Source organism: Pseudomonas moorei (assembly GCF_008801475.1).
GTDB classification, from domain to species: Bacteria; Pseudomonadota; Gammaproteobacteria; order Pseudomonadales; family Pseudomonadaceae; genus Aquipseudomonas; species Aquipseudomonas moorei.
In genome coordinates this window covers 280,700-393,995 of record NZ_VZPP01000001.1, presented here as the reverse complement: position 1 = coordinate 393,995, position 113,296 = coordinate 280,700, and the positions used below count along the sequence as shown (strand labels likewise).

The 113,296-nt window shown below is 60.2% G+C and carries 105 protein-coding genes and 1 pseudogene (1 of these 106 only partly in view); 66 read left to right on the top strand and 40 right to left on the bottom strand.

Annotation, left to right across the window (positions count from 1 at the left end):
• Both F7R06_RS01965 and F7R06_RS01960 read right to left on the bottom strand, forming a co-directional pair.
• A protein-coding gene (locus tag F7R06_RS01965) for a class II aldolase/adducin family protein (RefSeq protein WP_090322031.1) crosses the window boundary here: on the bottom strand, positions 1–588 show its 5' portion. 207 nt of this gene lie to the left of the window's left edge; the window shows 588 of its 795 coding nt (coding positions 1–588); the start codon lies at positions 586–588; the stop codon falls past the left edge of the window.
• Positions 589–662: 74 nt separating this feature from the next.
• A complete protein-coding gene (locus F7R06_RS01960; RefSeq protein WP_090322034.1) occupies positions 663–1,712 on the bottom strand; it encodes an ABC transporter substrate-binding protein in 1,050 nt (349 codons plus the stop codon).
• Positions 1,713–2,026: 314 nt separating this feature from the next.
• Between F7R06_RS01960 and F7R06_RS01955 the strand changes: the two genes are divergently transcribed.
• Positions 2,027–3,988 (top strand): oxidoreductase, encoded by a 1,962-nt coding sequence (locus F7R06_RS01955; RefSeq protein WP_090322037.1) that lies wholly within the window; start codon positions 2,027–2,029, stop codon positions 3,986–3,988.
• Between the two features lie 102 nt (positions 3,989–4,090).
• On the top strand, positions 4,091–4,687 hold the full coding sequence (locus F7R06_RS01950) for a helix-turn-helix domain-containing protein (protein WP_047529274.1): 597 nt from the start codon (positions 4,091–4,093) through the stop codon (positions 4,685–4,687).
• Here F7R06_RS01950 and F7R06_RS01945 read toward each other — a convergent pair.
• A complete protein-coding gene (locus F7R06_RS01945; protein WP_090322040.1) occupies positions 4,684–5,616 on the bottom strand; it encodes a helix-turn-helix domain-containing protein in 933 nt (310 codons plus the stop codon). The two genes, F7R06_RS01950 and F7R06_RS01945, sit on opposite strands and share 4 nt — an antisense overlap.
• 162 nt (positions 5,617–5,778) lie before the next feature.
• Between F7R06_RS01945 and F7R06_RS01940 the strand changes: the two genes are divergently transcribed.
• The 12 genes from F7R06_RS01940 to F7R06_RS01880 all read left to right on the top strand — a co-directional run bounded on the left by F7R06_RS01940 (position 5,779) and on the right by F7R06_RS01880 (position 20,189).
• Positions 5,779–7,137 carry a glutamine synthetase family protein gene (locus tag F7R06_RS01940; protein ID WP_090322043.1) on the top strand — a complete coding sequence of 453 codons (1,359 nt, stop codon included), beginning with the start codon at positions 5,779–5,781 and terminating at the stop codon, positions 7,135–7,137.
• A gap of 156 nt (positions 7,138–7,293) precedes the next feature.
• Positions 7,294–8,382 carry a polyamine ABC transporter substrate-binding protein gene (locus tag F7R06_RS01930; protein ID WP_090322046.1) on the top strand — a complete coding sequence of 363 codons (1,089 nt, stop codon included), beginning with the start codon at positions 7,294–7,296 and terminating at the stop codon, positions 8,380–8,382.
• Positions 8,379–9,680 carry an NAD(P)/FAD-dependent oxidoreductase gene (locus F7R06_RS01925; RefSeq protein WP_090322049.1) on the top strand — a complete coding sequence of 434 codons (1,302 nt, stop codon included), beginning with the start codon at positions 8,379–8,381 and terminating at the stop codon, positions 9,678–9,680. The genes F7R06_RS01930 and F7R06_RS01925 overlap by 4 nt, the downstream gene beginning before the upstream one ends.
• 179 nt (positions 9,681–9,859) lie before the next feature.
• The gene (locus F7R06_RS01920; protein ID WP_090322054.1) at positions 9,860–10,456 is read left to right on the top strand and encodes a paraquat-inducible protein A; all 597 of its coding nucleotides are present in this window, start codon (positions 9,860–9,862) and stop codon (positions 10,454–10,456) included.
• Positions 10,453–11,109 carry a paraquat-inducible protein A gene (locus F7R06_RS01915; protein ID WP_090322058.1) on the top strand — a complete coding sequence of 219 codons (657 nt, stop codon included), beginning with the start codon at positions 10,453–10,455 and terminating at the stop codon, positions 11,107–11,109. Before F7R06_RS01920 ends, F7R06_RS01915 begins: the two co-directional genes overlap by 4 nt.
• Positions 11,090–12,766, top strand: coding sequence for a PqiB family protein (locus F7R06_RS01910; RefSeq protein ID WP_090322061.1), 1,677 nt, complete (start codon positions 11,090–11,092; stop codon positions 12,764–12,766). The genes F7R06_RS01915 and F7R06_RS01910 overlap by 20 nt, the downstream gene beginning before the upstream one ends.
• A gap of 17 nt (positions 12,767–12,783) precedes the next feature.
• Positions 12,784–13,329, top strand: a complete 546-nt coding sequence (locus F7R06_RS01905; RefSeq protein ID WP_090322063.1) for a PqiC family protein — start codon at positions 12,784–12,786, stop codon at positions 13,327–13,329.
• A 303-nt stretch (positions 13,330–13,632) separates the two neighbouring features.
• Positions 13,633–14,307 carry a lipopolysaccharide core heptose(II)-phosphate phosphatase PmrG gene (gene pmrG / locus F7R06_RS01900; RefSeq protein ID WP_425415202.1) on the top strand — a complete coding sequence of 225 codons (675 nt, stop codon included), beginning with the start codon at positions 13,633–13,635 and terminating at the stop codon, positions 14,305–14,307.
• A 229-nt stretch (positions 14,308–14,536) separates the two neighbouring features.
• The gene (arnT, locus tag F7R06_RS01895; RefSeq protein WP_245706738.1) at positions 14,537–16,195 is read left to right on the top strand and encodes a lipid IV(A) 4-amino-4-deoxy-L-arabinosyltransferase; all 1,659 of its coding nucleotides are present in this window, start codon (positions 14,537–14,539) and stop codon (positions 16,193–16,195) included.
• 311 nt (positions 16,196–16,506) lie between these two features.
• The gene (locus F7R06_RS01890; protein WP_090322070.1) at positions 16,507–17,520 is read left to right on the top strand and encodes an iron ABC transporter substrate-binding protein; all 1,014 of its coding nucleotides are present in this window, start codon (positions 16,507–16,509) and stop codon (positions 17,518–17,520) included.
• A gap of 3 nt (positions 17,521–17,523) precedes the next feature.
• Positions 17,524–19,122 carry an ABC transporter permease gene (locus F7R06_RS01885; RefSeq protein ID WP_090327330.1) on the top strand — a complete coding sequence of 533 codons (1,599 nt, stop codon included), beginning with the start codon at positions 17,524–17,526 and terminating at the stop codon, positions 19,120–19,122.
• The gene (locus tag F7R06_RS01880; protein WP_090322073.1) at positions 19,119–20,189 is read left to right on the top strand and encodes an ABC transporter ATP-binding protein; all 1,071 of its coding nucleotides are present in this window, start codon (positions 19,119–19,121) and stop codon (positions 20,187–20,189) included. The genes F7R06_RS01885 and F7R06_RS01880 overlap by 4 nt, the downstream gene beginning before the upstream one ends.
• A 10-nt stretch (positions 20,190–20,199) precedes the next feature.
• On the opposite strand, the gene F7R06_RS01875 is transcribed toward F7R06_RS01880, so the two are convergent.
• A complete protein-coding gene (locus tag F7R06_RS01875) occupies positions 20,200–21,138 on the bottom strand; it encodes a site-specific integrase (protein WP_342671291.1) in 939 nt (312 codons plus the stop codon).
• Between the two features lie 385 nt (positions 21,139–21,523).
• Between F7R06_RS01875 and arnB the strand changes: the two genes are divergently transcribed.
• The 11 genes from arnB to F7R06_RS01820 all read left to right on the top strand — a co-directional run bounded on the left by arnB (position 21,524) and on the right by F7R06_RS01820 (position 34,098).
• The gene (gene arnB, locus F7R06_RS01870) at positions 21,524–22,672 is read left to right on the top strand and encodes a UDP-4-amino-4-deoxy-L-arabinose aminotransferase (protein ID WP_090322076.1); all 1,149 of its coding nucleotides are present in this window, start codon (positions 21,524–21,526) and stop codon (positions 22,670–22,672) included.
• On the top strand, positions 22,669–23,688 hold the full coding sequence (gene arnC / locus F7R06_RS01865; RefSeq protein WP_090322080.1) for an undecaprenyl-phosphate 4-deoxy-4-formamido-L-arabinose transferase: 1,020 nt from the start codon (positions 22,669–22,671) through the stop codon (positions 23,686–23,688). The genes arnB and arnC overlap by 4 nt, the downstream gene beginning before the upstream one ends.
• The gene (arnA, locus tag F7R06_RS01860) at positions 23,685–25,676 is read left to right on the top strand and encodes a bifunctional UDP-4-amino-4-deoxy-L-arabinose formyltransferase/UDP-glucuronic acid oxidase ArnA (protein WP_090322083.1); all 1,992 of its coding nucleotides are present in this window, start codon (positions 23,685–23,687) and stop codon (positions 25,674–25,676) included. The genes arnC and arnA overlap by 4 nt, the downstream gene beginning before the upstream one ends.
• Positions 25,676–26,560, top strand: a complete 885-nt coding sequence (gene arnD / locus F7R06_RS01855) for a 4-deoxy-4-formamido-L-arabinose-phosphoundecaprenol deformylase (protein ID WP_090322086.1) — start codon at positions 25,676–25,678, stop codon at positions 26,558–26,560. The genes arnA and arnD overlap by 1 nt, the downstream gene beginning before the upstream one ends.
• Positions 26,557–28,206 (top strand): lipid IV(A) 4-amino-4-deoxy-L-arabinosyltransferase, encoded by a 1,650-nt coding sequence (gene arnT, locus F7R06_RS01850; protein ID WP_090322090.1) that lies wholly within the window; start codon positions 26,557–26,559, stop codon positions 28,204–28,206. Before arnD ends, arnT (F7R06_RS01850) begins: the two co-directional genes overlap by 4 nt.
• Positions 28,203–28,547 carry a 4-amino-4-deoxy-L-arabinose-phosphoundecaprenol flippase subunit ArnE gene (gene arnE / locus F7R06_RS01845; RefSeq protein WP_090322093.1) on the top strand — a complete coding sequence of 115 codons (345 nt, stop codon included), beginning with the start codon at positions 28,203–28,205 and terminating at the stop codon, positions 28,545–28,547. The genes arnT (F7R06_RS01850) and arnE overlap by 4 nt, the downstream gene beginning before the upstream one ends.
• Positions 28,544–28,945: a 4-amino-4-deoxy-L-arabinose-phosphoundecaprenol flippase subunit ArnF gene (gene arnF, locus F7R06_RS01840; protein WP_090322096.1), complete on the top strand. Its 402-nt coding sequence runs from the start codon at positions 28,544–28,546 to the stop codon at positions 28,943–28,945. The genes arnE and arnF overlap by 4 nt, the downstream gene beginning before the upstream one ends.
• Positions 28,942–30,327 (top strand): UDP-glucose dehydrogenase family protein, encoded by a 1,386-nt coding sequence (locus F7R06_RS01835; protein WP_090322099.1) that lies wholly within the window; start codon positions 28,942–28,944, stop codon positions 30,325–30,327. The genes arnF and F7R06_RS01835 overlap by 4 nt, the downstream gene beginning before the upstream one ends.
• Positions 30,294–31,913, top strand: a complete 1,620-nt coding sequence (locus F7R06_RS01830) for an ArnT family glycosyltransferase (RefSeq protein WP_090322102.1) — start codon at positions 30,294–30,296, stop codon at positions 31,911–31,913. Before F7R06_RS01835 ends, F7R06_RS01830 begins: the two co-directional genes overlap by 34 nt.
• Before the next feature lie 140 nt (positions 31,914–32,053).
• Positions 32,054–33,232 (top strand): MFS transporter, encoded by a 1,179-nt coding sequence (locus F7R06_RS01825; protein ID WP_090322105.1) that lies wholly within the window; start codon positions 32,054–32,056, stop codon positions 33,230–33,232.
• Between the two features lie 158 nt (positions 33,233–33,390).
• Entirely contained in the window at positions 33,391–34,098 is a 708-nt protein-coding gene (locus tag F7R06_RS01820) for an HPP family protein (RefSeq protein ID WP_090322107.1), read from the top strand.
• A 45-nt stretch (positions 34,099–34,143) separates the two neighbouring features.
• Here the strand turns inward: F7R06_RS01820 and astA are convergent, their stop codons facing one another.
• The 7 genes from astA to F7R06_RS01785 all read right to left on the bottom strand — a co-directional run bounded on the left by astA (position 34,144) and on the right by F7R06_RS01785 (position 39,878).
• On the bottom strand, positions 34,144–35,178 hold the full coding sequence (gene astA, locus F7R06_RS01815) for an arginine N-succinyltransferase (RefSeq protein WP_090322110.1): 1,035 nt from the start codon (positions 35,176–35,178) through the stop codon (positions 34,144–34,146).
• Entirely contained in the window at positions 35,175–36,113 is a 939-nt protein-coding gene (ctlX, locus tag F7R06_RS01810) for a citrulline utilization hydrolase CtlX (protein WP_090322113.1), read from the bottom strand. The genes astA and ctlX overlap by 4 nt, the downstream gene beginning before the upstream one ends.
• Before the next feature lie 173 nt (positions 36,114–36,286).
• Positions 36,287–36,766 carry an Lrp/AsnC family transcriptional regulator gene (locus tag F7R06_RS01805; protein ID WP_090322115.1) on the bottom strand — a complete coding sequence of 160 codons (480 nt, stop codon included), beginning with the start codon at positions 36,764–36,766 and terminating at the stop codon, positions 36,287–36,289.
• A gap of 12 nt (positions 36,767–36,778) precedes the next feature.
• A complete protein-coding gene (locus F7R06_RS01800) occupies positions 36,779–37,540 on the bottom strand; it encodes an ABC transporter ATP-binding protein (RefSeq protein ID WP_090322118.1) in 762 nt (253 codons plus the stop codon).
• 61 nt (positions 37,541–37,601) lie between these two features.
• Positions 37,602–38,312 carry an ABC transporter permease gene (locus tag F7R06_RS01795; protein ID WP_090322121.1) on the bottom strand — a complete coding sequence of 237 codons (711 nt, stop codon included), beginning with the start codon at positions 38,310–38,312 and terminating at the stop codon, positions 37,602–37,604.
• A complete protein-coding gene (locus F7R06_RS01790; protein ID WP_090322123.1) occupies positions 38,309–39,034 on the bottom strand; it encodes an ABC transporter permease in 726 nt (241 codons plus the stop codon). The genes F7R06_RS01795 and F7R06_RS01790 overlap by 4 nt, the downstream gene beginning before the upstream one ends.
• Before the next feature lie 64 nt (positions 39,035–39,098).
• Positions 39,099–39,878, bottom strand: coding sequence for a transporter substrate-binding domain-containing protein (locus tag F7R06_RS01785; protein ID WP_090322126.1), 780 nt, complete (start codon positions 39,876–39,878; stop codon positions 39,099–39,101).
• Between the two features lie 526 nt (positions 39,879–40,404).
• On the opposite strand from F7R06_RS01785, the gene F7R06_RS01780 reads away from it, so the two are divergent.
• Together F7R06_RS01780 and F7R06_RS01775 are read left to right on the top strand one after the other, a co-directional pair.
• Positions 40,405–41,511, top strand: a complete 1,107-nt coding sequence (locus tag F7R06_RS01780) for an enoyl-CoA hydratase/isomerase family protein (protein WP_090322129.1) — start codon at positions 40,405–40,407, stop codon at positions 41,509–41,511.
• Positions 41,512–41,514: 3 nt separating this feature from the next.
• A complete protein-coding gene (locus F7R06_RS01775; protein ID WP_090322131.1) occupies positions 41,515–42,666 on the top strand; it encodes an acyl-CoA dehydrogenase family protein in 1,152 nt (383 codons plus the stop codon).
• 101 nt (positions 42,667–42,767) lie between these two features.
• Here the strand turns inward: F7R06_RS01775 and F7R06_RS01770 are convergent, their stop codons facing one another.
• The 7 genes from F7R06_RS01770 to F7R06_RS01740 form a co-directional block, all read right to left on the bottom strand.
• On the bottom strand, positions 42,768–43,643 hold the full coding sequence (locus tag F7R06_RS01770; protein WP_090322134.1) for an NAD(P)-dependent oxidoreductase: 876 nt from the start codon (positions 43,641–43,643) through the stop codon (positions 42,768–42,770).
• A 180-nt stretch (positions 43,644–43,823) separates the two neighbouring features.
• Positions 43,824–44,597 carry an enoyl-CoA hydratase gene (locus tag F7R06_RS01765; protein ID WP_090322138.1) on the bottom strand — a complete coding sequence of 258 codons (774 nt, stop codon included), beginning with the start codon at positions 44,595–44,597 and terminating at the stop codon, positions 43,824–43,826.
• A gap of 14 nt (positions 44,598–44,611) precedes the next feature.
• Positions 44,612–45,739, bottom strand: a complete 1,128-nt coding sequence (locus tag F7R06_RS01760) for an acyl-CoA dehydrogenase (protein WP_090322141.1) — start codon at positions 45,737–45,739, stop codon at positions 44,612–44,614.
• Positions 45,740–45,906: 167 nt separating this feature from the next.
• Positions 45,907–47,100 (bottom strand): acetyl-CoA C-acyltransferase, encoded by a 1,194-nt coding sequence (locus F7R06_RS01755; RefSeq protein WP_090322144.1) that lies wholly within the window; start codon positions 47,098–47,100, stop codon positions 45,907–45,909.
• Positions 47,101–47,112: 12 nt separating this feature from the next.
• Positions 47,113–47,874: an SDR family NAD(P)-dependent oxidoreductase gene (locus tag F7R06_RS01750; RefSeq protein WP_090322147.1), complete on the bottom strand. Its 762-nt coding sequence runs from the start codon at positions 47,872–47,874 to the stop codon at positions 47,113–47,115.
• Between the two features lie 16 nt (positions 47,875–47,890).
• The gene (locus tag F7R06_RS01745; RefSeq protein WP_090322149.1) at positions 47,891–49,555 is read right to left on the bottom strand and encodes an AMP-binding protein; all 1,665 of its coding nucleotides are present in this window, start codon (positions 49,553–49,555) and stop codon (positions 47,891–47,893) included.
• Positions 49,556–49,724: 169 nt separating this feature from the next.
• Complete coding sequence (locus F7R06_RS01740; protein ID WP_090322152.1) at positions 49,725–50,741, bottom strand: AraC family transcriptional regulator; 1,017 nt, start codon at positions 50,739–50,741, stop codon at positions 49,725–49,727.
• Between the two features lie 297 nt (positions 50,742–51,038).
• Here F7R06_RS01740 and efeU point away from each other — a divergent pair, with 297 nt between their 5' ends.
• The 4 genes from efeU (at position 51,039) to efeO (F7R06_RS01720) (ending at position 55,382) form a co-directional block, all read left to right on the top strand.
• Positions 51,039–51,896: an iron uptake transporter permease EfeU gene (efeU, locus tag F7R06_RS01735; RefSeq protein WP_090322153.1), complete on the top strand. Its 858-nt coding sequence runs from the start codon at positions 51,039–51,041 to the stop codon at positions 51,894–51,896.
• 121 nt (positions 51,897–52,017) lie between these two features.
• Complete coding sequence (efeO, locus tag F7R06_RS01730) at positions 52,018–53,217, top strand: iron uptake system protein EfeO (protein ID WP_090322154.1); 1,200 nt, start codon at positions 52,018–52,020, stop codon at positions 53,215–53,217.
• Positions 53,218–53,235: 18 nt separating this feature from the next.
• Positions 53,236–54,534 carry an iron uptake transporter deferrochelatase/peroxidase subunit gene (gene efeB / locus F7R06_RS01725; protein ID WP_090322155.1) on the top strand — a complete coding sequence of 433 codons (1,299 nt, stop codon included), beginning with the start codon at positions 53,236–53,238 and terminating at the stop codon, positions 54,532–54,534.
• A 23-nt stretch (positions 54,535–54,557) separates the two neighbouring features.
• Positions 54,558–55,382, top strand: coding sequence for an iron uptake system protein EfeO (gene efeO / locus F7R06_RS01720; protein ID WP_090322156.1), 825 nt, complete (start codon positions 54,558–54,560; stop codon positions 55,380–55,382).
• 141 nt (positions 55,383–55,523) lie between these two features.
• On the opposite strand, the gene pssA is transcribed toward efeO (F7R06_RS01720), so the two are convergent.
• Positions 55,524–56,867 carry a CDP-diacylglycerol--serine O-phosphatidyltransferase gene (gene pssA, locus F7R06_RS01715; protein WP_090322159.1) on the bottom strand — a complete coding sequence of 448 codons (1,344 nt, stop codon included), beginning with the start codon at positions 56,865–56,867 and terminating at the stop codon, positions 55,524–55,526.
• A 192-nt stretch (positions 56,868–57,059) separates the two neighbouring features.
• Between pssA and F7R06_RS01710 the strand changes: the two genes are divergently transcribed.
• The gene (locus tag F7R06_RS01710) at positions 57,060–57,623 is read left to right on the top strand and encodes a TetR/AcrR family transcriptional regulator (RefSeq protein ID WP_090322162.1); all 564 of its coding nucleotides are present in this window, start codon (positions 57,060–57,062) and stop codon (positions 57,621–57,623) included.
• A 56-nt stretch (positions 57,624–57,679) separates the two neighbouring features.
• The gene (locus F7R06_RS01705) at positions 57,680–58,156 is read left to right on the top strand and encodes a nuclear transport factor 2 family protein (RefSeq protein WP_090322167.1); all 477 of its coding nucleotides are present in this window, start codon (positions 57,680–57,682) and stop codon (positions 58,154–58,156) included.
• Between the two features lie 114 nt (positions 58,157–58,270).
• Here F7R06_RS01705 and sfnG read toward each other — a convergent pair whose 3' ends face one another.
• A complete protein-coding gene (sfnG, locus tag F7R06_RS01700) occupies positions 58,271–59,365 on the bottom strand; it encodes a dimethylsulfone monooxygenase SfnG (protein WP_090322168.1) in 1,095 nt (364 codons plus the stop codon).
• Positions 59,366–59,710: 345 nt separating this feature from the next.
• Here sfnG and F7R06_RS01695 point away from each other — a divergent pair, with 345 nt between their 5' ends.
• Positions 59,711–60,952 (top strand): acyl-CoA dehydrogenase family protein, encoded by a 1,242-nt coding sequence (locus F7R06_RS01695; protein WP_090322169.1) that lies wholly within the window; start codon positions 59,711–59,713, stop codon positions 60,950–60,952.
• Between the two features lie 356 nt (positions 60,953–61,308).
• Positions 61,309–62,088: a TSUP family transporter gene (locus F7R06_RS01685; RefSeq protein WP_090322170.1), complete on the top strand. Its 780-nt coding sequence runs from the start codon at positions 61,309–61,311 to the stop codon at positions 62,086–62,088.
• Here the strand turns inward: F7R06_RS01685 and nudC are convergent.
• Positions 62,056–62,886 (bottom strand): NAD(+) diphosphatase, encoded by an 831-nt coding sequence (nudC, locus tag F7R06_RS01680; RefSeq protein ID WP_090322171.1) that lies wholly within the window; start codon positions 62,884–62,886, stop codon positions 62,056–62,058. The two genes, F7R06_RS01685 and nudC, sit on opposite strands and share 33 nt — an antisense overlap.
• A gap of 7 nt (positions 62,887–62,893) precedes the next feature.
• The gene (locus F7R06_RS01675; protein ID WP_090322173.1) at positions 62,894–63,706 is read right to left on the bottom strand and encodes a crotonase/enoyl-CoA hydratase family protein; all 813 of its coding nucleotides are present in this window, start codon (positions 63,704–63,706) and stop codon (positions 62,894–62,896) included.
• Positions 63,707–63,972: 266 nt separating this feature from the next.
• Here F7R06_RS01675 and F7R06_RS01670 point away from each other — a divergent pair, with 266 nt between their 5' ends.
• From F7R06_RS01670 to F7R06_RS01660, 3 genes are all read left to right on the top strand, one after another.
• Positions 63,973–64,506 carry a tetratricopeptide repeat protein gene (locus F7R06_RS01670; RefSeq protein ID WP_090322175.1) on the top strand — a complete coding sequence of 178 codons (534 nt, stop codon included), beginning with the start codon at positions 63,973–63,975 and terminating at the stop codon, positions 64,504–64,506.
• 66 nt (positions 64,507–64,572) lie between these two features.
• Positions 64,573–65,058, top strand: a complete 486-nt coding sequence (locus F7R06_RS01665; RefSeq protein ID WP_390959943.1) for an RNA polymerase sigma factor — start codon at positions 64,573–64,575, stop codon at positions 65,056–65,058.
• Entirely contained in the window at positions 65,055–65,816 is a 762-nt protein-coding gene (locus F7R06_RS01660; protein ID WP_090322178.1) for an anti-sigma factor family protein, read from the top strand. Before F7R06_RS01665 ends, F7R06_RS01660 begins: the two co-directional genes overlap by 4 nt.
• Positions 65,817–65,976: 160 nt before the next feature.
• On the opposite strand, the gene F7R06_RS01655 is transcribed toward F7R06_RS01660, so the two are convergent.
• Together F7R06_RS01655 and F7R06_RS01650 are read right to left on the bottom strand one after the other, a co-directional pair.
• Positions 65,977–67,275 (bottom strand): ATP-binding protein, encoded by a 1,299-nt coding sequence (locus F7R06_RS01655; RefSeq protein WP_090322180.1) that lies wholly within the window; start codon positions 67,273–67,275, stop codon positions 65,977–65,979.
• 4 nt (positions 67,276–67,279) lie between these two features.
• Positions 67,280–67,981, bottom strand: coding sequence for a response regulator (locus tag F7R06_RS01650; RefSeq protein WP_090322183.1), 702 nt, complete (start codon positions 67,979–67,981; stop codon positions 67,280–67,282).
• Positions 67,982–68,275: 294 nt separating this feature from the next.
• Here F7R06_RS01650 and F7R06_RS01640 point away from each other — a divergent pair, with 294 nt between their 5' ends.
• From F7R06_RS01640 to F7R06_RS01630, 3 genes are all read left to right on the top strand, one after another.
• Complete coding sequence (locus tag F7R06_RS01640; RefSeq protein ID WP_090322185.1) at positions 68,276–69,433, top strand: efflux RND transporter periplasmic adaptor subunit; 1,158 nt, start codon at positions 68,276–68,278, stop codon at positions 69,431–69,433.
• 15 nt (positions 69,434–69,448) lie between these two features.
• Positions 69,449–72,547, top strand: a complete 3,099-nt coding sequence (locus tag F7R06_RS01635) for an efflux RND transporter permease subunit (RefSeq protein WP_090322192.1) — start codon at positions 69,449–69,451, stop codon at positions 72,545–72,547.
• A 125-nt stretch (positions 72,548–72,672) separates the two neighbouring features.
• On the top strand, positions 72,673–73,314 hold the full coding sequence (locus tag F7R06_RS01630) for a DUF1345 domain-containing protein (RefSeq protein ID WP_090322195.1): 642 nt from the start codon (positions 72,673–72,675) through the stop codon (positions 73,312–73,314).
• A gap of 14 nt (positions 73,315–73,328) precedes the next feature.
• Here F7R06_RS01630 and F7R06_RS01625 read toward each other — a convergent pair whose 3' ends face one another.
• Entirely contained in the window at positions 73,329–74,303 is a 975-nt protein-coding gene (locus F7R06_RS01625; protein ID WP_159437802.1) for a fibronectin type III domain-containing protein, read from the bottom strand.
• Between the two features lie 348 nt (positions 74,304–74,651).
• On the opposite strand from F7R06_RS01625, the gene F7R06_RS01620 reads away from it, so the two are divergent.
• From F7R06_RS01620 to F7R06_RS01590, 7 genes are all read left to right on the top strand, one after another.
• On the top strand, positions 74,652–75,491 hold the full coding sequence (locus tag F7R06_RS01620; RefSeq protein ID WP_090322201.1) for an AraC family transcriptional regulator: 840 nt from the start codon (positions 74,652–74,654) through the stop codon (positions 75,489–75,491).
• A gap of 52 nt (positions 75,492–75,543) precedes the next feature.
• Positions 75,544–76,152 carry a LysE family translocator gene (locus tag F7R06_RS01615; protein ID WP_090322204.1) on the top strand — a complete coding sequence of 203 codons (609 nt, stop codon included), beginning with the start codon at positions 75,544–75,546 and terminating at the stop codon, positions 76,150–76,152.
• Between the two features lie 139 nt (positions 76,153–76,291).
• On the top strand, positions 76,292–77,317 hold the full coding sequence (locus F7R06_RS01610) for a LacI family DNA-binding transcriptional regulator (protein WP_090322206.1): 1,026 nt from the start codon (positions 76,292–76,294) through the stop codon (positions 77,315–77,317).
• Between the two features lie 165 nt (positions 77,318–77,482).
• Positions 77,483–78,265, top strand: coding sequence for a sugar phosphate isomerase/epimerase family protein (locus F7R06_RS01605; RefSeq protein WP_090322209.1), 783 nt, complete (start codon positions 77,483–77,485; stop codon positions 78,263–78,265).
• Complete coding sequence (locus F7R06_RS01600) at positions 78,258–79,244, top strand: sugar kinase (protein ID WP_090322211.1); 987 nt, start codon at positions 78,258–78,260, stop codon at positions 79,242–79,244. Before F7R06_RS01605 ends, F7R06_RS01600 begins: the two co-directional genes overlap by 8 nt.
• A 121-nt stretch (positions 79,245–79,365) precedes the next feature.
• A complete protein-coding gene (locus F7R06_RS01595) occupies positions 79,366–80,664 on the top strand; it encodes an MFS transporter (RefSeq protein ID WP_090322214.1) in 1,299 nt (432 codons plus the stop codon).
• A gap of 21 nt (positions 80,665–80,685) precedes the next feature.
• The gene (locus F7R06_RS01590; protein WP_090322216.1) at positions 80,686–81,660 is read left to right on the top strand and encodes a 2-hydroxyacid dehydrogenase; all 975 of its coding nucleotides are present in this window, start codon (positions 80,686–80,688) and stop codon (positions 81,658–81,660) included.
• A gap of 26 nt (positions 81,661–81,686) precedes the next feature.
• Here the strand turns inward: F7R06_RS01590 and F7R06_RS01585 are convergent, their stop codons facing one another.
• Positions 81,687–82,880, bottom strand: a complete 1,194-nt coding sequence (locus F7R06_RS01585) for a pyridoxal phosphate-dependent aminotransferase (RefSeq protein ID WP_090322219.1) — start codon at positions 82,878–82,880, stop codon at positions 81,687–81,689.
• Positions 82,881–83,344: 464 nt separating this feature from the next.
• Here F7R06_RS01585 and F7R06_RS01580 point away from each other — a divergent pair, with 464 nt between their 5' ends.
• Both F7R06_RS01580 and F7R06_RS01575 read left to right on the top strand, forming a co-directional pair.
• A complete protein-coding gene (locus F7R06_RS01580; protein WP_090322222.1) occupies positions 83,345–83,629 on the top strand; it encodes a LuxR family transcriptional regulator in 285 nt (94 codons plus the stop codon).
• 150 nt (positions 83,630–83,779) lie between these two features.
• On the top strand, positions 83,780–84,430 hold the full coding sequence (locus F7R06_RS01575; protein WP_245706695.1) for a response regulator: 651 nt from the start codon (positions 83,780–83,782) through the stop codon (positions 84,428–84,430).
• A 16-nt stretch (positions 84,431–84,446) separates the two neighbouring features.
• Here the strand turns inward: F7R06_RS01575 and F7R06_RS01570 are convergent, their stop codons facing one another.
• A complete protein-coding gene (locus F7R06_RS01570; protein ID WP_245706696.1) occupies positions 84,447–85,334 on the bottom strand; it encodes an RHS repeat-associated core domain-containing protein in 888 nt (295 codons plus the stop codon).
• Positions 85,335–85,351: 17 nt separating this feature from the next.
• The gene (locus tag F7R06_RS01565; protein ID WP_139204791.1) at positions 85,352–86,263 is read right to left on the bottom strand and encodes an RHS repeat protein; all 912 of its coding nucleotides are present in this window, start codon (positions 86,261–86,263) and stop codon (positions 85,352–85,354) included.
• On the opposite strand from F7R06_RS01565, the pseudogene F7R06_RS01560 reads away from it, so the two are divergent.
• The 3 genes and pseudogenes from F7R06_RS01560 to rarD all read left to right on the top strand — a co-directional run.
• Positions 86,248–89,208 (top strand): annotated as a pseudogene (locus F7R06_RS01560) (MFS transporter); the annotation flags it as partial. The gene F7R06_RS01565 and the pseudogene F7R06_RS01560 sit on opposite strands and share 16 nt — an antisense overlap.
• Before the next feature lie 123 nt (positions 89,209–89,331).
• Complete coding sequence (locus F7R06_RS01555) at positions 89,332–90,345, top strand: aldo/keto reductase (RefSeq protein WP_090322236.1); 1,014 nt, start codon at positions 89,332–89,334, stop codon at positions 90,343–90,345.
• A 154-nt stretch (positions 90,346–90,499) separates the two neighbouring features.
• Entirely contained in the window at positions 90,500–91,381 is an 882-nt protein-coding gene (rarD, locus tag F7R06_RS01550; protein WP_090322238.1) for an EamA family transporter RarD, read from the top strand.
• A gap of 126 nt (positions 91,382–91,507) precedes the next feature.
• Here rarD and hppD read toward each other — a convergent pair whose 3' ends face one another.
• Both hppD and F7R06_RS01540 read right to left on the bottom strand, forming a co-directional pair.
• Complete coding sequence (gene hppD / locus F7R06_RS01545; protein ID WP_090322241.1) at positions 91,508–92,584, bottom strand: 4-hydroxyphenylpyruvate dioxygenase; 1,077 nt, start codon at positions 92,582–92,584, stop codon at positions 91,508–91,510.
• A 249-nt stretch (positions 92,585–92,833) separates the two neighbouring features.
• Positions 92,834–93,778: a DMT family transporter gene (locus F7R06_RS01540; RefSeq protein WP_090322244.1), complete on the bottom strand. Its 945-nt coding sequence runs from the start codon at positions 93,776–93,778 to the stop codon at positions 92,834–92,836.
• Positions 93,779–93,854: 76 nt separating this feature from the next.
• Here F7R06_RS01540 and F7R06_RS01535 point away from each other — a divergent pair, with 76 nt between their 5' ends.
• The 3 genes from F7R06_RS01535 to F7R06_RS01525 all read left to right on the top strand — a co-directional run bounded on the left by F7R06_RS01535 (position 93,855) and on the right by F7R06_RS01525 (position 96,969).
• Positions 93,855–94,724 carry a LysR family transcriptional regulator gene (locus F7R06_RS01535; protein ID WP_090322246.1) on the top strand — a complete coding sequence of 290 codons (870 nt, stop codon included), beginning with the start codon at positions 93,855–93,857 and terminating at the stop codon, positions 94,722–94,724.
• Between the two features lie 115 nt (positions 94,725–94,839).
• Positions 94,840–96,372 (top strand): EAL domain-containing protein, encoded by a 1,533-nt coding sequence (locus tag F7R06_RS01530; protein ID WP_090322249.1) that lies wholly within the window; start codon positions 94,840–94,842, stop codon positions 96,370–96,372.
• 231 nt (positions 96,373–96,603) lie between these two features.
• Positions 96,604–96,969, top strand: a complete 366-nt coding sequence (locus F7R06_RS01525; RefSeq protein WP_090322251.1) for a histone-like nucleoid-structuring protein, MvaT/MvaU family — start codon at positions 96,604–96,606, stop codon at positions 96,967–96,969.
• Positions 96,970–97,144: 175 nt separating this feature from the next.
• Here F7R06_RS01525 and F7R06_RS01520 read toward each other — a convergent pair whose 3' ends face one another.
• Complete coding sequence (locus F7R06_RS01520) at positions 97,145–97,669, bottom strand: DUF4946 domain-containing protein (RefSeq protein ID WP_090322254.1); 525 nt, start codon at positions 97,667–97,669, stop codon at positions 97,145–97,147.
• A 145-nt stretch (positions 97,670–97,814) separates the two neighbouring features.
• On the opposite strand from F7R06_RS01520, the gene gloA reads away from it, so the two are divergent.
• On the top strand, positions 97,815–98,336 hold the full coding sequence (gene gloA, locus F7R06_RS01515; protein ID WP_090322260.1) for a lactoylglutathione lyase: 522 nt from the start codon (positions 97,815–97,817) through the stop codon (positions 98,334–98,336).
• 58 nt (positions 98,337–98,394) lie between these two features.
• Here the strand turns inward: gloA and ahpF are convergent, their stop codons facing one another.
• The 3 genes from ahpF to F7R06_RS01500 form a co-directional block, all read right to left on the bottom strand.
• Positions 98,395–99,957 carry an alkyl hydroperoxide reductase subunit F gene (gene ahpF / locus F7R06_RS01510; RefSeq protein WP_090322261.1) on the bottom strand — a complete coding sequence of 521 codons (1,563 nt, stop codon included), beginning with the start codon at positions 99,955–99,957 and terminating at the stop codon, positions 98,395–98,397.
• Positions 99,958–100,086: 129 nt separating this feature from the next.
• Entirely contained in the window at positions 100,087–100,650 is a 564-nt protein-coding gene (gene ahpC / locus F7R06_RS01505) for an alkyl hydroperoxide reductase subunit C (RefSeq protein ID WP_008155117.1), read from the bottom strand.
• Positions 100,651–100,788: 138 nt separating this feature from the next.
• Positions 100,789–101,727: a site-specific integrase gene (locus tag F7R06_RS01500; protein ID WP_090322263.1), complete on the bottom strand. Its 939-nt coding sequence runs from the start codon at positions 101,725–101,727 to the stop codon at positions 100,789–100,791.
• Between the two features lie 178 nt (positions 101,728–101,905).
• Between F7R06_RS01500 and F7R06_RS01495 the strand changes: the two genes are divergently transcribed.
• Positions 101,906–102,919, top strand: a complete 1,014-nt coding sequence (locus tag F7R06_RS01495; RefSeq protein WP_090322265.1) for a DNA-binding protein — start codon at positions 101,906–101,908, stop codon at positions 102,917–102,919.
• On the opposite strand, the gene gorA is transcribed toward F7R06_RS01495, so the two are convergent.
• Both gorA and galU read right to left on the bottom strand, forming a co-directional pair.
• Positions 102,916–104,274 (bottom strand): glutathione-disulfide reductase, encoded by a 1,359-nt coding sequence (gene gorA, locus F7R06_RS01490; RefSeq protein WP_090322267.1) that lies wholly within the window; start codon positions 104,272–104,274, stop codon positions 102,916–102,918. The genes F7R06_RS01495 and gorA overlap by 4 nt on opposite strands.
• 129 nt (positions 104,275–104,403) lie before the next feature.
• Positions 104,404–105,243, bottom strand: coding sequence for a UTP--glucose-1-phosphate uridylyltransferase GalU (gene galU / locus F7R06_RS01485; protein ID WP_047529432.1), 840 nt, complete (start codon positions 105,241–105,243; stop codon positions 104,404–104,406).
• Positions 105,244–105,534: 291 nt separating this feature from the next.
• Between galU and F7R06_RS01480 the strand changes: the two genes are divergently transcribed.
• On the top strand, positions 105,535–105,723 hold the full coding sequence (locus F7R06_RS01480) for a hypothetical protein (protein WP_090322268.1): 189 nt from the start codon (positions 105,535–105,537) through the stop codon (positions 105,721–105,723).
• Positions 105,724–106,036: 313 nt separating this feature from the next.
• The gene (locus F7R06_RS01475; protein ID WP_090327335.1) at positions 106,037–106,318 is read left to right on the top strand and encodes a hypothetical protein; all 282 of its coding nucleotides are present in this window, start codon (positions 106,037–106,039) and stop codon (positions 106,316–106,318) included.
• An 11-nt stretch (positions 106,319–106,329) separates the two neighbouring features.
• On the opposite strand, the gene F7R06_RS01470 is transcribed toward F7R06_RS01475, so the two are convergent.
• Together F7R06_RS01470 and F7R06_RS01465 are read right to left on the bottom strand one after the other, a co-directional pair.
• Complete coding sequence (locus F7R06_RS01470) at positions 106,330–106,560, bottom strand: hypothetical protein (protein ID WP_090322271.1); 231 nt, start codon at positions 106,558–106,560, stop codon at positions 106,330–106,332.
• 72 nt (positions 106,561–106,632) lie between these two features.
• Positions 106,633–106,989 (bottom strand): hypothetical protein, encoded by a 357-nt coding sequence (locus F7R06_RS01465; protein WP_090322272.1) that lies wholly within the window; start codon positions 106,987–106,989, stop codon positions 106,633–106,635.
• A 212-nt stretch (positions 106,990–107,201) separates the two neighbouring features.
• Here F7R06_RS01465 and F7R06_RS01460 point away from each other — a divergent pair, with 212 nt between their 5' ends.
• The 5 genes from F7R06_RS01460 to ada all read left to right on the top strand — a co-directional run bounded on the left by F7R06_RS01460 (position 107,202) and on the right by ada (position 110,348).
• Complete coding sequence (locus F7R06_RS01460) at positions 107,202–107,504, top strand: DUF1883 domain-containing protein (RefSeq protein WP_057400164.1); 303 nt, start codon at positions 107,202–107,204, stop codon at positions 107,502–107,504.
• A 33-nt stretch (positions 107,505–107,537) separates the two neighbouring features.
• On the top strand, positions 107,538–107,708 hold the full coding sequence (locus F7R06_RS30695; protein ID WP_090327338.1) for a hypothetical protein: 171 nt from the start codon (positions 107,538–107,540) through the stop codon (positions 107,706–107,708).
• 127 nt (positions 107,709–107,835) lie between these two features.
• A complete protein-coding gene (locus F7R06_RS01455; RefSeq protein ID WP_090322274.1) occupies positions 107,836–108,522 on the top strand; it encodes a 2OG-Fe(II) oxygenase in 687 nt (228 codons plus the stop codon).
• Positions 108,523–108,527: 5 nt separating this feature from the next.
• Positions 108,528–109,193, top strand: coding sequence for a DNA oxidative demethylase AlkB (gene alkB / locus F7R06_RS01450; protein ID WP_090327340.1), 666 nt, complete (start codon positions 108,528–108,530; stop codon positions 109,191–109,193).
• 87 nt (positions 109,194–109,280) lie between these two features.
• On the top strand, positions 109,281–110,348 hold the full coding sequence (ada, locus tag F7R06_RS01445) for a bifunctional DNA-binding transcriptional regulator/O6-methylguanine-DNA methyltransferase Ada (RefSeq protein ID WP_090322277.1): 1,068 nt from the start codon (positions 109,281–109,283) through the stop codon (positions 110,346–110,348).
• Here the strand turns inward: ada and F7R06_RS01440 are convergent.
• On the bottom strand, positions 110,345–110,803 hold the full coding sequence (locus F7R06_RS01440; protein ID WP_090322279.1) for a GyrI-like domain-containing protein: 459 nt from the start codon (positions 110,801–110,803) through the stop codon (positions 110,345–110,347). The two genes, ada and F7R06_RS01440, sit on opposite strands and share 4 nt — an antisense overlap.
• A 62-nt stretch (positions 110,804–110,865) precedes the next feature.
• On the bottom strand, positions 110,866–111,849 hold the full coding sequence (acuI, locus tag F7R06_RS01435) for an acrylyl-CoA reductase (NADPH) (protein WP_090322281.1): 984 nt from the start codon (positions 111,847–111,849) through the stop codon (positions 110,866–110,868).
• 314 nt (positions 111,850–112,163) lie between these two features.
• Between acuI and F7R06_RS01430 the strand changes: the two genes are divergently transcribed.
• Positions 112,164–113,228, top strand: coding sequence for an NAD(P)H-dependent flavin oxidoreductase (locus F7R06_RS01430; protein WP_090322284.1), 1,065 nt, complete (start codon positions 112,164–112,166; stop codon positions 113,226–113,228).
• Positions 113,229–113,296 lie beyond the last annotated feature (68 nt).

Here is a 113,296-nt window from a genome sequence, read left to right as displayed (position 1 = left end):
TTCCAGGTAATACATGCGCAGAAACGCCTGACTTACGGTTTCGCCGACCGTCAGCAAGCCATGGTTGCGCAGCATCAATACCGGCTTGTCCCCCATGTCTGCCACCAGTCGCTCTTGCTCACTCAAATCCAGCGCCACGCCTTCGTAGTCGTGATAAGCAACCCGACCATAGAACTCCATGGAAATCTGATTCACCGGCAGCAAGCCGCCCTTCAACGCGGCCACCGCGCAGCCGGATTTGGTGTGGGTATGCAGCACGCATTGGGCATCTTCACGGGCACCATGAATCGCGCTGTGTATCACAAAACCGGCCGGGTTCACTGGGTACGGCGACGGCTCCACCGCATTCCCGTTCAAATCGATTTTCACCAGATTGGACGCGGTGATCTCATCGAACATCAACCCATACGGATTGATCAGAAAATGATGTTCCGGCCCGGGGATACGCACCGAAATGTGGGTAAAGATCAGATCAGTCATGCGGTAATGCGCAATCAAGCGGTAACAGGCGGCCAGTTCTTCACGCAGGCGCTGTTCGGTAGCGCTGCGCGCAGGTGCGGCAGTCAGGTGGGTCGCGATTTCGTTCATTGTTGTGGTTCTCCAGGCGGGTCGGCTGCGCAGACAGTAAGGCTGGACGTGCATGAACGTCCAGCCACTGGCCGTTATTTACTGGCCCAGGCGTTAAAACGCTCTTCCAGCTCCTCACCATGGTCAACCCAGAAGCCGACGTCCATCGAGAGCGCCCCCTTGAGGTTCTGCGGCGCCGTGGGCACCCATTGCGCCAGCTTGTCATCCAGGCGAGCGGCAGCCTCGGTGTTGGTCGGCCCATAGGGAATCTGTTTGACGTAATTGACCTGGGCGTCCGGCTGGTTGGCGAAGGCGATAAAACGCTTGGCCTGATCGACGTGTTTCGACCCCTTGATGATCGCCCAGTAGTCCATGCCGTACAGGCTGCCGGGCCACACCAGCCCCAGATGACTGCCGGTTTGCGCGGCGGCAGCGATGCGTCCGCTGTAGGTCGAGGTCATCACCACATCGCTGGCAGTCAGCCATTGCGGTGGTTGAGCGCCGGCCTCCCACCATTGGATGTAGGGTTTGAGCTGATTCAGTTTGGCGAACGCCCGATCCACGCCCTGGGGCGTATTGAGCACCTTGTACACGTCCTCGACTTTCACCCCGTCGGCCAGCAAGGCGAACTCCAGGTTGTACACCGCACGTTTGCGCAAGCCGCGCTTGCCGGGGATTTTCTGCACGTCCCAGAAATCCGCCCATGAAGTCGGGGCCTGGGCCAGTTTGTCGGTGTCGTAGGCAATCGCCACGCTCCACACCAGCGCAGCCGAACCGCACTCCTGCGCGGCTTCGGGGATCAATTGATCGGCATGGCCCAGGCGGGTCCAGTCCAGGCGCTCATACATGCCCTCCTCGCAGCCACGCATCAGGTCCGGACCTTCGATCTGCACCACGTCCCAATCGACGTTACCGGTGTCGACCATGACTTTGATTTTGGCCATCTCTCCGTTGTATTCGCTCTGGATCACCTTGCTTTGATCCATCGCGCTGAACGGTTGGAAGAACGCCACATCCTGGGCTTTTTGTCCGGCGCCGCCGTAACCGACCACCACCATGTCCGATGCCGCCTGAGCGCTGCCCAGGCCCATGGCCATGGACAACACCAAGGGATAAAAACCGTGCTTGAGCATTTGCGATTTCATCAATGGTTCCTCGTGCAGGTGCCCGCCGAACTCAAGTCGGTGTGGCCCTTTTTTATTGTTGTGAGGTTCGCCCCAAGATGCGGGTGCCATTTCAAGCTACTGCAATGGCCAGTAAAAAAACAAGTTGATTTTTTACTACAGGTAAATTTCTATAGACCAAAATAACAACACCAAAACCAAATGCCTCTGTAGGAGCGAGCCTGCTCGCGATGGACGTTAACGCTAGCGCGTGTTGTCTGGATGAACGCGTCGTCCTCAAGTCCATCGCAAGCAAGCTCGCTCCTACAGGTCAGACTGCCCGGAGTACCCGCACCATGCCGAGCCCGACCCCAGCCTTCGCACACCTGTTCGAACCCTTGCAGATCCGTGGCAAGCGCCTGAAAAACCGCATCATGTCCAGCGGGCACGACACCTCGATGCCCACCGACAACCTGGTCAACGAACAGTTGATCGCCTATCACCGGGCGCGGGCCGAGGGCGGCGTCGGGCTGATCGTGTTGCAGGTGGCCGGCGTGCATGACAGCGCGCGTTATACCTCCCATGTGCTGATGGCCACCGATGACGCCTGCATCGACGGCTACCGGAAAATCGCGCAAACCTGCCATGCCCACGGCACCGTGGTGTTGTCCCAGGTATTTCATCCGGGGCGGGAAATCATGGAATCCAGCGATGGCTTGCTGGCCGTGGCCTACTCCGCCTCGGCGGCGCCCAACGAGCGGTTCCGGGTCATGCCGCGTGCACTCGATCAGGGGATGATCAACGAGATCGTCGCCGGTTACGCCGCCGCGGCAAGGCGCCTGCATCAGGCCGGTATCGATGGCGTGGAAGTGGTCGCCAGCCACGGCTACCTGCCGGCGCAATTCATCAACCCACGGGTCAATCGCCGCACCGATGGCTACAACGGTGATCTGGAACAACGCCTGCGCTTCCTGCGTGAAGTGATTGCCGCTATTCGCGCCAGCACCGACGAGCAATTCATCGTCGGCTTGCGCATTTCCGCGGACGAGCGCGACCCCGAAGGGCTGACCGAAGACGAATCCCTGGCCGCCGTGCAATCGCTGCAAGCGCAACTGGATTACGTGCACATCGTCGCCGGCACTTCGGCCTCGCTCGGTGGTGCGGTGCATATCGTGCCGCCGATGGCGATCGAGGCCGCCTACCTGGCCAGGGAAGCGGGCACCTTCAAGGCGGGTTTGGATATCCCGTTGTTCGTCACCGGGCGCATCAATCAGCCCCAGGAAGCCGAGCTGATTCTGGCCCGTGGTCAGGCTGACGTGTGCGGCATGACCCGCGCCCTGATCTGTGACCCGCAAATGCCCAACAAGACCGATGCCGGCCGCGCTGAAGACGTGCGCGCCTGCATCGCCTGCAATCAGGCGTGCATCGGCCACTTCCACAAGGGCTTGCCGATTTCCTGCATCCAGCACCCGGAAACCGGTCGTGAGTTGATCTTCGCCGAGCGCCGACCCGCGAGCACGCGCAAACGCATCATGATTGCCGGTGGAGGCCCGGCCGGGATGAAAGCCGCTGCGGTTGCCGCTCAACGCGGGCATGAGGTGACGCTGTATGAAGCCAGCGCGCAATTGGGCGGTCAGGTGTTGCTGGCGCAGTTGCTGCCACGGCGCAGCGAGTTCGGCGGCGCCAGCACCAATTTGCAACGGGAAATGGAACTGGCTGGCGTGCGCGTGGTGCGCAACACCCGGGTTGACCGCGCCTTGGTTGAACGGGAAAAACCGCACATGGTCATCATCGCCACCGGGGCCGAGCCCTACTGGCCGCACTTCGAACGCGGTGGCGAATTGCAGGTGGTGGATGCCTGGCAGGTATTGCGTGATGAGGTGCAGATTGGCCGGTCGGTGGTGGTGGTCGACTGGCGTTGCGACTGGATCGGCCCAGGCGTTGCCGAGCGTCTGACCCGTGCCGGGCATCAGGTGCAACTGGCAGTCAATGGCACCCATTGCGGGGAAAACCTGCCGCTGTACGTACGTGATCAAATGGCCGGCGAGCTGCACAAACTGGGGATTGCCATCACCCCTTACGCCCGCTTGTACGGCTGCGATGACAACACTGTCTACCTGCAACACACCGCCAGCGGCGAACCGATGCTGATGGAAAACATCGACACCCTGGTGCTGTGCCAGGGCCATCAGCCGGTGGATACCCTGGGCGCCGAACTGCAGGGCCTGGTTGAATTCCGGCGCATCGGCGACTGCCTGGCACCGAGAACGGCCGAAGAAGCGATTTATGAGGGCCTGAAAGTCGCGTGGGAGCTTTGAGGCTGTTTATACTCCGGGGCTTTGACTCTCAATGACTGCTCTTTGCAGGAGCGAGCCCGCTCCTACAGGGGGCAGAGCGTAGCCACCGGCTCGGGATCGACCATGAGCAACAGCACCACGCCACAACCCGCCACCGGCAGCGCCGAACCGCATTTTCTCGGCACGCGGATACGCGGCCTGCGCAAGCGCCGGGGCATGACCCTGGCGGAACTGGCGCAACAAAGCGAGTTGACCGCCGGCTACATCAGCCAGCTGGAGCGCAACCTCGCTTACCCGTCGATTCCTGCGTTGTTCAATATCGCCCGCAGCCTGGGCGTGACCATCCAGTGGTTCTTCGCCAGCGAAGCGGTCACCGCTCCCGAGGACGACGGCATTGTCGTGCGCAAGAACAGTCGTCTGAGCGTGCACTACGAAGACGGGATCATTGACCAGTTGCTGACCCCACAGCCCAGTCAGCACCTGGAAATGCTGCATTCGCGTTTCCCTCCGGGCACCTACAGCCAACAAAGCTACAGCCACGACGGTGAAGAAGCGGGTTACCTGCTATCGGGGCGTTTCGAGTTGTGGGTCGGCGAGCGCTACTTTCAGCTCAACGAAGGAGACAGTTTCAGCTTCTCCAGCCAGGAGCCACACCGCTACGGCAACCCTGGCGATGTCGATGCGGTGGTGATCTGGGTGATCACCCCGCCGACCTTCTAACGGCGCCCGCGGCCAGTCGGCTGCGCGGTACTCACACGTTTGAGGGTGTCGCTCGGCAACTCCTTGAACAGCGCGCGATAGCTGCTGGAAAACCGCCCCAGATGCCAGAACGACCAGTGCATCGCCACTTCGGCGACGGTGGTTTGCGACGGCGTGCTGATCAGCAACTCCCGGCGGGCGCTGTTGAGGCGACGCAGGCGCAGCCATTGGGTCGGCGCCATACCGGTGAATGTCTTGAATGCATGCTGCAACTGGCGCAGTGAAACCCCTGCAACCTGGGACAGCTCAAGCAGATTGAGGTGTTCTTCGGGCGTATCCGCCGCCCATTCCCCTACTCGCTTCATGATCGCCCGCTCCCCCGCCCGGCGCTGCAAGGCGCCCTGGTCCAGGCACACGCAGGCGTTGTCGAGGATGAACAGGCAATCGTCGAGCAACTGCTGGGTCAGCGCCTCGCGACTGGGCGGATCGAAAGTCTGCGACAACCGGGTCAAGGTGCCGCTGAGCCAGCGACTGAACAGCGCATTCTGCTGTGAATTGAGCGGGGCCATGAACAACCCTTCGAGCCTGGCCACATCCAGCGCGTGACGCTGCACGAACTCCGGCCCGAACACCACGGCGATTTCCTGGTAGTTCTCCGGGGTGATCCAGATGTTGCGACTTTCACCATTGAGCACATACAGCGCGTTGTCGCTGCGATCGAAACAGAACGCCAGCGACCCTTGCGGCGCACTGAAATTCTGCTCGACCCGGGTGTTCATGTGTTCCTCGTAAATCTCCACGCCTTGCAGGTCGAGATAGCGCACCAGACCGGCGAAATGCCCCGGCGACATCTGTTGGTAATGCTGGACCCAACCCGGTGTGGCGCGGATTTGCTCGGCCACGTCGGCGGTGTTGAACGCTTGAACCTGTAACGGATTACACACTGTCATGGGATGACCTGGCGCACTCTTTTGGTGCGCTTTGTGCTGCTTAAAGTGGATAGATGGAAGCGCAAGGCTCGCCCAAGATAGTCGTCAACGCGCTACAGGGGAAGTGTCCGAAAGATGAAATCGGCTTCTCCTGGCGTTAATAAAACCAACAACGAGGTCTTTATGAATGTCCCTTTCGATCAGCTGTTCACTTGGCTGAAAGATCACAAGATTACCGAAGTCGAGTGCGTCGTCAGCGATCTGACCGGCATTGCACGCGGCAAAATCGCACCCACCAACAAGTTCCTGCATGAGCGAGGCATGCGCCTGCCGGAAAGTGTGTTGTTGCAAACGGTAACCGGGGACTTTGTCGACGACGACATCTACTACGACCTGCTCGACCCGGCCGATATCGACATGGTCTGCAAGCCGGTGTCCGACGCGGTGTACGTGGTGCCTTGGGCCATCGAGCCGACCGCCATCGTGATTCACGACACCTTCGACAAATTCGGCAACCCGATCGAGCTGTCGCCACGCAACGTGTTGAAGAAAGTCTTGCAGCTCTACACCGACAAGGGCTGGAAGCCGATTGTCGCGCCGGAAATGGAGTTCTACCTGACCCAGCGCTGCGAAGACCCGGACTTGCCGCTCAAGGCACCGATGGGCCGCTCGGGCCGTGCCGAAAGTGGTCGCCAGTCGTTCTCCATCGATGCCGCCAACGAATTTGACCCGTTGTTCGAAGACGTCTACGACTGGTGCGAGCTGCAAGGCCTGGACCTCGACACGCTGATCCACGAAGACGGCCCGGCGCAGATGGAAATCAACTTCCGCCATGGTGACGCCCTGGACCTGGCCGACCAGATCACGGTGTTCAAGCGCACCCTGCGCGAAGCCGCGCTCAAGCACAACGTGGCGGCGACCTTCATGGCCAAGCCGATTGGCGATGAGCCCGGCAGCGCCATGCACATTCACCAGAGCGTAGTGGAAATCGCCACCGGCAAGCCGATCTTCGCCGATGAAAACGGCAACATGAGTGAGCTGTTCCTGCACCACATCGGTGGCCTGCAGAAATACATCCCGAAAGTGCTGCCGATGTTCGCGCCGAACGTCAACTCGTTCCGCCGCTTCCTGCCGGATACCTCGGCACCGGTGAACGTTGAGTGGGGCGAAGAAAACCGTACCGTCGGCCTGCGCGTGCCGACCTCCAGCCCGGAGGCGATGCGCGTGGAAAACCGCTTGCCGGGTGCAGACGCCAACCCTTACCTGGCCATCGCCGCCAGTTTGCTCTGCGGTTTCCTCGGCATGGTCGAGGGCGTCGAACCGAGCGCCGGGGTCCAGGGTCGCGCCTATGAGCGTCGCAACCTGCGCCTGCCGATCACCATCGAGGAAGCGCTGTCGCAGATGGAAGAATGCGAGACCGTCAGCCGCTACCTGGGCAGCAAGTTCGTGCGTGGCTATGTCGCGGTCAAACGCGCCGAGCACGAGAACTTCAAGCGGGTCATCAGTTCCTGGGAGCGTGAGTTCCTGATGCTCAGCGTCTAGGAAGATCACACATCCCTGTGGGAGCGGGCTTGCCCGCGATGGCGGCCTGTCAGTCAACGATGATGCTGAATGTGCCGGCCCAATCGCGGGCAAGCCCGCTCCCACAGGGGCCGAAGAATCACCTGAAAAAATCCAATAATTCGAAGAGGTGTCGATATGCGTCTATTGAAATCCGTGGTTCCGGTCGCGCTGACTGTTTTGTTCAGCGCCGTTGCCCAGGCTCAGCCACAGGTCAGCGTCTACAACTGGACCGACTACATCGGCGAGACCACCCTCGCCGACTTCCAGGCCAAAACCGGGATCAAGGTGATCTATGACGTTTTCGACTCCAATGAAACCCTGGAAGGAAAACTGCTCGCCGGACGCACCGGGTATGACGTGGTGGTACCGTCCAACCACTTCCTCGCTCGCCAAGTGAAGGCCGGCGCATTCCTCAAGATGGACCGCGAGCAACTGCCGAACTTCAAGAACCTCGACCCGAAACTGCTGGCCCTGCTCGAGAAAAACGATCCGGGTAATGCCCACTCGGTGCCGTACCTGTGGGGCACCAACGGCATCGGTTACAACGTCGACAAGGTCAAGCAGGTGCTGGGCATCGACCACATCGACTCCTGGGCCGTACTGTTCGAACCGGAAAACATCAAGAAGCTCAGCCAGTGCGGCGTGTCGATCATGGACTCGGCGGATGAAGTATTCCCGGCGGTGCTCAACTACATGGGCATGGACCCGCGCAGCGAAAACCCCGAGGACTTCAAGAAGGCCGAAGCCAAGCTGTTGAGCATTCGTCCGTACGTGACCTACTTCCACTCCTCCAAGTACGTGTCGGACCTGGCCAACGGCGATATCTGCGTCGCATTCGGTTACTCCGGTGATGTGTTCCAGGCCGCCAACCGGGCCAAGGAAGCCAAGAACAACGTGAACATCGCCTACGCCATTCCCAAGGAAGGCGCCAATTTGTGGTTCGACCTGCTGGCTATTCCGGCCGACGCCAGCAACCCGAAAGAAGCCCACGCCTTCATCAATTACCTGCTCGATCCTCAGGTGATCGCCAAGGTCAGCGCCTCGGTCGGTTACGCCAACCCGAACCCGCCCGCCAAGCAGTTCATGGACGCCGAACTGGTGAGCAATCCCGAGGTTTACCCATCCCAGGAAGTGCTCGACAAACTGTACATTTCCACCACCCCTCCGCAGTCGATCATGCGTCTGATGACCCGTTCCTGGAGCAAAGTGAAGTCCAACCAATGAACCAGTACACCCAGGAACACACTCACTCCTACTACGCCGCCTCGGCCAGGGGCATGGCGCCCCGGCCCGAGCTGGCCGGGGACATGGTCGCGGATGTCTGTGTGATTGGCGGCGGCTTCACCGGGGTCAACACCGCCATCGAACTGGCCCAGCGCGGGCTCTCGGTGATCCTGCTGGAAGCCCGGCGGATCGGCTGGGGCGCCAGCGGGCGCAACGGTGGCCAGTTGATCCGCGGGATCGGCCATGACGTCAGCGGTTTTGCCCGGCACATCGGCGCCGACGGCGTGCGTTATCTGGAGCAGGCGGGTATCGAATCGGTGGCACTGGTGGGCCAACGTATCCGCGAACACGGTATCGACTGCGACCTGCGCTGGGGTTTTTGCGAGCTGGCCAACACCCCGGCGCAGTTCGCCGGCCTGAAAGCCGAATACGCCGGGCTGAAGGAAACGGGTTACGCCCATGAGACCCGCCTGATCGAACCGGGGCAGATCCGTGAGCAGGTGGTGAACTCCGGCGTGTATGCCGGCGGTCTGGTGGACATGGGGTCAGGGCACTTGCACCCGCTGAACCTGGTATTGGGCGAAGCGAAAGTCGCCGAGTCCCTGGGCGTACGGATCTTTGAGCAGAGCCCGGTGCTGGAGTTGATCCATGGCAGCACCGTGCAGGTGCGCTGTGCCGGTGGCACGGTGCGCGCCGGCAGCCTGGTGCTGGCCTGCAACGCACACCTGGAAGAACTTGAGCCGAAACTCAGCGGCAAAGTCCTGCCGGCGGGCAGCTACATCATCGCCACCGAACCCTTGTCGGCAGAGCTCGCTGCGCAGTTGATACCGCGCAACCTGGCCCTGTGCGACCAGAAAGTCGGCCTGGATTACTATCGCTTATCGGCCGACCGGCGCCTGCTGTTCGGCGGTGCCTGCCATTACTCCGGGCGCGATCCGCGGGACATCACGGCCTACATGCGTCCGCAGATGCTCAAGGTCTTCCCGCAACTGGCCAACGTGCGCATCGATTATCAGTGGGGCGGCATGATCGGCATCACGGCCAATCGTTTCCCGCAGGTCGGGCGCCTGAGTCAGCACCCCAATGTGTTCTACGCCCAGGGTTATTCCGGTCATGGCCTGAACGTGACCCACTGGTGCGCCAAACTGCTGGGCGAAGCGATCCACGCCGGCCACAGCCGCGGCTTTGACGTGTTCAGCGCCGTGCCGCACATGACCTTTCCCGGCGGCCGCGTTCTGCGTTCGCCACTGCTGGCCCTCGGCATGCTGTGGTATCGCATGCGTGAAATGCTGGGTTGAGATTGGCTTCAAGCGCTAAACCAATCCTGTGGTGAGGGCGTTTGCCCCCTCGCCACAGGTATCCGGCTGATCAGCCAACCTTTTTCCGTCCTCAAACAGCCTTTCGATTTGCTCAATCGCGAGGCACTTCTATATTGAGGGTGTGCTCTGAACTTCCTGCCTCCTGTCGAGCTTGGCCAATGGCGACGACTGACCACCTGATCATCTGCGAGCACTGCGACTGTGTGTACGAGAAAGTCACGCTCGCCAAATACCAGAAAACCCTGTGCACCCGCTGCGGCGGTGTGCTGCAGCGCTATAACGGCCTGACACTCCAGCAGCGCCTGGCCTTGACCCTTACCGCGTTGATGCTGTGGATTTTCGCCAACTTCTACCCGGTGATGAGCATCAGCCTCAAGGGCCTGAAAAACAGTGCGACGCTCTGGGATTCGGTCATGGCGCTCAGTCTGGGGCCTATCACGTTCATCGCCATGGTGGCGGCCATCGCCATGATCATCGCGCCGATCTTCCAATTGTTGCTGCTGATCTGGGTCCTCGGTTACGCCCTCGCCTCCAGACGCTCACCGGCTTTCAAGTTCTGCATGCGCTGGCTGGAAACCCTGCGCCCCTGGAGCATGCTGGAAGTCTGCCTGTTGGGCGCGATGGTCGCGGTGATTAAACTCGCCGGTTTTCTCGATGTGTTGCCGGGCATCGGTCTGATTGCCCTGGCCATCCTCAGCCTGATGATGATCCGCATCGCCGGGCGCGACATTCGCGAACTGTGGGACATCCTATGACAACGCCTCCGGTCGCCAGCGAGCTGGGCCTGTGCCTGTGTCACAGCTGCGGACTGGCCTGCGACATGACCCACAAGCCCCACGAATGCGAACGTTGCGGGGCCCCGCTGCACCGGCGCAAAACCAACTCGTTGACCCGCACCTGGGCCTACCTGTTCACATCCCTGGTGTTTTACATCCCGGCCAACCTGTTGCCGGTGATGAACACCAAGATGGTCGGCCATGGCGCCGACAGCACGATCATGAGCGGGGTGCTGGAGTTCTGGGAGGCCGGCTCCTGGGACATCGCCCTGATCATCTTTATCGCCAGTATCGCGGTGCCCGGCATCAAGTTCGTGGCCATTACGTTATTGCTGGTGACGGTGCAACGCGACAGCCACTGGGCGCGCAAGGAGCGATCACAGCTGTACCGCTTCGTCGAGGTCATCGGTTACTGGTCCATGCTCGACGTGATAGTGGTGGCCCTGGTGGCCTCACTGGTGAAGTTTCAGGCCCTGGCCGACATCGAGCCCCGGACCGGCATTTTGTTCTTTGGCCTGGTGGTGGTGTTCACCATGCTGTCGGCGATGAGTTTCGATCCGCGCCTGATCTGGGATGAGAAACCGCAAGCCCCACACAACGAGGAGGTCACGGATGAAGCAACTAGCCACTGACGGGGCACAGGTTCCCGGACCGGCGCCGATCAAGACCCGACGTTTCAGCGTGTCACTGGTCTGGATCGTGCCGATTGTCGCGGTGTTGGTGGGCATTTCCCTGGTGGTGCACAGCATGTTGCAGGAGGGGCCGACCATCACCGTCACCTTCAAGACCGGTGACGGCCTGACCGCGAACAAGACCGAGGTCAAATACCGCAACGTGGTGATCGGTCAAGTCACGGACGTGGAACTGAGCAATGACCAGAAGAGCGTCAATGCAACCGTCAAACTGGCCAAGCAGGCGGAAAGTTTTACCCGCGCAGACTCCAAATTCTGGGTGGTGCGCCCAAGAATCGGGGCTGGCGGCGTGTCGGGTATCGATACCCTGTTGTCTGGCGATTACATCGGTGCCGATATCGGCCAGGCCAATGCCCGGGCGAAAAACTTCAAGGGTCTGGAAAACCCGCCCCCCATTACCTATGGCGAGCCGGGCAAGCGCTTCACCCTGCATACCCAGGACCTGGGGTCGCTGGATATCGGTTCTCCGGTGTACTACCGCAAGATCCCGGTCGGCCAAGTCGTCGCCTATGCCCTGGACCCTGATGGCAAGGGAGTGAACATCGACCTGTTCGTCCATGCCCCCAATGATCAGTACGTCACCGAGAACACCCGCTTCTGGAATGCCAGTGGCGTCGATGTGAGCGTCGGTGCCAACGGCTTTGCGGTCAAGACCGAATCCTTGTCCGCCTTGCTGGTCGGTGGCATTGCCTTCCGTGCGCCTGAGTTCAGTCCCGACGACAAGCCGGCCGCGGAGGAATATACCTACGAACTGTTCGAGGACCAGCAAACCGCCCTCGCCCCACCCAACGGCAAGCCGCAGTACCTGGCCCTGCGTTTCGATCAGGCATTGCGCGGGCTAAAGGTTGATGCTCCGGTCGAGTTCCAGGGCGTGGAGATTGGCAAGGTGGTCGGAGTCAATCTTGATTTCGACGCGCAAAAACGCAGCTTCCCGGTCAATGTCGGAATCGTGATCTACCCGCAACGCCTGGGTCAGGCTCACCAGAAAATGCTCAAAGAGATGAAACATGACCCCAACGATGAAGCCGGCGGTGTGCGGCTGATAGGTTCCTTCATCGAGAACGGCCTGCGCGCCCAGGCTCGCACCGGCAATCTGTTGACCGGTCAGTTGTACATCGCCCTGGACTTCTACCCGAAAGCGGAAAAAGTTGCCTTCGATGCCAGCGTGCGCCCGGTCATGATTCCAACGATTCCTGGCAGTCTCGAACAACTGCAGGAAAAACTCGAAGCCATGGTCACCAAGATCAACCAGCTGCCGATCGAGCGCATTGCCAGCAATCTCGACAGCAACCTGGTTGAACTGCGCAAAAGCCTGGGGCAGTTCAATGCCAAGACCCTGCCTGGCGTGCATAACACGCTCTTGGACGTCAGCAAGACCCTGCAAACGGCCAACTCGACACTTCAATCTGCCCATTCCACCCTGGCCGATGATTCGCCCCAACGAGAAAAACTGGACCAGACCCTGAACGAACTCGGACGCACCTCACGTGCCTTGCGTGATCTGGCGGACTATCTGGGCCGGCACCCGGAATCGCTGATTCGCGGTCGCCCCGACAACGCAGCGCCCATCGATCTGCAAGGACCACCGAGCAAATGACCACAGGAGCATCACTCATGGTTTTTCCGCTGAAATTTGCATTGATCGCTACGCTGGCATTGCTCGTTGCCTGTCGCAGCGATCCGATTCAGTTTCACACCCTGACCCCGGCTCAACCGAGCAGCAATACCAGAACCACTACGGATATCCAGATAGAAAGCCTGATCGTTCCACCTCAGGTCGATCGTCCGCAGATTGTCGTGCGCCAGGGCAATACGGGTATGGCGATCCTCGAAACCCAGTGGTGGGGAGCGAGTCTGGTGGATGAGTTGCGCAGTGCCCTGCTCGATCAGATGGTCAACAGCAATCCTCAACGCAAAGTCTCGGTGCGGTTGGTGGTGCAGCGTTTTGATTCGATACCCGGTCAGTACGGGTTGATCGATGTGAAATGGCGTCTGCGCGCCGACGATGAGATCCTGATGACCTGCCGCAGCACATTGCAGACGCCATCAGGGCCATCTATCGACGAATTGGTGGCGGCACAGCAAACCAACGTTAAACGCCTCGCCGCACTGATCAGCCAGGGTGCCACGGGCACCCGCTCGAGTTGCCCGTCAGCCTGATCTCACCCCGCCTCTGCACGATACTCAACGGTGACTTGATCGCCGTTGAGCCGTTCTTTTCCAGGCGTTAGTTCAACTGCAACGCCGCTCCAGTAAAAGACAAGCGTTACCAATAACCAACTAAGTTACCGATTGGGGCTTCGTTGCATTTTTTTCACATTCATTTCACCCCCCCGACACTTGCACGGATTTATTTTTCACCGCGACTAAAACGCCCTCTTGGTTATGAGGCAATCATTCAGCGCAGTTCGAATACTGTTTATCAGCAACTCATTCAAATGCGCCCCTGCAGGTAGAAAGAACTTGGTCAACAGCTTTTCGCACAAAGGGTCGCAGCCCCCCGTCAAGGCAACGCGCCTGTTCAAATCGCTGCTGGCGTTCAGTGGTGTGCTGTTGGTCGCTGCGCTGATGAGTGGTTTTGCCTGGTGGCAACGATCTCCGGTCAATCTGGTGGACGCCGGGACGCAAGCCAGGGCTGAACTGTTGCAACAATGGGCGGCTGGCGAGGTCGTGGTCCTGGTGCGACATGTCGAACGCTGCGACCGCTCGACCAATCCTTGCCTGGGGCCGCCTGATGGCATTACCCGCCTCGGCAGTGAGACGGCCAAGGCAGTGGGGCAAGGCTTGCAGGGCATGGGAATGACGCAGGCCGATGTCCTGTCCAGCCCGCTGACCCGTACGATGCAAACCGCACATTATATGTTTGGCAAAGATGCGCAGGCCCAGGATTGGCTAGCCACTTGCGGTAAAACCCTGCGCAACGATGTCGTGGCGCACAAGCGTGCCGGACACAATCTGATCCTGGTGACGCACAGCGGCTGCATCGCCGATTTTGAGGCCCAGACCGGTTTTAAACATGCCGCCACCAGTGAATATGGCAGCTCATTGTTCGTCCATATTGCGAAGGACGGGCAGCTTCAGGTCGTGGGCATCATTAAGGCACAAGACTGGCACTCGCTATCCGATCAAAAAAGCTGAACAACAATCAGGCTTATATACGGAAGTAAAGCATGCACTCATTAGGCCCCTACCATTTATTGAACTTACGCTGAAATCAAATGACACAGAAAAAATTCTGCGCCGTCAGCCAAAAAACTAAAAATGCCCATAATTCCCGGCAACTTCTGAGCACCAAGGACGAGCAATGACGCACCACCCTTCTTTACCCCGATCCGTAGACGGCCTGCCCCACAGCGCTTCCCAGCCAATGCGTTACAGCGAGCGCTGGATCATGCTTGGCCTGGTCGTGGCGTTCGTGGCGTTTTACCTGCTGCCACTGATGACCCATGGCATGTGGATTCCCGACGAAACCCGCTATGCCCAGATCAGTCAGGAAATGCTGCTGAGCGGTAATTGGGTCTCACCGCATTTCATGGGTATCCGTTACTTCGAAAAACCGATTGCCGGTTACTGGATGATTGCCATCGGCCAGGCGGTGTTTGGCGAAAACCTGTTCGGGGTACGGATCGCCTCGGCGGTGAGTACCGGCCTGAGTGTCTTGCTGGTCTACCTGATCAGCCGCCGCCTCTGGAACGATCCGCGCAAAAGTTTTGCGTGCGCGCTGTTCTACATGAGCTTCGGCCTGATCGCCGGCCAGGCCGGGTACGCCAACCTGGACCCGCAGTTCACGTTCTGGGTCAACTTGAGCCTGGTCATGCTGTGGTTTGCCCTCGACAGCCGTACCAGCCGTGGTCGGCTGGGGGCCTGGGTATTATTGGGCTTCGCCTGTGGCATGGGCTTCATGACCAAAGGGTTCCTCGCCTGGCTGTTGCCGGCGCTGATCGCGCTGCCTTATATGCTTTGGCAGCGTCGCATCAAGGAATTGTTGGGTTACGGTTCACTGGCGGTACTGGTGGCGGTCATCGTCTGCCTGCCGTGGGTGCTTGCCATCCACCATAGAGAACCGGATTTCTGGAACTTTTTCTTCTGGAACGAGCACGTACGCCGTTTCGCTGCCGATAACGCACAGCACGCCCGTCCGTGGTGGTTCTACCTGCCGATGCTGGTTGTCTCGAGTCTGCCGTGGGCGGCATTGTTGCCAACGACATTCATCCAGGCCTGGAAGAACAAGCGCCAACCTGTCTTCGTTTTTCTCCTGCTCTGGCTGTTGTTGCCATTGGCCGTGTTCAGCATGAGCAGCGGAAAACTGCCGACCTACATCATGCCGTGCCTGTTGCCGCTGGCATTGCTGATGGGACACGCCGTGACCGCGTTGCTGGCAAACGCACAAGGCCGGACGATTCGCATCAACGGCTGGCTCAATGTGGTCGTTGCCACCAGCGCCTTGCTGGCATTGCTCTACCTGCAGGCGACCAGGGAAATCTACGCGAACACCGAGATGTTCAGCCTGTCCATGGTGTACATCGTGCTGGTCGGCTGGATTATCGCCAACGCCTTGCAGATCTTGCGCCCTCTGGAGCTTTGGGCGATGCCGTCACTCGGCATCTGGCTGCTGGTCGCGCTGTTGCCGGCCGCCATGCCCAGCCAGATTGTCGACAGCAAAATGCCCGACCGCTTTATCGCCGAGCATCTGGACAGCCTGAAGCAGACCACTTCATTGCTCAGTAACGACCTGGGCGCCGCCTCCGCCCTGTCCTGGCTGGTGAAACGCCCACAGGTCGATCTTTACAATGTCATCGGCGAGCTGAAATACGGCCTCAGCGACCCGGCCATGGCTTCGCGCAAGGTCACCATGGAAAACGTTGGACAATGGATGACCGAGGCGCGCAAAAAGGGCTCGGTGGGCGTAGTCATGCGGGTCAACAGTGTCGATGAAATCCAGGAAGTCGAGGCACTGCCCATCGACGGCCAGCGTTTTCAACGGGGCAACCTGGAAATCCTGATCTTCCCGCAAAGCCAGCCCTGACGGCGATTGATATAAAAAGCCGAGAACTTCAAATGGGGTTCTCGGTTTTTTTGCATATGGGGTGCATGGCTTTCGGGTCAACGGCAGCACCACGCAAGACACCTTCGAAAAAGCCTGTGCCTGAGCCTTCGCCGGTCTTCGCCTGAACGCCAAATGACAGGAATTAACGGTTTTTTTGACGTTTTTTTCTCATTCTCCGCACTACATTCGCCCGCCAAACATGCAAATGATTCCTATTGAACTATGATTCGCGACAACCTATCCTCGTCGACTCCACGTGTTCAATTCCAAAAAGCCGGAGCTGCCACCGCATGATTTCCCGTTTGCCTTCATTCCTGAAAAAAGCCCTGCTGGCCACCGCCCTGGTGAGTGCCGGCCATGTGTATGCGGCCGACAGCGTCGGCATTGTGGTTTACAACGCGCAACACGAAGGCCTGACCAAGGCCTGGGTCGAAGGCTTTACTCAGGAAACCGGTATTCCAGTGACCTTGCGCAATGGTGACGACACCGAGATGGGCAATCAGATCGTGCAGGAAGGCGCCGCGTCACCCGCTGACGTATTCCTGACAGAAAACTCTCCAGCCATGGTCCTGGTCGATAACGCGGGTCTGTTCGCGCCTGTCGACAAAACCACCCTGGAGCAAGTCGACTCCGCCTACCGTCCCGCCCACGGCAAATGGGTTGGAATCGCAGCCCGCTCCACCGTGTTCGTCTACAACCCGAGCAAACTGTCGGAAACGGAACTGCCGAAATCGATCATGGACCTCGCCGCGCCAGCCTGGAAAGGTCGCTGGGCAGCGTCGCCGGGTGGTGCCGACTTCCAGGCCATCGTCGCCGCCATCCTGCAGCAGAAAGGCGAAGCCGCTACCCTCGAATGGCTCAAGGCAATGAAAACCAACTTCACCGCCTACCGGGGCAACAGCTCCGTGCTCAAGGCGGTCAATGCCGGGCAGATCGACAGCGGCGTGATCTACCACTATTACAGCCTGGTCGATCAGTCCAAGACAGGCGAAAACAGCAAGAACACCGCACTGCACTACTTCAAACACAAGGATCCGGGTGCCTTTGTCAGCATCTCGGGTGGCGGCGTCCTCGCCTCCAGCCAACATAAGGAACAAGCCCAGGCGTTCCTCAAGTACGTGACAGGCAAGGAAGGCCAGGCCACGCTCAAGAACGGCAATTCGTTTGAATACGCCGTGGGCAAGAATGCTCAATCCAACCCCAAACTGGTGCCTTTGCAGCAGCTTGACGCGCCAACTGTCGATGCTTCCAAACTCGACAGCAAGAAAGCCGTGGAGCTCATGACTCAGGCCGGACTGCTTTAATTGTTGCCTGAAACCCTACCGGTAGGTATCGCCGAGGCGATACCTACCCACCTGCGTCGTCGATCACGCGGCCGGTTCGCGAGCCGTGGCGGCGCGTGGGTCATCGGTCTGTCGGTGCTGGTTTCCCTGCTGGCGCTGCTCCCCATCGCGTTCGTCATCGGCGTTTACCTGCAGACCGGCTGGTCCACTCTGGTGCCACTGGTGTTCCGGCCGCGAGTCGGCGAATTGCTGGTCAATACTGTGCTGCTGGTCGTTATCACCATTCCCTTGTGCATCGCACTGGGTGTGGCACTGGCATGGCTGACTGAGCGCACGAATTTGCCCGGACGACGCTGGTGGTCGTTGCTGGCCACCGCGCCGCTGGCGGTGCCGGCGTTCGTTCACAGTTATGCCTGGGTGAGTCTGGTCCCGCCGATTCACGGGTTGTTCGCCGGTGTTCTGGTGTCGGTCATCGCTTACTTCCCGTTCCTTTACCTGCCCGTCGCCGCGACGCTGCGTCGACTCGACCCGGCCATCGAAGACGTCGGCGAATCCCTTGGGCTCAAGCCCTGGGCGGTGTTTTTCCGCGTGGTGTTGCCGCAGTTGCGCCTGGCCATCTGCGGTGGTGCCTTGCTGGTTGGCTTGCACCTGCTGGCCGAGTACGGCCTGTATGCGATGATCCGCTTCGACACCTTCACCACCGCGATCTTCGATCAGTTCAAGTCCACCTTCAACGGACCAGCCGCCAACCTGTTGGCCGGCATACTGGCCCTGTGTTGCCTGGCCATGCTGACCGCAGAATCGGCGGCGCGTGGCAACGCGCGTTACGCCCGCGTCGGTTCTGGCAGTGCACGGGAGCAACGGGTGGTGCAACTGAGCAGCTCGTTGAAGGCTCTTGCGCTGGCGTTGCAGATCATCACCTGCGTCCTGGCACTGGGCGTACCGTTGATCACCCTGGGCAAATGGCTGATTGCCGGCGGTGCCGAGGTCTGGGATTTGCCCGAGCTACTCCCGGCCCTGGAACAGACGCTATTGTTGGGTGTCGCGGGTGCCGTGCTGACGACCTGCGCCGCGATCCCGATTGCCTGGCTGTCGATTCGCTCACCGGGCCGCTTGCAACGGCTGCTGGAAGGCTGCAACTACATCACCAGTTCGTTGCCGGGGATCGTCGTGGCACTGGCATTGGTGACGGCGACCATCCAGTTTGCCCGGCCGATTTACCAGACCACGATCACCGTGTTGCTGGCGTACCTGCTGATGTTCCTGCCCCGCGCCCTGGTGAGCCTGCGAGCCGGTATCGCCCAGGCCCCGGTTGAACTGGAAAACATGGCACGCAGCCTGGGTCGCTCACCCGCCCGGGCATTGTGGCTGATTACCCTGCGTCTGGCCGCACCGGGCGCTGCAGCGGGTGCCGCGCTGGTGTTCCTGGCGATCACCAATGAACTGACCGCCACCCTGCTGCTTGCCCCCAACGGCACGCGTACGCTGGCGACCGGGTTCTGGGCCATGACCAGTGAAATCGATTACGCCGCCGCAGCACCCTACGCGCTGCTGATGATTGTCCTGTCGCTTCCGCTGACCGGGCTCCTTTATCACCAATCCAAGAAAACGGCTGGCCGATGAACGCTCTAGAACTGCATTCGATCTCTAAATCCTACGGTTCCCATCGGGCCCTGGATAACGTCAGCCTGTCGGTACCGACTGGCAGCCGTACGGTGATTGTCGGTCCGTCGGGATCGGGCAAAACCACATTGCTGCGGATGATCGCCGGTTTCGAATTCCCCGATACCGGTCGCCTGACGCTCAACGGCCAGACCCTGGTCGACAGCACCCATGAAGTGCCGGCGCACCAACGCCTGATTGGCTACGTCCCGCAGGACGGTGCCTTGTTTCCGCACATGACCGTTGCCGCCAATATCGGCTTCGGGCTGGCCAGCAAGGGCCAGGAACGGCAGGAACGTATCGCTGAATTGATGGACAGCGTTGCCCTCGACGCACGCATGGCCGAACGCTGGCCCCATGAGCTGTCCGGTGGCCAGCAACAACGTGTGGCGCTGGCGCGTGCCCTCGCCCAGCAACCGCGGCTGATGCTGCTGGATGAACCGTTTTCGGCGCTCGATACCGGCTTGCGCGCCGCCATGCGCAAACTGGTCGCGCGATTGCTGGCGGACGCCGGCGTGACCACCATTCTGGTCACCCACGACCAGAGCGAAGCGTTGTCCTTCGCCGATCAATTGGCCGTCATGCGTAATGGTCGGCTGGTGCAGTCCGGGCATCCCCTGGACCTTTACCGCTATCCCGAGGATGAGGAGACGGCGCTGTTTCTCGGCGACGCCGTGGTCATGCCTGCCCGCATCGAGGCCGGCTGGGCCCATTGCGATCTGGGTCGGATCCCGGTCAACAACCACCGCAATAACAGTTCGGCGCAGATCATGCTGCGGCCCGAGCAATTGCAGTTGACCAGCATCGTCCCCAACAGTGCAGAGGGTAGCGGTTGCCAAGCAGTGGTAACCGAACGGGATTTCAGCGGCAATACCTGCACGCTGACCGTCGAGTTGCAGCCATTGAACACTGACGAGCAGCCAGGTCGATCACTGCTGGTGCGCAGCTCAGGCCTCTACGCGCCACCGACCGGCAGTACCGTTCAGGTCTCGACCATCGGTCACGCCCATGTACTGAGCGAACCCTGAACCCTCCCCTTCAAAGGTCGAAACGATCAACCGCCCGGCGCCGCTCATTGTCATCGCGCACATCGTAATTGGCCGTGGTCTGGATGTTGCTGTGATGGGCGAGTTTCTGGGCGATCGACAAATCATGTTCCTCGATCACCCGGGTAATGAACGAACGCCGGAAATCATGGGGCATGATCTTCACCCCCACTTGGGCGCCCCGCTGGCGGGCGATGTAGTAGATCGCATGCTTGGTGATGCGCTCACGGGTGATGTGGCTACCGCGACGTATGCGATTGAACAGGAAGGTGTCGTCCGTCTCACCCTCCTTGAGCTGTGAACGGCGCAGTTCCAGCCAGGCGTTGAGCTTGGCGAAGGCCCAGGCCGGGGCGTATTTGATCAATTGCTTGTTGCCCTTGGCGGTGACCTGAAGGCTGCGCTCAGTGAAATCGACCTGATTCAGGTCCAGGTTCACCGACTCCGATTTGCGCATCCCCGAGCCATACAGAATCCCGATGATCGCTGCGTCCCGCAGGCCCTGCGGTCGTGGATCAGCGGCGCACACTTCCATCAGTTCATGGATCAGCGAGCGCCGCAGATTGCGCCCCTGGGACAGACGCGTGCCGGCAATGCCCTTGACCGAGCGCATCTTCAAGAGATGCTCCTGACTGATCAGGCTCATGCGCCAGGCCTCGTTCATTACCCCCCGCACCGCATTGACATACAGCGACGATGTATTAGGCGCATAACCGTCCGCGCGCAAGGTGGCAACCAGTGCAATCACATCCTCGGGTTGCAACTGATGCCAGGGGATTTCTTCGATGTTCACATCTTCATAGCCCAATCGGTCGGCAGCGTCCTGCAGGACGTACCGCATGGTCAATTGGCTGGCCGGCGCCAGTCGCGCCAGATACACCGTCAGCGGATTGGTTCTGAGAACACTCGGGTCAATAACAGGTAAGTCAATCAAACGATACGGCCTTGAATGAAAACAATTCAACGAAACAACTAAGGATGGAAAACAGACCCTATAAAATGCCAGACTTCTGTAAGACTTTTCTGCTAAACGCAGCGATAAACGGTAAAAGTCTGAACAGTCGCTTAATAGATTCTGGATAAATGATTCGCCGACCGTTTTTTCATGTTCCTTTCACAAAATCGGGCATAACCTCTGGCGGATCTGGCGACCCTCGGCATTTCCCAACCTGCCGACCGTTGCAGGAAAAGTCAACTGATGGTATTTCTCACCAATCTCAAGTAAGTAGTTGATGCAGTTTGTGTTTTAGCGTCTAGAATGCGACCGGATCCATTTTCTAGCCTCAACGGCTATTCACGTTTTCAGCCAAGAGGTGCTCATGAGTCAGGCTTTTCTTCCCTTCTCCCGTCCGAGTATCGGCGATGAGGAAATTGCCGCGGTAGAACAAGTACTGCGCTCAGGCTGGATAACCACTGGGCCGAAAAACCAGGCACTGGAAGAGCACTTCGCCAATTATGTCGGTTGCCGTCATGCCGTGGCACTGTCCTCGGCCACAGGTGGCATGCATATCACTTTACTCGCGCTGGGAATCGGCCCGGGCGATGAAGTCATTACACCCTCGCAGACCTGGGTGTCCACCGCCAACATGATCAGCCTGCTGGGTGCGACACCCGTTTTCGTCGACGTTGACCGCGACACGCTGATGAGTGACGTGGCGAGCATCGAGGCGGCGATCACCCCGCGCACCAAAGCCATCATCCCGGTGCACTACGCTGGCGCTGCGTTCGATCTCGATCCGTTGTATGCACTGGCCGAGAAGCACGGGATCACCGTGATCGAAGACGCCGCCCACGCAGCGGGTACCCGGTATAAAGGTCGCCACGTCGGTTCCACGGGCACCGCGATTTTTTCGTTCCACGCCATCAAGAACATGACCTGCGCCGAAGGCGCCATGTTCGTGACCGACGATGAAGCCCTGGCGACGCGGGTGCGCATGCTCAAGTTCCATGGCCTGGGTGTCGACGCTTACGATCGCCTGACCCATGGCCGTAAACCCCAGGCACAAGTCATGGAGCCGGGATTCAAGTACAACCTGGCCGACATCAATGCGGCCATCGCCCTGGTACAACTGGAGCGGCTGGACGAGATCAACGCCAAACGCACGCTGCTGGCCAACACCTACCTGCAACGCCTGGAAGGCCTGCCGGTGCAACCGCTGGCCATTCCCGCCCATGCGCAGCAACACGCCTGGCACCTGTTCATCTTGCGTATCGATGCCGAGCGCTGCGGGCTGGACCGTGAAGCGTTCATGAAAGCCCTGCAGGAACAGAATATCGGCACCGGGATTCACTTCATCGCGACACACCTGCATACTTGGTATCGCCAGCGCTATCCTGACCTGTACCTGCCCAATACCGAATGGAACTCGGCCCGACTGTGTTCGATCCCGCTGTTCCCCGACATGACCACCGATGACGTCGAGCGCGTTGTCGGCGCCATTGAAAACTGCCTGGACACACGCCTGTGAGACCTTACCCAATCAACTTCGTATCGATCGTGATTCCGGTCTATAACGAAGAAGACAGCCTGCCGGAATTGCTGCGCCGCACCGAAGCGGCGTGCGCGCAATTGCACCACCCCTACGAGATCGTCCTGGTCGACGACGGCAGTCGCGATGACTCCGCGCACATTCTGGAGCAGGCCGCCTCCCGCCCTGACAGCCCGGTAGTGGCGGTCATTCTCAACCGCAACTACGGCCAGCACGCAGCCATCATGGCCGGTTTCGAGCAGTGCAAGGGCGACGTGGTGATCACCCTCGACGCCGACCTGCAAAACCCGCCTGAAGAAATCCCGCGCCTGGTGGCCCAGGCCGAACTGGGCTACGACGTCGTCGCCACCGTGCGCAACAACCGTCAGGACTCGGCCTTGCGCCGTTGGCCGTCGAAACTGATCAACCTCGCCGTGCAACGCTCCACCGGCGTGGCCATGAGCGACTACGGCTGCATGCTGCGTGCCTACCGGCGTACCATAGTCGACGCCATGCTGGCCTGCCGCGAGCGCAGCACCTTTATCCCGATCCTGGCCAACAGCTTCGCCCGTCACACCACGGAAATCCTGGTGAACCACGCCGAGCGCGAACACGGCGATTCCAAATACAGCCCCATGCGCCTGATCAACCTGATGTTCGATCTGGTGACCTGCATGACCACCACGCCACTGCGTCTGCTGAGCATCATCGGCTTCGGCATGGCGGCCCTCGGCGTACTCTTTGCCGTCGCTCTGGTCTTTTTGCGTCTGGCATTCGGCGCCGGCTGGGCTGGCGGTGGCACCTTTGTCCTGTTCGCCGTGTTGTTCGTATTCACCGGCGGCCAATTCATTGGCATGGGCTTGTTGGGCGAATACCTGGGCCGCATGTACAGCGATGTCCGTGCTCGTCCGCGTTTCTTTATCGAAAAGGTGCTGCGTAGTCAGCCTGCCTCTCCTGTTTCCGTTGCCACCATCGATGGCCTCACTTCCACTTCTTCAGATCGGGTTCACCCATGAGCGCAAAAGCTGTTGTCTTCGCCTACCACGATATCGGTTGTGCCGGTATTGAAGCCCTGCTCGCCAGCGGTATTGAAATCGCGGCCGTGTTCACTCACGCCGATGATCCCAAGGAAAATGCCTTCTACGGCTCCGTTGCGCAGCTATGCGCGAGCAAGGGCATCACCGTGCACGCACCGGAAGATGCCAACCATCCGCTGTGGATCGAACGCATCAGCAAGCTCGACCCCGACTACCTGTTCTCGTTCTACTACCGCAACCTGCTGAGCGAGCCATTGCTGGCCACCGCCCGCAAGGGTGCGTTCAACCTGCATGGCTCGTTGTTGCCAAGCTACCGTGGCCGTGCGCCAGCCAACTGGGTGCTGGTCAATGGCGAGACCGAAACCGGCGTAACCCTGCATCGCATGGTCAAGCGTGCCGATGCCGGCGCGATCCTCGCCCAGCGCCCAGTCGCAATCGAGCGCAGCGACACCGCACTGAGCCTGCACGGCAAATTGCGCCAGGCTGCCACCGACCTGTTGCGCGACACCCTGCCGCTGCTGCTGCAAGGCAAAGTCACTGAAACCCCGCAGGATGAATCCAAGGCGAGCGTTTTCGGTCGCCGCACTCCAGCCGACGGTAAGCTGGTCTGGCAAAAGCCGGCAGAAGAACTGTTCAACCTCGTTCGTGCCGTGACCCAGCCGTATCCGGGCGCGTTCTGCGCGGTGGGCGAGCACAAGCTGATTGTCTGGAGTGCCGAAGTGGCCAAGGGCAACGAAGGCCAGGCTCCGGGCCGCGTGATCAGTGTCGACCCGCTGCGCATTGCCTGTGGCGAAGACTCGCTGATCATCACCGCTGGCCAGCGCAACGACAACGGCCTGTACCTGAGCGGCCCGCAACTGGCCAACGAGCTGGGCCTGGTGGACGGTTCCGTGCTGCGTGGTGCCGAGTCCGGTCGTGCGCCGCGTCGCACCCGTGTGCTGATCCTCGGCGTCAACGGTTTCATTGGCAACCACCTGTCCGAGCGCCTGCTGCGTGATGACCGCTACGAGGTTTATGGCCTGGACATCGGTTCCGACGCCATCGACCGCCTGCGCAGCCACCCGAACTTCCACTTCGTCGAAGGCGACATCAGCATTCACTCCGAGTGGATCGAATACCACATCAAGAAGTGCGACGTGGTCTTGCCGCTGGTGGCCATTGCCACCCCGATCGAATACACCCGCAACCCGCTGCGCGTGTTCGAACTGGACTTCGAGGAAAACCTGAAGCTGGTGCGCTACTGCGTCAAGTACAACAAGCGCGTGATCTTCCCGTCGACCTCGGAAGTCTATGGCATGTGCCAGGACAAGAACTTCGACGAAGATGCCTCGAACCTGATTGTTGGTCCCATCAACAAGCAACGCTGGATCTACTCCGTGTCCAAGCAGCTGCTGGACCGCGTGATCTGGGCTTACGGCGCCAAAGGCCTGAACTTCACCCTGTTCCGTCCATTCAACTGGATGGGTCCGCGTCTGGACCGTCTGGATTCGGCACGTATCGGCAGCTCCCGTGCCATCACCCAGCTGATCCTCAACCTGGTGGAAGGTACGCCGATCCGCCTGTTTGACGGCGGCGAGCAGAAACGCTGCTTCACCGACATCGCCGACGGCGTCGAAGCGCTGGCGCGGATCATCGACAACGACAACGATGTCTGCAACGGTCAGATCATCAACATCGGCAACCCGGACAACGAAGCCAGCATCCGTCAGTTGGGCGAAGAGCTGCTGCGTCAGTTCGAAGCTCACCCGCTGCGCGACAACTTCCCACCTTTCGCCGGTTTCCGCGACGTGGAAAGCAAGGCGTTCTACGGTGCCGGTTACCAGGACGTGGAACACCGCAAGCCAAGCATCGCCAACGCCAAGCGCCTGTTGAACTGGGAGCCGACCGTGGAAATGCGTGAAACCATCGGTAACACCCTGGACTTCTTCCTGCGCGAAGCCATGCTCGAAATCGCGGACAAGCGCTGATGCAGGCAGGCCTACGCATCGATGTCGACACTTACCGAGGCACCCGTGAGGGGGTGCCCCGGTTGCTGGAAATGCTGGACGAAGCACAAGTCAAGGCGACGTTTTTCTTCAGCGTTGGCCCGGACAACATGGGGCGCCACTTGTGGCGCCTCATCCGTCCACAATTCCTCTGGAAAATGCTCCGCTCAAACGCGGCCGGCCTGTATGGCTGGGACATCCTGCTGGCCGGCACTGCATGGCCGGGCAAACCGATTGGCCGCGATCTCGGGCACTTGATGCGTCAGGCCCGTGACGCCGGCCATGAGGTCGGCCTGCACGCCTGGGATCACCATGGCTGGCAAGCCAATGCCGGGCGCTGGAACGACGCGCAATTGATCGAGCAGATCCGGCGTGGCGTGGACACCCTCAGCGACATTCTCGGGGCAAAGATCGAGTGTTCGGCCGCCGCCGGTTGGCGCGCGGACGAGCGCGTGATCGAGGCCAAGCAGCGATTCGGTTTTCGCTATAACAGCGATTGCCGTGGTCAGAGCCTGTTCCAGCCGAAGCTGGCCGATGGACGTCTGGGCACACCGCAAATCCCCGTGGACCTGCCGACGTTCGACGAAGTGGTTGGCCCGCATATCGCCGCAAAAGACTTCAACAGCTTTATCCTTGACCGGTTCACCCCGGAAAAAATCAACGTCTACACGATCCATGCCGAAGTAGAAGGGATTCTGATGGCCAATGATTTCCGCCACCTGCTGAGCGATGCGCGGCAGCGTGGCATCCACTTTCAACCCCTGGGTGATTTGCTGCCCGATACCCCTGGCAGTTTGCCGGTCGGTCGCGTGGTACGCGGCGCACTCGAAGGTCGCGAAGGCTGGCTGGGAGTGCAAGGCGCATGAGCAAACGCTGGGCATTGCCGCTGTTGCTGGTGCTTATGGCGCTGGCATACCTGCTGCCTCTGGGAACCCATGGCCTGTGGATTCCCGATGAAACCCGCTACGCCCAGATCAGCCAGCAAATGCTGCTGAGTGGCAACTGGGTGTCGCCGCATTTCATGGACGTGCGCTATTTCGAGAAACCGGTCGCCGGCTACTGGATGATCGCCATCGGTCAGGCGCTGTTCGGTCAAAACCTGTTCGGCGTGCGCTTCGCTTCGGCGCTGAGCACGGCCTTGAGCGTATTACTGTGCTACCTGATCGCACGGCGGATGTGGAACGAGCCGCGCAAGAGTTTCGCCTGTGCGCTGCTGTATATGAGCCTCACGGTGATCGCCGCCCAGGCCGGATACGCCAACCTCGATCCGCAATTCACTTTCTGGGTCAACCTCAGTCTGGTTGCCTTGTGGTTCGCAGTCGATGGCACAGGCCGCGGCCAACGTTTGACGGCCTGGGCGGTGCTGGGGCTGGCGTGTGGCATGGGCTTCATGACCAAGGGGTTTCTCGCCTGGCTGCTGCCGGTGCTGATCGCCCTGCCCTGGATGCTCTGGCAAAAACGCTGGCGCGAGTTGCTGGTCTACGGTCCGGTGGCGATAGTCGTGGCCGTGGCCGTCAGCCTGCCCTGGGTCCTGGCGGTGCATGCGCAGGAGCCCGACTACTGGCGATTCTTCTTCTGGCACGAGCACATCCGCCGCTTCGCCGGGGAAGATGCCCAGCATGATGCGCCATGGTGGTACTACTTGCCGTTGCTGGTAGGGTTCAGCCTGCCGTGGGTGGCTTTGCTGCCGCCTGCGCTGAAACAGGCGTGGCAGACCCGGCGCCAGAGCAACATCGCGTTCCTTTTGCTGTGGCTGTGGATGCCGCTGATCTTTTTCAGCCTGAGCAAAGGCAAGCTGCCTGCCTATATCCTGCCGTGCCTGCTGCCATTGGCTTTGCTGCTGGGTCACACCCTGGCTGATCGGCTGAAACTGGAACAAGGCCGGATCCTCGGTATCAACGGTATTCTCAACCTGGCGCTGGGCCTGATCACCCTGCTCGCCCTGGTCTACCTGCAACTTAAAAAGCCGTTGTACGACCATGAACTGCACAACCTGGTGCTGGTGTTTATCGGTCTGATCGGCTGGATCATGGCCAACCTGCTGCAAGCCTTCAGGCCGTTGCAATGCTGGGGAGCTCCGGCCTTTGGCAGCCTGCTGCTGATCGGCCTGCTGCCGGCCGGCTTGCCCAACTCGGTGGTCGCCAACAAGACGCCTGATCAGTTCATCCTCGATCATGCGCAGGAACTCGGCCAGAGCGCCAGGTTGCTGAGCAACGATCTGGGGGCAGCTTCGGCGCTGGCCTGGCGAATGAAGCGTCCGGACGTGTCTTTCTACAACACCATTGGCGAATTGAAGTACGGCCTTGCCTACCCTGATTCGTTGAAGCAGCGCGTCGATCCCGATCAGATCCAGCAATGGATGCGAGAAGCCCGTCAACAAGGCCCGGTCGGCGTTGTGATGCGGGTCAAAGGTGACGAGGAACTGCAGGAGCTCGAACAGCTGCCCAAGGAAGGCAAGCGTTATGAGGAAGGCAATCTGGTCATTTTGATAATTCCTCAGGCCGCGCCATGAGCCTGATTCTGCTGCTGGTCGCTTGCCTGCTGACGTGCCTGGGCCAGATTGCCCAGAAGTACGCCGTCGAAAGCTGGCGCGGGCAACCCTCGAGCTGGGCGCAGAAACTGCGCTCGCCGTGGTTGTGGCTGGCGCTCGTCTCACTCGGTTTGGGCTTGCTGGTCTGGTTGCTGGTGTTGCAGCGCCTGGAAGTTGGCATCGCCTACCCGATGTTGAGCCTCAATTTCGTGCTGATCACCCTGGTCGCGCGTTTCCTTTTCCACGAAACCATCGACCGCCGTCACTGGCTGGGTGTAGTGCTGGTGATCGGTGGCGTGGCACTGTTGGGACAACACGCATGAACCAGCGACGCGGAATCACCTTCGCCCTGGGCAGCGTGCTGCTGGTCAGTGCCGCACAGTTGGGCATGCGCTGGAGCATGAGTCACCTGCCGTCGCCGGAACAATGGCTTAGCGCCCCGATCAACCTGGCGGCTGTGGCCGTAGTGCTGGCTGCTATCCTTGCCTATGCCCTTTCAATGCTCAGTTGGCTCCTCGCCCTGCGTGACCTGCCCCTGGGCCGGGCCTACTCGCTGCTGAGCATCAGCTACGCACTGGTGTACCTGTTGGCCGCCAGCCTGCCGCTGTTTCACGAAGATTTCAGTCTTTCAAAAAGCCTTGGCGTCGCCCTGGTCATCCTGGGCGTCATCACCATTAATTCTCGACCTGCAAGTGCGCCCGAACTTAGGAGTGCCCCATGAAAATAAGTGTATTTGGTAGCGGTTATGTTGGCTTGGTGCAAGCCGCAGTCCTGGCGGAAGTTGGCCACGACGTGGTCTGCATGGATATTGACGAGAAAAAAGTCAAATTGCTGCAACAGGGCCATGTGAGCATTTTCGAACCTGGGCTTGCCAGCCTGGTGCGCGAAGGCCTGGACGGCAAACGGTTGCAATTCACCAGCGATGAAAAGCTGGCGGTGCAACACGGTCAAGTGTTGTTCATCGCGGTCGGCACGCCGTCCCGTGAGGATGGCTCGGCCGACCTGCGTTATGTCCTGTCCGTGGGCGAAGCGGTAGCGCGCCACCGTGAACAGCCAGTGATCCTGGTGGAAAAATCCACTGTACCGGTCGGTACGGGCGATACCCTGCGCGCGCACATCGACCAATACCTGGCCAAGGACGGGCGTTCGCTGCAGTTCGATATCGTGTCCAACCCGGAGTTCTTGAAGGAAGGCTCGGCTGTATCCGATTGCCGGCGTCCGGACCGTATCATCATCGGCTGCGAGCGCGATGAGGTGCGTGATGTGATGCGCGACCTGTATGCCCCTTTCAACCGCAACCATGACCGCGTCATGTTCATGGACCTGCGTAGCGCCGAGCTGACCAAATACGCCGCCAACTGCATGCTGGCAACCAAAATCAGCTTCATCAACCAGATCGCCGAACTGGCCGAACACCTGGGGGCCGATATCGAATCGGTTCGTCTGGGCATCGGCGCCGACTCCCGTATTGGCTACCACTTCATCTACCCTGGCTGCGGCTACGGCGGATCGTGCTTCCCCAAAGACATGCGCGCCCTGATTCACAGCGCCGAAGAGGCCCACTGCTCCAGCGATCTGCTGCAAGCGGTTGAAGCCATCAACGAGCGGCAGAAACACAAGCTGTTCGATCGCATTAACGCGTTCTACAAAGGCGATCTGAAGGGCAAGACCTTTGCCCTCTGGGGTCTGGCGTTCAAGCCAAACACCGACGACATGCGCGATGCACCAAGTCGCGTGCTGCTTGAATCACTTTGGGCGGCGGGCGCTGAAGTGCGCGCGTTCGATCCCGAAGCCATGCAGGAAACCCAGAACCTGTATCCCGATGAACCGAAGCTGATGTTGATGGGCACGCCGGAATCGGTGTTGACGGGCGCCGACGCGCTGATCATCTGCACCGAGTGGCAGCAATTCAAGGCGCCGGATTTCAACCTGATCCGCCAACGCCTCGTCGCCCCGGTGATCTTCGACGGACGCAACCTGTACGACGCCGAACGTCTGGCCCGTGGCGGCTTCCTGTATTTCCCGATGGGCCGCGGCGAATCGCGCAAACTGCCGATCCCGCATCAGCAATGGCCGGCCGCCCCAGTCGACGCCTCGGCGTAATGTCACGGTCCATCCGCCAACAGTCCTGCGTCGTGGGACTGTTGGCCCTGCTGTTGTTCATTGCCGGGGTCTACCAGCAAGCGCCAATCGGTTTCGATTCGCGCTTCGTGCTGTTCGCCCAGGAGATGCTGCGACACGGGCCGTCGTTTTTCCCGACCACCTATGGTCAGCCCTACGCTGACTACTTGGGGCTTTCGACCCTGTTCATCTGGTTGACGGCCCTGCCGTTTGGCCAGGTCAACAGCCTCAGTGCCTGGCTGCCAAGCGCTATCGCCGGGGCGGTCATCGTCACGCTGATGTACCGTCTGGTTGCACCTGTTTCCAGCCGATGGGCGTTACTGAGCATCGCCCTGATGTTGGTGACCAACACCTTCATCACCGAAGTACGCGCGGTTTCCCAGGACTTGATGCTCGCTGCGGTTGCATTTGCGGTGTTTTATCTGGGCTACGCCGCCGATCACTTCTCGGCACCCCGTCGATGGCTACTGATCTTCGCCTTGTTGCTGCTGGGTTTCGGCCTGCGTGGGCCGATCGGGCTGGTGATCCCCACCGGCATTCTGTGCAGCTACTTTCTGCTCAATCGCCAATGGCAGCGGTTTTTCGGCTTCGGCCTGACGGCCGCAGTGCTGCTGGCCCTGTGTGTCGGCGCGTTACTGTGGATGGCCAAAGCCAGTGGCGGGCCGGTCTTCATGCAGGACGTGATTCGCATGCAGTTCATGGGGCGCATGGACGGTAGAGAAGGCGTCAGCGGCTCGCTCTACTACTTCACCAGTTCGATGGGCAACTATGCGCTGGCGTATCCTCTGGCGCTGCTGGCATTGCTGGCACTGGCCCTGAACAAACCGCGCGACACCGGGCCGGCACTGCGATTGCTCCAGTATTGCGCGGCAGCCGGGTTGATCGTGATGCTCGGGCTTTCGATTCCCCAGGCGAAGAAAGCCCGCTACCTGCTGCCGATATTGCCCTTTGTGGCGATCATCGCCGCCTACCCCTTTGCCGTGGCTCGGGGTCGCTTGTTCAGTTGGCTACGCGGCTTGATGCAGGGCCTGTGGCTGCTCATGCCGGCGTTGTTCGTCGGCGGACTGCTGGTTGCCCAGCGAAAACTTGATCAACAACTGCCCAACCTTGCTACGGTGTTGATGATCCTGGGGGCGTTACAAGTGATTGCGCTGGCGATCCTTGGCAAACCGCACTGGCGCCCGCAAACCCTGGCCGTTTGTTCGGTACTGGCGTTGTGGTCGGTGTACATTCTGGTGTTTGAACCGCTCGAACGGCAGATGTACGACACCCAGACCTTCAGTCGTGCCTCGCTTGAACAGATGCAAAAAGACCCCGCACCGCTGGTGCTGCATCACATGGGCAAGGACGCCAAGGCCATCAAGTTCATGGTCAATATCGAGCAGGATCTGCAACCTGTGTTCACCGAGTCGATTCAAGAGCTGGACACGCTTCAGGGGCCATTGTGGTTGATGATGGATGCCAACGACTACCATGCCCTGCAAGGCACCTCCTATGGCGCTTTGCCGCCCGTACTCAGCGGGCGTTTCGACAAGAACGATTTCGTGCTGCTGCATCGCCCCTTGTAGAAGAGGCCGAAGGCACGGAGCAAGTCCGATGGCCATTCACCGGGCGTCGTTGAAGATCAAGCATGTTCTTCAACGACGCCCGGGGGCCGTGTTAAACAGGACTCCTCGCGTACCTGCTTTCGAATAAGGACATTCACCCCGTGGCCACCTACTCGCTGGTTATCCGCCGGTTGTTGATCTGCTCGTTGACCATCGTTGTCAGCCGCGCGATCACCAGCCCCATGCTCACGCTGTTCCTGAGCAACAAGCTCGGCCTCAACCAACAGGACGTTGGCTTGCTGCTGGGCATCGCGGTGTTCGTCGCAACCCTGCTCGCGCTCTATGGCGGTTACATCATCGACCGCCTGGAAAAACGTCGCCTGCTGATTCTGACCATGCTTTCCAGCGCGATCGGCCTGGTGCTCCTGACCCTTGCCGAAAACCTTTACCTGACCACCGTCATCCTGGTGATCACCGAAACCGCTTCGGCGCTGTTCCTGATCGGTTCAAAAGCGATCCTGAGCGAAAACCTGCCCGTGGGCCAACGGGCCAAGGCGTTTTCCCTGAGCTACACCCTGACCAACATTGGCTATGCCATCGGCCCGATGCTCGGTGTAGTGATCGCCGGGGTCTATCCGATTGCTCCATTCCTGATCGCCGGCGCCATCGCCTTTTTCAGCATTTTTCTGCTGACCGGCATTGCCAGGGACCCGACGCAGCTCCCGGCAACGGGACAGGCGCAAAGCTTCCTCAACACCCTGATCACCCTGAAAAACGACCGCACCCTGATCATGTTCACTGCCGGCTGCCTGCTCAGCACCGTGGTGCACGGTCGCTTCACCTTTTATCTGTCGCAGTATCTGCTGGTCACCAGCGACGACCAGAACACGCTTAAAGTCATGGCCGCCCTGCTCGCCTGCAACGCCATCAGCGTGATCCTGCTGCAATATCAGATCGGCCGCTTCCTCAAGCGCGAACACCTGCGCCACTGGATTGTTGGCGGCACCGCGCTGTTCATCCTCGGCCTGATCGGATTCAGCCTGGCCGACAGCCTGGTGAGCTGGTGCGTGGCGATGTTTATCTTCACCCTGGGCGAAATCATCATTTACCCGGCCGAGTTTCTTTTCGTCGATACCCTGGCGCCGCAAGAGCTGCGTGGCAGTTACTACGGTGCGCAGAACCTCGCAGCGCTAGGGGGTGCACTAAGCCCGGTGATCTGCGGCTTCCTGCTGATGCATACCCCGGCGCCCACCATGTTCTATGCCTTGAGCACGTTGGCAGCCTTGGGTGGCATGTTGTGTTTCATGAGTGGCCGCCGGGTGGCGATACATCAGAATTAATGAACTGAAGCTTCATTAATATGAATTTGTCAGCATCTGCAATGATCGGCACACTGTGCCTGTTCCTCCCCCAATAGTTGGAACAACTTCAAGGGCTTTCTGGGTATCCCAGCTAAGCCCTTTTTTTTCCTCGGTTTTGTCAACGGAACGGTTTCGTCATGCTCGCTCGCTGGTTACCCGCCGCCATCAACACCCGCCCGACAGAGTGGAGCCGTGCCGCTATTGGCATGGCCCTGGGAACCCTGCTCAGTGTCTGGCTGTGCGGCCAGGTATTCGGCATCGAGGTGGCGCAACACCTGATCGGGCCGCTGGGGGCGTCGGCGGTGCTGCTGTTCGCGGTGTCGTCCGGAGCACTGGCGCAACCCTGGTCGATTCTCGGCGGCTACCTCAGCGCCGCCGTAGTCGCACTGTTGGTGGCGCACGTACTCGGTCGCACCCTGACCAGCGCCTGTCTGGCAGCCGGCATGGCCCTGGTGCTGATGTGCTGGCTGCGCTGCCTGCATCCGCCGGCCGGTGCCCTGGCCTTGACCCTGGTGCTGGCAGACCCGGCGACCATTGCCATGGACTGGAAAGCGCTCGGCCCGGTGATGCTCGGTGCCTCGATCATGTTGCTCAGCGCCCTGGCCTACAACAACCTGACGCGCATCCGCTATCCCAAGCGCGCCAATGAACCGGTTGCAGTAGTGCCTGCCGACCACCCGCCCACCGATAACCAGGCGATCACCGCCGAAGACCTGAAATTGGCCCTGGCCGATATGGAGGCCTTCTTCGACGTCACTCCCGAAGACCTTGAACAATTGATCCATGCCAGTGAGTTGCACGCCAAACGTCGCAGTATTGGTGAAGTGCTGAGCCGCGGCGCCTGAACCGTTCAGTACCGGCTACAGGTGCAAAGCAGGCTCAGGAACGGGTTACGCCGCCGATTGTTGCCGGACCGGCACCATCAGGTTCACCGCGCGCACCGACGCTCCGGCGGCCATTCCCAGCGCTTGTGCCGTTTGCGCGTCGACAATCAGCGTACCCGCCGCAACACGTGCCTGTGCGGCAGTGATCCGGCAGTCGGCAAACTGCCGGTTATGAATCAGATAAGTCTCAGCCTGATCCCCGGGGGTACCGATGCTCAATTGCAACACCTGGCTGTCGCGCACCGCCCGGATGTCACCGGTGGCGCACTCGATCAGTGGCCCGCCGTCAAAGATATCGATGTAGTCACGGTGTTCAAACCCCTCAGCCTTGAGCATGCCCAGCGCCGGTTCGGTACTGGGGTGAACGCGGCCAATCACCGTCCGCGCCGATTCAGGCAACAGGCAGGTCGGTAGCGGAAACTTGGGCATCAGTTCGGCGATGAATGTCTTGTTGCCCAGGCCCGTGAGGTAGTCGGCATCGGCAAAATCCATCTTGAAGAAATGCCGCCCCAAACCTTCCCAGAACGGTGAAACACCCTCTTCGTCCGAATAACCGCGCATTTCGGCAATCACCTTGTCGCCGAAGCACTGGCGAAACTCCGCCAGGAACAGAAAGCGTGCCTTCGACAACAGGCGTCCATTCAGGCCATTGCGGTGATCGGCGTGCAGGAACAGAGAACACAACTCGGAATGGCCGGTCATATCGTTGCCGAGGAACAATGTCGGCAATTGTTGATTGATCCCGAGGTTTTTCGAGGCGGCAACGAACAGACCCAGTCGATAGTTGTACCAGGGTTCGCGCAGGCCGACGGCGCCTGCCAGGGCACAGATGCCCACCGCTTCCTTGCGTTCGTTTTCCAGCACGAACAGATAATCGGCATCGGCGCGCTCGGCTTCGCCGGCAAAGGTTTTCGCTGCCCACTCCAGACGCTGGCGCAAGCGCGAAGCGTCAGCCGGCAAAGTGGTCAACCCGGTACCGGCGCTATGGGCAAGCGTCAATAGCGCCGGCAAGTCTTCAGGTGTGGCTGGACGGACGATCATTGCGCGTGCTCCTGGACGGTCGAATGTTTGGGCAGGAAAACTTCAGCCAACATGCAACGGGCGCTGCCGCCACCGATGCGTTCGATCGTGTCGATGTTCACCGGCAGCGGCGTGGTATGGGTTTCAATCAAGCGGCGCTGGTCCGTGTCCAATGATCGCCAGGCCGTGCGCGACATCACCAGCAGCGGCTCACCCGCCGCGTTGTGCACTTCCAGCATGTTGCCGGCGAAGGACTCCAGCTGCGCCCAGTTCAGCGCGACGACCTGTTTGCCGCTGCCTTCGAGCCGTTCACGCAGCGCCGAACGCTCGCCAGGATGGCTGACGGATGCCAGACAAGCGACCGCCAACCGGGTGCCGACGCTCATCATTACGTTGGTGTGATAGATCGCCACACCCTGGCGGTCAACGGCGTTGAAGGCGCACAATTCATAGCCCAGATGCTCGACCACTTGGTCCAGCGCTGCGGCATGGGTTCGGGTAGAAAAGCCGGCGTAGCAAATCCGCTTCTGGCGATCCAGCACCATGCTGCCGGTGCCCTCGAGAAACACGTCCTGCTGTTCCAGGCTGGACAGATCCAGTAACTGCTCGACCCGGTACTCGTCCCGTAGCCAGTCGAGCACACCTTTGTCCCGTTCCAGCCGTCGGTTGTGACCCTGCATCGGATACAGCACCAATGTGCCGTCCGGGTGACTGCTCCACCAGTTGTTGGGGAAGATCGAGTCCGGTGTGTGGGATGCTTCACGGTCGTTGTGCACCATCACTTCGACGCCATGCCGGCGCAGCGCGGTAACGTAACCGTCGAACTCCTCAAGGGCCTTTAGCTGCACGTCTTCGGACACTGAGGCCGGGCGCTGGAAGCGGTTGTTGGCCGCCGTGTCCTGGTTGAAGGAGAAACGTGTCGGGCGAATCATCAAAACGGTATTGGTGGTTTGCATGGGCACAGATTCAATGAGGGTTGAGAGAGGCTCATTGTCTGTTTCGTAGCGAGAAAAACCCGGTTGATAAGGGCTTTCAAGGTGATCAAAACGGCTGAAGTTTGCGGGTTGCCCAGCCGATTCGGCGGGCTGAAAAACAAAAAAATCGCTGCGTTGGGCAGCGATTCCTGATCTTACTCCATCGACGTCTTGACCATCGCCAGCTCCGGGTGGCTGACCAGTTTGTCGATATGCAAGTCCGGGTCGTCAAACCAGACTTCGGTCAATACCCGGTAGTGTTCCATGTCACGGCACCGCATGCGCAGGCTGTAGTCGAACGCGCCACTGATCAGACGGCATTCCAGTACTTGTGGACAGGCCCTGACTTTGGCCTCGAAGGCCTTTTGCGCCGCGCGTCCGCTCTGGTTCGAAAGCGCCACCAGTACCAGCAGGGAAAGGCCCGGCGTGAGTTTTTTCTCATCGAGAATCGCGCCATACCCGCGAATGACCCCTAGCTGCTCGAGTTTACGCACCCTCTCCAGACAAGGCCTGGGGGTCAGGTGCACGCGCTCGGACAGCTTTTGATAAGTGATGCGCCCTTCATGGCGCAGCACTTCGATGATGGCCTGATCAATACGATCAAGCACGATCGACAGATCGCGGATGTCCGCCATGTACGTCTTGCCTCACTTCAAACGACCCGATAGGAATTGCTGCAAACGTTCACTCTTTGGGTGGTCGAGGATGGTGGCGTTGCCCTGCTCCTCGACCCGCCCCTGATGCAAGAACAACACTTGGCTGGAGACCTGTCGTGCAAACCCCATTTCGTGGGTCACCATCAACATGGTCCGGCCTTCTTCGGCCAACGCCTGAATCACCTTGAGCACTTCGCCCACCAGTTCCGGGTCGAGGGCCGAGGTCGGCTCATCGAACAACAGAATCTCGGGCTCCACCACCAGGGCACGGGCGATCGCTACTCGTTGTTGCTGCCCGCCGGACAGAAAGGCCGGGTATTGATCAGCCACCCGTTGCGGCAGACCGACCTTGTCCAGATAGGCCCGTGCGCGCTCTTCCGCTACCTTGCGGTTCATGCCCAGCACCCGGCACGGCGCCAGCACAATGTTTTCGAGCACCGTCAGGTGGCTCCACAGGTTGAAATGCTGGAACACCATTGCCAGGCGCGTGCGCAAACGCTGCAGCTGCTTTGGGTTGGCCACACGCATCCCGCCAATGCCTTGCCGCGTAAGCACTCGCTCACCGTCCAGTGAAATGGCGCCCTCGTCCGCCCGCTCCAGAAAGTTGATACAGCGCAGCATGGTGCTTTTACCCGACCCGCTGGCGCCGATCATGCTAACCACGTCTCCCGCCCGTGCGTTTAACGAGACGCCCTTGAGCACTTCATTGTCACCAAAACGTTTATACAGATTTTCAACCACGAGTTTGTACATGCTAGTGCTCCTGGAGCCGCGCCCTCATCGGCGCTGCACTGGACATTGGAATTTGATTTTTTCAGTGGGCTGGTCCGAGAAAACTCAGCCAGCGTCTCTCTGCCAGACGGAATGCGCCCACCAGGCCGAACGACAATGCGAGGTACAGCAGCCCGGCAATACCGAATGCCTGAAAGGTCATGAAGGTGGCAGCGTTGGCGTCCCGTGCGACTTTCAGGATGTCCGGAATGGTCGCGGTGAACGCCACCGAGGTTGCATGCAGCATCAGGATCACTTCGTTGCTGTAGTAAGGCAGCGCACGGCGCAACGCCGACGGCAGAATCAGTTGCAGATACAGACGCCAGCCGCTCAAGCCATAGGCGTGGGCCGCTTCGATTTCGCCGTAGGGAATGCTGCGAATGGCGCCGGCAAAGATTTCCACCGTATACGCGCAGGTGTTGAGGGTGAACGCCAGCAAGGTGCAATTCATCGCGTCGCGAAAGAATGCTTCCAGCAAGGGTTGCGAGCGGACCACAGCGATACCGTAGATCCCGCTGTAGCAGATCAGCAGCTGGATATACAGCGGTGTACCGCGAAACACATAGGTAAACAGCTGGACCGGCCACCGCAGAAGGCTCCAACGCGAGACCCGCAAAACGGCCAGGGGCAACGACAGCACAAAGCCCATCGCAATACTCGCCACCAGCAACCACAAGGTCATCGCCAACCCGGTAAGGGTTTCGCCGTCGCTGAACAAAAAGGGTTTCCAGTATTCGGCAATCAACTCGATCATCGCGCCATCCCCCGTACGCCCTGGTTGTAGCGTCGCTCCAGCACGCGCAGTACGTAGTTCGACGCGCTGGTGATCAGCAGATAAAGCGCCGCGGCCAGCAGCAGGAAATCAAGCATGTTGAACGTACTTTTACCGGCCTCCTGCGCCACTTTGACCAGGTCCGACAAGCCGATGATCGACACCAGCGCCGTGGCCTTGAGCAACACCAGCCAGTTGTTGCCCAGGCTCGGCAAGGCAAAACGCATCATTTGCGGGAACACGACAAAACGAAAACGCTGCCAGCGATTCAGGCCAAAACACGCGCCGGCTGCCTGCTGGCCGCACGGCACACTCAGAATCGCCCCGCGAAAGGTCTCGGTGAAGTACGCGCCGTAGATAAATCCGAGCGTGACGATGCCGGCCACGAAGGGGTCGATTTCCATGTAGGGCCAACCCATGGCCTCGGTCACGCCGGTCAGCCAGCCTTGCAGGCTGTAGAAAATCAGCAGCATTAACACCAGGTCCGGCACGCCGCGAATAAGGGTTGTATAAAAGGTCGCCGGCAGGTTGAGCAACTTCAGCGGCGACAGTTTGGCCGCCGCGCCGAGCAGCCCCAGCGCCATGCTCACCAGGAGCGCCAGCGCCGCCAGTTTGAGGGTGACCCAAGTGCCATGCAGCAACAACGGGCCATAACCTTGCAGGGCCGAAAGATCGACCCCCGGAATATTCAGGAAGGAGTTCACAGCAGTCACCTGTCTTGATGTCCCTCGACGATCACTGCCACTGAGTAACCGTCGAGGTACGGGATCAGTTGTTGTAGAGGTCCAGATCGCCGAAGTGTTTCTGCTGGATCTGCGCATAGATGCCCTTGTCGTGCAGGGCCTTGATGGCGGCATTGAGCATGCCTTTGAGTTCCTCGTTGTCCTTGCGCACGCCGATGGCGATTTCCGAGGGCACCAGCGGGTCACTGATGCCTTCGCTGTTCTGGAAATCCGCCCCTTGCGGCGAGGTGAGGAAGCTCATTTGTGCTTGCAGCTTGTCCTGGATCGAAGCGTCGAGACGGCCATAGACCAGGTCGGCGTAGACTTGATCCTGATTCTGATAGGCCCGCAGCTTGACCCCGCCCGGCGCCAGTTTGGCCTTGGCGTAGGTTTCCTGAATCGTGCCCTGCATGTAACCGATGGTTTTGCCACGCAGCGACTCGGCGGTAGGCAGCAATCCGGAGTCTTTGCGGGTAACGATGGCGGTCGGTCCGGCGTACAGGCGATCGGTAAAGTCGATCTGTTTTTTACGCGCGTCGGTAACGGTCATCGAGGACTCGATGGCATCGAACTTGCCGGCCTTGAGCCCTGGAATCAGCCCGTCGAAATCATTGCTGACCCACACGCAGGTGAGCTTCAGCTCGGCACATATTGCATTGCCCAGATCCACGCCAAAGCCCTGTACACCGCCATCGGCCGTGGTGGATTCAAAGGGTGGGTAGCTTGGGTTGACGCCAAATCGCAGCTCCTTCCATTCCTTGGCGTTGGCGCCGGTGGTGCAGCAGAGCAACGCGAGTGCCGGCAAAGTCAGCCATTTGATGTACATCTTCTTGAGTCCCGGATTATTTGGATTTATCGCGATCCGGCGCCTGCGTCGGACCACACTTTTTGACAGGGGCAGAGAGTCGATGCGGTCTTCACCGCAGCCGTATTTGTTGTTGTTTTCGACCGAATGGGATCAGCCGTCGGGATGCAGCCCGTTTCCAGTCTTGCCTGGGCAGTGCTTGAAACGGACCGTCAGAATGCCAATTGCGGGCACGGGGCTGGTGTCGTAAGCCCCTGTTCAAACAGCCCAAGTACGCTGAACGAGGGACCGTCACAGCCGATTCTGTCGTCGGCGGCCGTTGGGGTTGGAATATCCACGGATCACAGCCTTCGCCAGCGCCACCTCTGCCATGCGCGCCCCCGCGAGAGCAGGCGAAGGTGGGTATCTCTTGATTTACCCATGAGGCATAAATGCAGGAAGCACCTGCACATATCCCGGTTGTACATCACAAATTTGCACTGTTACGATCCTGCATCGCTCGCGCGCGAGCTTCTCAATAAAGAACAATAAAAGCAGGGAGTTAGTGATGACTGCTCAGGTTTCTTCTCCGGGGACTCCGTCCATGGATGCCAGGCAAAACGAAGTGCTGGCCGAGGTACGCAACCACATCGGTCACCTGACCCTCAACCGCCCCGCCGGCCTCAACGCCCTCACCCTGGACATGGTCCGCACCCTGCAATGCCAGCTCGACACCTGGGCAGAGGATCCGCAGGTGCACGCCGTCGTCCTGCGCGGTGCCGGTGAAAAGGCCTTCTGTGCCGGCGGCGACATTCGTTCGCTGTACGACAGTTTCAAAAGCGGCGACACCCTGCACCAGGACTTCTTCGTCGAGGAATACGCCCTGGACCTCGCAATCCACCATTACCGCAAACCGGTGCTGGCGCTGATGGACGGTTTTGTCCTTGGCGGTGGCATGGGCCTGGTCCAGGGTGCGGATTTGCGTGTGATCACCGAGAAGAGCCGTCTGGCCATGCCGGAAGTCGGCATCGGCTACTTCCCGGACGTCGGCGGCAGTTACTTCCTGCCGCGCATTCCCGGCGAACTGGGGATTTACCTGGGCGTCAGCGGCGTGCAGATCCGTGCGGCCGACGCGCTCTATTGCGGCCTCGCCGACTGGTATCTGGACAGCAGCAAACTCGGCACGCTCGACGAAAAACTCGATCATCTGGAATGGCGCGATACCCCACTCAAGGACCTTCAGGGCCTGCTGGCGAAACTCGCGGTGCAACAACTACCGGACGCGCCTTTAGCGGCGCTGCGTCCGGCCATCGATCACTTCTTCGCCCTGCCCGATGTGCCGAGTATTGTGGAGCAACTGCGCGCCGTAACGGTCGCCGACAGCCATGAGTGGGCCACGACCACCGCGGACCTTCTGGAAACCCGCTCTCCGCTGGCCATGGGCGTGACCCTGGAAATGCTGCGGCGCGGTCGGCACCTGAGCCTGGAACACTGCTTCGCCCTTGAGCTGCACCTGGACCGCCAGTGGTTCGAGCGCGGCGACCTGATCGAAGGCGTGCGCGCCTTGTTGATCGACAAAGACAAACAACCACGCTGGAACCCGCCCACCTTGCAGGCGCTGGACGCCGGGCATGTCGCGAGTTTCTTCCAGGGTTTCGATGAGAGCGGGAGCTGAGTCATGCACGATATCGAATTGAGCGAAGAGCAAGTGATGATCCGCGATATGGCCCGGGACTTCGCCCGTGGCGAAATCGCCCCCCACGCCCAGGCCTGGGAAAAAGCCGGCTGGATCGACGATGGCCTGGTGGCGAAGATGGGGGAACTGGGCTTGCTGGGCATGGTGGTGCCCGAGGAATGGGGTGGCACCTACGTCGACTACGTGGCCTACGCCCTGGCGGTAGAAGAAATCTCGGCCGGCGACGGCGCGACCGGCGCCTTCATGAGTATCCACAACTCGGTGGGCTGCGGGCCGGTGCTCAACTACGGCACTGAAGAACAAAAGCAGACCTGGCTCGCGGATCTCGCCAGCGGCCAGACCATCGGCTGTTTCTGCCTGACCGAACCCCAGGCCGGCTCCGAAGCGCACAATCTGCGCACCCGCGCCGAACTGCGCGACGGCCAATGGGTGATCAACGGTGCCAAGCAGTTCGTCAGCAACGGTAAACGGGCAAAGCTGGCAATCGTGTTTGCCGTGACCGACCCGGACCTGGGCAAGCGCGGTATCTCAGCGTTTCTGGTGCCCACCGACACCGCTGGCTTCATCGTCGATCGCACGGAACACAAGATGGGCATCCGTGCTTCCGACACCTGCGCCGTGACCCTGAACAACTGCAGCATTCCCGAGGCCAACCTGCTGGGTGAACGCGGCAAAGGCCTGGCCATCGCCCTGTCCAACCTTGAAGGCGGACGCATCGGCATCGCCGCCCAGGCCCTGGGCATTGCCCGTGCGGCCTTTGAAGCGGCGCTCGCCTACGCCCGCGAACGCGTGCAGTTCGACAAGCCGATCATCGAGCACCAGAGCATCGCCAACCTGCTGGCCGACATGCACATGCAATTGAATGCCGCACGATTGCTGATCCTGCACGCGGCGCGCCTGCGTACAGCCGGCAAACCCTGTCTGTCGGAGGCTTCGCAAGCCAAACTGTTCGCCTCGGAAATGGCCGAGAAGGTCTGCTCCTCGGCGATTCAGATTCATGGCGGCTACGGGTACCTGGAAGACTATCCGGTGGAGAAGTACTACCGGGATGCGCGCATCACGCAAATCTATGAAGGATCGAGCGAGATTCAGCGGATGGTGATTGCCCGTGAACTGAAGAATTATTTGGTCTGATGCCCTGAAAAGCTTCGCTGGCAAGCCAGCTCCTGCAGGGGGACGCAAATCCCGGGAGCTGGCTTGCCAGCGAAGGCGTCAGCGAGAATGGCACATCGGGTTTATTCCTGCCCGGAGCGCTTGATCGCCCTCACCCCCAGCGCCGCCAGATCGTTCTCGCCCTGCCCCAGCGCCACCGCGTCCAGCAGGTTGTCACGTAGCACGCTGGCAAACGGCAACGGCACGTGATTCGGCTCCCCGGCCTTCAACGCCAACCCCACATCCTTCAAGCCCAGGCGCAAGGTGAACCCTGCGCCTTCGGTTTCACGTCGGGCGATCTTCGGCCCGTAGACCTTGTAGGCCGGCGCTGAAAACAAGGTGCCGGTAATGAAATCGACGAAATCATTGTTGGCCACCCCATAGCTCTGACTCAACGCCATCGCTTCGCCCGTGGCTTCAATGGCACTGATCAACATCATGTTGGTGGCGATTTTGAGCACGCTGGCGCTGACCGGATCTTCGCCCATCGGCCAGGTTTTCTGCCCCAGCACGTCCAGCAGCGGCTGGACCTTGGCAATGGCCCCTTGCGGACCGGCGACGACAATGTTGAGCATGCCGGACTCGGCCAGATCGTTACGACCAAACACCGGCGCGGCAATCAGTTCGACACCTGCGCTGGCGTGTAACTCGGCCATTTCCCGAACGAACGCCACGGACAGTGTGGCCATGCTCAAGTGAATCAAACCCGGCTTGCTCGACGCCAGGGCGCCGCTTTCGATGAGGACGGTGCGGGTTACGGTATCGTCAGCGAGCATGCTGATCACGACGTCGGCAACGAATGCCTCGGTCGGGTGCCTGGTTGCGATGGCGCCCTGCTTGACCAGACTCTCGACCGCCTCCTGACTGCGGTTCCACACCAGCAGTTGATGACCGGCCTTGAGCAGATTGGTCGCCATGCCCTTGCCCATGGAGCCCAGCCCGATAAATCCGATACGCATGACAACCTCCGCTGATTTTGTTCACGTTGGTCGACAAGAATAGCTGGGCTGCGCAAGCCTTAGAAACATCGCGGGCAAGCCCGCTCCCACAGGTGTTTCGGTGCGCAGAAAATCCGCGGCACACCCAAAACCTACTGTGGGAGCGGGCTTGCCCGCGATGGCGTCAGCAAAAACGCCGCATTACTTGCCCTGGAACTCAGCCTCACGCTTGGCAATGAACGCCGCCATGCCTTCCTTCTGATCCTGGGTCGCAAAGGCCGCATGGAACACCCGACGTTCAAAGCGCACGCCTTCCGACAGGCTAACTTCAAAGGCACGGTTCACGCTTTCCTTGACCATCATGGCGATCGGCAGCGACTTTTTGGCGATCAACGCTGCGACTTTCAAGGCCTCGTCCAGCAGCTCATCGCTTGGCACGATCCGCGCCACGATCCCGCAACGCTCCGCTTCCACGGCGTCGATCAAACGCCCGCTCAGGCACATTTCCATGGCCTTGGCCTTGCCCACGGCGCGGGTCAGGCGCTGGGTGCCGCCCATGCCTGGCAGCACGCCGAGGTTGATTTCCGGCTGCCCGAACTTTGCATTGTCGCCGGCCAGGATGAAATCGCACATCAGCGCCAGTTCACACCCGCCACCCAGGGCAAAACCGTTAACTGCCGCGATGATCGGCTTGCGGCGGTTGGCCACCCGATCGCTGTCGCTGAACAGGTCATCGAGGTAGATCTGCGGGTAGGTCAGCTCGGCCATTTCCTTGATGTCGGCACCGGCGGCAAAGGCTTTTTTCGAGCCGGTCAGCACGATGCAGCCGATGTTCGAATCGGCTTCCAGGCCATCAAGGGCGTGGTTCAGTTCGCCGATGATTTGCGAATTCAAGGCGTTCAGCGCTTGCGGGCGGTTCAAGGTAATCAGGGCCACACGGCCGTGGGTTTCCAGCAAAATCGTTTCGTAGCTCACAGATGGACTCCTTCTCAAAGATTGCGCGAAATAACCATGCGCTGAATATCGCTGGTGCCTTCGTAGATCTGGCAGACCCGCACGTCGCGGTAGATCCGCTCCAGCGGAAAGTCGTTCAGGTAACCGTAACCGCCGAGCGTTTGCAATGCCGAAGAGCAGACCTTCTCGGCCATTTCCGAGGCGAACAGCTTCGCCATCGACGCTTCGACCAGTGCCGGTTTACCGCTGTCACGCAGGGCGGCCGCGTAATGCACCATTTGCCGGGCAACGGCAATTTGAGTCGCCATGTCGGCCAAGCGGAAGGCTACCGCCTGATGTTCGATGATCGGTTTTCCGAAGCTCTCGCGTTCGCGGGCGTAGTCCCGGGCCGCTTCGAATGCCGCGCGGGCCATGCCCACCGATTGCGAAGCGATGCCGACGCGGCCACCTTCAAGGTTGGCCAAGGCGATCTTGTAGCCTTCGCCCTCTTCGCCCAGGCGGTTGACCACCGGGACTTTCACGTCTTCGAAGAGGATCTGGCAGGTGTCGGAGGCGTGCTGGCCAAGTTTGTCTTCGACCCGCGCGACTTTGTAGCCCGGCGAATCGGTCGGCACGATCAGCGCGGTGATCCCGCGTTTGCCGGCACTCGGATCAGTCACGGCAAACACAATCACCACCCCGGCGTTCTGCCCGGAGGTGATGAATTGTTTGCAGCCGTTGAGCACATAGTGATCGCCTTCAAGGCGTGCACGGGTTTTCAAGCCGCTGGCGTCGGAGCCGGCCTGGGGTTCGGTCAACGCGAACGCGCCCAGCATCGCACCGCTGGCGAGGGGCTTGAGGAAACGTTCTTTCTGCTCGTCGTTGCCGTAGTTGAGGATCGGCACGCAGCCCACCGAGTTGTGCACGCTCATGATGGTCGAGCACGCCCCGTCGCCGGCGGCGATTTCTTCCAGGGCCATGGCATAGGCCAGGTAACCGGTGTCGCAACCGCCCCACTGTTCCGGCACCAGCATGCCGAAGAAGCCCAGTTCGGCCATCTCACCGATGGCTTCCTTGGGGAAACGGTGCTCGCGGTCCCATTCGGCGGCGAACGGCTTCAGCCGTTCCTCGGCGAATTGCCGGGCCATGTCGCGGATTTGTTGTTGGTCGTCATTGGGGATCATGGTGAATCCTTAAAAATAAGCCTTCGTACAACTACCTGACTGAAACACTGGCCCCTGTAGGAGCGAGCCTGCTCGCGATGGACGCAAGGGCGCCACGTTTATCCAGACAGCCCGCGTAATCGTTAACGTCCATCGCGAGCGGGCTCGCTCCTACAGAGGTCCCGCAGCTAGTACAGGCATTCCACGGCCATGGCCGTCGCTTCACCGCCGCCGATGCAAATGGCCGCAACGCCGCGCTTCAAGCCTTTCTGGCGCAACGCCGACAGCAAGGTCACGAGAATCCGCGCGCCGGACGCGCCGATCGGATGGCCGAGGGCGCAGGCACCGCCGTGCACATTGACCTTCTCATGGGGAATTTCCAGCTGGGTCATGGTCACCAGGCTGACCACGGCAAAGGCTTCGTTGACTTCGACCAGATCGACCTGGTCAAGCGACCAACCGGTTTTCTGCATCAGCTTCTTGATCGCGCCGACCGGTGCCACCGGGAACAGGCCCGGCGTATCGGCAAACGCCGCGTGACCGTGAATCACCGCCAGCGGCTTGAGGCCGCGCTTGTCGGCCTCGGAACGGCGCATCAGCACCAGCGCCGCCGCGCCGTCGGAGATCGAACTGGAGTTCGCCGCCGTGACCGTGCCGCCGTCGCGGAACGCCGGTTTCAGCGAGGCGATTTTGTCCAGCTTGGCCTTTGGCGGCTGTTCGTCGTTGCTGATGGTCACCTGCTCTTTGCCGACGGTCACGGTCAGCGGCACGATCTCGTCCTTGAAGCGGCCATCCTTGATTGCCTGCTGTGCACGGGTGGTCGAGGCGATGGCGAAGGCGTCCTGGGCTTCGCGGCTGAAACCGTTGGTTTCGGCGCAATCTTCGGCAAAGGTGCCCATCAGGCGGCCCTTGTCGTAAGCGTCTTCGAGGCCGTCGAGGAACATGTGGTCAAGCACCCGACCGTGGCCCATGCGATAACCGCTGCGGGCGCGGTCCAGCAGGTACGGTGCATTGGACATGCTTTCCATGCCCCCGGCGACGACCACCTCGGCGCTGCCGGCGACCAGCATGTCGTGGGCCAGAATCGCCGCTTCCATCCCCGAACCGCACATCTTGTTCAGGGTGGTGCAGCGGGTCGATTTATCCAGCCCGGCGCCCAGCGCAGCCTGGCGTGCCGGGGCCTGGCCAAGACCGGCGGACAGCACACAGCCGAACAACACTTCTTCGACGGCATCCGCAGCGATACCGGCGCGCTCCACGGCAGCCTTGATGGCGGCCGCACCGAGTTGCGGCGCGGTCAGGCTTTTCAGCTCGCCCTGAAAACCACCCATCGGGGTGCGGACGGCGCTGACGATGACGATTGGATCGTTGGAAAGGCTCATGACAATTGCTCCTTATTTGGCGGCCATGCGCAAGGCACCGTCGAGACGGATCACCTCGCCATTGAGCATGCTGTTTTCAATGATATGCCTGACCAGCGCAGCGTACTCGGCCGGTTTGCCCAGGCGCGGCGGGAACGGCACGCCGGCCGCCAGGGAATCGCGCACTTCCGGGGTCATGCCAGCCATCATCGGGGTTTCGAAAATGCCCGGGGCAATGGTCATCACGCGGATGCCGAAACGCGCCAGTTCTCGGGCGGCGGGCAAGGTCAGGCTGACGATGGCGCCTTTGGACGCGGCGTAGGCCGCCTGGCCGATCTGACCATCGTAGGCCGCGGCGGATGCGGTATTGATGATCACGCCGCGCTCGCCATCGGCGTCCGCGTCGGTTTCGGCGATCGCCGCCGAGGCCAGGCGCAGCATGTTGAAGCTGCCGATCAGGTTGACGTTGATTACCTGACTGAAGCTGGACAGCGCATGCGGACCGTTTTTGCCGAGGATCTTCTCGCCACGCACGATGCCGGCGCAGTTCACCAGGCCATTGAGGCCGCCAAAAGCCTTGACCGTGGCCTGCACCGCCGCCTCAGCCGCCGCTTCGTTGCTGATGTCCGCCACCACGCTTTGCGCACCGAGGCGCTTGGCCTGGGCCGCGACGGCTTCGGCATTCATGTCCACCAGCATCACTTTGGCGCCGGCGGCGACCAGCATTTCAGCGGTGGCCGCGCCCAGGCCGGAAGCACCGCCGGTGACGAGAAAAACCTTGTTTTCGATCTGCATCATTGTTTCCTTGGATTCAAGCTGAAACGTTCTTCGCGGCGGCCTCTTGAGCCTTGGCGATTTCCTGGTTGCGCAAGATAAAGCGCTGCAATTTGCCGCTTGGGGTTTTCGGCAACTCGCTGACAAATTCGATTTCACGGGGGTACGAGTGCGCGGCCAGACGCTTGCGCACATGCTGGCGCAGCTCTTCGGCCAGTTCCGGCGTGGCGCGGTATTGCTCGCCGATCACGACGAAAGCCTTGACCAGTTCGGTACGTTCCGGGTCGGGTTTGCCGACGACCGCCGCTTCGATCACCGCCGGGTGTTCAATCAACGCGCTTTCCACGTCGAACGGCCCGACACGGTAGCCGGAGGTGGTGATCACATCGTCACTGCGACCGACGAAACTGATGCTGCCATCCGGGTTCCACTCCACGGTGTCACCGCTCAAGTAATAGTCGCCGACGAACGCCTTGGTCGGCGCGCCTTCGTAACCGGCGAACCAGCACATCGGCGATTGGCTGCGGTCGATGGCCAGGATGCCTGGCTGGCCGACGCCCACCTCCTTGTACTGCTCGTCCAGCACCACAATGCGATGGCCCGGCGAGGCGAAGCCAGCGGCGCCCATATGAATCGGATGCTCCAGGCCATGGTGATTGCACAACACCATGCCCAGTTCGGTCTGCCCATAGTGGTCATGAATGACCACGCCAAGGTGGTCGGCGAACCAGCGAATCACTTCCGGGTTCAGCGGCTCGCCAGCGCTGCTGACGATACGCAGCTTGCCTTTGATCGACTTGGCGAAGGCGTCGCCCCCGGCGATCAGCAAGCGATAGGCCGTCGGCGATCCGGTGAGATTGGTGATCCCGTATTTGTTAATCACCCGGCAGGTGCTTTCCAGGGTGAACGGGCCATCGTAGAAGGTGATCGGGTGGCCCATCGACATCGGGCCGGTGACACCGAAGTAGATGCCGTATGCCCAACCCGGATCGGCAACGTTCCAGAACGCGTCTTCGGGACGCAAATCCACCGCGTCACGGGTGTAGCTCTGGAACGCGACAATGGCCTTGAGCGGCACCGACAGCGCTTTCGACGGGCCAGTGGTGCCCGAGGTGAACATCAGCAGGAACGGGTCTTCGCCGGTCAACAGTACCGGTTCACAGGCATTGGAGAAGTTGGCCAGTTCGGCCCAGAAACTGAAATCGCCCTGAACGATGCCCTGCCCCTTGGGCCCGCTAACGGTGACGATGGTCGGGCAATCGGCGACTTCAGCGAGTTTCGAGCGGTTGACCGCGTCGGTGACCACGACCTTGGCACCGGAGCTGCCCAGTCGATGCTCGATGGCCTTCGGGCCGAAGGCAGTGAACAGCGGCTGATAAACCGCACCAATGCGCCAGGTGGCGAACACGGTAATCAATAGTTCGATGTTACGTGGCAGCAGACCGGCGACCTTGTCGCCCTTCTGTACGCCCTGGGCCAGGAGGAAGTTGGCGAAACGCGCGGCCTTGTCCTGCAAGTCGCTGAAGGTGTAAGTCGCGCTGGCGCCATCGCGGCCTTCCCAGAACAGCGCGATGCGACCCGGCAAGGCATGCCGGTCGCAGCACTCGATGCAGGCGTTGAGGGCAGTCAGATCGCCAGCGAGTGCGGCGTCGACGGTGTGCTGATAATTGAACTGTGATGTAGCAGACAAGTAATCGCGCATTGCCAGAATCCCTCTGTATTTTTATTAGGTTGGGGGAACCGTAACTAACAGGGAAATACTCGCTCTGCGCGGGTGGAGGGGCAATGGTCAAAGTTATCAAGTTGCGTGACTGGTTTGGCCAAGATCCGGGAGGTGGCGCCTCGTCATGGCACCCAAAGAACCGGATCAGTCAGGACGCTTCGTTGAGAATCAAACTGCGGTAATGCCCCGGATTGGACCCCGACCACTTGCGAAACGCCTTGTAGAACGAACTCGCGTCGGCAAACCCCAGGCGCGTGGCGATTTCCGCGAAGCTGATGGCCGGTTCCGCCAGCCAGACGATAGCCAGTTCCTTGCGCACGCTGTCCTTGAGCCCTTGATAGGTTTGCCCTTCCTCGGCCAACCGGCGGCGCAAGGTCGAGGCCGACATGCACAGGCGTTGCGCCAGGGCTTCGGTTTCGGGCCAGCGTTCGGCCGGCAGTTGCCGCAGATCGTGCTTGATGCGGCTGGCCAGGCTCTGCGGATCGCGGTACTTGACCAGAATGTTCGCCGGCGCATGGGCCAGGAAACGCTTGAGTTCTTCGGCGCTGCGCTTGATCGGCGCATCCAGGCAATCAGCGGAGAAAATCATCCGCGTGCGCGGGCGGTCGAATCGCAGGTTTTCGGAAAACATCACCTGGTAGTCGTCGCAGAAGTCCGGTTGCGAGCAGCGCAACTCGATGGCCAGGATCGGAATCCGCCGCCCCGCCAGCCAGCAGGCCACGCCATGCACGATCATCCAGTAGGTGAAATAGGTAAACGCCCGGCGCGGTTCCTGTTCATCTTCCAGCAGCACGATTTCCGCCAGGCTCTGTTGGCGGACCAACTCCGCGGGCAGGTGGTCGAGCATCAGTGACAGGAAGCTCAAGCCACTGGTGAGGCCCGCCGCCAGACTCGGCTGGACCATGGCGCAACGACAAAGAAACTCCAGGCTGCCGGACTTGAGCTTGCGCGGGTCCATGCCGAAAAACTCATCATCGCCGCGCCGCGCCAACAGACGCCACAGCCGGGCGTACGCGGTGGCCGGTACCCGTGCATCGCTGCTGTGCAGCAGGAGCGGATCGATGCCGACCTTGATCAACACCTCTTCGGTGGCAACGCCCGGGGCACAACTTTGCAACAGCGCTTCTCGCACCAGTTGAATGGAGATGGTGTCTTTTTCTGCCATGGAGCGAGGCAAACCCTGTTCTTGTAGGAGTGGTGCGCATATTAGCTCAGCCATCGACCCAACGCAGACCCCTTGTTGGAGCGAGCCTGCTCGCGATGGAGGTTAACGATGACGTGGTTGCCTGGATGAACGCGGTGCCCTGACGTCCATCGCGAGCAGGCTCGCTCCTACAGGGGGACGGGGGTGATCTTCAGGGTCGTTCAGCTCAGGTTCAGGTAAATGGCAATCGGTAACATATGCGAATGAGTGTCATTATGTTACAAATTCGCACCTTATCTAATTGCCCCACGGTGCTGAATGCTCGTTCCTTTTCTGATCATGCTGCGCGAAGGCGTTGAAGCCGCGTTGATCGTTGGCATCATCGCCAGCTACCTCAAACAGACGGGCCGAGGCCAGTGGATGCCCGCCGTCTGGATCGGCGTGTTCCTCGCCGCCGCCCTCGCCCTGCTGGTAGGCGGAGGTCTGGAACTGGCCAGCGCCGAGTTTCCGCAAAAACAGCAGGAACTGTTTGAAGGCGTGGTCGGCCTGGTGGCGGTCGGCATTCTCAGCTCCATGGTGTTCTGGATGCGCAAAGTGGCGCGCTCCATCAAGCATTCGCTGCACACGTCCCTTGATCAAGCACTGACCGGCTCCCGGCATCAGGTCACTGCCCTGATCGCCATGGTGTTTTTCGCCGTGGCGCGCGAAGGCCTGGAAACGGTGTTCTTCCTGCTCGCGGTGTTCCAGCAAAGCGAAGGTCCGGCGGCCCCGATCGGTGCCCTCCTTGGCCTGTTCCTGGCGATTATCGTGGGTTGGCTGATCTACACCGGCAGCATGCGTCTGAACCTCGGCGCGTTTTTCCGCTGGACTGGCCTGTTCATCCTCGTGGTGGCAGCCGGCATTCTCGCCAGCTCGGTGCAGGCGCTGCATGAGGCCGGTGTGTGGAATCACCTGCAAACCGTGCTCTTCGACATCAGCACCACACTGCCCGTGGACGGTCCGCTGGGTTCGGTGCTGGCCGGCATGTTCGGTTACCAGGACGCCCCGACCGTCAGCACCCTGGGTGCCTATCTGATTTATCTGATCGTGGCGTTGGTGATGTTCTTCAGGCCAACCCCTGCGCCGATTGCAAACTCCGGTAGGAGCGAGCCTGCTCGCGATGGACGTCAACGATGACGCAGGCTGCCTGGAAAAACTCATCGCCTGCATATTCATCGCAAGCAAGCTAGCGCCCACAGGATTCGTTCGAATAACCGGCCAGACAGTCCTCCTCCATTTCCAGCCAGTAAGGGCAACCATGCCAAATCCAGCCCCACCCCAGGCTTCCCCGCCCCGCGCCTTGCGCTGGGCGGTGGCCGGTTCGGTGATCGTGATGATCGCCGCCGGCGGCCTGTTCTATTACGCCGCGAAAATGGCCGCTGACAAGCGCCAGGCCAACCATGACGAAGTGCGGGTGGCCATTCATCCGCACAGCTGCGAGCCCAATGCCCTGACGGTTCCGGCCGGCCATGCCAGCTTCCGTATCGTCAATCAATCCGATCGTGCCGTCGAATGGGAAATCCTCGATGGCGTGCTGGTGGTCGAAGAGCGGGAGAACATCGCACCCGGCCTGAGCCAGGTGATCAACGCCAACCTGTTGGCCGGCGACTACGCCATCACCTGCGGTCTGCTGAGCAATCCGCGCGGCACCTTGCACGTCACGCCGACGGCGGCTTCGGAAGCGGCGGCCAAGGCCAGGCCGTCGATGGTGGCGTTCGTCGGGCCATTGTCGGAGTTCCGCGTGTACCTGAGCAGCCAGGGCTCGGCGCTGATCAAAGCCGTCACCGCCCTTGAGCAAGCGATCGCCGCCGGCGATCTCAGCCAGGCCCAAACCTTGTACGTACCGGCCCGCACCGCTTATCAGCGCCTGGCCCCTGCAGCCCAGCGCCTGGCCGAGCTGGACAATGGGATCAACGCCCGTGCCGACTACTTCGAACAACGCGAGCAAGACCCCGGGTTCGTCGGTTTCCATCGCCTTGAATTCGCGCTGTTCCAGCAACGCAACCTCGACGGTCTGGCACCGGTCGCCCAGCGCCTGTTGGCGGACGTGACCACCCTCAAGCAACAGCTGCTGGCCCAGTCCCTGCCACCGGAGCAATTGGTGAGCCTTGTCGTGCGCAACCTCAACGGCATCGCCGAGGTGCGCGCCCGCAGTGGTGAAGAAGAACGTTACAGCCACATCGATCTGAATGGCTTCGCCGCCAATCTCGACGCCGCGCACAAGGTCGTCGAACTGCTGCGTCCGTTGCTGGCCAAATCCGCCGCCGACCTGCTGCCGCAGATCGACAGTGCGCTCAGCGCTTTCGACACCGAGCTCAACGGTTTCAAGGTCAACGACGGCTACGCCAGCTACGACAGTGTCGGCACCGGGCAACGCCAACAGATCGCCGACAAGGCCAAGGCACTGGCCGTTGCACTCGATGGAATCGACCCCGCCCTTGGCCTTTCCGGCCTCTAAGCAGAAGACGACTTATCAATGAACGATTCAGAACAACTCAACCTCCAGCGGCGCCGGGTATTGATGGGCATGGGCGCAGCCGGTGTCGCCCTGGCCGGCTCCGCGCTGAGCTGCCCGGCCATGGCCGCCAGTCCCGCGCAGGTCACTGAAGCGCCGAGCAGCGACCGCACGCAAGACCGCCACGCATTCCACGGCAAGCACCAGACGGGCATCGTCACCCCGCGCCCGGCGTCCGGCATGTTGGTGTCCTTTGATGTACTGGCCAGCGACCGCCAAGATCTGGAGCGACTGTTTCGCACCCTCAACGATCGCATCGCGTTTTTGATGAAAGGCGGCCCGGTCACCCAGGTCGACCCGAAGTTGCCACCGGTGGATTCGGGCATTCTCGGCCCGATCGTGACCCCGGATAACCTGACCATCACGGTGTCGGTGGGTGCCTCGTTGTTCGATGAGCGCTTCGGACTGGGCAATGCCAAGCCCAAGCGCCTGACTCGCATGGTCGGCTTTCCCAATGACGCGCTGGAGGCCGATTGCTGCCACGGCGACCTGAGCCTGCAGTTCTGTTCCAACACCACCGACACCAACATCCACGCCTTGCGCGACATCGTGAAAAATCTCCCGGACCTGCTGCTGGTGCGCTGGAAGCAGGAAGGCAGCGTGCCGCCCCAGGCCCCGGCAAAACCGGGTGTGCCAGCGCAGAGCGCGCGCAACTTCCTGGGCTTTCGCGACGGCTCGGCCAACCCCGACTCCAACAATGCACAAACCATGGACAGCGTCGTCTGGGTTCAGCCCGGCAGCGACGAACCGGCCTGGGCGGCGAATGGCAGCTATCAGGCGGTGCGGATCATCCGCAACTTCGTCGAGCGTTGGGACCGCACACCGCTGCAGGAACAGGAAAGCATCCTCGGTCGGGTCAAAAGCACCGGCGCGCCCATGGGCGGCACCCATGAATCCCAGGTGCCGGACTACAGCCAGGACCCGCACGGCAAGTTGACCAAACTCGACGCGCATATCCGCCTGGCCAACCCGCGCACCGCCGCGACCCAGGCCAACCTGATCCTGCGCCGTCCGTTCAACTACTCCAACGGCGTGAACAAGAACGGCCAACTGGACATGGGCTTGCTGTTCATCTGCTATCAGGCCGATCTGGAGAAAGGCTTTATCACCGTGCAAAACCGACTCAACGGCGAGCCACTGGAGGAATACCTGAAACCGGTCGGTGGCGGCTATTTCTTCACCTTGCCCGGCGTCACCGGCGATAAGGATTTCATCGGTCGCTCACTGCTCGACGCCACACAACCCACAACAAACGCGTAACCCACCCAACACGGAACCGTCCCATGAAACAGTCGCCACTCGCATTACTGCTGACCCTCGGCTTGCTCACCACCCCGCTTGCGGCTTTCGCGGCAACGGCGCCGCTGGAGCTGGTTCAGCCGATTTCCGACTACAAGATCTACGTCACCGAGCAACTGGATGAACTGGCCAGCCACACCCGGCAATTCACCGACGCCGTGAAAAAAGGCGACCTGGCCACCGCGAAAAAACTCTACGCGCCGACCCGTGTTTACTACGAATCCATCGAGCCGATTGCCGAGCTGTTCAGTGATCTCGACGCGTCCATCGATTCGCGCGTCAATGACCATGAGAAAGGCGTGGAAGCAGAAGACTTCACCGGCTTCCACCGCATCGAATACACGCTGTTTGCGCAAAACAGCACCCAGGGCCTGGGCGAACTGGCCGACGGCCTGAACAAAGACGTCAAGGACCTGCAAACCCGCGTCGCCGGCCTGACGTTCCCGCCGGAAAAAGTCGTTGGCGGTGCCGCTGCGCTGCTTGAGGAAGTGGCCGCCACCAAGATCTCCGGCGAAGAAGATCGCTACAGCCACACCGACCTCTATGACTTCCAGGGCAACATCGACGGCGCGAAAAAAATCGTCGACCTGTTCCGCCCGCAAATCGAAAAACAGGACGCGGCATTCATCGCCAAAGTCGACAAGAACTTCGCCACGGTGAACCAGGTCCTGGCCAAGTACAAAGCCGCAGACGGCGGCTTCGAGACCTACGACAAAGTGAAGGACAGCGACCGCAAGGCGCTGGTCGGCCCGGTGAATACCCTGGCTGAGGATTTGTCGACGTTGCGCGGGAAACTGGGGCTTAACTGAATGGAGTGGCGACTGGAAGGGCCTCATCGCTGGCAAGCCAGCGCCCACAGGTTTTTGAGTCGAACCACACTTGCGTGATCGACATCCAACCCTGTGGGAGCGGGCTTGCCCGCGATGGCGTCAGCCGCCGCGCTATAGCTTTTACAGGATGCGGTACAACAACCGCTCAATACGCACACGACTCACCCGCTTGAGAAACTTCGCCACTCCTGACGGGTAATCCGGCAAGGTTTGCAGGTCCTGGAAGCGCTCGATACGCCGGGTATGCTGGAAAATATGTGCCAGTTCCGTGCGTCGCGGTACCTGTAGCTCGCCCTTCGGATCATCGATCAGCAAGGCATTTTCCAGATCGAGACGAAACGCCCGGGGGTTGAGGTTGTTGCCGGTCAGCAAGGTGTAGCGCTGATCGATCCACATGCCCTTGAGGTGATAGGTGTTATCGCCGTCCAGCCACAGGTGCAGGTTCAACTGACCACTGTCGATGTTGCGCTGATGGCGCTTGGCGAACCGGCGCAGGCTGATCTCATAGAGGTACGGCAGCGCTGAAATCACCTTGAACGGCTCGCTCGGCGGAATGTAGAAGTCGTTGGCAGTCTTGTCGCCGACCACGATGTCGATCTTCACGCCACGCGCCAACGCCCGGTTGATTTCCCGAATCACCGCCAAGGGCAGGTTGAAATACGGCGTGCAGATCGTCAGTTGTTGCTGGGTGCTGGCGATCAGTTCACAAATCACCCGGTTCAGCGGGTTGTTCTTGCCAACGCCAAGCAACGGGCTGACCGACAACCCGGTCCTGTCTGTGGTGCCCTGGGTGGTGTCGTACGCCGCGTGCTTGAGTCGGCTGCGCAGGTCACCGATGTCGCTGCGCAGGCTGCGGGTGGTCGGCAGGTTTGGCAGATCCAGGCGATGCACGGCCTTGGAAGCCACCAGACCATGCTGCACCAGATGTTGCATCGAATCGGCAAGCTGAGGGTTCTGCAGCAGGTGATAACGGTCGTAGCGGTACTTGTCGAACTTGTGCAGGTAGACGTTGTTCAGGCTCGCGCCGCTGTAGATCACACAGTCATCGATCACGAAACCCTTCAGATGCAGGACGCCGAACAGTTCGCGGGTCTGCACCGGCACGCCATACACCGGCACTTCACTGGCGTGGGTGCGGGTCATTTCCTGATACCAGGCCGAGTTGCCCGGCTGCTTGCCGGCGCCGATCAGGCCGCGCTGGGCGCGCAGCCAGTCGACGACCACCACCACGTCCAGTTCCGGACGCGCCAGTTTGGCGGCGTGCAAAGCATCGAGAACTTCCTGACCGGCCTCATCCTGTTGTAGGTACAGCGCAACGATGTAAATGCGCCGAGTGGCACTGGCGATTTTTTCCAGCAGGCAGCGACGGAACTCGGCAGCGCCAGAGAGGAAGGTGACGGCATCGGCGGTCAGCGGAAAACTGCGCAGTTTGGGCAGCAGGGAGCGTTTGAAAAGCGACGGCATAGGGCTCGCAGAGGGTCGAATCCAAAGAGGTGGAGAGCTTACACCATGGATGGGTCTGGGTCTTGTTACTGTCTGTAATAGCCCTTCGCAGGCAAGCCAGCCCCTACAGGTCGCCGCATCGCAGCGAAGGCCGCTTCGTGAACGGAAAAATAACATTTGACCAAGGAGAACGATCGTTCTACTTTAAGCGCCATGAACGAAAATACTAGCAACGACACACGCGACATCATTCTGGATGTCACCGAAAAGCTGATCTACAAAAGTGGCATCGCCGCCACGGGCATGGATCTTCTGGTGAAAACCGCCGGTGTCTCCAGAAAGAGCGTCTACCGCTACTTCGCCAACAAGGAGGAGCTCACTGTCGCGGCCCTGCAACGCCGGGATCAACGCTGGATGCACTGGTACAGGAGCGCGGTCGACCAGGCCGAAACCCCGGCGGACCGGTTGCTCAATCTGTTTACCGTACTCAAATCCTGGTTCTGTTCCGAAGGCTTTCGCGGTTGCGCGTTCATCAATACCAGCGGTGAGACGGGTGATCCGCAAGACCCGGTTCGCCTGGTCGCCAAAGACCACAAACAGAAGCTGCTCGACTACGTGTGCGAGCTGTGTACCGAACATGGCGCCGAAGATCCGCAGACGCTGGCCAAGCAACTGCTGATCCTGATTGACGGGGCCATTACCGTCGCACTTGTCATGGGTGACTACAGTGCCGCCGATAATGCGCAATGCATGGCGCGAAAGTTATTGGACCTGTAACTGCTTGATCAAGACCGACAACTTTGTTGAACTTTAATTTAATACGGAGACATGAAATGTCTAATGCCGAAGTTCGCCCGCCATTGCCGCCCTTTACCCGTGAATCCGCCATCGAAAAAGTCCGCCTGGCCGAAGACGGCTGGAACTCCCGCGATCCGGAGCGTGTGTCGCTGGCCTACACCCTCGACACCCAATGGCGAAACCGCGCAGAGTTCGCCCACAACCGCGAAGAGGCCAAAGCCTTCCTGACCCGTAAATGGGCCAAGGAACTGGACTATCGCCTGATCAAGGAACTCTGGGCCTTCACCGACAACCGCATCGCCGTGCGTTATGCCTATGAATGGCACGACGATTCGGGCAACTGGTTCCGCTCCTACGGCAACGAAAACTGGGAGTTCAACGAACACGGCCTGATGGCCCGGCGCTTCGCCTGCATCAACGACATGCCGATCAAGGAAAGCGAGCGCAAGTTCCGCTGGCCGCTGGGCCGCCGCCCGGATGATCACCCGGGCTTGTCCGACCTCGGTTTGTAAACGCGTCCCTTGTTGAAGCTGGCTTGCCAGCGATGGCGTCCTGACAGTCGACAAATCTGTTATCTGTCAGGTTGCTTTCGCCGGCAAGCCGGCTCTTACAGGGTTTTTTGGTGTTCAGGCGACCGCTGCGGTCTGCCGGGACAGGGCTTCAGCCTCCAACTCCCGCACCAACGGCAATACCCGCTGGCCGAAATACTCCACTTCTTCCTGAAAGTGCAGGAACCCCGCCAATACCAGATCCACGCCCACTGCTTTAAGCGCCACAATCCGCTCGGCGATCTGTCGTGGCGTGCCGATCAGATTGGTCTTGAAGCCATCGTTGTATTGCACCAGGTCCTCGAACGTCGATTTTGCCCAGTTGCCCTCGCCTTCCGGCGATGCCCGCCCGGCCTGCTTCGCTGCGTCACCGAAGGCGGTCACCGCTTCGGGATCGGCCTGATCGATGATCTGTGCCAGCACTGCCCGCGCCTCCTCTTCGGTGTCCCGGGCGATCACGAATGCGTTCACACCGATCTTGACTGAATGATTGTTCGCGGCCGCCTTGGCGCGAATGTCATCGACCTGGGCCTTGATGCCTTCGGGGGTGTTGCCATTGGTGAAATACCAGTCCGACACCCGCGCGGCCATGTCCCGCGCCGCACGGGAACTGCCACCCTGGAAGATTTCCGGGCGACCCTGGGGTTTGGGTTTGAGGCTGTAGTTGTCGAAGCGATAGAAGTCGCCGCGAAAGGTGAAGTTGTCCTGGGTCCAGATGCCTTTAAGTGAGCGAATGAACTCTTCGGAGCGGCGATAGCGCTCATCGTGTTCCAGCCAGTGTTCGCCGATGGCCTGGAACTCGCCCTTGAACCAGCCGCTGACGATATTGACCGCGACCCGCCCGTTGGTGAGCTGATCGATGGTTGCCAGTTGCTTGGCCGCCAGCGCCGGTTGCCAGGGGCCTGGCAGGATCGCGGCGATGACTTTGAGTCTGGTCGTTGCCGCCAGCAGTGCATGGCTGAAGGCCACTGATTCATGCTGATACTCGGCACCGTAACCGGCGGTGAAACGGATCTGCGTCAGGGCATATTCGAACCCCGCCTCCTCGGCCAGCTGCGCCAGCTTGCGGTTGTAGTCGATGCCCCAGTGGGTACGTTGTTCGATCTTGCTGACCACCAGCCCACCGCTGACGTTCGGCACCCAGTAGGCAAATTTGACGGCTTGCTGACTCATTGGCGTGTCCTCGGGACATTAGGGAATGTCCTGGGGCATGAGCAGCAAGTGTGCCAGTCCTGAATCTGGAGCGCTCGGAAACGGTGGCGAGGGAGCTTGCTCCCGCTGGGCTGCGCAGCGGCCCCAAATTTTGGTGAGCGCTGCGCACTCAAGCGGGAGCAAGCTCCCTCGCCACAAAAGCCGCCGTCCCCGGACAATTTGCTGATGCACTGTTGGCCCGACAACAGTTGAAACTGCCGCGCCCCCAATGAAGTCCAGTAAATCCGCACCGAACAGGTCCGGCATGGACCCTGCAATCCCCCTTGGCAGACGCAATGTCTTTTCTGCCAGCCAAGGAGCCACTCCATGACCGAACACCAGGTAATCAACCCACTGTCCACCGGCACCGACTATGAAGCCCTCGCGGCGACCTATCGGCCGATTTTCCAGCGCATTGCCGACGGCGCCCTCGAGCGCGAACAGTCGCGTACGTTGCCCCATGAGCCGATTCAATGGCTCAAGGAAGCCGGCTTTGGTGCGGTGCGGGTGCCGGTTGAATACGGCGGCGGTGGCGCCTCGGTTCCGCAGTTGTTTGAGCTGCTGATCGAACTGGCCGAAGCCGACTCAAACCTTCCCCAGGCATTGCGCGGCCACTTTGCCTTTGTCGAGGATCGCCTCAACGCCCCATCCGGCCCGGCACGGGATGTGTGGTTCAAACGCTTCGTCGAGGGGGACATCGTCGGTTGCGCCTGGACGGAAATCGGCGCGGTGGCGATGGGCGATGTTGTCACCAAGGTCACGCCCCATGGCGATCAATGGCGACTCAATGGCGAGAAGTTCTACAGCACCGGCAGCCTGTTTTCCGACTGGATCGACGTCTATGCCCAACGCAGCGACACCGGTGGCGATGTGATCGCCGCCGTGCGCACGCGCCAGCCGGGTATCGAGCAAAGCGACGATTGGGACGGCTTTGGCCAACGCACCACCGGCAGCGGTACGTCGCGCTTTGTCGATGCCGAAGTGGACGCCGAGAACGTCATCGACTTCGCGACCCGCTTCAAATACCAGACTGCGTTCTATCAGCTCGTGCTGTTAGCCACTCTGGCGGGGATTGGCCGTGCAGCATTGCGCGATGTCTCCCGTCATGTGCGCGAACGCCAGCGCATCTACAGCCATGGCAACGCACAGCGCGTCAGCGAAGACCCACAGGTCCAGCAAGTGGTCGGCAACATTACCGCGTGGGTTTATGCGGCCGAGGCCAGCGCATTGAAAGCCGCACAACCGGCACAGCAGGCCTACGTCGCGCGTTTCGCTGGCGATCCGGCCCGGGAGCGAGCGGCCAACGTGGCGGCAGAGATCGAGTCGGCGAAGGCGCAAGTGGTGGTCACGGAGTTGATTCAACGAGCGACCACCGAACTCTTCAACGCGCTGGGGGCTTCGGATATTCGCCGGGGCAAATCGCTGGATCGACATTGGCGCAATGCGCGGACCGTTTCGTCGCATAACCCGGTGATCTACAAGGCACGGATTGTCGGGGATTGGTCGGTCAACGGAACCGAGCCACCGTTTGTGTGGCAGATCGGCAATGGGCCAGCCGCAAAGGCCTGATGTGTTTTGCAAGGGCCGGCTGCGGGAGATTGGCTGGCTGGAAGGCCGCCATCGCGAGCCGGCTCGTTCCCACATGGATTGGCGCTGAACCTGTAGGAGCGAGCCTGCTCGCGAAAAACGCCCGGACGACGCGTTCATTCAGACCACCCACGTCATCGTTGACGACCATCGCGAGCCGGCTCGTTCCCACAGGGGATTGGGGGCATCTGCAAGTGACTGGTCGGTTATCAAGCCGCCTTTGCTGGCAAGCCAGCGCCAGATGAAAGGCCAGACCAGTCGCCGCAGAATCAGGATCTAGGTAAGATAACCGCCCTTCTGCGCAGCCCTTTGCTGCCACCGCCGAATAAGCCGATTCCATGCCTTTCGAACTCAGTGTTGATCTCACCACCCTGGCCATTCTGGCCCTTGTTGCCTTTGTAGCCGGATTCATCGACGCCATTGCCGGCGGTGGCGGTTTGCTGACCACCCCGGCCTTGCTGACTGCCGGCTTGCCACCGCACCTGGTACTGGGCACCAACAAGCTCAGCTCGACCTTCGGCTCCGCAACCGCCAGTTTCACCTTCTACCGCCGCAAGCTGTTCCATCCCAGGCAGTGGACTCACGCCATCGTCGGCACCCTGGTCGGTGCGCTGAGCGGTGCCGTGGTCGCCCACTACCTGCCCGCCGAGTGGCTCAACAAGATGCTGCCAGTGATCGTCTTTGCCTGCGGTGTCTATCTGTTGTTTGGCGGTACGCCGAAAGCGCCGCTGGACAGCGACGCACCGATCAAGAAAACCTGGCAATCGACCCAAGGCTTCAGCCTCGGCTTCTATGATGGCGTCGCCGGTCCGGGGACCGGGGCGTTCTGGACCGTCAGCAGCCTGCTGCTCTACCCCATCGACCTGGTGAAGGCCAGCGGCGTGGCGCGCAGCATGAACTTCGTCAGCAACGCGGCGGCGCTGTCGATTTTCATTTTTTCCGGTCAGGTGGACTGGGTGATCGGCTTGAGCATGGGCTCGTCATTGATGGTCGGCGCCTTCTTCGGCGCTCGCACCGCCATCAGCGGCGGCGCGAAGTTCATTCGTCCGGTGTTCATCACCGTGGTGCTGGGCCTGACCGTGCGGCTAGCCTGGCAACACTGGTTCAGCATGGCCTAAGCGCCGCGCCACATAGACGTCGATCAGATAACGGGCAATCGAGCGTGACGCCGGCAACGGCGGCAGCTCGTGCACGTTGAACCACTGGGCGTCTTCGATCTCGTCTTCCTGACAGACGATCTCGCCACCGGCGTATTCGGCATGGAAACCGAGCATCATCGAGTGCGGGAACGGCCAGCACTGGCTGCCCATGTACTGAATGTTCTTGACCTCGATCCGCACCTCTTCGCGAACCTCGCGAATCAGGCAATCCTCGGCTGACTCACCCGGCTCGGCGAAGCCTGCCAGCGTGCTGTAGACCCCGCTGACAAACCGTGGCGAACGCGCCAGGAGGATTTCGTCGCCACGGGTCACCAGCACGATCATGCTTGGCGAAATCCGTGGATAGCTGCGCAGATCGCATGGCTGGCAATACATCGCCCGCTCGCGCGGCACCTGGCTCATGGCTTGCCCGCAATTACCGCAAAAGCGATGCTCACGGGCCCAGGTGCCGATCTGCGCGGCGTACGCGAGCACCTTGTAAATCGTGTGATCGCCTTCGAGCATGAACGCCCGCAAGCCTTTCCACTGACAGCCCGGGACTTCGCTGTGACTGCGCAACTCCAGCAGATACACCGGCTCGCCATCGAGGTGACCGATGCCATGCTCGGCAAGAATCGCCAGGTCCTGGCGCTTGAGCCATTCACGGGGGAACAGCGCGCCATTGTCATCGAACAAAAAGCCTTCGGGGCTGCGCGCCACGGCCCAGCCGCCGGGTTGATCGGTGTCCAGTACTGCAGTGGTCCAGCGTGAAGTCATTTTTCAATCAATCCAGAAATTCGGGTTTCTGTTTGCTCATATGGGCGGCCATGGCCACGCGCAAGTCGGTGGATTGCAACATGGCGGCGTTCCAGGTGGCGACGTATTCCAGGCCATCATCGATGCGATGATCGCGCATGTAGCTGATCATCTCCTTGGTACCCGTGACGGCAATCGGCGACTTGCTGGCGATTTCGCGGGCAATGCCCATGACGCCATCAAGCAGGCTGGCGCTGTCGCTGTAAACGCGATTGACCAGGCCCATGCCCCGCGCCTCTTCGGCACCAAAGGTGCGACCAGTGTAAGCCAGTTCGCGCAGCATGCCGTCACCGATGATCCGCGGCAAGCGTTGCAGCGTGCCGACGTCGGCAGCCATGCCGATGTCGATTTCCTTGATCGAGAACTGGGCATCTTCGGCGGCGTAACGCATGTCGCAAGCGGCGATCAGATCGATGGCACCGCCCAGGCAGTAGCCGTGGATGGCGGCCAGTACCGGTTTGCGGCAGTTGTCGACGGCATTGAACGACGCTTGCAGATTGAGAATCTTGCGTCGCAGCAGGCGCGCGTTGCGCCCGACATCCTTGCCCATTTCATTGGCCACGGCGGCCAGCATCATCAGGTCGATGCCAGAGGAAAAATGCTTGCCGGCGCCACTGAGAACCACCACCCGCACTTCGTCGGTGTCGTCGATCCATTGGAAGATCTCGACGATCTCGCTCCAGAACGCAGCATTCATCGAGTTGATCTTTTCCGGGCGATTAATCTGCACATGGGCGATTTTATCGACTAGTTCAACGTTGAATGCTGTGTATTGGGACATGCCAGTGATCCTTTAGCGGGCAAAAAAGAGGCCCGAACTATAACAAGGCACGGCGGCAGGCAGTAAGGCAGCGGTTCGGCCAAAAGCGGGACTTCTCGGCGATCAAGCATGCCCCCCTCGATTTGAGCTTTCCTTGCCAAGAACTCCACAACGGAATGAATAATTGTTCACGCTGCAGTGTTTACCTCCAGACGGGTACCTGCAGAACATGTCGAGGTTTTCGGCCTGTTCGATGTCCCGGCCCTGATCCCTGTGGAGCATTGTCCATGAATAGCCGTTTTTCAGTTTTCACCGTACCGTTGTTGATCGCCACCGTGCTCGCCAGTTCCCTGGCGCTGGCCCACGGCGATGACAACGCCCCCGCCAAGCCCGAATGCCCTCGAGGCCAGGTCCTGGATAAAAAAACGCAAAAATGCGTCCTGCAAACCAGCAAAGCGGTGTCTGACGCCGACCGTACCGATTACGCTTATCAATTGGCCAAGGACGGTCGCTACGAAGAAGCCCTGGCGCTGCTGGATACGCTCCAAAACCCCAACACCGCCAAGGCGTTAAACTATCGCGGCTACGCCACGCGTAAACTGGGGCGCACCGACGAGGGCATCGGTTACTACCTGCAATCGGTCAAACTCGACCCGCAGTACGCGAAGGTCCGCGAATACCTCGGCGAAGCCTACGTGGTCAAAGGCCGCCTGGACCTGGCCCAGGAACAGTTGCAGCGGATCAAATCGATTTGCGGCAACACCTCCTGCGAGGAATACCAGGACCTGGCAGAAGCCATCAACGACTCATCGAAAACCTGACATCCCGAACGGACGGAGGTCGCCATCGCCAGCGATCAGGCAATACGGGCAGAACTGAGCCAGCACCTGGCGCGTTTATGGCGCTACGGCCTGCTGTTGTCCCGACAAAGGCATGTCGCCGAAGACCTGGTGCAGGCCACTTGCGTGCGCGCACTGGAACGGGCCGGGCAATATGAACCGGGAACACGGATGGACCGCTGGCTGATGAGCATCCTGCATTCGATCTGGATCAACGAAGTGCGCGCGCGGCGGGTTCGTCAGGGACAAGGGACAGTCGATACCGACAATGCCTTGTCGTTTGACGGCGAGCACGTGGCGCAGACCCATGTACTGGCGTCGCAGGTCATCCGCCGTGTCGATGCGCTGCCCGAGGCCCAACGGGAAACGGTATTTCTGGCGTATGTCGAGGGTTTGTCCTATCGCGAAGTCGCCGAGGTACTGCAAGTACCGATTGGCACCGTCATGAGCCGCCTCGCCGCAGCGCGGGTAAAACTGGCCGAGTACCCGCCATTGCAATCGGTGCCGAACCCTTCCAGCGGAGAACGTCGATGAACGCGAAACTCTCGGATGAGCAATTGGTGGCCTATCTGGATGACCAGCTCGATACCGAACAGCGGGCACGCATCGACGCGGCCATTGCCGAAGACCCGATGATCGGCCTGCGCCTGCAATGGCTGGATCGCAGCAGCCTGCCGTTCAAGGATGCGTTCAGTCAACTGAGTCGACAGGCCCCCGTGGATCGCCTGCAAGCCATGCTCGACACCCTGCCCTCACCGGCACGCCCACCGCTGAGCCGTCGCTGGTTCCTGGCGGCAGCCGCCGGGCTGGTGGCCGGTGGCGTGCTGGCGGACCGGCTGTTCCTGGGCTGGCAGGAAAGTCAGCAAACCAGCAACTGGCGCGGGCTGGTGGCTGACTATATGGCGCTTTACGTACCGCAGACCCTGGAGCACCTGCCCAGCGATGAAACCACTCAGCGTGCGCAGTTGCAGACGCTCGACGAGCATCTGGGCCTGAAACTCGCACCCGGGCAGTTGAGTTTGCCCCGGGTCGAATTCAAGCGTGCACAAATTCTTGAATACGATGACGTGCCGATCGCCCAGATCACTTACCTCGACCCGGTCCATGGCCCCCTGGCGCTGTGCATCACCCTTTCCAGCAGCGGCAGCCGACATGTCGCCCGGGAGCGTCGGCACGGAATGAACATTGTCTATTGGTCGGACATGCACCACGCCTGGATGCTGATCGGGCATAACCCGCCGGCAGAACTGGAGGCAATGGCCACGACGCTGCGCAGTCGATTCAGCGCCTGATCTTCCGCTATGCACGAATCTCTGTGGCGAGGGAGCTTGCTCCCGCTCGGCGGCGCAGCCGTCGTAAATCCTGCTTACGCGGTCTATCTGAAAGAATGCCCGGGGCCAACTCGCTCACCACAGGGCGGCGGCCTTCAGATCGTTTACCGGGTATGCAGTGTCAGGCCGGCGTCGGCAACCACAGCCGGAATCGCGCCCCACCCAGCGGCGATGCTTCGACGGTCAAGGTACCGCCCTGCGCCTCCAGTGCACGACGACTGATCGCCAGCCCCAGGCCAAACCCGCCCGTGGCCCGATCACGACTGCGATCCAGCCGATAGAACGGCTCGAAAATCCGCTCACGCTGATCATCCGGAATGCCGATGCCGTCATCGTCCACCCAGATTTCGCAACCTTTGGGGCACACCTGCACGCCGATCTGAATGCGCTTTTCGCAGTAACGCATGGCGTTGCGCAGCAGGTTCTGCAGGGCGCGGGCGGTCAGGCGCGGGTCCAGGCTGAAGCGTTCGAGCTGACCATGGAGCAGCACGTCGATGACAATCTCCGGTGATTGTTCTTCATCCACACTGCCCAGAATGCTGTCGATGAATTCGTCCAGCGACACCTCGATCTGCTCCGGCACCCGCGCCGGGATCTGCAGGCGGCTGTAGGACAGCAGTTCCAGCACCAATTCATCGAGTTCACGGATGTGGTCGACCAGCCCCTGCAGGCGCTCGCGGCTGGTGGCCGGCAAGTCGTCGGACAGGGCCAGGGCCAGGCCGAAGTCCAGGCGCGTCAACGGCGTGCGCAGTTCATGAGAAACCGCGTTGAGCAAATCACGCTGCTGATTCAGCAGGTTTTCGATATCGCCGGCCATGGTGTCGAAGACGTTCGCCAGGCTGCCGATGTTGGAACTGGGGGCAATCTGCGTGCGCTCACTCAAGTGGCCCTTGCCGAAGCGCTCAGCGGCACGTTTGAGCCGCTCCAGATCGCGCCAGTGCGGACGCAGCCACAGCAACAGGCACGCGAGCATGGTCGCGCCGATCAGCACGTTGATGCTCCAGTACAGCAGGTTGACGTCCAGCGGGTCCGGCGGTACGACCATTTGCACCACGGTGCGCTCATTCAGCGGCGCCACCGCCAGGGTGCGCCAACCCCAGTCGCCGATACGCACCACGTTTTCACCGCGCTGCAAACGTTGTTGTTCATCAACGGAAAAACTGGCGTCGTCATTACTGCTGAGCACAATGTGCAGCGGCCGGAAATCCTCGTCCATTTCGGCCGCCAGGGCTGGCCACTGCTCGACCGGAACCGCCTTGAACTGCTTGACCATGAGGGTTTGCAGCCCTCGGGAATAATCGAGGTTGTAGGTGACAAAACGCTCGTGGAAGACCTTGATCACCAGGTCCGGCACCAGGTAAATGGCGGCGCTGAACGAGACAATGGTCACCAGGTACAGGCGAAAGAGGATTCTGAACATCGGCTCAGCATTCCCACTCGGAACGGCTGAAGAGGTAGCCCTTGCCCCACACGGTCTTGATCTTGCGCGCTTCGCCGGCGTGATCGTCGAACTTGCGTCGCAGCTTGGAGATCGCCACGTCCACCGAACGGTCGGTGCCGTTGAACTCGATGCCGCGCAGGCGTTGCAGAATCTGGTCGCGGCTCAGCACTTCGCCGGCATGCCGGGCCAGCACCACGAGCAGGTTGTATTCGCCGCTGGACAGTTCGACCAAGTGTCCGCGCCAGGTCACGGTCCGTTCGGACAGGTCGATGCACAGGTTGCCCATGAGGATGCGGTCGTTGGCGGTCTGCGGTTCACTGAGGCTGCTGCGTCGCAGCAAGGTGCGCACCCGGGCCAGCAATACGCGCGGTTCGCAGGGTTTGGTGACGTAATCGTCAGCACCCATTTCCAGGCCCAGCACCTGATCGTGGCTGTCGTCGCGGGCGGTGAGCATCAGGATCGGTAAGCTCGCCGAATCGGCGCGCAACAGGCGACACACTTGCAGGCCGTCCAGCCCCGGCAGCATCAGGTCGAGGATCACCAGGTCCGGCGGATTGAGCCGCGCCCGCTCGCGCACATGATCACCACGGCTGATCACGCTGACGGAGTAGCCATTGCGTTCCAGGTAGCTGGCAATCAGCTCGGCGAGTGCGGTGTCGTCTTCGACCAGGAGGATGTTGGGCATGGAGGTGTTCCAGAAAGTGCTGTGGCGCCTGATAGACCGCTATCGCGAGCAGGCTCGCTCCCACAAGAGACCTCAAGTGGGCACAAGTTCTGTGAACACCACCGAACCACTGTGGGAGCGAGCCTGCTCGCGATAGCAGTCGACCAAGCGCAAATGAAATCAAGGCCTGCAGGATATACGCCCACACGCACACCTGAGTAAAACCCTTACACAATTTCACACAGCGCCTACAAAGCTTCACCGCTACCCTCGCCGGCGCCCAGTAGGATGCTGGGGTCATTATTGGGGTCATTCATGTCTAAAAATCTGCTTGCCAGGCTCAGTCTTGTAGCGCTGGCGTTGACGCTGAGCGCCTGCGACAAGTCCTCCAACGCCGAAGAACAGCCACCGTTGGCCACCGTTCGCATCGAAACCATCGAAGCCCGACCGCTGTCGATCAGCAGTGAACTGAGCGGACGGATCGTGGCGCCACGCATCGCTGAAGTGCGGGCCCGCGTGGCCGGCGTGGTGTTGCAGCGCACCTTCCGCGAAGGCAGCGACGTGAAGAAAGGCGATGTGCTGTTTCGCATCGACCCGGCCCCGTTCAAGGCCGACCTGGAAAGCGCCGAAGCGGCATTGCGCAAGGCCGAGGCCAATGCGTACCAAGCCAGACTGCAAGCGCAGCGCTACGCCCAGTTGATCAACGACAAGGCCATCAGCCGCCAGGACTACGACAACGCGCGCGCTGCCGAGCGACAAACGGCGGCCGACGTCGCCGCCAACAAGGCCGCGGTGGACCGGGCAACCCTCAACCTGGGGTACGCCACCGTTACCGCGCCGATCTCCGGGCGCATCGGTCGCGCGCTGGTGACCGAAGGCGCGCTGGTGGGGCAGAACGAAACCACGCCGCTGGCGCTGATACAACAACTGAACCCGATCCACGCCGACCTCACCCAGTCGACCCGCGAACTCAACGACCTGCGCCGGGCATTCCGCTCCGGTCAGTTGAAAGCAGTCGGTCAAGGACAGGCCAGGGCCACGCTGATCCAGGACGATGGCAGCCTGTACCCGTTGCCGGGCAAGTTGCTGTTCACCGACATCACGGTCGATCCAGGCACCGGGCAGATCATCCTGCGCAGCGAATTCCCGAATCCGGACCTCGACCTGCTGCCGGGCAGTTTCGTGCGCGTGCGCCTGGAGCAGGCGGTCAATCAGCAAGGCATCAGCGTGCCGCAACGGGCCATCCAGCGTGACAGCGCCGGGGTGGCGCAGGTACTGCTGCTTGATGACCAGCAGCGGGTCGGCCAGCAACCGGTCGAACTGGGCCCGGTGCTAAACGATCGCTGGGTCGTCACCGGCGGTCTCAAGCCCGGCGACCGCATTGTCGTCGAAGGCCTGCAACACGCCCGACCCGGTGAAAAAGTGCAGATCGACGACTCCCCTCTTCCACTCGCCCAGGTTTCTGACCAGTAAGCAGGACGCTTGTTTATGCCGCAGTTCTTTATCGACCGCCCGGTGTTTGCCTGGGTGGTGGCGTTGTTCATCCTGCTGGCCGGTGCCCTGGCCATACCGCAGTTGCCGGTGGCGCAGTACCCCGACGTCGCGCCGCCGCAGATCGAAATCTATGCCCTGTACCCCGGTGCCTCGGCGCAGACCGTGGACGAGAGCGTGGTCAGCCTGATCGAGGAAGAACTCAATGGCGCCGATCACCTGCTGTATTTCGAATCCCAAAGCAGTCTGGGCAGTGCCACGATCAAGGCGACCTTTCAGCCCGGCACCGATCCGGAAATGGCCCAGGTCGATGTGCAGAATCGCTTGAAGGTCGTGGAATCGCGCCTGCCGCAAGCGGTGACCCAGCAAGGCTTGCAGGTCGAGAAAGTCTCCGCCGGGTTCCTGTTGTTGATCACCCTGACCTCCAGCGACGGCAAGCTCGACGATGTGGCGCTCAGCGACTACCTGGCGCGCAACGTGATGAACGAGATCAAGCGTCTGGACGGCGTCGGCAAGGCACAGCTGTACGGCGCCGAACGGGCGATGCGCATCTGGATCGACCCGCAGAAACTGCTCGGATTCAACCTGACGCCCGCCGATGTCAATGCCGCCATCGTGGCGCAAAACGCCCAGGTCTCGGCGGGCAGCATCGGCGACTTGCCGAGCCGCACCACCCAGGAAATCACCGCGACCATCCTGGTCAAGGACCAGCTGTCGACGCCGGAGGAATTCGCCGACGTGGTGCTCAAGGCCAACCCCGATGGCTCCACCGTGCGCATCGGCGATGTCGCCAGGGTCGAGATCGGCAGCCAGGACTATCAGTTTTCCACGCGCCTGAACGGCAATCCCTCGACCGCCGTCGGCGTGCAACTGTCGCCCGGCGCCAACGCCCTGAGCACCGCGACGCGGGTGCGGGCGAAGATGGATGAGCTGTCGCGCTACTTCCCGGCCGGGGTGCAATACAAGATCCCGTACGACACGTCGCCGTTTGTGAAAGTCTCGATCACCAAAGTGGTCTACACCCTCGGCGAAGCAATGCTGCTGGTGTTCGCTGTGATGTTCCTGTTCCTGCAGAACATCCGCTACACGCTGATCCCGACCCTGGTGGTGCCGGTGGCGCTGATGGGCACCTTTGCGACCATGCTCGCGCTGGGTTTCTCGATCAACGTACTGACCATGTTTGGCATGGTGCTGGCCATCGGCATTCTGGTGGACGACGCGATTGTGGTGGTGGAGAACGTCGAGCGAATCATGGCCACTGAAGGCCTGTCGCCCAGGGAAGCGACACGCAAGGCGATGAAGCAGATCACCGGCGCGATCATCGGCATCACGCTGGTGCTGGTGGCGGTGTTCATTCCGATGGCGTTCATGCAGGGCTCGGTCGGGGTGATTTACCGCCAGTTCTCGCTGTCGATGGCGACCTCGATCCTGTTCTCGGCGTTCCTTGCCCTGACCTTGACCCCGGCACTGTGCGCGACGCTGTTGCAACCAATTGCCAAGGGCGAGCATCACGAGAAAGGTGGATTCTTCGGCTGGTTCAACCGCCGTTTCGAACGGCTCACCGAGCGTTATCAGGGTTGGGTCGCCTATGCACTCAAGCGTACCGGCCGCTATCTGTTGATCTACGGTGTGCTGCTGGTGGGTTTGGCTCTGTGCTTTGTACGCCTGCCCTCCTCGTTTTTGCCGGTGGAAGACCAGGGCTATACCATCACCGACATTCAATTACCGCCGGGCGCGACCAAGAATCGGACGGTGCAAGTGGCTGAGCTGATCGAGGCCCACAATGCCGGCGAACCCGGTATCGGTGACAGTGTGGTGATTCTCGGTTTCAGCTTTTCCGGCAGTGGACAGAATGCCGCGCTGGCGTTCTCCACGCTCACGGACTGGTCGCAGCGAGGCAGCGACGACTCGGCGGGGTCGATTGCCGACCGCGCCAACATCGCCCTCAGCCAGATCAAGGACGCCATGGCCTTTGCGGTGCTGCCGCCACCGGTCGACGGCCTCGGCACCTCCAGCGGTTTCGAGTTCCGCCTGCAGGATCGCGGTGGCCTCGGTCACGCCACGCTGATGCGCGCCCGCACCGAGTTGCTGGCCGCCGCCGAGAAAAGCCCGATCCTGATGAACGTGCGCGAAAGCGCCCTGGCCGAAGCGCCACAAGTACAATTGATCGTCGACCGCAAACAGGCGAATGCGCTGGGGGTGTCCTTTGCCGACATTGGTGGCGTGCTGTCCACCGCCGTTGGCTCGACCTACATCAACGACTTCCCCAATCAGGGGCGGATGCAGCGGGTGGTGGTGCAGGCCGAAGGCGATCAACGCAGTCAGGTCGAGGATGTGCTCAAGATTCACGTGCGCAACAACGCGGGCGACATGGTGCCACTGTCGGCGTTCGTCCAGGCCAGATGGACCCAGGGCCCGGCGCAATTGACCCGCTACAACGGCTACCCGGCGATCGCCATTTCCGGCGAACCGAAACCCGGTCACAGCACGGGCGAAGCCATGGCGGAGATCGAGCGACTGGTCGCGTTGGGCCCGGCGGGATTGGGTCAGGAATGGACCGGTTTGTCTTTGCAGGAACGCTTGTCCGGCAGCCAGGCGCCGATCCTGCTCGGCTTGTCGCTGCTGATCGTGTTCCTGTGCCTGGCGGCGTTGTACGAGAGTTGGTCGATCCCGACCTCGGTGCTGCTGGTGGTGCCACTGGGCGTGCTCGGCGCGGTATTGGCGGTGACCTTGCGCGGCATGCCCAACGATGTGTTCTTCAAGGTCGGGCTGATCACCATCATCGGTCTGTCGGCGAAGAACGCGATCCTGATCATCGAATTCGCCAAGAGCCTGTACGACGAAGGCCATGACCTGATCGATGCCACGTTGCAGGCCGCGCGCCTGCGGTTGCGGCCGATTGTCATGACTTCGTTGGCATTCATCCTTGGCGTAGTGCCGTTGGCGATTGCCACCGGCGCAAGCTCGGCAAGCCAGCAAGCCATCGGCACCGGGGTGATTGGCGGAATGATCACCGCGACCCTGGCGGTGGTGTTCGTGCCGTTGTTTTTTGTGGTGGTGATGAAGCTGGTGCGTAAACGCCACAAAAACATCTGACCAATACCACCGATGACTTGTGGGAGCCTGCTCGGTCCCACAAGGGCTTCATGGTGTGAGGATTGTGGTCACAACCGACCGCCCTGGGCTAAGGTGTTGGCACTACCCCGACCCATCGAGCGCTCATGCCCTTCCTCACCCACACCCACCCTCGCCTGTCCACCGCCCTGGCACTGGGCATCGCGGCGGGCATTCTGGTTCCGGCCGATTCGGTCATCAGCAAGATACTCGTCGGCTGGAATGCCGGGGTCTGGACTTACCTGATCCTGATGTCCTGGCTCGTCGTGCGCTCCAAAGCGGCGGATGTGAAACGCATTGCCGACATCGAAGACGAAAACGCCGGGCTGGTGCTGTTCGTGGTGTGCATTGCGGCGATTGCCAGCCTGGCGACCATCACCTTCGAACTGGCTGGCAGCAAGGACCTGGAAATCACCCGCAAACTTCTGCATTACGGTTTCACCGCGTTGACGGTGATCGGTTCGTGGCTGTTGATCGGGGTGATTTTCAGCGTGCATTACGCGCGGCTGTATTACACCTGGCAAGGCAAGGAGCCGGCGCTGCGCTTTGCCGAGGGCTTGACCACCCCCAATTACTGGGACTTCCTGTACTTCTCCTTCACCATCGGCGTGGCGGTGCAGACGTCCGATGTGGGCGTGGCGACCCGTGAGATGCGCAAGATCGTGCTGGCGCAGTCGCTGATCGGGTTTTTGTTCAACACCGCGATATTGGGGTTTTCCATCAATATCGCGGCGGGGCTGTTTAACTGATCATCACCATTGATTCACTGTGCACTCAAGGTCTTCACCTCAAGCGTTGCGGGTGCCGAGTAGCGGCCAGAGACGTCATGGGCGCAAATTTCCACCGAATAGGTACTCGCGCTTCGCAGGCCGATAAACTGCACTGTTGGTAATGGGCCGTGGATTTCCCGCGTAGAGCCCGCATGATTGTCGATTTTCGTTCGATATCCGTTGACTCCGATTGAGCCCTGCGGCGGGCGCCACCTCAGTTGGAAACCCTGTTTAGTGATGGCCGTGACTTCAATTGCCTGCGGCGCATCCATCACCGGCATTTGCACACTGACCTCGTTGCTCGCAGCGGATCTGTTGCCCGCCGCGTCCAGTGCGGCCACAGCGAAACGATAAGTCGTGCCTGGTGTCAGTCCTTTGACCAAGTAACCGTCAACACTGGATTCGACAGGCCTTTCTATCGTCGCGATATCCCTGCCATTCTGCACAATGACGTTATGTGTCACGCGCAGGTCATCCACCGGTGTAACCCATACCAGCATGGCCGTCTGAGATGAAACGGTTATGGCCACTAGCCCTGTCGGTTTGTCAGGGGGGGTAACGTCCTTCTCGGTTCTGAATGTGACCTGTGCTTCTGGTGATAAATATCCAGAAGTATCCTGGGCTCGGACAATGAAAGTGTAGGGTGTGTCGATCTTCAGATTTTTGACCTGATATTGAGTCTCCTCTACCGTCGCTATCAGGTTGGCGCCGGAATACACCCGGTAGCCCGCTATGCCAGCATTGTCGGTTGCAGCGTCCCACTTGAGGATCGCGTCAAAATACCCGATATCCTCGGCCACGAGATTGTGCGGTGGTGTAGGCGGTGTTTGATCTTTTGGCATGACGAAGTGACTGGCAGACGAAATATTATTGCCCGCAGCCTTGGCCCTGACTTCAATCAAAAAATCGTTGGTTGAATCGAGCCCGGTTAGCACACAGGGTGGGTGACTGACATTCAACGTTGCCATGCCTATCACCTTCACCTCGTATCCCACCGCATCCGGACACAAACGACACGTCGCGTAAGGTTCATCCCAGCTCAGGGTCGCCGAGGACGGGGAAGTCCAGCGCCCCCGGATATTGCCCGGGCTGCAAATTTGAAGGACTTGGAGAGGTACATGTTCACTAGATTCGTCAGCCATGGATGAAAATTCTCCTGTTGTCTGTGTGTCTTTTTACTCTGGTTCATTCAAAACCACACCTGACAGAACTGACAGTTTTATCAACCTCAAAACCCCAATGCCTGCACAAACGTTCTAGCCATCGCTCCCGAAACAGCCGTTCAATAAGTCGCCCATTCGCCCCGCAGGTGCCAAATGACCACTCACAACTGGATCGACCTGGCCCAGGACGCCGACACCGGCATCGAGACCCTGCGTGCGCATTTCGAAGGCCACGCCTACGACCCGCACTGGCATGACAGCTATCTGGTCGGCGTGACCGAGCAAGGTGTGCAGCAATTCAACTGCCGGCGAGCCAGGCACCAAAGCACACCGGGCAAGGTGTTCTTGATCGAGCCGGGAGACATTCACGACGGCGAAGCCCCGACCGATGACGGTTTCACCTACCGCATGCTGTACCTCGACCCACGGTGGTTGCAGCGCGAACTCGCCGCCGTGTTCGACAAGGCCCCCGACCACGGCCAATTGAGCTTCGCCAACACCCTGGCAACCGACGCACGCCTGGCTCAGGCCACCAGCCTGGCGTTCGAAACCCTGCACCGCGGCGAACTGAAAATCGTCCGGCAAACTGCCCTGGATGGTTTGCTCGAACGTTTGACCAGCCATCTGCACTGGCGCACTCGCTATGGCGAAGACCCACGCCTGCCCCGTGTGGCGCAGAAAGCCCGGGAATACCTGCACGCCAACGCCCAGTACGACATCGGCCTCGATCAACTGGCTGCGGCTACCGGCGTCGACCGTTTCCGCCTGACCCGTGCGTTCAAGGCCGCCTATGGCATCGCGCCCCACGCCTATCTCGTGCAGTTGCGCCTGGCCAAGGCTCGGCGAATGCTGGCCCAGGGCGAACAACCGGCGGCGGTGGCCATGGCGCTGGGCTTCGCCGACCAGAGTCATCTCGGTCGCTGGTTCGTCCGCGCCTACGGCCTGACACCGGCTCTGTACCGCAAGCGCTGCTCAAATCTTCCAGACAGGTAACGCCGGGATTGTGAAGATCGGCTTCACTGATCTTCACCGGAGTTTGCCCGCGATGTTCGCCTCTTTTCCGACGTTACTGCCCTTCCTGCTGTTTGCCTTTGTCGCCGCGATCACGCCCGGCCCGACCAATATTCTGCTGCTGAGCAACAGTGCCCGGTTCGGCGTGACGGCGGCCATTCCGATCATCCTCGGTGCCTGCGCCAGCGCTGCAGTCCTTGTGCTGCTGGTGGGTACCGGGGCCGGGTCTGCGTTGACGGCCTGGCCGTTGTTGCAAACCGTCATGCAATGGGTCGGTGCAGGGTGGCTGAGCTATCTGGCCTGGCAGATTTTTAGCGCTCCGGCCCAAGCCGTCAGCGCTCAAGCAACCGATGCACGCCTTGGCCTGTGGGGCGCTGCCGGTCTGCAGTGGATCAACCCGAAGACCTGGTTGATGGCGCTGGCGGTGGTCAGTGTGTTTGCCGGAGTAGACGAAAATCGACTGGTCCATGTGCTCTACCTTTCCCTGGCGTTCTTCGTGATTTCGGTGCCATGCCTGAGCGCGTGGGCGCTGCTCGGTGCCGTGTCCTCGCGCTGGTTACGTTCGGCGTTGGCTGTGCAACGCTTCAACCGTGGCATGGCCCTGTTGCTGCTGGGTTCGGCGTGGTGGAGCGTGCTGGGGTAAGCGCCACTCGTCGCCGGTTGTCGGACAATTGTTCATCCGGGGCTTGACGGCGAATTGGCTTTTGGTGTCTTCTGAAACCGGTTTCAGAGGTGCAGCACACGCACCCGACCTGATAAATCCAATAAGAAGGTTTCAGACCGTGAACGATTTCTCCGCCGCCCAGCGCAGCCGCGTGACCATGCTCGACGTGGCCGAACACGCCAAGGTCTCCAAGGCCAGCGTTTCGCGGTTCATCGGCGACGACCGCGCCCTGCTCTCCGATGCCATCGCCCAGCGCATCGAACAAGCCATTGCCGAATTGGGTTATCGCCCGAACCAGATGGCCCGTGGTCTGAAACGCGGACGTACCCGCCTGATCGGCATGCTGGTGGCCGATATCCGCAACCCTTATTCAATTGCCGTGATGCACGGGGTGGAAACCGCCTGCCGTCAGCACGGCTACAGCCTGGTGGTGTGCAACACCGACCGCGACGACGAGCAGGAACGCCAGCACCTGGCCCTGCTGCGCTCCTACAACATCGAAGGCCTGATCGTGAACACCCTCGGCCATCACCGTGACGAGTTGCTCGAACTGCACCGTGAAATGCCCCTGGTGCTGGTGGACCGCAAGGTCGAGCACCTGGAGAGCGATATGGTGGGCCTGGACAACCCCGCAGCGGTCGAGATGGCCCTCGCCCACCTTGAAGAACGCGGCTACCGCGATGTGTTGCTGGTGACCGAACCCTTTGACGGCACCAGTTCTCGCATCGAGCGGGTCGCCAGCTTCAAGGCGCAAATCGAACAACGCCCGGCCCTGCGCGGCACGCTGGTCGAAACCGGCAGCGATCTGAGCGCACAACTCAAAGCCTTTCTCGACACACCCGGACCGGGTCCCAAAGCGCTGTTCTGCGCCAACGGGATTGCGGCGCTGGCCAGCACCCATGCGCTGCGTGAGCTCAAGTGCAACCTGTTTGAAGACGTGGGCCTGATCGCCCTGGATGATCTGGAGTGGTACCCGCTGGTGGGCAACGGCATCACCGCCCTCGCCCAGCCGACCACGGAGATTGGCGCCAGCGCGTTCGAGTGTTTGCTCAAGCGGTTGCGCGGGGATGATGGGGCGGTGCGCACGCTGGATTTTCCGGCGCGGCTGATTGTCCGGGGTTCGACCCTTGGAGTTCTTCGGTGAATGTACCGGCCCTTTCGCGAGCAGGCTCGCTCCCACAAGGATTGGCGAACGCTGGCCCATTGTGGGAGCGAGCCTGCTCGCGATGAGGCCAGCAAGAACATTACAAAAATCAGCAGTGATATTTTTTTGAACAAAAATGAAACCGGTTTCAGAGGTAGAAAAACAATGAACAAACCCGCCGTTTCCATCAGCCTGTCCAGCTACGGTGCCGATCTGGTCCGTCAGCGCGGCCAGGGCAGTTTCATCGACGTCCTGGCCGCCGCTGGCGCCACGCACATTGAATGGCGCGAAGAATTGCTGACGGTCGAGGACCCGGTACAACTGGCCGAAGCGACGCGGACCCAAGGCCTCGAAAGCGTGTATTCCTCGCCCATGGAGCTGTGGTTGGCCGGGCAGTCCAAACCCAATCCGCAACTGATCATCGCCCTGCAGCGCGCCCACGCGTTTGGCGCCAAATGGCTGAAAGTCTCGCTCGGCTATTTCACCGATAACTGTGACCTGCAAGCCCTGACCCGGGTGCTCGCCGAAAGCACCGTGCAGTTACTGGTGGAAAACGACCAGACCTTGCACGGTGGTCGAATCGAACCGTTCCAGCGTTTTTTCACCCAAGTCGAGCAATACCGCCTGCCGATCAAGATGACCTTCGATATCGGCAACTGGCACTGGCAAGACCAGTCGGCCGCCAGCGCCGCACGGCTGCTCGGTCGCCACGTCGGTTACGTGCACTGCAAAGCGGTGACGCGTCGTGCCGACGGCAAGCAGGTGGCCATCCCACCCACCTCCGTTGACTTGCAACAGTGGGAACACCTGCTGCGGCACATGGCCCAAGGGGTTATGCGAGCGGTTGAATACCCGCTGCAAGGCGACGACCTGGTGCAACTGACTCAGGAACACGTCAGCGCCCTCGCCCGACTCGGCCAAGCGCAACTGGAGAACGCTCATGTCTGAGATCGATATTCTGTCGTTCGGCGAAACCATGGCGATGTTCGTCGCCGAGCAGGCCGGCGATCTGGCCAGCGTCAGCGCTTTCCATAAACGCATTGCCGGCGCCGACAGCAACGTCGCCATCGGTTTGTCCCGATTGGGCTTCAAGGTGGCCTGGCTGAGCCGGGTCGGTGCCGACTCGCTGGGCCGATTCGTGATCGATACGCTGGAGAAAGAAGGCCTCGATTGCCGCCACGTCGACATCGACTCCGCACACCCGACCGGTTTTCAGCTCAAGTCGCGCACTGACGATGGCAGCGACCCGGTGGTCGAATACTTCCGCCGTGGCTCGGCGGCCAGTCACTTGTCGGCGCATTCGATCGTGCCTGAACTGCTCAACGCCCGGCACCTGCACGCCACCGGCATTCCACCGGCGCTGTCGGAAACGGCGCGGCAGATGTCGTTCGAATTGATGACCCGCATGCGCGATGCCGGCCGTAGCGTGTCGTTCGATCCGAACCTGCGCCCCGGCCTGTGGGCCAGCGAGCGACTGATGATCAGCGAGATCAACCGCCTCGCCGCCCTCGCCCATTGGGTGCTGCCAGGGTTGAGCGAAGGACGTCTGCTCACCGGCTTCGAAGACCCGGCCGACATCGCTGCGTTCTACCTTGATCAGGGCGCCGAAGCGGTCGCCATCAAGCTCGGCCCGCACGGAGCTTATTACCGCACGCAACTGGATGCCGGATTTGTCGCCGGAGTGCCGGTGCAAACCGTGGTCGACACCGTGGGTGCCGGTGATGGCTTTGCCGTGGGCATGATCAGCGCACTCCTGGAAAACCACAGCTTTGTCGAGGCGGTGAAGCGTGCCAACTGGATTGGCAGCCGCGCGGTGCAGAGCCGCGGGGACATGGAGGGGTTGCCGACCCGGGCCGAGATGTCCGTTGAATTTGAGGCCGCCATCGCGAGCGAGCTCGCTCCCACAGGGGATTTGTGTCGAACATAAATAAAAAGGAACACCACCGATCCTGTGGGAGCGGGCTTGCCCGCGATGAGGCCCGCCCAGTCACTGAAGATTTGAAACCGTTACCTGCTGCGACAAAAACAACAAGCTCAGGAGCACCACCATGAAAACCGCAACGCTCGCCACCCGCCGCTGGTGGTACATCATGCCCATCGTGTTCATCACCTATAGCCTGGCGTACCTCGATCGCGCCAACTACGGGTTCGCCGCCGCCTCGGGCATGGCCGCGGACCTGATGATCACCCCGGGCCTGTCGTCGATGCTCGGCGCGCTGTTCTTCCTCGGTTACTTTTTCTTCCAGGTGCCGGGGGCGATCTACGCGCAGAAACACAGCGTGAAGAAACTGATTTTCGTCAGCCTGATCCTCTGGGGCGGTCTGGCGACCTTGACCGGGATTGTCTCCAACGCCTGGTGGCTGGTAGTCATCCGCTTCATGCTCGGCGTGGTCGAAGCCGCGGTGATGCCGGCGATGCTGATCTATCTGTGCCACTGGTTCACCCGTGCCGAACGCTCGCGGGCCAATACCTTCCTGATCCTCGGAAACCCCGTGACCATGCTGTGGATGTCGGTGGTGTCGGGCTATCTGGTGCAGCATTTCAGCTGGCGCTGGATGTTTATCATCGAAGGTTTGCCGGCGGTGCTCTGGGCCTTTATCTGGTGGCGTCTGGCCGATGATCGTCCCTCCCAGGCCAAGTGGCTCAACGACCAGGAAAAGCTTGATCTGGAAAGCGCCCTGGCGGCCGAGCAGGTCGGCATCAAAGCGGTGAAAAACTACGCTGAAGCGTTCCGCTCCGGCAAAGTCATCCTCCTGGCCCTGCAGTTTTTCTGCTGGAGCATCGGCGTATACGGCTTCGTGCTGTGGCTGCCGTCGATCCTCAAGGCCGGCGCGAAAATGGACATGATCGAAGCCGGCTGGCTCTCGGCCCTGCCTTACCTGGCGGCGGTGATCGGCATGCTGCTGGTGTCCTGGGGTTCGGACAAGCTGCAAAAACGCAAACGCTTCGTCTGGCCGCCGCTGCTGATTGCTTCCATCGCTTTCTACGGTTCCTACGCCCTGGGCGCCGAACATTTCTGGTGGTCGTACACCCTGCTGGTGATTGCCGGTGCCTGCATGTACGCGCCTTACGGCCCTTTCTTCGCGATCATTCCGGAAATCCTCCCGTCCAATGTCGCGGGCGGCGCCATGGCGCTGATCAACAGCATGGGCGCCTTGGGATCGTTCGGCGGCTCCTACCTGGTCGGCTACCTGAACAGTTCCACCGGCTCGCCCGGCGCATCTTATTTGCTGATGAGCGGCGCGCTGATGCTTTCGGTGGTGCTGACGATGTGCCTCAAGCCCGGCGCCAGCGACCGGGAGCGTCCCACGGTCGCGCTGCCCCGTCGCACCGCCGCCCACCCATGAATTGATGTCGAGAGAACCCGGATGAAAAAGCAGGTCGTTCTATACAAGAAACTGTCGCCATCGCTGATGGCTCGCTTGCACGAGCAGGCCGAAGTGACGCTGATCGAAAGCCTCGATGCCCAAGGGCTGGCCAAGCTGCGCGACGCCCTGCCCCGTGCCCAGGGCTTGCTCGGCGCCAGCCTGAAACTCGATGCCGAACTGCTCGACCTGGCGCCGAATCTTGAAGCCATCGCCAGCGTCTCGGTGGGCGTCGACAACTACGACATCGACTACCTGACCGAACGGCGCATCCTGCTCAGCAACACGCCGGATGTGCTGACCGAAACCACCGCCGACACCGGGTTCGCCCTGATCCTGGCCACCGCGCGGCGTGTGGTGGAACTGGCGAACATGGTTCGCGACGGCCAGTGGACCCGCAACATCGGCCCCGCGCATTTCGGCAGTGATGTGCACGGCAAGACCCTGGGCATCATCGGCATGGGGCGCATAGGCGAAGCCCTGGCCCAGCGCGGGCATTTCGGCTTCGGCATGCCGGTGATCTACCACAGCCACTCACCGAAACCGGCGGTCGAACAGCGGTTCAATGCCCGGTACGGCAGCCTCGACGAGCTCTTGCAGCAGGCCGACTTTGTCTGCCTGACCCTGCCGCTGACCGCCGAAACCGAAGGGTTGATCGGTGCGCGGCAGTTCGCGCTGATGCGTCCAGAGACCATCTTCATCAATATTTCACGGGGCAAAGTCGTGGATGAAGCAGCGCTGATCCAGGCCCTGAGCGAACGACAGATTCGCGCCGCCGGGCTGGACGTGTTCGAGCGCGAGCCGCTCAATCACGACTCGCCTTTGCTGCAATTGGACAATGTGGTGGCCACGCCGCACATGGGCTCGGCCACCCACGAAACACGGGAAGCCATGGCCCGGTGTGCGGTGGACAACCTGTTGGCGGCGCTGGCGGGTCAGCGGCCGGCGAATCTGGTCAACCCACTGGCCTGGCGTTAAAGGCCCCGTTCAACACACTGGATGGTTTAACCAAAAACCGCACGCGGCTGCATCAAGTCCGCCGCACACAGGGCAATTCGCCGGCATGCATCGGCCAGTTTCTGCTGGTCCACCACCAGGCCAAGGCGAATATGCCCCGCCGCACTCGGTCCGAACGCTTCGCCCGCCAGCACCGACACGCCATAACCTTCCAATAGCCGCTCGGCGAAGCGCTGGGCCGACAACCCGGTCTGGCGCACATCGACCATCACGAACATCCCGCCATCGGGCCTGACCGCGCGAAGGCCCGGGCAATGGTTAAGGCTCTCGCACACCAGGTCACGGCGCTGGCGATATTCCTCTCGCATCAACGCCACCTGCGGCAGATCTTCGTCGAGCGCCAGCTGCGCAGCCTTTTGCACGAACTCCGGAATGCCGAACAGCATGCACAACGACAGGTTCACCAAATGTTCGGCCATGGGTTTTGGTCCGATCGCCCACCCTACCCGCCAACCGCTCATGGCGTGAGACTTGGACAGGCTGTTGATGGTGGCTGTGCGTTCGGCCATGCCCGGCAGGCTCGCCGGGCTGATGTGCTCTCCCTCGTACAGAAGATCGCTGTAGACCTCATCACTGATCAACCACAGATCGTGGCGAATGCACAGCGCAGCCAGTGCCTGCCAGGTGGACAGGGGCAGACTGGCCCCGGAAGGGTTGTTCGGGCTGTTGAGCAAAATGGCGCGGGTTCTGGGGGTGATACGTGCGGCGACATCCGCCGGGTCGATCCGAAAGCCGTTCTGCGGCCGCACCGGGACTGGCACCACCGTGGCTGCGCAGGCGCCGATCACGCCTTCATACGTCACGTACATCGGCTCGGCGACAATCACTTCATCACCCGGATCAAGCAGGCATTGCGCCACCGAATACACCGCGCATTGCGCCCCTGGAAAGACAATCACATGGTCGGCATCTACCCCCTGGCCACTGCGTTGTCGGTGTCGGCGAGCGATGCTGTCGCGCAGTCCGCGGCTGCCACGGACTTCAGGGTAATGGGTGTCGCCGGCCAACAGGCTGGCGATGGCGGCCTGAACGATGGGTTGTGGGGTATCGAAATCGGGGTCACCAATGGATAACAGCAGCACATCGACGCCCTGCTCGCGTAATTGCAGCGCTCGATCATGAATCTGCCAGGCCGCCGCTCCGTCACCGGCGATTCGTTGGGTCAAGGCTGAGTAGCGCATGTCGATCTCCTATCGCGCGAATTCCAGTGTCTACCCTATCTCAATTCAAAAAACCCGCCAGCCCGCTGCACAAATCGACGGACGGACTCAGCGTCGTCCCACGTGAGCGGATCAGGTCACAGTCAGGCATTTCCACTCAGCATTTATGCAGTGAGGAACCGCTCATCCCGATGGAAAATCCCTTGTAATCAGAAAATTAACGCGCATTTTGCAGAAGAGACAGGCACGAGGAAATATCCTACAAAAACACGCGATGTCTCCGACATCCATTTCAAGCAAGTCTGATTAAAGTGCCGCACCTGTAATTTGTGACAGGTTCCACAGCGGATATTTCGCGCTATAACAAAGCCGTCCTCCGGCCCCGACTCAGGTGTCTGTAGGACGGCCGCGCGAACCATGCCTTTACGAAGTAGGAAGATTCTGCCGCGCCCACGTCGTCAATGAAGATGAATGGAAGATTCATTATGTATCGCAGCAATACCGCCTCGGTTCGATCATCGCCAGCCCCGGTCAATTTCCCGCTTCAGGAGCGCAAGCAACCGCCACCGATCAAGCTGACCAAGCGGGAAAAAGAAGTGCTGCAATGGAGCGCTGCCGGCAAGTCATCCTGGGAAATCGGCAAGATCGTCAGTTGCACCGAGGCTGGTGTGAATTACCACTTTTGTAACATTCGCCGAAAGTTCGGCGTACGCTCACGCTGGATCGCCATCATCATGGCACTGGAACAGGGTTTGATTCATCTGCCTTGAACCAATGCCGTCGGCAATCCTCAGCGTGGCATCGTCCTCGTTGAGAATTTTATGAGTCCGGACCAGTCGCTGCACATTCCAACGCGTTCCTCCTCCCATACAAGTGCCTGTCACGATACACACCCATCGCACAGGCACCGTCCGAACACAGTGCTGCGCATCATCCTTGCCGACGATCACCCCGTGGTGCTCAGCGGCGTTGAAATGGCCCTGTCCCCCCCTTCCGAGCCGACGTTCACAGTGGTCGCCAAGGCGCACACGGCCGATGAACTGATTGGCCTGCTGGTGTGCACGCCTTGCGATCTGTTGATCACCGACTACTCGATGCCCTACGGCGAATTTCCCGATGGCTTGGCGCTGATGGGCTATCTGAAGCGCCATTTCCAGCACTTGCCAGTGATCGTGATGACCATGCTGCGCAACCCGTCGCTGTTGCAGGCGCTGCTCAATGCCGGGGTGCGCGGTTTGTTCGACAAGCGCAGCCCGTTGAGCGAGTTGAAACGGGCTGTACAGCGTGTCGCCAGCGGGCGCCAGCACCTGTGCCCGGGTTTTGCTGAAGCGCTGCAGGCCCAGATGTTGTCCTCCACCGGCAGCGATTTACCGTCGGTGAACCTTTCCGAACGTGAACTGGAGGTGGTGCGGTTGTTTGTCCAGGGACTGTCTGGCCGGCAGATTGCCGCGCAACTGAACCGCAGCGAAAAAACCATCAGCCGCCAAAAAAGAACCGCCATGGACAAGTTGGGACTTGACCATGACGGTGGGTTGGTGGAGTTTGCGCGGGTGAGTGGGTTATGGAATTAGGCGTACGTCGACAAATCTAAAGGAGACGCCTCACTTTCTCCTGCAACTTTTCGACTTTTCTGTAATTGATATTGGACTCGCGGCGTTGACCCAGCTCCTTACTGATACTTGCCTTGTATTCATCTATGAGTGCCTGGTTAGGATTGGGCACCTTCGTAGCCTTCGTGCCTGCTTTGCGAGTTGCTGTCGCCGTTTGAGCGGGCACCGCCTTCGGTTTTGGCGCAGTCAATGGCCCTGATGCAACATCCTGCACTACCTTGACTGTCTCATCAAAAGTTACATTCAAAGCTTTTCGAAACGCTGGACTACTTTCCTGCACCCACTGGCCCACGGGATTAATCGGATTGCGACTCAAGTATGAAGGCAGATTCGGCTTTGGGGGAGGCATTGGAGGCCGCCCCGCAACCGAGGGTCCTTCTGAAGCCAGAGCGCGCGCAGAACCAGCGGTTGACGCAGAATTGTTGACCGCACCCTGGCTTGCTGCCTTTGGAATCAAGATACTTGCATCCTCACTATTTCTTGCCAACCGCGCTACCGCGGAAGCAGCGACATCGTCGGCTGACGCAAATAGCCCCCTTGCAGCCAATATGGTTGCTTTTATGCCCAGCGCCATATGCCCCGTCGGATCAGCGTATTTGATGGGATCCCCCGCCACATACCCATACGCATTCACCCCACCCTCTCCAAACGGACTCCAACTGTCCGGGCTGTAGAACCGCATCATCTGCGTACTGAACAACCGATAGCCCTTGCCCAGAAAATATTCGCCGGTATTGGAGTCCCTCAGCTCGCCGTTATGGCCAAGCCCGCTCTCGGACGCCGCATCATCGGCGCTGTAGCCATACGCCGTATAAGCCCGTGCCTTGCGTCCCGCCGGGCTGACCTCCGACAACACACTGTTCATGTGGTCAGTGGCCAGCATCAGGACTTTGGGTGGGCACCGCCCTGGCGCTCGGCGAGCGCGACTCCACCAGCAAACACGAAGGTACTGTTCCGATCGCCGTCGATCCGGTTGGCCGGTTCATCGCCACGGTAGAAAAGCTGTTCGTTGCCTGCGTCACCGCGCACATTGGACAGGGTGTCCTCGCCGTCGTAGCCGTAGGTTTTCGCCGAGCCACCGCCGAGGGTGCTGACGGTTTCCAGGCGACCCAGGCTGTCATAGCCCAATTGAAACTCCCGATCTTGCAGCAGGTTGCCGTTGGCGTCGTAATTCAGCTCGATGTTCGGGTAGTCGGCATGGTTGTTGGTGATGGCGCCCAGTTGCACCGGGTCTTCCTTGTTGTAGATAAACTTGGCGATATTTCTGCCGCCGGCAAAACGGGTGCGCACCTCTTCAAGGTTGTCCAGCGCGTCGAAGTAGAACTCCTGCTCCTGAATGGTTTTGCCATACGGATCCACCGGCGCCAACGGCCCCGTACAGGTATAGAACTCAAGGCGTCCGCGAAGCTCGTATTCGTATTGCTCGTCCCTCAGCGGCGCGCCTCCGGCGTTGGCCCCTTCACTCAGTACACGGCGTTCTACCTGGTCGAGGCCGTTCCAGGTCTGGCTCAAACGTTGCGCCGAGTCACCAAAATCAAACACTCGCAGTGTTTCACGGCCCTGGGCATCGTACTCAAGCCTGATGGTCAGGCTTTGCTGGCCGCTGGTGTCCACCGTTTGAATACGGCTCATCAGACCTTGGTCGTTGTAGGTGAAGACGGTTTTCACATGCCCCGGCGAGCCCTCAACGCCAACCTCGGTCCGGACCATGCGCCCGGTGGCGTCATGTTCATAATGCTGTACCTGACCGAGCACATCGGTATATCTGAGCAGTCGTCCAGAGCGGCTATGCACGTAGTGCATCTCGTGACTTTGGCCATCTGGCGCTGCAGGCGCTGGCCAGCCATGAGGACCTCGGCCCGGGCCGCTATCGTGTGGAAGTTCGGGTGAACCATGAATATCTGGGGCGGCATGAACTGGACTTTGTCCAACAGGGAGGTGATGACCTTGTTCCTTGTCTGAGTGCCGACCTGCTGGAACAGTTTGGCGTCAAGCTCGATGCCGTTGCCCATCCCGAACAACTGAAGTCGAGCTGCATCAACCTCGTCACGCTCATCGATGGTGCCCGCAGCGAGTTCGATGGCGGACAGTTGCAGCTGGCACTGTCCGTTCCGCAGATCGCCATGCGCCGCAACGTCGCCGGCCATGTCGATCCCGAGCGTTGGGACGAAGGCATCAACGCCGCGTTCATCAACTACCAGGCGTCTGCCCAACAAGGCGCTAATCGCTACGGTGCCAACAATAGCCAGGACCTGTACCTCAACGCCGGCCTCAACCTGGGACCCTGGCGCTTGCGCACCAACCAGAGTGGGCGCCAGGACAGCCACGGTGATCGTGAATGGACCCGTGCCTACACCTATGCGCAACGGGATTTGCCCGGCCTGCACGCCAACCTCACGCTGGGTGAAGCGTTCACCGGTGGCGATGTGTTCAAAAGCCTGCCGATCAAGGGTGCGCTGATCAGTTCGGACGTCGGCATGTTGCCCGACGCGATGCAAGGCTATGCGCCGGTCATCCGCGGCGTGGCGCTGAGCCGGGCCCGGCTGGAGGTCCGACAGAACGGCTATCCGATTTACTCCACCTATGTCAGTGCCGGCCCTTACGTGATCGACGACTTGAACACCGGTGGCGGCAGTGGCGAGCTGGAAGTCGTATTGACCGAAGCCGATGGTCAAGTGCGGCGTTTTATCCAGCCCTATGCATCCCTGGGCAATCTGCTGCGCGAAGGCACGTGGCGCTACAACGCCGCCGTCGGCCGCTACAACGCCGCCAGCCACATCGACGACCCGCTGTTGTGGCAAGGCACCCTGGCCTTGGGCACCGGTTGGGGCACGACACTCTACGGCGGCTTGATGACCGGCGAGTACTATCGGGCCACCAACCTGGGCGTTGCCAAGGATCTGGGCAGCGTCGGTGCGCTGGCACTGGACATCACGCGCTCCGATGCCGATATCGACACCCGCGACCTGGACTCGGTACAGGGGATGAGTTACGCGGTCAAATATGGCAAGACATTCCCCACCCGTACCAGCCTGCGTTTCGCCGGTTATCGCTATTCCACCGAAGGCTATCGTGACTTCGACGAAGCCGTTCGCCAGCGCAGCCAGGACAGCAGTTTCCGTGGCAGCCGGCGCAGCCGTCTGGAAGCCGCGGTGTATCAGAACCTGACCCCGCAAAGCTCGTTGACGCTGACCTTGTCCCAGGAAGAGTACTGGCGCACCGACTATCAACGCCGCCAGTTTCAGTTGAACTTCAATACCCAGCACCGCGGTATTGGCTACACGCTGTTTGCCAGCCAGTCCCTGACTGACAGAAACGACCACAGCGATCGACAGATCGGCCTGAGCGTGTCCCTGCCCCTGGGGTTCGGGCACACCAACTCGGCGACCTTCGACATGCAAAGGAATGGCAACGCTTACAGCCAGCGTGCCAGCCTCAATGGTGTGCTTGACGAGAACCGCTTCAACTACCGCGCGGCCGTGGCCAACCAGGACAACCGCCAGCAGTCGGCAGAACTGTCCATGGGTTATCAAACGACCTTCGGCAATCTCGGTGCCGGCGTGACCCAAGGTAACGATTACCGCAATCTCTCCATTAACGCGACTGGCGCGGTGCTGCTGCATGGCGAAGGTATCGAGTTCGGACCATACCTGGGGGAAACCGCTGGCCTGGTGGAAGTGCCCGGGATCAAAGACGTCGCAATCGCCAACGCACCGGGTGTGCGCACCAACGAGCGCGGCTATGCCCTGGTGCCATACCTGCGTCCTTATCGGGTCAATCAGGTCGAACTGCAAACCGATCAGCTGGGCCCTGACGTCGAAATCGACAATGGCACCACCCAGGTGGTGCCTCGACGTGGCGCGGTGGTCAAGAGCACATTCGCCGCCCGTACGGTCAGCCGCGTGGTCATCAGTGCCACGTACGGCGAGCAGCCTCTGCCCTTCGGTGCGCAAGTGCGCGATGACGAAGATGCCGTGATCGGCCTGGTCGGCCAGGCCGGTCAAGTCATGCTCACCACGGATGACCGACCACAGACCCTCAACGTCCGCTGGGGCGAACAACCTACCCAGCAATGCCGGTTGACGCCGCATGAGCGCTCTGTGCTTGAGGCTGACCATGCCGAAGACCTGGCGAACAAACCGAAAACAACGACTGATTCGTTGCTGGCGGTGTTCAAGAACCCGGCGATCTGGGCGTTTGGCCTGATCTATTTCTGCATCCAGAGCGGTGTCTATGCGATCAATTTCTGGCTGCCGTCGATCATCAAGAACCTGGGCTTCAGCGATAACCTCGTAATCGGCTGGTTGAGTGCGATTCCGTACCTGCTCGCCGCCGTGTTCATGTTGATCGTGGGTCGCTCGGCCGACTTGCGCAAAGAGCGCCGCTGGCACCTGGTCGTGCCAATGCTGATGGGAGCGCTGGGCTTGCTGATCGCGGTGAACTTCGCCGCCAATCCGGCCATTGCGATCCTCGGCCTGACCATCGCCACCATGGGCGCCCTCACCGGCCTGCCGATGTTCTGGCCAGTGCCGACCGCGCTGCTCAGTGCCGGCGCGGCGGCTGGCGGCTTGGCGCTGATCAACTCCATGGGGCAAATGGCCGGGTTCCTCAGCCCTTACCTGGTGGGTTGGGTCAAGGACAGCACCGGGTCGACCGATGCGGCGTTATACCTGTTGGCGGGCGTGATTGTTTGCGGGAGTTTGTTGGCGTTGCGCATGACCCGCACTTTGCGCGCCTGATCCGGGTTCCCTTTGTGGGAGCGAGCCCGTTCCCACATTTCGATTTGATCGATTTTTCATTTTGCTCCCTGCGGTGGTTCTGGTATTTGATTGAGCCTTTCCCATCGGTAAAAGGATTTCGTCATGAGCTACCGCACGCTGGGCCATTCAGGCCTGCAGGTCTCCACCCTGACCCTGGGCACGATGATGTTCGGCGAACAGACCAGCACCGAAGATTCCCTGCGAATCATCGACAAGGCCTGGGACCAGGGCATCAATTTCATCGACACCGCCGACGTCTATACCCAGGGTCACTCCGAAGAAATCGTCGGTGAAGCGATCGCCAGTCGACGCCAGGAATGGGTGCTGGCCACCAAGGTCGGTTTCGGCCCGGTGGATGGCGTACCGAACCGCAGCGGTCTGAGCCGCAAGCACATCTTCAATGGCATCGAGGCCAGCCTGACGCGCCTGGGCACCGACTACGTCGACCTCTATTACCTGCATCGCGAGGACCACAACACGCCGCTGGAGGTCACCGTATCGGCCATCGGCGATTTGATCCGCCAGGGCAAGATCCGTTATTGGGGCCTGTCGAATTATCGTGGCTGGCGCATTGCCGAGGTGATTCGCGTCGCCGACAAACTCGGCGTCGACCGGCCGGTGATCAGCCAGCCGCTGTACAACATCGTCAACCGCCAGGCCGAGACCGAGCAGATCACCGCCGCACAAAACTACGGTTTGGGCGTGGTGCCTTACAGTCCGTTGGCGCGCGGCGTGCTCAGCGGCAAGTACGCGCCGGATGTCACGCCGGACGCCAACAGCCGCGCCGGGCGCCAGGACAAACGCATCCTGGAAACTGAATGGCGTGTCGAGTCCCTGCGCATTGCCCAACAGATCCAGCAATACACCCGGGAACGCGGCGTCGGCATGGTCGAGTTCGCCATCGCCTGGGTGCTGAACAACAGCGCCGTCACTTCGGCCATCGTCGGCCCGCGCACCGAAGCACAATGGGATGCCTACACTAAGGCTCAGGCGGTCAGGATTACGGCTGAAGATGAAGCGTTCATCGATTCGCTGGTGACGCCGGGGCATGCGTCGACGCCGGGTTTCAATGACGTGAGCCATTTCGTGTCGGGTCGTAAACCGCTGACTAACTGACGATACATTTCACTTGTGGGAGTTGGCTTGCCCGCTCCCACAGGGTTTCGGGTCTTGCCCAAAATGTTGTGAATATTGATCATACGGCCAATATTCCGCACAAAAACCACGTATCCTGCGCGCCCCGTTTCACCTTCAATCACGCGAGGACAGTTTGTCTAAAGGTATCGCTCTATCGGTTTCAGCCTCGGTGCTGTTTGCCGTCATGTATTACTACACATCGCTGCTCACGCCCTTGAGTGGCGTGGAAATCTTCGGCTGGCGCATGTTGCTCACGGTGCCGTGCATGACCGTGTTCATGGTGATGTCCGGGGAGTGGAAACGCGTCGTCGACATTGTGCGGCGAGTCGCACGCCGACCTGTTCTGTTGCTTGCCCTGATCATCTCTTCGGCCCTGGTCAGCGTGCAGCTCTGGCTGTTCATGTGGGCGCCACTCAATGGCTATAGCCTGGATGTGTCGCTGGGGTATTTTCTGTTACCGCTGAGCATGGTCCTGACCGGCCGGCTGGCCTATGGTGAACGCCTCTCCTACCTGCAAAAAATCGCCGTGTTTTTCGCCTGCCTCGGCGTGATCAACGAGGTGTATCAGGTCGGCGGATTTTCCTGGGCGACCTTGCTGGTGTGCATCGGCTACCCCACCTATTTCGTCGTGCGCAAGCGCCTGGCAACGGACAACCTCGGTGGCTTGTGGCTGGACATGAGCCTGACCCTTCCGGTGGCATTCTGGTTCGTGCAGAGTGGTGAACAGGGCTTCAACGTGTTTGACCAGCATCCCTGGCTATCGCTGCTGATCCCGTTGCTCGGCGTGATCAGCGCGTCGGCGCTGGTGGTCTATATCATCGCCAGTCGCTTGCTGCCGTTCAGCCTGTTTGGACTGTTGAGTTACGTCGAGCCCGTGCTGTTGCTGGGCGTCGCGTTGCTGCTGGGGGAAAGCATCAAGGCCGGCGAATGGCTGACCTATATCCCGATCTGGATGGCGGTGCTGGTGCTGGTGTTCGAAGGGTTCAAGCATCTAATGCGACAGCGCAGACCTTAACCTACCCCAGAAACAAATGTGGGAGCGAGCCTGCTCGCGAGGGCGGTATGTGAGTCAACATGGGTGTTGAATGCACAACCGCTATCGCGAGCAGGCCCGCTCCCACCCGTTCATCAGCGTTAGGGCTTAGTCGGTGGACAGCACGCCACGACGCACCTGGTCGCGCTCGATGGATTCGAACAGCGCCTTGAAGTTGCCTTCGCCGAAACCATCGTCGCCTTTACGCTGAATGAACTCGAAGAACACCGGCCCCATCAGGGTTTCCGAGAAGATCTGCAACAGCAGGCGCTTGTCGCCCGACTCGGACGAACCGTCCAGCAAAATGCCCCGCGCTTGCAATTCGCCCACCGGCTCGCCGTGGTTCGGCAAACGGCCTTCAAGCATTTCGTAGTAGGTGTCCGGCGGCGCGGTCATGAAGCGCATGCCGATGCTTTTCAGGTGATCCCAGGTCTTGATCAGGTCATCACTGAGGAAGGCCACGTGCTGGATGCCCTCGCCGTTGAACTGCATCAGGAACTCTTCGATCTGCCCGGCGCCCTTGGACGACTCTTCGTTCAACGGGATGCGGATCATGCCGTCCGGCGCGGTCATGGCCTTGGAGGTCAGGCCGGTGTATTCGCCCTTGATATCGAAGTAACGGATTTCACGGAAGTTAAACAGCTTCTCGTAGAAATTGGCCCAGTAGGCCATGCGCCCGCGATACACGTTGTGGGTCAGGTGATCGATGATCTTCAGGCCGGCACCGACCGGGTGACGGTCAACACCTTCAATGAACACGAAGTCGATGTCGTAGATCGAGCTGCCTTCACCAAAGCGGTCGATCAGGTACAGCGGCGCGCCGCCAATACCTTTGATCGCCGGCAGGTTCAGCTCCATCGGACCGGTTTCGATGTGGATCGGCTGGGCACCGAGCTCCAGGGCACGCTTGTAGGCTTTCTGCGAATCCTTGACCCGGAACGCCATACCGCACACCGACGGACCATGTTCGGCCGCAAAGTACGAGGCCACGCTGTGCGGTTCGTTGTTGAGGATCAGGTTGATCGCACCCTGACGATAAAGGTGCACGTCTTTGGAGCGGTGGGTCGCGACCTTGGTGAAGCCCATGATCTCGAAGATCGGCTCCAGGGTATTCGGGGTTGGCGATGCGAATTCGATGAACTCAAAGCCCATCAGGCCCATTGGGTTTTCGTATAAATCTGCCATTTTGGCGCCTCATCATGCTTTTGGAATTAACAAACGTTAGTTGCTAGCGATGCTGAGACCGGAGGGTGGCGCGCAGGAGATGCCCCGCACGCTGCGGGCGAGAAAGTCACCGTAGATCAATTGGAACCCGAATATCTTCATTGTCGACCCAAGGCTTTTGCGGGCGAGGCTTCTGCTGCCAGAAGTCGTTTATTCTTGTATGCGTAACCTGATTCTACACAGCGTAAATCAGTTTGTCCGCCTTCTGTATCAAATCCCCTTTTTCCCCGGGTGTGCAAGGGGTTTATTGCACAGGAAAATCCCCGCCATGATCAGCCCTCCTCCCAGGCACATCGCAGGCGTCAGCGGCTCGCCCAACAGCAGCGCACCGAGGATCACCGCCGTCAGTGGATTCAAGGCAATGAACACCCCGGAGCGGGTCGCGCCGATTTTGCGGATGCCGTCGTAGTAACCGATATAGGCCAATGCCGAGCCCAGCACGCCCAGGTACATCAGGCTCATCCACTGTCGAGGGCCGAGATGGATCAGCGCCGCCATGCTCAGTTCCCCGCCGACGGCACAGGTCAGCCAGAGCATCGCCGTGCCGAGCAAAATCGACCAGGTCACCGTTTGCACCGGGCCCAGGCTTTGATTCAGCTCTCTGGAGCACAGCGAATAAATGCCCCAGCCGAGCACGCAACCGAAAATCAGCAGATCGCCGATCCAGGCATCGTCGTTGCTGACCGATATTGGCCGATGGCGGCTGACGATGACCAGGCTCGCCCCGGCGATGCAGACCGCGATACCCAGCACCTTTGCCCGGCTCAGGCGCTCCTTAAATAGCAGCCATGAGGCCAGTCCGATCACGGCCGGGTTCAGCGCCACAATGAGCGATGCCCGCGAGGCGTTGATGTAGTGCAGGCCATAGAAGAAGCACAGGTTGTAAAAGAAGATCCCGAAAAAGCCCAGTAGCGCCAACTGCAACCATTGCTTGGGACTGGGTCGCGCCAGTGGTATGCGCGCCATGAATAAAAACACCCGTAACGCCACGCTGGCGAGCAGGAATCGCAAGCTGGCGGCAAACAACGGACTGAGGCTGTCGGCCACAAACCGCCCCGCCACAAAGGTACCGCCCCAGATCATCGTGACGGTCGCCAGTTTCAGGTAAATCGGCGCATCGGAGGGGCTGGACAGGCTTTTCTCAAAAATCGTCATACGGACCCAACGGAGGATGGATTGCGGGGCGTATCATTCAACTAATACTTGATCATCGTAAAATGAGTAAATACTCATGACCCTCACCCAACTGGAGATCTTCTCCCTCGTCGCCGAACTGCAGGGCTTTACGGCGGCGGCCAATCGCCTGGGGATTTCCCAATCCGCGGTTTCACATGCCCTCAAATCCCTGGAACAGGAACTGGGGGTGGAGCTGTTGCGCCGCCATCAGTCCCCCATCGAGTTGAGCGATATCGGCCAGCAATTGCTGATGCGTGCCCGCGCCATGCTGGGCCTGGCCGACACCTTGCGCCAGGAAGCGGCCGACGCTCGCGGGATGAAGCGCGGGACTTTGCGCATCGGCTCGTTCGGCCCTACATCCTCGATCAAATTGTTGCCAAAAATCCTGCAGCACTACCGCGCCACGCACCCTGGTATCGAAGTGCACATTGATGAAGGCCCGGACCGGCAGGTGATTCAGTGGCTCGAACAACGACGCATCGATATCGGCTTCGTGGTGCTGCCCGAAGAGCGTTTCGACACGGTTGCCCTGATCCAGGACCAGATGGTCGCGTTGCTGCCGGTAGATCATCCGCTGGCGACCCGCGACAGCTTGAGCCTGGCCGAGCTGTGCCACGCCCCCTTTGTGCTGACCGAGGCCGGCTCATCGGAACTGGTTTCACGGCTGTTCAGCGCCGCGCGCTTGACCCCAAACATCCGCTATCGCTGCTCGCAACTGCTGAGCACGCTGGATACGGTGGCGCGCGGTGATGGGGTGACCGTCGTTGCAGAAAGCTCGCTGCCGGAACACAGCGACCGGCGCTATGTAAAAAAACCGCTGTCGCCCGCAGTGGTACGGGAGGTCGGCCTGGCAGTGCTGGATCGGCGTCAGGCCTCACCGGCGACGCGGGCCTTTATCGAACTCGCCGTGCGAATGCGTTTCTAATGAGCGGCATATGTGCCAAGGGCCAACTATCATGGCTCGGACCCGAACTCTTAATGGGAGGCGCCTCGCCCTGCCAGCATTTGAGAGCCTAACTTGATCGCTACAGGTTTCACGAATGCCGCTCAAAGCCAAATCGCGCAGACGCAGTATCAGGATTGCCGTGACTCTGTTGAGCGGGTTGCTGCCGGTTTTATTGGGCTCTGTCATCCTTTATATGCAGGCTGAACGAGCACTCAGGCAAAGTGCTCAACAGACCGCCGAAGAAGCCATCCGCCAGTTCGAGCTGATGCTCGACAATACCGCCCAGGCGGCCCGTGAGTTATTGCCGCTGGCCGGGCAAAGTTGCAGCGATGTCAATCTGGCCCTGCGTGAACAGGTCACGCGGCGCCCCTTTGTGCGTTCGACCAATCTGGTATGGGACGACACCATTTATTGCAGTTCCCTGTTCGGCGATTATCACGAGAAGATGGCGTCCGGGGATTTCAGCCAAGGCCAGTTGGAATTGATGAAGGGCAATCCGGTCACTCCTGATACGGCTCTGTTGGTGTATCGCCTCGGCATGGGCAAACAGGGCGCCATGAGTACTCTGGACGGATATCACCTGAGTAACGTGCTTCGGCTGATTGGGCGCCAGACATTGTTGTTTCTGCAAATCGGGCCCAATTGGTTGACCGTCGACGGCAAGTTTCACGTCGACATGCTGCCCGACGTCCCGGTGGCGCCAACCAGTCTCGCCTCTTCTCGTTATGGGTTCAGCGTGACCGCCGGTTTTCCCAAGGGTGAAACCTGGCTTTACATGACCAGTCAGTATCCCCCGCTGTTCAGTTTGCTGATCTTTTTCGGCGTGATTTCCGGGTCGATCGGATACTTTCTACAAAAGCGGACATCGTCACCGACCCATGAAATGCGTCGTGCGCTGGAGGCGGCGGAGTTCGTTCCGTATTTCCAGGCGGTGGTGCATGGCGCAACTAAAAAGATCACCGGCATCGAAGTGCTGATGCGCTGGAATCATCCAAAAGAAGGTCTGGTGCGCCCCGACCTGTTTATTCCATTTGCCGAACATTCCGGGCTGATCGTGCCCATGACCCGCTCCTTGATGCAACAGACCGCCAGACTGCTCGCGCCCCTGTCGGCATCGTTCACCGAACCCTTTCATATCGGCATCAACATTACCGCCAGTCACTGCCAGGACCTGGAACTGGTCAAGGATTGCCGCGATTTTCTCGAGGCTTTTGCCCCCGGCTCCGTTCACCTGGTACTGGAATTGACCGAGCGCGAACTTATCGAACCTACCGCCCTCACCCACAGGCTGTTCGAACAAATTCGTGATCTTGGCGTGAAAATCGCCATCGACGACTTCGGGACCGGCCATTCCAGTCTCGGCTACCTGCGTCAGTTCAATGTGGATTTTCTGAAGATCGACCAGAGCTTCGTCGCCATGATCGGCGTCGACACACTGTCTGGCCATCTTCTGGACAGCATCATGGAACTGGCGGACAAGCTAGACCTGGCAATGGTTGCAGAAGGTGTGGAAACTCAGGAACAAAGTGATTACCTGACCGCGCATAACGTTAACTATCTGCAAGGCTATCTATTTGGCAGACCGATGCCTGGCGCGGAGTTCATTAGTGCATTAAGCGATCATTAACTAGCCGCCTTAGCGATAGGCCGCGTTTTTGCGCACCAATTTGAATCAAAAAACTAATCTTGTTACATGACCATAAAGACATGATTTACTCTTGGTCAATTAACTACTACAATTTTTCCTGCCTGCGGAAATTTGGCAGGTGAGCCATTATCACCGAGTCGCTTCAAGGCTCTTGGCTTATAGCTTTGTTTGCGGTTGGTATCAGCCAAACACACTATTGGAGTAAAGATATTGTCCAGACTCGCTGAATTTCGTGCCGCTGAAAAAGCGCTTCAAGAACAGCTCAAGCAGCTTGAATCCCTGAAGAACGATGCCGGGCTCAAGAAAGAAATCGAGTTCGAAGAAAAGCTCCAGGGGCTGATGAAAACCTACGGCAAGAGCCTGCGCGACATCATCGCCATTCTCGATCCGAACCCGGGCAAATCCGGCCTGCAGCAAGTCGCAGCACCTAAAACCCGCCGCGCGCGCGTGGTCAAGGTTTATCAGAACCCGCACACCGGTGAACTGATTGAAACCAAGGGTGGCAACCATCGCGGCTTGAAAGCCTGGAAGGAACAATACGGTGCTGCCACCGTTGAGTCCTGGCTGCGTGGCTAAACGCTCGCTGCTGAAAATCAAAGCCCTGCCAATGCAGGGCTTTTTCATGAACACCATCCAATTGCAACGATCAGGGCCGATCAACTTGCTACTTGCCGGCCAACTTTGTGCTTAATCCCTTTGGATATCTAAACATTTCAACGCCCGCAAAAAAAGCAGTCATTGAAGCGCTCAACTAAAGTTTCAAGCCGTTACGCGCCACCGCTATTTCATCCTGACTCGCTTTATAAGCGTCAGCCTGCCCTGCATAGGAAAGAACATAGGCTTTATCGGCATCCACCGCCGCGACCAAAGTTTGCGAAAGCACGTGACGTCCGTTTTGCGTGATGGTGCAGGTAGTTTCCAGCGCCGATAAACGGCTCAAGGTTGCCGGGTGAATCCGGTTACAGACGCTTTGATAGCCACTCTGGAAAAAGTCCTTCTGCACTGACTTGCGCATTTCCAGCAACACGCCCTGCAGATTGACCTGATGACCGCTTTCCACCCGGGTCGTGGTCAGCTCCATCACCATGACCGGCACGCCTCCCTGGTCGTTTTTCACGGCACGCTGGCGGCTGACCCCGGAAGTCGAATCCCCTTGCGGAACCTCTTCGACTTGCCAGCCAGCGGGCCAGGTCATGACCGGCGCATCGGCGCGCGCACTGACAACCGCTGAAAGCACGCCGATCAAGACGAACAGGGTTTTACAGAATCGACTCATTACAATGCACACTCACTGGGGGAACCCTGAAGTCTGAGCTTCGACCGGCCGTCAGGCAATAGCAGACGGTTTTGGTTTGGTGATGTCACAGCCCTTGCGTATCATTGTTGCCATTCTTCAGCCCCACTTGTTTTCCGGAGGGCCCATGAGCCTGCAAGAACTGAACACCTTCCCCGGCGTGACCGCGCAACCCGATACCGCGACCCAGAAGTTTGTCTTCAACCACACCATGCTGCGGGTCAAGGACATCACCAAATCCCTGGACTTCTACACCCGGATCCTGGGTTTCTCGCTGGTGGAGAAACGTGACTTTCCGGAAGCCGAATTCAGCCTGTACTTCCTCGCCCTGGTCGATAAAAACCAGATCCCGGCCGATGCTGCAGCGCGCACCGAATGGATGAAATCGATTCCCGGCATTCTCGAACTGACCCACAACCATGGCACCGAGAACGACCCGGATTTCGCCTATCACAATGGCAATACCGACCCACGCGGCTTTGGTCACATCTGCATTTCGGTGCCGGACATCGTTGCCGCGTGCGAGCGCTTCGAAGCGCTGGGCTGCGACTTCCAGAAACGCCTGAATGACGGACGGATGAAGAGCCTGGCCTTCATCAAGGACCCGGATGCCTATTGGGTCGAGATCATTCAGCCAGCACCGCTGTAACTGACTGCATAAAAACCCCATGATCACTCATGGGGTTTCGTGTTTTCAGCGCCGCGGTTTATGCCGGGGCGGACGTGCGGATCAGGTGATCGAATGCACTCAGGGAAGCCTTGGCGCCCTCACCCACGGCAATCACGATCTGCTTGTACGGCACGGTCGTCACGTCGCCAGCGGCGAATATGCCCGGTGCCGAGGTCTCGCCACGGGCATCGACGATGATCTCGCCGCGCGGCGACAACTCGATGGTGCCCTTGAGCCAATCGGTGTTGGGCAGCAGACCGATCTGCACGAAGATCCCCTCCAGGTCCACCGTCCGCAGCTCATCACTCTGACGATCCTTGTAGCGCAGGCCGTTGACTTTCTGCCCGTCGCCGGTGACTTCAGTGGTTTGCGCGCTGGTAATCACGGTGACGTTGGGCAGGCTGTGCAACTTGCGCTGCAAGACTGCGTCCGCGCGCAGCTGCACGTCGAACTCCAGCAGCGTCACGTGGGAGACGATACCCGCCAGGTCGATAGCCGCTTCGACACCGGAGTTACCGCCACCAATCACCGCCACACGCTTGCCCTTGAACAGCGGGCCATCGCAGTGCGGGCAGTACGCCACGCCTTTGTTGCGATACTGCTGCTCACCCGGCACGTTCATTTCCCGCCAGCGCGCGCCGGTCGCCAGAATCACGGTCTTGGCTCTGAGCTTCGCACCGCTGGCGAAATGCACCTCGTGCAGCTCACCGTCCTTGCCCGCTACCAACTTGTCGGCACGCTGCAGGTTCATGATGTCCACGTCGTACTGCTTGACGTGTTCTTCCAGCGCCACCGCCAGTTTCGGCCCTTCGGTTTCCTGCACTGAGATGAAGTTTTCGATGGCCATGGTGTCCAGCACCTGCCCGCCAAAACGCTCCGCCGCCACGCCGGTACGAATGCCTTTGCGGGCTGCGTAGATCGCCGCCGAAGCACCGGCCGGACCACCGCCAACCACCAGCACGTCAAAGGCTTGCTTGGCGCTGATCTTCTCGGCCTGCCGCTCGATGCCACTGGTGTCGATCTTCGCGAGAATTTCTTCCAGGCCCATGCGGCCCTGGCCGAAGTTCACGCCGTTGAGGTAGATGCTGGGCACCGCCATGATCTGGCGCTCATCGACCTCAGCCTGGAACAGCGCGCCGTCGATGGCGACATGGCGGATGTTCGGGTTCAACACCGCCATCAGGTTCAGTGCCTGGACCACGTCCGGGCAGTTCTGGCAGGACAGCGAGAAATAAGTCTCGAAATTGAACTCGCCTTTGAGCGAGCGGATCTGTTCGATCACTTCGACACTGGCCTTCGACGGGTGACCGCCGACTTGCAGCAAGGCCAATACCAGCGAAGTGAATTCATGGCCCATGGGGATGCCGGCGAAACGCAGGCTGATATCGGCGCCCGGGCGATTGATCGAGAACGATGGCTTGCGTGCATCGTCACCGTTGTCGAGCAAGGTAATCTGGGTGGAAAGACTGGCAACGTCTTTCAACAGTTCAAGCATTTCCCGGGATTTCGCACCGTCGTCGAGGGAGGCAACGATCTCGATCGGCTGGGTGACCCGTTCCAGGTACGATTTCAACTGGGCTTTAAGATTGGCGTCCAACATACGGGCGATTTCCTTTGTATTTACAGACATAAAAAAACGCCCGAGCGAATCTCGCCCGGGCGTTTTTATTGGGCGGTGCAGCTTGCTTAGAAGGTGCGGAAGTCCGCCCTGATGAAACGCGTCACAGACTTAGATCTTGCCGACCAGGTCCAGGGACGGAGCCAGAGTGGCCTCGCCTTCTTTCCACTTGGCCGGGCAAACCTGGCCTGGGTGAGCTGCGACGTACTGGGCAGCCTTGATCTTGCGCAGCAGCTCGGAAGCGTCACGGCCTACACCACCGTCGTTCAGCTCGACGATCTTGATCTGGCCTTCAGGGTTGATCACGAAGGTGCCACGGTCAGCCAGACCGGCTTCTTCGATCAGTACGTCGAAGTTGCGGGAGATGGCGTGGGTCGGGTCGCCGATCATGGTGTACTGGATTTTGCCAATGGCTGGCGAGGTGTTGTGCCAGGCCGCGTGGGCAAAATGAGTGTCGGTGGAAACGCTGTAGATCTCGACGCCCAGCTTCTGGAAGGCGTCGTAGTTGTCGGCCAGGTCTTCCAGTTCGGTTGGGCAAACGAAGGTGAAGTCAGCCGGGTAGAAGAAAACAACAGACCACTTGCCTTTCAGGTCAGCGTCCGAGACTTGTACGAAATCGCCGTTTTTGTAAGCGGTCGCTTTGAACGGTTTAACTTGGCTGTTGATGATAGGCATCGTTGACTCTCCGTCAGGGGTTAAGAAGTTGATGGAGAGAACTTTACTCACTCGACGGACGGTTGGCTCATTGGCAAACCTCATGCCGCTGATTGGCTTTCGCTATTAGCCAACGTTATTAATAGAAGAAAACCGAATTTACGGCTCCAGCGGCTTTTCCGAGAGGCGGGCCATGCCCAGGAACGGACTGGCTTCGATGTAGCGCATGGCGGATTTCATGTCCTTCCACCCCACATAGCTCATCAACGACTTCAAATCCCAGCCACTCTGATGCGCCCACGAAGCAAAACCACGGCGTAACGAGTGACTGGTATAGAGCTCGGCCGCAATGCCCGCACGCCCCAACGCCTGACGCAGCAGCGGAATGACGCTGTTGGCGTGCAAGCCCTCCTCGCTCAGATGCCCCCAGCGATCGATGCCGCGAAAAACCGGACCTCGGACCAGTGCCGCTTCAGTGATCCAGTCGATATAGGCCTGCACCGGACATAACCGCTGCAATGCCGGTGTCTGGTAGGTCCGACCGAGGTTTTCCCGGTCACTCTTGCTGCGCGGCAGGTACAGGCTGATACCCGAACCGGCACTGGCCTGCACGTGCTCGACCTGGAGGCGACACAGCTCATCGCTACGGAAGCCACGCCAGAAGCCGAGCAGAATCAGCGCGGTATCGCGCCTGGCACGCAGCAGCCCCGGACGATCGCCATTAGCCCTGGCCGCTTGCACCTCTTGCTCCAGCCAGCCGATCACTTGCTCAAGATGCTGCAGTTGCAGTGGCTCGGCCTGTTTCTCCTGGGCCGGATGCAGTGCGCGAATCCCCTTGAACACCTTGCGCACCACAGGCGCCTTGGTCGGGTCGGCAAACCCCTGACTGTTGTGCCACTGCGCCAGTGCCGACAACCGCAACTTCAAGGTGTTGATCGACAACACGCCGGCATGGGCCACCAGATAGCGCGCCACGCTGTCGGCCGTCGCCGGCAGGAACCCGCCCCAAGTGACTTCGAAGTGTTCGATGGCGGCGCGATAGCTGCGACGGGTGTTGTCGCGTGTCGCCGCTTGCAGGTAACGGTCCAGCTCACTCATGGCTCCAACTCTCGAATGCGTACTGCTTTTGCAGGTGCAAAAGCGGATTTCTGCTTATCACACGGGGTAATACCAGTATATCCCGTGTCAGTTAGTTGCTGTTTTTATCTTTTTCTTTTCGATGGTACACTGTGTATTACGGCATTACGTACCACACATCAAAATCGCAGGAGAAATCATGGCCCGTGGCGGCGTTAACAAAGCAGTGGTCCAAGCCGCGCGTCTGGCGATCCTCGCCCGTGGCGAAAACCCGAGCATCGATGCAGTACGAATCGAGATGGGCAACACCGGCTCGAAAACCACAATCCATCGCTACCTGAAAGAATTGGGTGAAGGCACTCAACCTGAGGAGACAGACGCACCGGTGCCTATCGACGATGAGTTGCTGGCCCTGGTGTCGCGGCTGGCGCAGCGCCTGAAGGAACAGGCACAGGAACCTATCGACCAGGCCCGCGAGCAGTTCGAACAGCAACGCAAGGACCTGGAAACACGCTTGCAACAGGCCGAGCAGGCCAATACGCAATTGCAGCAGCACTACGAACTGCAGAGCCTGGCGCTGGCCCAGGAATCCGAGGCCCTGCACAGCACCCAATCCATGCTGCAGACCGAACAAACCCGCAATGCCGGGCTGAACCAGGCGCTGGCAGATTTCGAATTGCGCTTGCAAGACAAGGACGAGCAGATCCGCTCGCTCGAAGAGAAACACCTGCATGCCCGCGACGCACTCGAGCACTACCGCAGTGCCGTCAAGGAGCAGCGTGAACAGGAACACAGCCGCCATGAAAGCCAGGTGCAGCAGTTGCAGATGGAGTTGCGCCAGGCCCAGCAAAGCGCTCTGGTACGCCAGGACGAAATCACCCAGTTGCACCGCAACAACGAGCGCCTGTTGACCGAGAACCGGGGAACCCTGCGTGAGCTGAGCTTGCTGCAAGAACAGCTCAAGCAGAGCAACAGTCGCCAGGATCAGTTACTGGAACAGGCCAATCGGGTTGACGGCGAACGCACCCTCCTCCAGGAACGCTTGCGCGTCGCCCTGCTGGAAAGTCAGTCGCTGAAACAGAACGTCGATGAACAGCTGCAGATCAACAAGTCGCTGGAAATCGAATTGATCAAGGCGCAGGCAGAACGGGAGGAAAGCGAGCGTCTGGCGGCTGCCGTTGCGACAGCGCCAGACACCGCCAGGGACGATTAACCGGCGACCGGTGTACGCATGGTGACGAACTCTTCGGCGGCCGTCGGGTGCACGCCGATGGTTTCGTCGAAGTGGCGCTTGGTGGCGCCGGCTTTCAAGGCAATTGCCAGCCCCTGGACGATCTCACCCGCCTCCGGACCGACCATATGGCAGCCCAGCACCTTGTCGGTCGCGGCATCCACCACCAGTTTCATCAACGTGCGCTCCTGGCATTCGGTCAGGGTCAGCTTCATCGGCCGGAAGCGGCTTTCGAAGATCACCACATCGTGCCCAGCGTCACGCGCTTCTTCTTCGCTCAAACCGACGGTGCCAATGTTCGGCAAGCTGAACACCGCCGTCGGAATCATTTTGTAATCCACCGGACGATACTGCTCAGGCTTGAACAGGCGACGGGCTACCGCCATGCCTTCGGCCAGTGCCACCGGCGTCAGCTGCACCCGGCCAATCACATCCCCGAGCGCCAGAATCGACGGTTCAGCAGTCTGATACTGCTCGTCCACCTCAACAAAGCCTTTCCCGTCAAGTTTCACCCCGGTGTTTTCAAGCCCCAGGTTGTCCAGCATCGGTCGACGACCGGTGGCGTAGAACACGCAGTCGGCTTCCAGTTGCCGGCCATCCTTGAGCGTCACCTTCAGAGTGCCGTCGGCTTGTTTGTCGATGCGCTCGATGTCGGCGTTGAATTGCAGATCCATGCCGCGCTTGGTCAGCTCTTCCTGCAAATGCTTGCGCACCGAACCGTCGAAGCCACGCAGGAACAGGTCGCCGCGATACAGCAACGTGGTTTTCGCACCCAGTCCGTGGAAGATCCCGGCGAACTCGACGGCGATGTAGCCACCGCCGACCACCAGCACTCGCTTGGGCAGTTCCTTCAGGAAAAACGCCTGATTAGAGCTGATCGCGTGCTCATGCCCCGGAATCTGCGGAATCTGCGGCCAGCCGCCAGTAGCGATCAGGATGTGTTTGGCACTGTGGCGCTCGCCATTGATCTCGACCGTGTGCGGATCGATGATCGTGGCGTGACCTTCATGCAGGGTCACGCCACTGCTGACCAGCAAATTGCGGTAAATACCGTTCAGGCGATTGATCTCGCGATCCTTGTTGGCGATCAGCGTCTCCCAATCGAACTGCGCCTCATCGAGAGTCCAGCCAAAGCCCGAAGCCTGCTCGAAGTCTTCGGCGAAGTGCGCGCCGTAGACCAGCAATTTTTTCGGCACGCAGCCGACGTTGACACACGTGCCGCCCAGATAGCGACTCTCGGCCACGGCCACTTTCGCGCCGAAACCGGCTGAAAATCGAGCCGCCCGCACACCACCAGAACCGGCACCAATCACATAAAGGTCAAAATCGTAGGCCATTTTCTATCTCCTCGGCAGGCCATCAGCATACCCGCCACCATGGGTTGGGCAAGCGCTGCTATCGATTTAGGGCCAGAAAATGAAAAGCCACCCGAAGGTGGCTTTTCAGTACAAGCAGCAAAGGCGCTATCAGTAAGCCTTGCCAGTCTTGTAGAAGTTCTCGAAGCAGAAGTTGGTGGCATCGATGTAACCTTCGGCGCCGCCGCAGTCGAAACGCTTGCCCTTGAACTTGTAGGCAATCACGCAACCATCCTGCGCCTGCTTCATCAGGGCGTCAGTGATCTGGATCTCGCCACCTTTGCCTGGATCGGTCTGTTCGATCAGGCTGAAGATGTCCGGCGTCATGATGTAACGACCGATGATCGCCAGGTTCGACGGAGCATCTTCCGGTTTTGGCTTCTCGACCATGTTACGCACGCGGTACAGGTCGTCACCGATCAGGTCGCCTGCAATCACGCCGTACTTGCTGGTTTCTTGCGGATCTACTTCCATGATCGCGACGATGGTGCAGCGATACTGCTTGTACAGCTTGACCATCTGCTTGAGTACGCCGTCACCTTCGAGGTTGACGCACAGGTCATCCGCCAATACCACGGCGAAAGGCTCGTCGCCGATCAGCGGACGACCGGTGAGGATGGCGTGACCCAGACCTTTCATTTCCGTCTGGCGCGTGTAGGAGAACGAGCACTCATCCAACAGGCGGCGGATCCCGACCAGGTATTTCTCCTTGTCGGTGCCCTTGATCTGGTTTTCCAGCTCGTAGCTGATGTCGAAGTGGTCTTCCAGGGCGCGCTTGCCGCGACCGGTGACGATGGAAATTTCGGTCAAACCAGCGTCCAGAGCTTCTTCGACGCCGTACTGGATCAGTGGCTTGTTTACCACCGGCAGCATTTCTTTGGGCATGGCTTTAGTCGCTGGCAGGAAGCGAGTACCGTAACCGGCTGCTGGGAACAAGCATTTCTTGATCATAAAAGTCCTTGAAAGGGCTGTGTGTACGAGTTTCGGCGCAGTCTAATCAGGCGGCGAGCACCTTACAATGCCCCGCACCAGCTAACCGATGCCATCATAGAGAAATTTTCTTGCGGATAGTTCCGCAGACAGCTGCGCCGATCGCCCGGCGGCCTGTTATTGATAGCAGACGCCGTCAGACTTGCACGTTTGTCAACCGAACGGCAATCGCACCACCATACGCCCATCGACACCCGTTGCATGCATTTGGCGCTATCATGGCGCAATTGAACCAGCCAACGAGGCAGATAGATGTCGGCAGCAAAGAGCGTCAACGGTTTCCTGATCAACAAGGCGAAGGACGGACAATGGTGGGTAGGCAGCGTGGCCGGTGAAAATATCGCCGGGCCCTTTGCGACCGAAGCCCTGGCGATTGAAGTGGCATCGGTGCTGGAGCTGGAGCACCCGGAACCCAAGCGACGCGGCAAGGACAAGAGCTGATCGACACCCGAGGCGCCCCATAAGCCCTGCCATTGTGCAGGGCTTTTTTAGGGGCATTGCAGCGTGGGCACCATTCTCTTTAGGAGCGAGCTTGCTGGTGATGGTCGTCAACGATAACTCGCTTGAACAGGATAAACGCGGCGCACTTGAGGGCATCGCCAGCAAGCGGGCTCCTTGTACTGCGTTAGCTTTGTTTCGCAGGATTGCGTGAAGAACCTTTCTTATGAATTTCGGCAAGAAGTGGCCTATCGCTATAACCTTTTGCCGCCGGCGCTGTCACAGCTTTGCCCACCTCCTTGACGATGACAACGACATGACTAAATTCTTGCCACTGATTGCGATACTGGCCCTGAGCGGCTGCGCAACATCCCAAACCACGTACCTCAATGACGGCGAACAAGGTCTGGCCATCGATTGTTCCGGGGAAGCCAACTCCTGGGCTACCTGCTACGAAAAGGCCGACGCCTCCTGCGCCGGCACCGGTTACCGGATCGTGGGCACCGATGGCACGCCAGCGACCAAGGAAAGCGACAAAACCCTGGGTGTCGACGTCGGTAACTACAAGAACCGCAGCGTCGTGGTGGTCTGCAAGTAAGGTCATTGGCCTTACATGTGGATTTCGGCGAACTTGATGCCGAGGCCGCGCACGGTCTCGATCAGATCGTCGAGGCGACTAAAGGATTCGACTTCATCGTTGTCATCCACCAGAAAAAAGCTGCGGCCGCCGCTTTTCTTGAAAAAAACGATCCACTCCCCCCGATCCGCCGGGTTCTGAATCACATGGGTGCCAGAGATTTGCCCCTGTGCATGGTGCTCCCGTACCTGCTCTCGCTTCATGCTCGACTCCAGAAATGACAATGCCGCCAAAGCCTTGCTTTGACGGCATCGATGCTGACTGTCGGCATTGTATCAGCCGGAAATGCACACGGTGGCGGCATCGCGCACATCCCGTGGGCGCAGGGGCACATTGGACATACGTTCATGCAGCTTGATGCTGCTGCCGCCGGAACGATGTTCGATATCAAATACCGCGGCCGGCCCCGACGAGAACTTCTGCGGCACGATCACCCGCACGTCATCCTTATGCGTTTCGATCTGCAAGGCACCACGGCTGCTGGCGAGCTTTTCGCTCAAGCATTGCGCGTACTCGTGGGGCTTCTTGCCTGAAATCACGTTCATGGTGGGCAAGGTCTCGCTGATCTCCGCGACACTTGCACAACCACTGATTGCCAGAAACAACGGCAGGACCCACGCACCCCACTTCATAGAAAACCTCCGATAAAGACCCTCCGACAGCAAAGACGCTGTTTTTCTCCAAGGCATACTGTATTTAACGCCCAAGGAATGCCCGATATCAGTTTTTTATTGCCAAATCGGGCGTCAACGACCGGATAATAACGCCTGCGGGCTGATAAACTGCGCCAATCGCCCATTGCTATCGTTTTGATTTTGTAGAAAAAGCCCTTCTGGAGGCGCCCATGAAATTTATCCACCAGCGCGAGCACCTCAATGAAGACGACATCGTCGTCATCCAATGCTCCCAAATGTGCAATATCCGCTTGATGAACGACGCCAACTTCCGCAGCTTCAAGAATGGCGGCCGTCACACCTACCACGGTGGCGCGTTCGACACCTTCCCGGCCCGCATCACCGCGCCGAGTACCGGTTTCTGGAACATCACTATCGACACGGTCAACCGCCGGGCGATCAGCGTGACCCGCAAACCGACCCTGACTCACTCGATCAAGATCATCCGCCGCTCCAGCTCGAAATTGAGCTGAGTGCCCCCAGTCCGCACACAGACAGGTATGACCGTGGCCCAAACGACCAAATACGTCATCAAATACAAGCTCAACGGCGAGCGTCGCTTCGAATTTGCCCAGCTTGAACACGGCACCCCGGAAGAGGCCAAAGCCGCGCTGGACGCCATTCACGGCCAGAGCGAAGACGTCATCAGCGATATCAGCGTCAGCAAAGCGCTGTAATGCCCAGGGGAGCGGCAACATGGATGTCTGCTCCCGGCGTTGAAAATTCGACCGCAAGTGTCGGAGTGTTCGCGCCATCACCGCCCCTTAGACTGGCCGTCTCACCTTTATTCAAGGAGTCGGAACCATGTCCATCGACTGGGCGCGAGTGGAACAGCAACTCGACCAGGACGGTTGCGCAGTCCTGCGGTCGCTGTTGAACCCTGATGCCTGTGACTCGATCAGCGCTCTCTACCCTCGATCCGAGCCCTTTCGCTCGCAAGTGATCATGGCTCGCCACGGATTTGGCCGTGGCGAGTACAAATACTTCCGATACCCGTTGCCGGATCTCGTTGCCCGATTGCGCAAGGCGCTCTATCCACGTCTGGTCCCGATTGCCAATCGCTGGCACGAACGGATGGGGTTGCCGAACCGTTTTCCTCAAGACCATGAAGATTTCCTCGCCCTTTGCCACGCTGCCGGCCAACAACGCCCGACGCCATTGCTCCTGCAATATGGGCCCCAGGACTACAACTGCTTGCATCAGGACCTGTACGGCGAATGCGTGTTCCCGCTGCAAGTGGCGATCTTGCTGTCAGACCCGGGGGAAGATTTCACCGGCGGCGAATTCGTGCTGACCGAACAGCGCCCACGCATGCAGTCACGCCCACAGGTTATCGATCTGAGGAAAGGTGATGGCGTGATCTTTGCGGTCAGTCAACGGCCGGTCAAGGGTACCCGAGGCGACTACCGGGTGACGATGCGACACGGCGTGAGTCGCCTGCACAGCGGAAAACGGCATACCCTAGGCATTATTTTCCACGACGCATTATGAACACCATGAAGCCGACCACCCTTGATCTGTTCGCCGACGCGGAGCCCGTGCAGCAACCCCGGCGCGAGCAGATTGGCGAACAGTCATACGTCTTGAGGGGCTATGCCCTGCCCTGGCTGGAGCGTTTACTGCCGGCACTGGCGGCTGTGCTGACAGCGGCACCGTTTCGGCAGATGGTCACGCCTGGCGGTTTTACCATGTCGGTCGCCTTGAGCAGTTGCGGCCATTTGGGCTGGACCACCGACCGCAGCGGTTATCGCTACACGCGCCACGACCCGCAGACCGGCCAGCCCTGGCCGGAAATGCCGGAAGTGTTTTTGCAATTGGCACAAGCCGCGGCGCGGGAGGCCGGATTCAGCGATTTTGTCCCCGATTCCTGCCTGATCAACCGATACGTCCCGGGGGCGAAAATGTCATTGCATCAGGACAAAAACGAAAACACCTACGCCGCGCCGATCGTCTCGGTATCGCTCGGGTTGCCAGCCATGTTCCTCTTCGGAGGTTTTGAACGCACTGACAAAAGCCAGCGTGTACCGCTGCTGCACGGCGACATCGTGGTCTGGGGCGGTGTCGATCGCTTGCGATATCACGGCGTCCTGCCGATCAAGGAAGGCCAACATTCACTGCTGGGTGAACAACGGATCAACTTCACCTTCCGCACGGCAGGATGAATCTTTCGGATTTGACCGCAAGCAGCGGAGTGTGACGACATTCCAACGTGGTTAATCTGCCGCAAACAGGTCAACGGACATACCGCCATGACAAGCCAATCGCCAAACATCAGCACCGAACAGGATCCTCGCTGGGCCGCCGTCGTCGCTCGTGACCCGCAGGCAGACGGACAGTTTGTTTATGCGGTGAAAACCACCGGGATCTACTGCAACCCCAGCAGCCTGGCGCGTTTACCAAAGCCGCAGAATGTCGAATTCTTCGATACCGCCGAACAGGCGCAAGCGGCGGGTTATCGTCCGAGCAAACGCGCGGCGAAAGATCAAAGCGCCGTGGCCGCGCAGCATGCCGCCACCGTGGCCGCCGCTTGCCGGCAGATCGAAAACGCGCAAGAACTGCCTGCATTGAACGAACTGGCCGCGGCCGCAGGCCTGAGCAGCTTTCACTTCCATCGTGTATTCAAGGCGGTCACCGGCCTGACACCCAAGGGCTATGCGGCGGCGCATCGTTCACGCAGGGTTCGGGAGCGTTTGACCGATGGCGGTTCGGTAACCGACGCGTTGTACTACGCCGGTTTCAACTCCAACAGCCGCTTTTATGAAACCGCGGATCAACTGCTGGGCATGAAACCCACGGATTACCGCGCCGCCGGCCAGAACAATGACATCCGTTTTGCCGTCGGCCAATGCTCCCTCGGCGCGATTCTGGTGGCGCAAAGCGCACGCGGGGTGTGCGCGATTCTGTTGGGCGACGACCCGCAGCAACTGGTCTGCGATCTGCAGGACAAGTTCCGCCGGGCCAATCTGATTGGCGCCAATCAAGACTTCGAGCAACTGATCGCCAGGGTCGTAGGGTTCATCGAGGCCCCGGCGCTCGGCCTGGACTTGCCTTTGGATGTTCGTGGCACGGCGTTTCAGGAGCGGGTGTGGCAAGCCCTGCGGGACATTCCCGTGGGCAGCACGGCCAGCTACGCCGATATCGCCCGGCAAATCGGCGCGCCGAAAGCCGTTCGCGCGGTGGCTCAGGCCTGTGGCGCGAACAGCCTGGCGGTCGCGATCCCCTGCCACCGCGTGGTGCGCAGCGATGGCAATCTGTCGGGGTATCGCTGGGGTGTGGAGCGCAAGCGGCAACTGCTGGAACGGGAAGCGCAGCCCTAGACGATGCCGATATACACCGCCACGGCCTGCTCGGCGCTGTAGCGTTCGAAGTCAGTGGCGTAGCGCCGCTGGATCTGCGGGTTTGCCTGGAAATAACCCCAGATGCGTTGCCAGGCCTCGATAACCGCAACAGGCATCGGCCCCTTCCCTTCGAATACCAGGTACTGGCCCGCTTCGATGCTGATCGTCTCATAGCCTTGGACCGGGGTCGTGACGGCGATCCCGGCGGTCACATCGAATGCCCCGCCGGCATCCGACTCGTACCCGGAATACACGCCGTAGACCGCTGATTCGGGTTGTTCCGGGGCAATGCGCTCAAACAATCGTTCGCTGTAGAAACGCCCCCACATCGGACCGATCTTCGCCGTATCGGCCGATTGCTCCGCACTGTTGAAGGTCCGTACCTTCAGCCCCGAAATGTTCATCGGAGCCACGTAGACCTGTTTGATTTCCATTGAGGCGCCACTCCCTGTCGTGAGGTATGCGGCCCCCACGAGCCGCAATGGCGCCCACCTTGTCAGCGATTGACGTCGACGACAACCCTGCCCCGCAGTTGGCCGGCGAGCAAGCGCGGTGCCGCTTCAATCGCTTCGCTCAACCCGATTTCATGGCTGATCAGCGGCAACAGGGCAAAATCCAGATCCCTGGCCAGACGGTCCCACGCCTGCACGCGCTTGGCCTTGGGTTGCGTCACGCTGTTGATGCCCGCCAGGGTCACGCCACGCAAGATGAAGGGGGCGACAGAGGCCGGGAAGTCCATGCCCTGCGCCAGACCACAGGCCGCGACCGTCCCGTTGGCCTTGGTGCTGGCGCAGGCATTGGCCAGGGTGTGGCTTCCGACCGAATCGATGACCGCGGCCCAGCGTTCCTTGGCCAGGGGCTTGCCCGGCTCGGACAACGTGGCGCGGTCGATGATTTCGCTCGCCCCCAGTTGCTTGAGGTAGTCGTGTTCCGAAACACGGCCGGTGGACGCCACCACCCGATAACCCAGTTTGCTCAGCAGTGCGATGGCGAAACTGCCTACGCCGCCGTTGGCGCCCGTCACCAGGATTTCGCCTTGCTCGGGGGTCACGCCGTTATGCTCCAGCGCGAGAATGCACAGCATGGCCGTATAACCCGCGGTGCCGATGGCCATTGCCTGGGCAGCGGTAAACGCCTTGGGCAGCGGAATCAGCCAGTCGCCATTCAGACGCGCCTTCTGCGCCAGGCCACCCCAGTGCCCCTCGCCAACCCCCCAGCCATTAAGCAGGACTTTGTCACCCACCTTGTAATCCGGATGCTCGCTGACTTCGACGGTACCCGCCAGATCAATCCCCGGCACCATCGGGAATTTTCGCACCACCGGGCTGCTACCGGTGATCGCCAGGCCATCCTTGAAGTTCAGGGTGCTGTAGTCGACACGCACGGTCACATTGCCTTCAGGCAACTGGTTGTCGTCGATCTGCTGCAGCGCGGCGCGGTAACCGCTGTCGTCTTTCTCGATCAAAATACCTTGGAACATCACTGCCTCCTGGTGAGATCACTCGTTGTGGTTTGAATTAAATACCACATCGTAAAAAAATGCCGCATTCGACTTTAAGCCAATCCATAATACCGCCGGTTTTTTCCATGACCTGCGGCCATGCTTTTTTTGGCGTTCAGGCTGGCTCGTCCGGTAACTCGCGAATCGATGCCTGACCCATCACCTTTTTGGCGCCGGTGGCGGGCTGCGTCGCCGCTGATTCAGCTGCAAACTTGACTGGCCTTGGGTCAGCCTTTGCTGCTACAAAACCGCTTAAACCGCCCTGCCCGGTTTCAACGTCGGAGACCTTCCAAATGAACCCATGGCCAGACACGCGTATTCTTGATCTGTTCGGGATTGAACTGCCCGTTATTCAAGCCCCCATGGCCGGTGCCACCCAGTCGTCCATGGTGATTGCGGCAAGCAATGCCGGTGGCCTGGGCTCGATGCCCGCCGCCATGCTCAGCATCGAGCAATTGCGCGCGGAGCTGACGACCATTCGTCAACACAGCGCGCGCCCGTTCAACGTCAACTTCTTCTGCCACCAGCCGCCGGCTGCCGATGAGCAACGCGCGCGAGACTGGAAAAACCTGTTGGAGCCCTACTACCGGGAGCTGGGCGTCGACTTTGATGCGCCGACGCCAGTGTCCAACCGCGCGCCTTTCGATCACGCAGCCTGTGAGGTGGTCGAAGAATTTCGCCCCGAAGTCGTAAGTTTCCACTTCGGTCTGCCGGAACAATCCCTGCTGGATCGGGTGAAAGCCACCGGCGCAAAGGTAGTGTCCTCGGCCACCACCGTCGAAGAAGCCATCTGGCTTGAGCAGCATGGCTGCGATGCGATCATCGCCATGGGCTATGAAGCGGGAGGACATCGCGGGATGTTTCTCAGTGATGACCTGAGCAGCCAGGTCGGGATCTTTGCCCTGGTGCCACAAGTCGCCGATGCGGTACGGGTACCGGTGATCGCTGCTGGCGGCATTGCCGACGCACGAGGCGTCGCGGCCGCCTTCATGTTGGGCGCTTCGGCGGTACAAGTGGGTACGGCCTATCTGTTCACCTCGGAAGCCAAGGTCAGTGCGTCTCATCACCAGGCATTGCGTACCGCCAGGGAAAGCGAGACCGCCGTCACCAACATTTTCACCGGACGCCCGGCGCGCGGAATCCTCAATCGGGTCATGCGCGAGTTGGGGCCGATATGCGACAAGGCGCCGGCCTTTCCGCTGGCCGGCGGCGCGTTGATGCCTTTGCGTGCGAAGGGCGAAGCGGATTTCAGCAACCTCTGGGCCGGACAGGCGTTCCCGCTGGGGAAGGAAATGACAACGGCAGAGCTGACCCGGCGGCTTGCCGAAGAAGGGTTGGCCAAGTTGCTTGGGCGCTGACGATCCCTCAAGCCAACACAAATCTGTGGTGAAGTGGGCAAGCTCCCTCACCACAGTCCAGTGCAACT

What these genes read in the sequence shown, in the direction of transcription:
- F7R06_RS01960 (WP_090322034.1), bottom strand. Translation starts at nt 1,712, where the DNA reads ATGAAATCGCAAATGCTCAAGCACGGTTTTTATCCCTTGGTGTTGTCC.
- F7R06_RS01955 (WP_090322037.1), top strand. Translation starts at nt 2,027, where the DNA reads ATGCCGAGCCCGACCCCAGCCTTCGCACACCTGTTCGAACCCTTGCAG.
- F7R06_RS01950 (WP_047529274.1), top strand. Translation starts at nt 4,091, where the DNA reads ATGAGCAACAGCACCACGCCACAACCCGCCACCGGCAGCGCCGAACCG.
- F7R06_RS01945 (WP_090322040.1), bottom strand. Translation starts at nt 5,616, where the DNA reads ATGACAGTGTGTAATCCGTTACAGGTTCAAGCGTTCAACACCGCCGAC.
- F7R06_RS01940 (WP_090322043.1), top strand. Translation starts at nt 5,779, where the DNA reads ATGAATGTCCCTTTCGATCAGCTGTTCACTTGGCTGAAAGATCACAAG.
- F7R06_RS01930 (WP_090322046.1), top strand. Translation starts at nt 7,294, where the DNA reads ATGCGTCTATTGAAATCCGTGGTTCCGGTCGCGCTGACTGTTTTGTTC.
- F7R06_RS01925 (WP_090322049.1), top strand. Translation starts at nt 8,379, where the DNA reads ATGAACCAGTACACCCAGGAACACACTCACTCCTACTACGCCGCCTCG.
- F7R06_RS01920 (WP_090322054.1), top strand. Translation starts at nt 9,860, where the DNA reads ATGGCGACGACTGACCACCTGATCATCTGCGAGCACTGCGACTGTGTG.
- F7R06_RS01915 (WP_090322058.1), top strand. Translation starts at nt 10,453, where the DNA reads ATGACAACGCCTCCGGTCGCCAGCGAGCTGGGCCTGTGCCTGTGTCAC.
- F7R06_RS01910 (WP_090322061.1), top strand. Translation starts at nt 11,090, where the DNA reads ATGAAGCAACTAGCCACTGACGGGGCACAGGTTCCCGGACCGGCGCCG.
- F7R06_RS01905 (WP_090322063.1), top strand. Translation starts at nt 12,784, where the DNA reads ATGGTTTTTCCGCTGAAATTTGCATTGATCGCTACGCTGGCATTGCTC.
- arnT (WP_245706738.1), top strand. Translation starts at nt 14,537, where the DNA reads ATGCGTTACAGCGAGCGCTGGATCATGCTTGGCCTGGTCGTGGCGTTC.
- F7R06_RS01890 (WP_090322070.1), top strand. Translation starts at nt 16,507, where the DNA reads ATGATTTCCCGTTTGCCTTCATTCCTGAAAAAAGCCCTGCTGGCCACC.
- F7R06_RS01880 (WP_090322073.1), top strand. Translation starts at nt 19,119, where the DNA reads ATGAACGCTCTAGAACTGCATTCGATCTCTAAATCCTACGGTTCCCAT.
- arnB (WP_090322076.1), top strand. Translation starts at nt 21,524, where the DNA reads ATGAGTCAGGCTTTTCTTCCCTTCTCCCGTCCGAGTATCGGCGATGAG.
- arnA (WP_090322083.1), top strand. Translation starts at nt 23,685, where the DNA reads ATGAGCGCAAAAGCTGTTGTCTTCGCCTACCACGATATCGGTTGTGCC.
- arnD (WP_090322086.1), top strand. Translation starts at nt 25,676, where the DNA reads ATGCAGGCAGGCCTACGCATCGATGTCGACACTTACCGAGGCACCCGT.
- arnT (WP_090322090.1), top strand. Translation starts at nt 26,557, where the DNA reads ATGAGCAAACGCTGGGCATTGCCGCTGTTGCTGGTGCTTATGGCGCTG.
- arnE (WP_090322093.1), top strand. Translation starts at nt 28,203, where the DNA reads ATGAGCCTGATTCTGCTGCTGGTCGCTTGCCTGCTGACGTGCCTGGGC.
- arnF (WP_090322096.1), top strand. Translation starts at nt 28,544, where the DNA reads ATGAACCAGCGACGCGGAATCACCTTCGCCCTGGGCAGCGTGCTGCTG.
- F7R06_RS01835 (WP_090322099.1), top strand. Translation starts at nt 28,942, where the DNA reads ATGAAAATAAGTGTATTTGGTAGCGGTTATGTTGGCTTGGTGCAAGCC.
- F7R06_RS01830 (WP_090322102.1), top strand. Translation starts at nt 30,294, where the DNA reads ATGGCCGGCCGCCCCAGTCGACGCCTCGGCGTAATGTCACGGTCCATC.
- F7R06_RS01820 (WP_090322107.1), top strand. Translation starts at nt 33,391, where the DNA reads ATGCTCGCTCGCTGGTTACCCGCCGCCATCAACACCCGCCCGACAGAG.
- astA (WP_090322110.1), bottom strand. Translation starts at nt 35,178, where the DNA reads ATGATCGTCCGTCCAGCCACACCTGAAGACTTGCCGGCGCTATTGACG.
- ctlX (WP_090322113.1), bottom strand. Translation starts at nt 36,113, where the DNA reads ATGCAAACCACCAATACCGTTTTGATGATTCGCCCGACACGTTTCTCC.
- F7R06_RS01805 (WP_090322115.1), bottom strand. Translation starts at nt 36,766, where the DNA reads ATGGCGGACATCCGCGATCTGTCGATCGTGCTTGATCGTATTGATCAG.
- F7R06_RS01800 (WP_090322118.1), bottom strand. Translation starts at nt 37,540, where the DNA reads ATGTACAAACTCGTGGTTGAAAATCTGTATAAACGTTTTGGTGACAAT.
- F7R06_RS01795 (WP_090322121.1), bottom strand. Translation starts at nt 38,312, where the DNA reads ATGATCGAGTTGATTGCCGAATACTGGAAACCCTTTTTGTTCAGCGAC.
- F7R06_RS01785 (WP_090322126.1), bottom strand. Translation starts at nt 39,878, where the DNA reads ATGTACATCAAATGGCTGACTTTGCCGGCACTCGCGTTGCTCTGCTGC.
- F7R06_RS01780 (WP_090322129.1), top strand. Translation starts at nt 40,405, where the DNA reads ATGACTGCTCAGGTTTCTTCTCCGGGGACTCCGTCCATGGATGCCAGG.
- F7R06_RS01775 (WP_090322131.1), top strand. Translation starts at nt 41,515, where the DNA reads ATGCACGATATCGAATTGAGCGAAGAGCAAGTGATGATCCGCGATATG.
- F7R06_RS01770 (WP_090322134.1), bottom strand. Translation starts at nt 43,643, where the DNA reads ATGCGTATCGGATTTATCGGGCTGGGCTCCATGGGCAAGGGCATGGCG.
- F7R06_RS01760 (WP_090322141.1), bottom strand. Translation starts at nt 45,739, where the DNA reads ATGATCCCCAATGACGACCAACAACAAATCCGCGACATGGCCCGGCAA.
- F7R06_RS01755 (WP_090322144.1), bottom strand. Translation starts at nt 47,100, where the DNA reads ATGAGCCTTTCCAACGATCCAATCGTCATCGTCAGCGCCGTCCGCACC.
- F7R06_RS01750 (WP_090322147.1), bottom strand. Translation starts at nt 47,874, where the DNA reads ATGCAGATCGAAAACAAGGTTTTTCTCGTCACCGGCGGTGCTTCCGGC.
- F7R06_RS01745 (WP_090322149.1), bottom strand. Translation starts at nt 49,555, where the DNA reads ATGCGCGATTACTTGTCTGCTACATCACAGTTCAATTATCAGCACACC.
- F7R06_RS01740 (WP_090322152.1), bottom strand. Translation starts at nt 50,741, where the DNA reads ATGGCAGAAAAAGACACCATCTCCATTCAACTGGTGCGAGAAGCGCTG.
- efeU (WP_090322153.1), top strand. Translation starts at nt 51,039, where the DNA reads ATGCTCGTTCCTTTTCTGATCATGCTGCGCGAAGGCGTTGAAGCCGCG.
- efeO (WP_090322154.1), top strand. Translation starts at nt 52,018, where the DNA reads ATGCCAAATCCAGCCCCACCCCAGGCTTCCCCGCCCCGCGCCTTGCGC.
- efeB (WP_090322155.1), top strand. Translation starts at nt 53,236, where the DNA reads ATGAACGATTCAGAACAACTCAACCTCCAGCGGCGCCGGGTATTGATG.
- efeO (WP_090322156.1), top strand. Translation starts at nt 54,558, where the DNA reads ATGAAACAGTCGCCACTCGCATTACTGCTGACCCTCGGCTTGCTCACC.
- pssA (WP_090322159.1), bottom strand. Translation starts at nt 56,867, where the DNA reads ATGCCGTCGCTTTTCAAACGCTCCCTGCTGCCCAAACTGCGCAGTTTT.
- F7R06_RS01710 (WP_090322162.1), top strand. Translation starts at nt 57,060, where the DNA reads ATGAACGAAAATACTAGCAACGACACACGCGACATCATTCTGGATGTC.
- F7R06_RS01705 (WP_090322167.1), top strand. Translation starts at nt 57,680, where the DNA reads ATGTCTAATGCCGAAGTTCGCCCGCCATTGCCGCCCTTTACCCGTGAA.
- sfnG (WP_090322168.1), bottom strand. Translation starts at nt 59,365, where the DNA reads ATGAGTCAGCAAGCCGTCAAATTTGCCTACTGGGTGCCGAACGTCAGC.
- F7R06_RS01695 (WP_090322169.1), top strand. Translation starts at nt 59,711, where the DNA reads ATGACCGAACACCAGGTAATCAACCCACTGTCCACCGGCACCGACTAT.
- F7R06_RS01685 (WP_090322170.1), top strand. Translation starts at nt 61,309, where the DNA reads ATGCCTTTCGAACTCAGTGTTGATCTCACCACCCTGGCCATTCTGGCC.
- nudC (WP_090322171.1), bottom strand. Translation starts at nt 62,886, where the DNA reads ATGACTTCACGCTGGACCACTGCAGTACTGGACACCGATCAACCCGGC.
- F7R06_RS01675 (WP_090322173.1), bottom strand. Translation starts at nt 63,706, where the DNA reads ATGTCCCAATACACAGCATTCAACGTTGAACTAGTCGATAAAATCGCC.
- F7R06_RS01670 (WP_090322175.1), top strand. Translation starts at nt 63,973, where the DNA reads ATGAATAGCCGTTTTTCAGTTTTCACCGTACCGTTGTTGATCGCCACC.
- F7R06_RS01660 (WP_090322178.1), top strand. Translation starts at nt 65,055, where the DNA reads ATGAACGCGAAACTCTCGGATGAGCAATTGGTGGCCTATCTGGATGAC.
- F7R06_RS01655 (WP_090322180.1), bottom strand. Translation starts at nt 67,275, where the DNA reads ATGTTCAGAATCCTCTTTCGCCTGTACCTGGTGACCATTGTCTCGTTC.
- F7R06_RS01650 (WP_090322183.1), bottom strand. Translation starts at nt 67,981, where the DNA reads ATGCCCAACATCCTCCTGGTCGAAGACGACACCGCACTCGCCGAGCTG.
- F7R06_RS01640 (WP_090322185.1), top strand. Translation starts at nt 68,276, where the DNA reads ATGTCTAAAAATCTGCTTGCCAGGCTCAGTCTTGTAGCGCTGGCGTTG.
- F7R06_RS01635 (WP_090322192.1), top strand. Translation starts at nt 69,449, where the DNA reads ATGCCGCAGTTCTTTATCGACCGCCCGGTGTTTGCCTGGGTGGTGGCG.
- F7R06_RS01630 (WP_090322195.1), top strand. Translation starts at nt 72,673, where the DNA reads ATGCCCTTCCTCACCCACACCCACCCTCGCCTGTCCACCGCCCTGGCA.
- F7R06_RS01625 (WP_159437802.1), bottom strand. Translation starts at nt 74,303, where the DNA reads ATGGCAACGTTGAATGTCAGTCACCCACCCTGTGTGCTAACCGGGCTC.
- F7R06_RS01620 (WP_090322201.1), top strand. Translation starts at nt 74,652, where the DNA reads ATGACCACTCACAACTGGATCGACCTGGCCCAGGACGCCGACACCGGC.
- F7R06_RS01615 (WP_090322204.1), top strand. Translation starts at nt 75,544, where the DNA reads ATGTTCGCCTCTTTTCCGACGTTACTGCCCTTCCTGCTGTTTGCCTTT.
- F7R06_RS01605 (WP_090322209.1), top strand. Translation starts at nt 77,483, where the DNA reads ATGAACAAACCCGCCGTTTCCATCAGCCTGTCCAGCTACGGTGCCGAT.
- F7R06_RS01600 (WP_090322211.1), top strand. Translation starts at nt 78,258, where the DNA reads ATGTCTGAGATCGATATTCTGTCGTTCGGCGAAACCATGGCGATGTTC.
- F7R06_RS01595 (WP_090322214.1), top strand. Translation starts at nt 79,366, where the DNA reads ATGAAAACCGCAACGCTCGCCACCCGCCGCTGGTGGTACATCATGCCC.
- F7R06_RS01590 (WP_090322216.1), top strand. Translation starts at nt 80,686, where the DNA reads ATGAAAAAGCAGGTCGTTCTATACAAGAAACTGTCGCCATCGCTGATG.
- F7R06_RS01585 (WP_090322219.1), bottom strand. Translation starts at nt 82,880, where the DNA reads ATGCGCTACTCAGCCTTGACCCAACGAATCGCCGGTGACGGAGCGGCG.
- F7R06_RS01580 (WP_090322222.1), top strand. Translation starts at nt 83,345, where the DNA reads ATGTATCGCAGCAATACCGCCTCGGTTCGATCATCGCCAGCCCCGGTC.
- F7R06_RS01570 (WP_245706696.1), bottom strand. Translation starts at nt 85,334, where the DNA reads ATGAACAGTGTGTTGTCGGAGGTCAGCCCGGCGGGACGCAAGGCACGG.
- F7R06_RS01555 (WP_090322236.1), top strand. Translation starts at nt 89,332, where the DNA reads ATGAGCTACCGCACGCTGGGCCATTCAGGCCTGCAGGTCTCCACCCTG.
- hppD (WP_090322241.1), bottom strand. Translation starts at nt 92,584, where the DNA reads ATGGCAGATTTATACGAAAACCCAATGGGCCTGATGGGCTTTGAGTTC.
- F7R06_RS01540 (WP_090322244.1), bottom strand. Translation starts at nt 93,778, where the DNA reads ATGACGATTTTTGAGAAAAGCCTGTCCAGCCCCTCCGATGCGCCGATT.
- F7R06_RS01535 (WP_090322246.1), top strand. Translation starts at nt 93,855, where the DNA reads ATGACCCTCACCCAACTGGAGATCTTCTCCCTCGTCGCCGAACTGCAG.
- F7R06_RS01530 (WP_090322249.1), top strand. Translation starts at nt 94,840, where the DNA reads ATGCCGCTCAAAGCCAAATCGCGCAGACGCAGTATCAGGATTGCCGTG.
- F7R06_RS01520 (WP_090322254.1), bottom strand. Translation starts at nt 97,669, where the DNA reads ATGAGTCGATTCTGTAAAACCCTGTTCGTCTTGATCGGCGTGCTTTCA.
- gloA (WP_090322260.1), top strand. Translation starts at nt 97,815, where the DNA reads ATGAGCCTGCAAGAACTGAACACCTTCCCCGGCGTGACCGCGCAACCC.
- ahpF (WP_090322261.1), bottom strand. Translation starts at nt 99,957, where the DNA reads ATGTTGGACGCCAATCTTAAAGCCCAGTTGAAATCGTACCTGGAACGG.
- ahpC (WP_008155117.1), bottom strand. Translation starts at nt 100,650, where the DNA reads ATGCCTATCATCAACAGCCAAGTTAAACCGTTCAAAGCGACCGCTTAC.
- F7R06_RS01500 (WP_090322263.1), bottom strand. Translation starts at nt 101,727, where the DNA reads ATGAGTGAGCTGGACCGTTACCTGCAAGCGGCGACACGCGACAACACC.
- F7R06_RS01495 (WP_090322265.1), top strand. Translation starts at nt 101,906, where the DNA reads ATGGCCCGTGGCGGCGTTAACAAAGCAGTGGTCCAAGCCGCGCGTCTG.
- gorA (WP_090322267.1), bottom strand. Translation starts at nt 104,274, where the DNA reads ATGGCCTACGATTTTGACCTTTATGTGATTGGTGCCGGTTCTGGTGGT.
- galU (WP_047529432.1), bottom strand. Translation starts at nt 105,243, where the DNA reads ATGATCAAGAAATGCTTGTTCCCAGCAGCCGGTTACGGTACTCGCTTC.
- F7R06_RS01480 (WP_090322268.1), top strand. Translation starts at nt 105,535, where the DNA reads ATGTCGGCAGCAAAGAGCGTCAACGGTTTCCTGATCAACAAGGCGAAG.
- F7R06_RS01475 (WP_090327335.1), top strand. Translation starts at nt 106,037, where the DNA reads ATGACTAAATTCTTGCCACTGATTGCGATACTGGCCCTGAGCGGCTGC.
- F7R06_RS01470 (WP_090322271.1), bottom strand. Translation starts at nt 106,560, where the DNA reads ATGAAGCGAGAGCAGGTACGGGAGCACCATGCACAGGGGCAAATCTCT.
- F7R06_RS01465 (WP_090322272.1), bottom strand. Translation starts at nt 106,989, where the DNA reads ATGAAGTGGGGTGCGTGGGTCCTGCCGTTGTTTCTGGCAATCAGTGGT.
- F7R06_RS01460 (WP_057400164.1), top strand. Translation starts at nt 107,202, where the DNA reads ATGAAATTTATCCACCAGCGCGAGCACCTCAATGAAGACGACATCGTC.
- F7R06_RS01455 (WP_090322274.1), top strand. Translation starts at nt 107,836, where the DNA reads ATGTCCATCGACTGGGCGCGAGTGGAACAGCAACTCGACCAGGACGGT.
- alkB (WP_090327340.1), top strand. Translation starts at nt 108,528, where the DNA reads ATGAAGCCGACCACCCTTGATCTGTTCGCCGACGCGGAGCCCGTGCAG.
- ada (WP_090322277.1), top strand. Translation starts at nt 109,281, where the DNA reads ATGACAAGCCAATCGCCAAACATCAGCACCGAACAGGATCCTCGCTGG.
- F7R06_RS01440 (WP_090322279.1), bottom strand. Translation starts at nt 110,803, where the DNA reads ATGGAAATCAAACAGGTCTACGTGGCTCCGATGAACATTTCGGGGCTG.
- acuI (WP_090322281.1), bottom strand. Translation starts at nt 111,849, where the DNA reads ATGTTCCAAGGTATTTTGATCGAGAAAGACGACAGCGGTTACCGCGCC.
- F7R06_RS01430 (WP_090322284.1), top strand. Translation starts at nt 112,164, where the DNA reads ATGAACCCATGGCCAGACACGCGTATTCTTGATCTGTTCGGGATTGAA.